General features: G+C 42.6%; 111 protein-coding genes and 1 pseudogene (2 of these 112 running past the window's edge). 34 read left to right on the forward strand and 78 right to left on the reverse strand.

Going from position 1 to position 115,343, the window contains the following annotated elements:
* Together ACSBQP_RS14730 and comJ are read left to right on the forward strand one after the other, a co-directional pair.
* Positions 1-457 carry the end of a methyl-accepting chemotaxis protein gene (locus tag ACSBQP_RS14730; RefSeq protein WP_217816190.1) on the forward strand. Its footprint begins 1,241 nt before the window's first position, so only the last 457 of its 1,698 coding nucleotides appear in the window; the start codon falls outside the window, past its left edge; the stop codon is at positions 455-457.
* A 145-nt stretch (positions 458-602) separates the two neighbouring features.
* Complete coding sequence (comJ, locus tag ACSBQP_RS14735; RefSeq protein ID WP_081114847.1) at positions 603-989, forward strand: competence protein ComJ; 387 nt, start codon at positions 603-605, stop codon at positions 987-989.
* Between the two features lies 1 nt (position 990).
* Here the strand turns inward: comJ and ACSBQP_RS14740 are convergent, their stop codons facing one another.
* Positions 991-1,797: an aminoglycoside N(3)-acetyltransferase gene (locus tag ACSBQP_RS14740; RefSeq protein WP_435028547.1), complete on the reverse strand. Its 807-nt coding sequence runs from the start codon at positions 1,795-1,797 to the stop codon at positions 991-993.
* Between the two features lie 24 nt (positions 1,798-1,821).
* Positions 1,822-2,241, reverse strand: coding sequence for an Lrp/AsnC family transcriptional regulator (locus ACSBQP_RS14745; RefSeq protein ID WP_435028548.1), 420 nt, complete (start codon positions 2,239-2,241; stop codon positions 1,822-1,824).
* 115 nt (positions 2,242-2,356) lie between these two features.
* On the opposite strand from ACSBQP_RS14745, the gene ACSBQP_RS14750 reads away from it, so the two are divergent.
* Entirely contained in the window at positions 2,357-3,121 is a 765-nt protein-coding gene (locus tag ACSBQP_RS14750) for an MBL fold metallo-hydrolase (protein WP_435028549.1), read from the forward strand.
* A gap of 46 nt (positions 3,122-3,167) precedes the next feature.
* Here the strand turns inward: ACSBQP_RS14750 and ACSBQP_RS14755 are convergent, their stop codons facing one another.
* The gene (locus ACSBQP_RS14755) at positions 3,168-3,497 is read right to left on the reverse strand and encodes a YckD family protein (RefSeq protein ID WP_048002417.1); all 330 of its coding nucleotides are present in this window, start codon (positions 3,495-3,497) and stop codon (positions 3,168-3,170) included.
* Between the two features lie 238 nt (positions 3,498-3,735).
* Between ACSBQP_RS14755 and ACSBQP_RS14760 the strand changes: the two genes are divergently transcribed.
* Positions 3,736-4,551 (forward strand): transporter substrate-binding domain-containing protein, encoded by an 816-nt coding sequence (locus ACSBQP_RS14760; RefSeq protein ID WP_370529221.1) that lies wholly within the window; start codon positions 3,736-3,738, stop codon positions 4,549-4,551.
* A 12-nt stretch (positions 4,552-4,563) separates the two neighbouring features.
* On the forward strand, positions 4,564-5,241 hold the full coding sequence (locus ACSBQP_RS14765) for an amino acid ABC transporter permease (protein WP_008347854.1): 678 nt from the start codon (positions 4,564-4,566) through the stop codon (positions 5,239-5,241).
* A 224-nt stretch (positions 5,242-5,465) separates the two neighbouring features.
* Here the strand turns inward: ACSBQP_RS14765 and ACSBQP_RS14770 are convergent, their stop codons facing one another.
* The 5 genes from ACSBQP_RS14770 to ACSBQP_RS14790 form a co-directional block, all read right to left on the reverse strand.
* Positions 5,466-6,764, reverse strand: a complete 1,299-nt coding sequence (locus ACSBQP_RS14770; RefSeq protein ID WP_008342056.1) for an arsenic transporter — start codon at positions 6,762-6,764, stop codon at positions 5,466-5,468.
* Positions 6,765-6,893: 129 nt separating this feature from the next.
* Positions 6,894-8,126 (reverse strand): PucR family transcriptional regulator, encoded by a 1,233-nt coding sequence (locus ACSBQP_RS14775; protein WP_017358555.1) that lies wholly within the window; start codon positions 8,124-8,126, stop codon positions 6,894-6,896.
* Between the two features lie 125 nt (positions 8,127-8,251).
* Entirely contained in the window at positions 8,252-9,799 is a 1,548-nt protein-coding gene (pruA, locus tag ACSBQP_RS14780) for an L-glutamate gamma-semialdehyde dehydrogenase (protein ID WP_007498254.1), read from the reverse strand.
* 23 nt (positions 9,800-9,822) lie between these two features.
* Positions 9,823-10,740 carry a proline dehydrogenase family protein gene (locus ACSBQP_RS14785; protein WP_007498256.1) on the reverse strand — a complete coding sequence of 306 codons (918 nt, stop codon included), beginning with the start codon at positions 10,738-10,740 and terminating at the stop codon, positions 9,823-9,825.
* A gap of 161 nt (positions 10,741-10,901) precedes the next feature.
* Positions 10,902-11,705 (reverse strand): nucleotidyltransferase domain-containing protein, encoded by an 804-nt coding sequence (locus tag ACSBQP_RS14790; RefSeq protein ID WP_435028550.1) that lies wholly within the window; start codon positions 11,703-11,705, stop codon positions 10,902-10,904.
* A 60-nt stretch (positions 11,706-11,765) separates the two neighbouring features.
* Here ACSBQP_RS14790 and ACSBQP_RS14795 point away from each other — a divergent pair, with 60 nt between their 5' ends.
* The gene (locus ACSBQP_RS14795) at positions 11,766-12,080 is read left to right on the forward strand and encodes a hypothetical protein (RefSeq protein ID WP_008342068.1); all 315 of its coding nucleotides are present in this window, start codon (positions 11,766-11,768) and stop codon (positions 12,078-12,080) included.
* Between the two features lie 70 nt (positions 12,081-12,150).
* Here the strand turns inward: ACSBQP_RS14795 and ACSBQP_RS14800 are convergent, their stop codons facing one another.
* Positions 12,151-13,113, reverse strand: coding sequence for an acetylxylan esterase (locus ACSBQP_RS14800; protein WP_098680996.1), 963 nt, complete (start codon positions 13,111-13,113; stop codon positions 12,151-12,153).
* A 210-nt stretch (positions 13,114-13,323) separates the two neighbouring features.
* Here ACSBQP_RS14800 and ACSBQP_RS14805 point away from each other — a divergent pair, with 210 nt between their 5' ends.
* Positions 13,324-14,109: a carbon-nitrogen family hydrolase gene (locus ACSBQP_RS14805; RefSeq protein ID WP_060832063.1), complete on the forward strand. Its 786-nt coding sequence runs from the start codon at positions 13,324-13,326 to the stop codon at positions 14,107-14,109.
* Between the two features lie 45 nt (positions 14,110-14,154).
* On the opposite strand, the gene ACSBQP_RS14810 is transcribed toward ACSBQP_RS14805, so the two are convergent.
* Positions 14,155-15,060 (reverse strand): LysR family transcriptional regulator, encoded by a 906-nt coding sequence (locus ACSBQP_RS14810; protein ID WP_060832062.1) that lies wholly within the window; start codon positions 15,058-15,060, stop codon positions 14,155-14,157.
* A gap of 118 nt (positions 15,061-15,178) precedes the next feature.
* On the opposite strand from ACSBQP_RS14810, the gene ACSBQP_RS14815 reads away from it, so the two are divergent.
* Entirely contained in the window at positions 15,179-15,952 is a 774-nt protein-coding gene (locus ACSBQP_RS14815; RefSeq protein ID WP_435028551.1) for a methyltransferase domain-containing protein, read from the forward strand.
* Positions 15,953-16,181: 229 nt separating this feature from the next.
* On the opposite strand, the gene ACSBQP_RS14820 is transcribed toward ACSBQP_RS14815, so the two are convergent.
* The 5 genes from ACSBQP_RS14820 to ACSBQP_RS14840 all read right to left on the reverse strand — a co-directional run bounded on the left by ACSBQP_RS14820 (position 16,182) and on the right by ACSBQP_RS14840 (position 21,539).
* Positions 16,182-17,558, reverse strand: coding sequence for an MFS transporter (locus tag ACSBQP_RS14820; RefSeq protein WP_060832061.1), 1,377 nt, complete (start codon positions 17,556-17,558; stop codon positions 16,182-16,184).
* A gap of 120 nt (positions 17,559-17,678) precedes the next feature.
* Positions 17,679-18,686: a LacI family DNA-binding transcriptional regulator gene (locus ACSBQP_RS14825; protein ID WP_098680995.1), complete on the reverse strand. Its 1,008-nt coding sequence runs from the start codon at positions 18,684-18,686 to the stop codon at positions 17,679-17,681.
* A 77-nt stretch (positions 18,687-18,763) separates the two neighbouring features.
* On the reverse strand, positions 18,764-19,711 hold the full coding sequence (locus tag ACSBQP_RS14830) for a dihydrodipicolinate synthase family protein (protein ID WP_039166333.1): 948 nt from the start codon (positions 19,709-19,711) through the stop codon (positions 18,764-18,766).
* Between the two features lie 411 nt (positions 19,712-20,122).
* The gene (locus ACSBQP_RS14835; protein WP_007498270.1) at positions 20,123-20,680 is read right to left on the reverse strand and encodes a shikimate kinase; all 558 of its coding nucleotides are present in this window, start codon (positions 20,678-20,680) and stop codon (positions 20,123-20,125) included.
* 85 nt (positions 20,681-20,765) lie between these two features.
* On the reverse strand, positions 20,766-21,539 hold the full coding sequence (locus tag ACSBQP_RS14840) for an IclR family transcriptional regulator (protein WP_079920407.1): 774 nt from the start codon (positions 21,537-21,539) through the stop codon (positions 20,766-20,768).
* Positions 21,540-21,682: 143 nt separating this feature from the next.
* On the opposite strand from ACSBQP_RS14840, the gene ACSBQP_RS14845 reads away from it, so the two are divergent.
* Positions 21,683-23,044 (forward strand): hypothetical protein, encoded by a 1,362-nt coding sequence (locus tag ACSBQP_RS14845; RefSeq protein WP_435028552.1) that lies wholly within the window; start codon positions 21,683-21,685, stop codon positions 23,042-23,044.
* 229 nt (positions 23,045-23,273) lie between these two features.
* Here the strand turns inward: ACSBQP_RS14845 and ACSBQP_RS14850 are convergent, their stop codons facing one another.
* The 9 genes from ACSBQP_RS14850 to ACSBQP_RS14890 form a co-directional block, all read right to left on the reverse strand.
* Positions 23,274-24,584, reverse strand: a complete 1,311-nt coding sequence (locus ACSBQP_RS14850; protein ID WP_025206713.1) for an MFS transporter — start codon at positions 24,582-24,584, stop codon at positions 23,274-23,276.
* 45 nt (positions 24,585-24,629) lie between these two features.
* Positions 24,630-25,832, reverse strand: a complete 1,203-nt coding sequence (locus ACSBQP_RS14855) for a CaiB/BaiF CoA transferase family protein (protein WP_052320678.1) — start codon at positions 25,830-25,832, stop codon at positions 24,630-24,632.
* Positions 25,833-25,919: 87 nt separating this feature from the next.
* Positions 25,920-26,300 (reverse strand): cupin domain-containing protein, encoded by a 381-nt coding sequence (locus tag ACSBQP_RS14860; RefSeq protein WP_008342095.1) that lies wholly within the window; start codon positions 26,298-26,300, stop codon positions 25,920-25,922.
* A 23-nt stretch (positions 26,301-26,323) separates the two neighbouring features.
* A complete protein-coding gene (locus ACSBQP_RS14865) occupies positions 26,324-28,084 on the reverse strand; it encodes a thiamine pyrophosphate-binding protein (protein ID WP_017366574.1) in 1,761 nt (586 codons plus the stop codon).
* Positions 28,085-28,122: 38 nt separating this feature from the next.
* Complete coding sequence (gene aroD / locus ACSBQP_RS14870; protein WP_079920446.1) at positions 28,123-28,896, reverse strand: type I 3-dehydroquinate dehydratase; 774 nt, start codon at positions 28,894-28,896, stop codon at positions 28,123-28,125.
* A gap of 9 nt (positions 28,897-28,905) precedes the next feature.
* Positions 28,906-30,339, reverse strand: coding sequence for an aldehyde dehydrogenase family protein (locus ACSBQP_RS14875; protein WP_079920449.1), 1,434 nt, complete (start codon positions 30,337-30,339; stop codon positions 28,906-28,908).
* The gene (locus ACSBQP_RS14880; protein WP_435028553.1) at positions 30,336-31,193 is read right to left on the reverse strand and encodes a citryl-CoA lyase; all 858 of its coding nucleotides are present in this window, start codon (positions 31,191-31,193) and stop codon (positions 30,336-30,338) included. Before ACSBQP_RS14880 ends, ACSBQP_RS14875 begins: the two co-directional genes overlap by 4 nt.
* 325 nt (positions 31,194-31,518) lie before the next feature.
* A complete protein-coding gene (gene nadE, locus ACSBQP_RS14885; protein ID WP_144626375.1) occupies positions 31,519-32,340 on the reverse strand; it encodes an ammonia-dependent NAD(+) synthetase in 822 nt (273 codons plus the stop codon).
* Between the two features lie 195 nt (positions 32,341-32,535).
* On the reverse strand, positions 32,536-33,132 hold the full coding sequence (locus tag ACSBQP_RS14890) for a DUF1989 domain-containing protein (RefSeq protein ID WP_024718981.1): 597 nt from the start codon (positions 33,130-33,132) through the stop codon (positions 32,536-32,538).
* 82 nt (positions 33,133-33,214) lie between these two features.
* Between ACSBQP_RS14890 and ACSBQP_RS14895 the strand changes: the two genes are divergently transcribed.
* Positions 33,215-34,564: an amino acid permease gene (locus tag ACSBQP_RS14895; protein ID WP_255836191.1), complete on the forward strand. Its 1,350-nt coding sequence runs from the start codon at positions 33,215-33,217 to the stop codon at positions 34,562-34,564.
* Here ACSBQP_RS14895 and ACSBQP_RS14900 read toward each other — a convergent pair.
* The 7 genes from ACSBQP_RS14900 to ACSBQP_RS14930 form a co-directional block, all read right to left on the reverse strand.
* Positions 34,559-35,317, reverse strand: a complete 759-nt coding sequence (locus ACSBQP_RS14900; RefSeq protein WP_035703119.1) for a YqcI/YcgG family protein — start codon at positions 35,315-35,317, stop codon at positions 34,559-34,561. The genes ACSBQP_RS14895 and ACSBQP_RS14900 overlap by 6 nt on opposite strands.
* 505 nt (positions 35,318-35,822) lie before the next feature.
* The gene (locus ACSBQP_RS14905; protein WP_435028554.1) at positions 35,823-36,206 is read right to left on the reverse strand and encodes a UPF0715 family protein; all 384 of its coding nucleotides are present in this window, start codon (positions 36,204-36,206) and stop codon (positions 35,823-35,825) included.
* A 121-nt stretch (positions 36,207-36,327) separates the two neighbouring features.
* Positions 36,328-36,957 (reverse strand): LysE family translocator, encoded by a 630-nt coding sequence (locus tag ACSBQP_RS14910; protein WP_035703113.1) that lies wholly within the window; start codon positions 36,955-36,957, stop codon positions 36,328-36,330.
* 125 nt (positions 36,958-37,082) lie between these two features.
* On the reverse strand, positions 37,083-38,270 hold the full coding sequence (locus ACSBQP_RS14915; RefSeq protein ID WP_081114637.1) for an MFS transporter: 1,188 nt from the start codon (positions 38,268-38,270) through the stop codon (positions 37,083-37,085).
* Positions 38,271-38,327: 57 nt separating this feature from the next.
* Positions 38,328-39,374 (reverse strand): Gfo/Idh/MocA family protein, encoded by a 1,047-nt coding sequence (locus ACSBQP_RS14920; RefSeq protein WP_007498302.1) that lies wholly within the window; start codon positions 39,372-39,374, stop codon positions 38,328-38,330.
* Positions 39,371-40,237: an HAD-IIB family hydrolase gene (locus ACSBQP_RS14925; RefSeq protein ID WP_024718989.1), complete on the reverse strand. Its 867-nt coding sequence runs from the start codon at positions 40,235-40,237 to the stop codon at positions 39,371-39,373. The genes ACSBQP_RS14920 and ACSBQP_RS14925 overlap by 4 nt, the downstream gene beginning before the upstream one ends.
* Positions 40,212-41,537: a DegT/DnrJ/EryC1/StrS family aminotransferase gene (locus ACSBQP_RS14930; RefSeq protein ID WP_435028555.1), complete on the reverse strand. Its 1,326-nt coding sequence runs from the start codon at positions 41,535-41,537 to the stop codon at positions 40,212-40,214. Before ACSBQP_RS14930 ends, ACSBQP_RS14925 begins: the two co-directional genes overlap by 26 nt.
* 109 nt (positions 41,538-41,646) lie before the next feature.
* On the opposite strand from ACSBQP_RS14930, the gene ACSBQP_RS14935 reads away from it, so the two are divergent.
* Positions 41,647-42,636, forward strand: a complete 990-nt coding sequence (locus ACSBQP_RS14935) for a LacI family DNA-binding transcriptional regulator (protein ID WP_046342561.1) — start codon at positions 41,647-41,649, stop codon at positions 42,634-42,636.
* Positions 42,637-42,885: 249 nt separating this feature from the next.
* Here the strand turns inward: ACSBQP_RS14935 and ACSBQP_RS14940 are convergent, their stop codons facing one another.
* From ACSBQP_RS14940 to ACSBQP_RS14950, 3 genes are all read right to left on the reverse strand, one after another.
* Positions 42,886-44,508 carry an L-lactate permease gene (locus ACSBQP_RS14940; protein WP_046342560.1) on the reverse strand — a complete coding sequence of 541 codons (1,623 nt, stop codon included), beginning with the start codon at positions 44,506-44,508 and terminating at the stop codon, positions 42,886-42,888.
* A 43-nt stretch (positions 44,509-44,551) separates the two neighbouring features.
* Positions 44,552-45,499 carry an L-lactate dehydrogenase gene (locus ACSBQP_RS14945; RefSeq protein WP_007498309.1) on the reverse strand — a complete coding sequence of 316 codons (948 nt, stop codon included), beginning with the start codon at positions 45,497-45,499 and terminating at the stop codon, positions 44,552-44,554.
* 217 nt (positions 45,500-45,716) lie between these two features.
* Positions 45,717-47,147: a YfcC family protein gene (locus ACSBQP_RS14950; RefSeq protein WP_007498311.1), complete on the reverse strand. Its 1,431-nt coding sequence runs from the start codon at positions 47,145-47,147 to the stop codon at positions 45,717-45,719.
* Between the two features lie 153 nt (positions 47,148-47,300).
* On the opposite strand from ACSBQP_RS14950, the gene ACSBQP_RS14955 reads away from it, so the two are divergent.
* The gene (locus ACSBQP_RS14955; protein ID WP_048003149.1) at positions 47,301-48,428 is read left to right on the forward strand and encodes a M20 peptidase aminoacylase family protein; all 1,128 of its coding nucleotides are present in this window, start codon (positions 47,301-47,303) and stop codon (positions 48,426-48,428) included.
* A gap of 47 nt (positions 48,429-48,475) precedes the next feature.
* On the opposite strand, the gene ACSBQP_RS14960 is transcribed toward ACSBQP_RS14955, so the two are convergent.
* The 15 genes from ACSBQP_RS14960 to ACSBQP_RS15030 form a co-directional block, all read right to left on the reverse strand.
* Positions 48,476-49,198: an SDR family NAD(P)-dependent oxidoreductase gene (locus ACSBQP_RS14960; RefSeq protein ID WP_039166374.1), complete on the reverse strand. Its 723-nt coding sequence runs from the start codon at positions 49,196-49,198 to the stop codon at positions 48,476-48,478.
* 85 nt (positions 49,199-49,283) lie between these two features.
* Positions 49,284-50,090: an alpha/beta fold hydrolase gene (locus ACSBQP_RS14965; RefSeq protein WP_435028596.1), complete on the reverse strand. Its 807-nt coding sequence runs from the start codon at positions 50,088-50,090 to the stop codon at positions 49,284-49,286.
* 108 nt (positions 50,091-50,198) lie between these two features.
* Complete coding sequence (locus tag ACSBQP_RS14970; protein WP_008342122.1) at positions 50,199-51,080, reverse strand: glycine betaine ABC transporter substrate-binding protein; 882 nt, start codon at positions 51,078-51,080, stop codon at positions 50,199-50,201.
* Complete coding sequence (gene opuAB, locus ACSBQP_RS14975) at positions 51,080-51,925, reverse strand: glycine/proline betaine ABC transporter permease subunit OpuAB (RefSeq protein ID WP_427215046.1); 846 nt, start codon at positions 51,923-51,925, stop codon at positions 51,080-51,082. Before opuAB ends, ACSBQP_RS14970 begins: the two co-directional genes overlap by 1 nt.
* A gap of 10 nt (positions 51,926-51,935) precedes the next feature.
* Positions 51,936-53,201, reverse strand: coding sequence for a glycine/proline betaine ABC transporter ATP-binding protein OpuAA (gene opuAA, locus ACSBQP_RS14980; RefSeq protein ID WP_017358586.1), 1,266 nt, complete (start codon positions 53,199-53,201; stop codon positions 51,936-51,938).
* Between the two features lie 401 nt (positions 53,202-53,602).
* Positions 53,603-54,697 (reverse strand): toxic anion resistance protein, encoded by a 1,095-nt coding sequence (locus tag ACSBQP_RS14985; protein WP_025206695.1) that lies wholly within the window; start codon positions 54,695-54,697, stop codon positions 53,603-53,605.
* Between the two features lie 14 nt (positions 54,698-54,711).
* Entirely contained in the window at positions 54,712-56,328 is a 1,617-nt protein-coding gene (locus tag ACSBQP_RS14990; protein ID WP_427215039.1) for a YceG family protein, read from the reverse strand.
* A 70-nt stretch (positions 56,329-56,398) separates the two neighbouring features.
* Positions 56,399-57,214, reverse strand: a complete 816-nt coding sequence (locus ACSBQP_RS14995; RefSeq protein ID WP_435028556.1) for an HAD family hydrolase — start codon at positions 57,212-57,214, stop codon at positions 56,399-56,401.
* Entirely contained in the window at positions 57,211-58,320 is a 1,110-nt protein-coding gene (locus ACSBQP_RS15000) for a cysteine protease StiP family protein (RefSeq protein ID WP_210552296.1), read from the reverse strand. Before ACSBQP_RS15000 ends, ACSBQP_RS14995 begins: the two co-directional genes overlap by 4 nt.
* Positions 58,313-59,644, reverse strand: a complete 1,332-nt coding sequence (locus tag ACSBQP_RS15005) for a phosphoribosyltransferase family protein (protein WP_098680981.1) — start codon at positions 59,642-59,644, stop codon at positions 58,313-58,315. The genes ACSBQP_RS15000 and ACSBQP_RS15005 overlap by 8 nt, the downstream gene beginning before the upstream one ends.
* A complete protein-coding gene (locus ACSBQP_RS15010) occupies positions 59,628-60,821 on the reverse strand; it encodes an HpcH/HpaI aldolase/citrate lyase family protein (protein ID WP_427215041.1) in 1,194 nt (397 codons plus the stop codon). Before ACSBQP_RS15010 ends, ACSBQP_RS15005 begins: the two co-directional genes overlap by 17 nt.
* Positions 60,822-60,903: 82 nt before the next feature.
* Positions 60,904-61,683, reverse strand: a complete 780-nt coding sequence (locus ACSBQP_RS15015; protein ID WP_008342130.1) for a TerC family protein — start codon at positions 61,681-61,683, stop codon at positions 60,904-60,906.
* A 140-nt stretch (positions 61,684-61,823) separates the two neighbouring features.
* Positions 61,824-62,402: a TerD family protein gene (locus ACSBQP_RS15020; RefSeq protein ID WP_007498343.1), complete on the reverse strand. Its 579-nt coding sequence runs from the start codon at positions 62,400-62,402 to the stop codon at positions 61,824-61,826.
* 41 nt (positions 62,403-62,443) lie between these two features.
* A complete protein-coding gene (locus ACSBQP_RS15025; protein WP_008342133.1) occupies positions 62,444-63,025 on the reverse strand; it encodes a TerD family protein in 582 nt (193 codons plus the stop codon).
* Positions 63,026-63,046: 21 nt separating this feature from the next.
* Positions 63,047-63,649 (reverse strand): TerD family protein, encoded by a 603-nt coding sequence (locus ACSBQP_RS15030; protein ID WP_017358594.1) that lies wholly within the window; start codon positions 63,647-63,649, stop codon positions 63,047-63,049.
* 417 nt (positions 63,650-64,066) lie between these two features.
* On the opposite strand from ACSBQP_RS15030, the gene ACSBQP_RS15035 reads away from it, so the two are divergent.
* Together ACSBQP_RS15035 and ACSBQP_RS15040 are read left to right on the forward strand one after the other, a co-directional pair.
* On the forward strand, positions 64,067-65,059 hold the full coding sequence (locus ACSBQP_RS15035; RefSeq protein WP_435028557.1) for an LLM class flavin-dependent oxidoreductase: 993 nt from the start codon (positions 64,067-64,069) through the stop codon (positions 65,057-65,059).
* A gap of 213 nt (positions 65,060-65,272) precedes the next feature.
* Positions 65,273-66,313: an acyltransferase family protein gene (locus ACSBQP_RS15040; RefSeq protein ID WP_035703090.1), complete on the forward strand. Its 1,041-nt coding sequence runs from the start codon at positions 65,273-65,275 to the stop codon at positions 66,311-66,313.
* Between the two features lie 19 nt (positions 66,314-66,332).
* Here ACSBQP_RS15040 and ACSBQP_RS15045 read toward each other — a convergent pair whose 3' ends face one another.
* Positions 66,333-67,115: a glucose 1-dehydrogenase gene (locus tag ACSBQP_RS15045; protein WP_017366553.1), complete on the reverse strand. Its 783-nt coding sequence runs from the start codon at positions 67,113-67,115 to the stop codon at positions 66,333-66,335.
* A 112-nt stretch (positions 67,116-67,227) separates the two neighbouring features.
* A complete protein-coding gene (locus ACSBQP_RS15050; protein WP_008342138.1) occupies positions 67,228-67,656 on the reverse strand; it encodes a cell wall hydrolase in 429 nt (142 codons plus the stop codon).
* A gap of 539 nt (positions 67,657-68,195) precedes the next feature.
* Between ACSBQP_RS15050 and ACSBQP_RS15055 the strand changes: the two genes are divergently transcribed.
* On the forward strand, positions 68,196-69,257 hold the full coding sequence (locus ACSBQP_RS15055) for a DUF4352 domain-containing protein (protein WP_007498351.1): 1,062 nt from the start codon (positions 68,196-68,198) through the stop codon (positions 69,255-69,257).
* A 29-nt stretch (positions 69,258-69,286) separates the two neighbouring features.
* On the opposite strand, the gene ACSBQP_RS15060 is transcribed toward ACSBQP_RS15055, so the two are convergent.
* The 4 genes from ACSBQP_RS15060 to ACSBQP_RS15075 all read right to left on the reverse strand — a co-directional run bounded on the left by ACSBQP_RS15060 (position 69,287) and on the right by ACSBQP_RS15075 (position 71,968).
* On the reverse strand, positions 69,287-69,511 hold the full coding sequence (locus ACSBQP_RS15060) for a hypothetical protein (RefSeq protein ID WP_435028558.1): 225 nt from the start codon (positions 69,509-69,511) through the stop codon (positions 69,287-69,289).
* Between the two features lie 51 nt (positions 69,512-69,562).
* On the reverse strand, positions 69,563-69,874 hold the full coding sequence (locus tag ACSBQP_RS15065; protein ID WP_017366552.1) for a hypothetical protein: 312 nt from the start codon (positions 69,872-69,874) through the stop codon (positions 69,563-69,565).
* Positions 69,875-70,046: 172 nt separating this feature from the next.
* On the reverse strand, positions 70,047-71,228 hold the full coding sequence (locus ACSBQP_RS15070) for an ABC transporter permease (protein ID WP_050826896.1): 1,182 nt from the start codon (positions 71,226-71,228) through the stop codon (positions 70,047-70,049).
* A complete protein-coding gene (locus ACSBQP_RS15075; protein ID WP_007498365.1) occupies positions 71,228-71,968 on the reverse strand; it encodes an ATP-binding cassette domain-containing protein in 741 nt (246 codons plus the stop codon). The genes ACSBQP_RS15070 and ACSBQP_RS15075 overlap by 1 nt, the downstream gene beginning before the upstream one ends.
* A gap of 160 nt (positions 71,969-72,128) precedes the next feature.
* On the opposite strand from ACSBQP_RS15075, the gene ACSBQP_RS15080 reads away from it, so the two are divergent.
* Positions 72,129-72,830, forward strand: a complete 702-nt coding sequence (locus ACSBQP_RS15080; protein WP_017366549.1) for a LytR/AlgR family response regulator transcription factor — start codon at positions 72,129-72,131, stop codon at positions 72,828-72,830.
* Positions 72,831-72,841: 11 nt separating this feature from the next.
* Positions 72,842-73,807 (forward strand): sensor histidine kinase, encoded by a 966-nt coding sequence (locus ACSBQP_RS15085; RefSeq protein WP_017366548.1) that lies wholly within the window; start codon positions 72,842-72,844, stop codon positions 73,805-73,807.
* A gap of 36 nt (positions 73,808-73,843) precedes the next feature.
* Here ACSBQP_RS15085 and ACSBQP_RS15090 read toward each other — a convergent pair whose 3' ends face one another.
* Complete coding sequence (locus tag ACSBQP_RS15090; protein ID WP_008342143.1) at positions 73,844-74,773, reverse strand: aldo/keto reductase; 930 nt, start codon at positions 74,771-74,773, stop codon at positions 73,844-73,846.
* A 466-nt stretch (positions 74,774-75,239) separates the two neighbouring features.
* Here ACSBQP_RS15090 and ACSBQP_RS15095 point away from each other — a divergent pair, with 466 nt between their 5' ends.
* Positions 75,240-76,280, forward strand: coding sequence for a DUF4352 domain-containing protein (locus ACSBQP_RS15095; protein ID WP_008342147.1), 1,041 nt, complete (start codon positions 75,240-75,242; stop codon positions 76,278-76,280).
* A 48-nt stretch (positions 76,281-76,328) separates the two neighbouring features.
* Here the strand turns inward: ACSBQP_RS15095 and ACSBQP_RS15100 are convergent, their stop codons facing one another.
* From ACSBQP_RS15100 to ACSBQP_RS15110, 3 genes are all read right to left on the reverse strand, one after another.
* Positions 76,329-77,420: an SEC-C metal-binding domain-containing protein gene (locus ACSBQP_RS15100; protein WP_024719014.1), complete on the reverse strand. Its 1,092-nt coding sequence runs from the start codon at positions 77,418-77,420 to the stop codon at positions 76,329-76,331.
* A 193-nt stretch (positions 77,421-77,613) separates the two neighbouring features.
* Positions 77,614-78,552: a response regulator gene (locus tag ACSBQP_RS15105; RefSeq protein WP_060832041.1), complete on the reverse strand. Its 939-nt coding sequence runs from the start codon at positions 78,550-78,552 to the stop codon at positions 77,614-77,616.
* 4 nt (positions 78,553-78,556) lie between these two features.
* The gene (locus ACSBQP_RS15110) at positions 78,557-79,843 is read right to left on the reverse strand and encodes an ATP-binding protein (RefSeq protein ID WP_435028561.1); all 1,287 of its coding nucleotides are present in this window, start codon (positions 79,841-79,843) and stop codon (positions 78,557-78,559) included.
* 518 nt (positions 79,844-80,361) lie between these two features.
* On the opposite strand from ACSBQP_RS15110, the gene ACSBQP_RS15115 reads away from it, so the two are divergent.
* Positions 80,362-81,342, forward strand: a complete 981-nt coding sequence (locus ACSBQP_RS15115) for a glutaminase (protein ID WP_008342152.1) — start codon at positions 80,362-80,364, stop codon at positions 81,340-81,342.
* A gap of 33 nt (positions 81,343-81,375) precedes the next feature.
* Entirely contained in the window at positions 81,376-82,803 is a 1,428-nt protein-coding gene (locus tag ACSBQP_RS15120) for an alanine/glycine:cation symporter family protein (RefSeq protein WP_017358609.1), read from the forward strand.
* Positions 82,804-82,842: 39 nt separating this feature from the next.
* On the opposite strand, the gene ACSBQP_RS15125 is transcribed toward ACSBQP_RS15120, so the two are convergent.
* From ACSBQP_RS15125 to ACSBQP_RS15145, 5 genes and pseudogenes are all read right to left on the reverse strand, one after another.
* Positions 82,843-83,703 (reverse strand): alpha/beta fold hydrolase, encoded by an 861-nt coding sequence (locus tag ACSBQP_RS15125; RefSeq protein ID WP_041508187.1) that lies wholly within the window; start codon positions 83,701-83,703, stop codon positions 82,843-82,845.
* A 113-nt stretch (positions 83,704-83,816) separates the two neighbouring features.
* Positions 83,817-84,182, reverse strand: a complete 366-nt coding sequence (locus ACSBQP_RS15130) for a VOC family protein (RefSeq protein WP_008342155.1) — start codon at positions 84,180-84,182, stop codon at positions 83,817-83,819.
* Between the two features lie 100 nt (positions 84,183-84,282).
* Positions 84,283-84,417, reverse strand: a complete 135-nt coding sequence (locus tag ACSBQP_RS15135; protein WP_435028597.1) for an amino acid permease C-terminal domain-containing protein — start codon at positions 84,415-84,417, stop codon at positions 84,283-84,285.
* A gap of 24 nt (positions 84,418-84,441) precedes the next feature.
* Positions 84,442-85,532, reverse strand: a pseudogene (locus tag ACSBQP_RS15140) (amino acid permease); the annotation flags it as partial.
* 199 nt (positions 85,533-85,731) lie between these two features.
* Positions 85,732-87,240 (reverse strand): class I adenylate-forming enzyme family protein, encoded by a 1,509-nt coding sequence (locus tag ACSBQP_RS15145; protein WP_046342537.1) that lies wholly within the window; start codon positions 87,238-87,240, stop codon positions 85,732-85,734.
* A 262-nt stretch (positions 87,241-87,502) separates the two neighbouring features.
* Between ACSBQP_RS15145 and ACSBQP_RS15150 the strand changes: the two genes are divergently transcribed.
* A complete protein-coding gene (locus ACSBQP_RS15150; protein ID WP_007498406.1) occupies positions 87,503-87,940 on the forward strand; it encodes a MarR family winged helix-turn-helix transcriptional regulator in 438 nt (145 codons plus the stop codon).
* Positions 87,941-87,961: 21 nt separating this feature from the next.
* On the opposite strand, the gene ACSBQP_RS15155 is transcribed toward ACSBQP_RS15150, so the two are convergent.
* From ACSBQP_RS15155 to ACSBQP_RS15170, 4 genes are all read right to left on the reverse strand, one after another.
* The gene (locus ACSBQP_RS15155) at positions 87,962-89,095 is read right to left on the reverse strand and encodes a zinc-dependent alcohol dehydrogenase (protein WP_035390568.1); all 1,134 of its coding nucleotides are present in this window, start codon (positions 89,093-89,095) and stop codon (positions 87,962-87,964) included.
* A 161-nt stretch (positions 89,096-89,256) separates the two neighbouring features.
* Entirely contained in the window at positions 89,257-90,279 is a 1,023-nt protein-coding gene (locus tag ACSBQP_RS15160) for a quercetin 2,3-dioxygenase (RefSeq protein ID WP_025206682.1), read from the reverse strand.
* Positions 90,280-90,359: 80 nt separating this feature from the next.
* Entirely contained in the window at positions 90,360-90,923 is a 564-nt protein-coding gene (locus tag ACSBQP_RS15165) for a TetR/AcrR family transcriptional regulator (RefSeq protein WP_008342160.1), read from the reverse strand.
* A 45-nt stretch (positions 90,924-90,968) separates the two neighbouring features.
* Positions 90,969-92,453: an amidase gene (locus ACSBQP_RS15170; protein WP_435028563.1), complete on the reverse strand. Its 1,485-nt coding sequence runs from the start codon at positions 92,451-92,453 to the stop codon at positions 90,969-90,971.
* A 188-nt stretch (positions 92,454-92,641) separates the two neighbouring features.
* On the opposite strand from ACSBQP_RS15170, the gene ACSBQP_RS15175 reads away from it, so the two are divergent.
* Positions 92,642-94,255, forward strand: a complete 1,614-nt coding sequence (locus tag ACSBQP_RS15175) for a S8 family peptidase (RefSeq protein ID WP_317328528.1) — start codon at positions 92,642-92,644, stop codon at positions 94,253-94,255.
* Between the two features lie 37 nt (positions 94,256-94,292).
* Here ACSBQP_RS15175 and ACSBQP_RS15180 read toward each other — a convergent pair whose 3' ends face one another.
* A complete protein-coding gene (locus ACSBQP_RS15180; protein ID WP_435028564.1) occupies positions 94,293-94,829 on the reverse strand; it encodes a DUF402 domain-containing protein in 537 nt (178 codons plus the stop codon).
* A gap of 114 nt (positions 94,830-94,943) precedes the next feature.
* On the opposite strand from ACSBQP_RS15180, the gene ACSBQP_RS15185 reads away from it, so the two are divergent.
* Positions 94,944-95,150: a hypothetical protein gene (locus tag ACSBQP_RS15185; protein ID WP_435028565.1), complete on the forward strand. Its 207-nt coding sequence runs from the start codon at positions 94,944-94,946 to the stop codon at positions 95,148-95,150.
* A 59-nt stretch (positions 95,151-95,209) separates the two neighbouring features.
* On the opposite strand, the gene ACSBQP_RS15190 is transcribed toward ACSBQP_RS15185, so the two are convergent.
* On the reverse strand, positions 95,210-95,746 hold the full coding sequence (locus ACSBQP_RS15190; RefSeq protein WP_008342165.1) for a GNAT family N-acetyltransferase: 537 nt from the start codon (positions 95,744-95,746) through the stop codon (positions 95,210-95,212).
* A gap of 211 nt (positions 95,747-95,957) precedes the next feature.
* On the opposite strand from ACSBQP_RS15190, the gene ACSBQP_RS15195 reads away from it, so the two are divergent.
* On the forward strand, positions 95,958-97,175 hold the full coding sequence (locus tag ACSBQP_RS15195) for a multidrug effflux MFS transporter (protein WP_024719029.1): 1,218 nt from the start codon (positions 95,958-95,960) through the stop codon (positions 97,173-97,175).
* Positions 97,176-97,188: 13 nt separating this feature from the next.
* Here the strand turns inward: ACSBQP_RS15195 and ACSBQP_RS15200 are convergent, their stop codons facing one another.
* From ACSBQP_RS15200 to ACSBQP_RS15215, 4 genes are all read right to left on the reverse strand, one after another.
* Positions 97,189-97,359: a hypothetical protein gene (locus ACSBQP_RS15200; RefSeq protein ID WP_017360401.1), complete on the reverse strand. Its 171-nt coding sequence runs from the start codon at positions 97,357-97,359 to the stop codon at positions 97,189-97,191.
* A complete protein-coding gene (locus tag ACSBQP_RS15205) occupies positions 97,356-97,943 on the reverse strand; it encodes a DUF1700 domain-containing protein (RefSeq protein WP_035390581.1) in 588 nt (195 codons plus the stop codon). Before ACSBQP_RS15205 ends, ACSBQP_RS15200 begins: the two co-directional genes overlap by 4 nt.
* Positions 97,936-98,253: a PadR family transcriptional regulator gene (locus tag ACSBQP_RS15210; protein ID WP_017366535.1), complete on the reverse strand. Its 318-nt coding sequence runs from the start codon at positions 98,251-98,253 to the stop codon at positions 97,936-97,938. Before ACSBQP_RS15210 ends, ACSBQP_RS15205 begins: the two co-directional genes overlap by 8 nt.
* A gap of 96 nt (positions 98,254-98,349) precedes the next feature.
* The gene (locus ACSBQP_RS15215) at positions 98,350-99,180 is read right to left on the reverse strand and encodes a YitT family protein (RefSeq protein WP_235675428.1); all 831 of its coding nucleotides are present in this window, start codon (positions 99,178-99,180) and stop codon (positions 98,350-98,352) included.
* A gap of 336 nt (positions 99,181-99,516) precedes the next feature.
* On the opposite strand from ACSBQP_RS15215, the gene mmuM reads away from it, so the two are divergent.
* From mmuM to ACSBQP_RS15230, 3 genes are all read left to right on the forward strand, one after another.
* Complete coding sequence (mmuM, locus tag ACSBQP_RS15220) at positions 99,517-100,455, forward strand: homocysteine S-methyltransferase (protein ID WP_435028566.1); 939 nt, start codon at positions 99,517-99,519, stop codon at positions 100,453-100,455.
* 46 nt (positions 100,456-100,501) lie between these two features.
* Positions 100,502-101,905: an S-methylmethionine permease gene (gene mmuP, locus ACSBQP_RS15225; RefSeq protein ID WP_435028567.1), complete on the forward strand. Its 1,404-nt coding sequence runs from the start codon at positions 100,502-100,504 to the stop codon at positions 101,903-101,905.
* Positions 101,906-102,018: 113 nt separating this feature from the next.
* Positions 102,019-102,639 (forward strand): hypothetical protein, encoded by a 621-nt coding sequence (locus tag ACSBQP_RS15230; RefSeq protein WP_108611531.1) that lies wholly within the window; start codon positions 102,019-102,021, stop codon positions 102,637-102,639.
* Between the two features lie 347 nt (positions 102,640-102,986).
* On the opposite strand, the gene ACSBQP_RS15235 is transcribed toward ACSBQP_RS15230, so the two are convergent.
* Positions 102,987-103,469, reverse strand: coding sequence for a hypothetical protein (locus ACSBQP_RS15235; RefSeq protein WP_007498435.1), 483 nt, complete (start codon positions 103,467-103,469; stop codon positions 102,987-102,989).
* A 109-nt stretch (positions 103,470-103,578) separates the two neighbouring features.
* Positions 103,579-106,245, reverse strand: a complete 2,667-nt coding sequence (locus tag ACSBQP_RS15240) for a S8 family serine peptidase (RefSeq protein WP_435028568.1) — start codon at positions 106,243-106,245, stop codon at positions 103,579-103,581.
* Between the two features lie 242 nt (positions 106,246-106,487).
* On the opposite strand from ACSBQP_RS15240, the gene ACSBQP_RS15245 reads away from it, so the two are divergent.
* The 6 genes from ACSBQP_RS15245 to ACSBQP_RS15270 are packed head-to-tail and all read left to right on the forward strand — an operon-like array spanning position 106,488 to position 113,977.
* On the forward strand, positions 106,488-106,946 hold the full coding sequence (locus ACSBQP_RS15245) for a PTS sugar transporter subunit IIA (RefSeq protein WP_008342176.1): 459 nt from the start codon (positions 106,488-106,490) through the stop codon (positions 106,944-106,946).
* Entirely contained in the window at positions 106,943-107,272 is a 330-nt protein-coding gene (locus ACSBQP_RS15250) for a PTS fructose transporter subunit IIB (RefSeq protein WP_007498438.1), read from the forward strand. Before ACSBQP_RS15245 ends, ACSBQP_RS15250 begins: the two co-directional genes overlap by 4 nt.
* A 36-nt stretch (positions 107,273-107,308) precedes the next feature.
* Entirely contained in the window at positions 107,309-108,427 is a 1,119-nt protein-coding gene (locus ACSBQP_RS15255) for a PTS fructose transporter subunit IIC (protein WP_017358746.1), read from the forward strand.
* 28 nt (positions 108,428-108,455) lie between these two features.
* Positions 108,456-111,119 (forward strand): mannosylglycerate hydrolase, encoded by a 2,664-nt coding sequence (mngB, locus tag ACSBQP_RS15260; protein ID WP_435028569.1) that lies wholly within the window; start codon positions 108,456-108,458, stop codon positions 111,117-111,119.
* A gap of 57 nt (positions 111,120-111,176) precedes the next feature.
* Complete coding sequence (locus tag ACSBQP_RS15265; protein WP_435028570.1) at positions 111,177-112,061, forward strand: ROK family protein; 885 nt, start codon at positions 111,177-111,179, stop codon at positions 112,059-112,061.
* Positions 112,058-113,977, forward strand: coding sequence for a BglG family transcription antiterminator (locus tag ACSBQP_RS15270; protein WP_268357633.1), 1,920 nt, complete (start codon positions 112,058-112,060; stop codon positions 113,975-113,977). The genes ACSBQP_RS15265 and ACSBQP_RS15270 overlap by 4 nt, the downstream gene beginning before the upstream one ends.
* 61 nt (positions 113,978-114,038) lie before the next feature.
* On the opposite strand, the gene arr is transcribed toward ACSBQP_RS15270, so the two are convergent.
* Entirely contained in the window at positions 114,039-114,455 is a 417-nt protein-coding gene (gene arr, locus ACSBQP_RS15275; RefSeq protein WP_435028571.1) for an NAD(+)--rifampin ADP-ribosyltransferase, read from the reverse strand.
* A 294-nt stretch (positions 114,456-114,749) separates the two neighbouring features.
* On the opposite strand from arr, the gene ACSBQP_RS15280 reads away from it, so the two are divergent.
* On the forward strand, positions 114,750-115,067 hold the full coding sequence (locus tag ACSBQP_RS15280; RefSeq protein ID WP_206115927.1) for a hypothetical protein: 318 nt from the start codon (positions 114,750-114,752) through the stop codon (positions 115,065-115,067).
* A gap of 21 nt (positions 115,068-115,088) precedes the next feature.
* Here the strand turns inward: ACSBQP_RS15280 and ACSBQP_RS15285 are convergent, their stop codons facing one another.
* Positions 115,089-115,343, reverse strand: the final stretch of a protein-coding gene (locus ACSBQP_RS15285) for a glycoside hydrolase family 1 protein (RefSeq protein ID WP_435028572.1). It continues 1,167 nt past the right edge of the window; only the last 255 of its 1,422 coding nucleotides appear in the window; its start codon lies beyond the right edge, outside the window; the stop codon is at positions 115,089-115,091.

Consider the following 115,343-nt stretch of genomic DNA (forward strand, 5'->3'; position numbering starts at 1 on the left):
AGGTTTTGCCGTTGTGGCAGACGAAGTGAGGAAGCTCGCAGAAGAATCGCAAACCTCATCCAACATGATTTCACATCTCATTTCCGAAATACAAAAAGAGATGAATCATTCGACGAGTGCCATTAAACGAGTACGAGAGGAAGCGGCTCAAGGGGCTGTTCTTATATCTCATACAGAGGAATCATTTATTGACATTCAGCAGTCAATGAAGGAAATGGCAGATGGCATTCAACATTTATCAGATGCATCCCAAAAAATCGCAGCTTATACAAATGATGCGAAGCAGACCTTTGCCTCTATCACAGAAGGCGTTAAACTGACGAGTGAACATTCACAACAAGTAGCAGGTTTAACAGAAGAACAATTTGCAGCAATGGAAGAAGTAACAGCTTCATCAGAGGCTCTTGCCCATTTAGCAGGAGACCTAAAAGAAATGGTTTCACAATTTCACATCTAGATCCCTCAAACAGTAGCGCAAGACGGCGACAATCGTCTTGCTGCCTAACATTCTCTTCAATTATCATACTTTCAAACTTTCAAACATTCACTTTTCAACATGATCGCCAGCTGGACAAATTTTATGAATAAAGGAGTTAATCTATATGAATGATTTAAATCAAATGTATCCCCTATCTATCTCCTATCACCAAATCACCGTATACACTGGAAGCGCGACGCCACCTGTGATTGATTGGACAGATGACGATATTCTTCAAGGATTCGCAACTGGGGATCGAGGTATTTCTTTTGAAGGCATCAATAACGGAAAGGCTTCTATTATCGTGACATTAAACAGCCATGAGCCTCCATCATCCGTTGATAGAGTCATCACAGTGCCATTTACTCATTCAAGTGATCATGTTTATCTAACAAGCGTCATGGCACAGATACTGTCTTTCTCCATTCCAAAAGGAGACTATCAGCTCACCTGCTATATATCTGAGCACCCTGATCAAGATCTCTATTATTTTGATTTTCAGACTGCTTAGATCACGCCTGGTCGTACTGTTCAAGCCATTTTTCTGCAAAATCGACTGATTCTCTCATCGGCATTAAATACGAATTGGCTAGCCCGATTCGACTGTGGTTATAACGACATCCTGATTGTAAAAAATCACGACCAATCTGTTCAAATAGTTCTTCTCTTGTGATGATATCTTGATACTCTTTCCACACCCTCCAACCATTCTCTAAAATGGGGGCCCCTCGTGTCATGAGGTCTTGCTGTGAGATTCGATATTCAGCTAAGTGAAAAGCTGTCACACTTTCGAATGACGTGCCAATTAGCAACACTTTTGCATCAAGATCGTACATACGTCCAAGAGGTGAATTTTCTCCTAAACCATAAGGAAGCGCATGGTGGTTCAACACTTCATGTTTCCTTTTCCCCCAGGCGGTGAATGAGAAATGAGGATGATTGCTTCTTTCTACGCCTGGGTATTTCCAAAAGGTCTCCGCTACCTTTCCCATTGCTGTTGGAGCTGTGTACGCCGGATCAAATGCAGGCATCGTGTCTTTGATCGGTTTCCACCAAGAATAAGGAACAGGCGGATTGATCCAATCAGCAGGATCAGACAGCTCTAATGTTTGTGCCGGCATAATCAGTGTTCCTTCATCTGTTAAAATATCCATCATAGCTTGGATAACGGCTATAGCTCCTCCATTCACCCAGCCAATAGATGACAAGGATGAGTGGACACATAAGATCATGCCCTTCCTTACACCAAGTTGAACCAAATCCGCTTTGATTCTTTCCTTTGTGATCGGTTCAGCCTGATGTTCAATTAATCTTTTCATCGGTTATTTCCTCCTGCGCCTCATCTATTCTTGATGAGTGAGACGTTTCACAGCGATAGACAATTTATAATTTGCATGCTTTGTTAGCTCCGTTAAAAATTGATCAAGCTCATCATGACTGGAGAAATGTCCTTCAGCCATATAACAGCCCTCTCCACTTATTTTAAACAGGTTTTTGATTTCTTCCTTTTGATGGAGAAACGATAAAAGCGGTTCATGATCATAACTTCGGGTAAAGAGCTGCAAAAATGTTTGGATGTTCTGCTGTGTCCGCCAGTTAATTGAAATGGTATAGGCTTCAATAATCCCCTTTTCTTCAAGCTTTAAAACTCTATTTTTAGCAGCTTGACCGGTTAAATGGACTTTTTCACCAAGTGCTTTCATCGTCAATCGGCTATTCTTTGAGAGTTCTTTTAATATATCCATATCTGTTTTGTCTAGCATTAGCTCACCTCTTTCAAAAATCAAGTCGTTCCGCTGAAAGACTTTAATGATCCTCTGTCACATGAGGCTCTTTTAATATACTGTAAACTTAATAAGAAAAAAAGGAGGCCTTCTAATGAAAATAACACTCATTCGTAATGCTACTTTATACCTTCAATATGGTCCGTCAACATTTTTAATCGATCCCTTTTTAGCAGCAAAAGGAACCTATCCACCGTTCCCGCATACTGCCAATCAACATGTAAACAATCCAATTGTTGAGCTGCCTGCAAACATTGATTTGGACAAGATATTACAGCCTGATGCTGTCCTGCTCACTCATTTACATGTAGATCACTTTGACGACGAGGCAAAAAAGAGGTTAGCGCAAACTTTGCCGATCTATACTCAATCAGAGAAAGATCGCACGGAAGTAAAAGAAGCTGGATTTCAGCATGTTACATGCTTTGAAGATGAAATGGAAATTTGCGGTGTTCATATCAAACGAACTGGCGGGCAGCACGGGACAGGAGAAACCGCTAAACGGATGGGACAAGTGAGCGGTTTTGTTTTCTCTCATCCTGATGAGCCTACTCTTTATATTGCAGGAGATACCATTTGGTGTGATGAGCCGAAAGAGGTTGTGAATACATGCCAGCCAGATATTATTGTGGTCAATAGTGGGGCTGCCCAATTTTTAGAGGGAGATCCAATTACGATGACAAAGGAAGAGATTGTAGACATTCACCATACTCAACCACAAGCTCAAATCATCGCCTGTCACCTTGAAGCCGTGAATCATTGTTTATTAACAAGAGCCGCATTAAAATCTTACATTCAAGAGAATCATGCAGATCAGGCCATTTTTGTCCCTCAAGATGGTGAGACGCTGACCTTTTAACACATAAACAATAAAAACCGGCACCTTGCTGCCGGTTTTCTTAAACTTATGGTCGATGGTGCTGTGGTTTTTTTAGTAATGGAACAAACCCGTTATTTTTTAAGTGATTGTAATGTTCATCCATTCGTTTTGTGATGTGCGTGCCTTGTTCCTTCGTTAACACACCATACTGAACGTATTTTTCGATCACTTCTTTTCGTTTAGACAAAATTTGCTGTTCAAGTACTTCAATTTGTTTTTGTTGCTCTGTCGTTAATTTTACTTGATGCGTGACGGGGCGCTTTTCCATTTGGGGTGTTTCTCCATGAGCCGTATTCATCTGAAAACCAAATAATAGCACCATCGTTAGTATGATCAAACCACTTGTTTTTTTCATCTCTGTCGTTCCCTCCTTTATTCGATTTTAATTTGCGCACTCTTTCCTTTTTTATACATTATTCACCCCATCAAATTGCACATAATATTCTTACTTTTTCGCTTTTCATCTGAAAACGTTGTCCTAACTGAAAAAGCGTGCTATGTTTTGTTTTGTATAAAAAATAGAGGAGGATTCTTAAATGAGTCGTTTTTATCATAGAAAACCTATATGGGTGCTGCTTGTTGTGTCTGCTCTCATGCTTGTTATGTCTGCTTGCAATCAATCAGGCTCATCTCAGTCTGGAGAATCAAAGTGGGATCAGATTCAAAAGAAAGGGAAAATCGTGGTCGCTACTTCAGGCACCTTGTATCCTACGTCTTACCATGATACATCGAACGGCAAGGATCAATTGACTGGATATGAAGTGGAAGTCGTCAAAGAAGCATTTAAGCGCCTTGACGTAAAAGTAGAATTTAAAGAAATGGGTTATGACGGTATGCTCAGTGCCATTAATTCAGGTCAGGTGGATGCCGCTGCAAACGATATCGACATCACAGATGACAGGAAAGATAAGTTCGCCTTTTCAACACCTTATAAATACTCATACGGAACCGCTATCGTCAGAAAAGATGATCTGTCAGGTATTAAAACGCTAAAGGATTTAAAAGGAAAGAAAGCAGCAGGTGCTGCAACGACCATTTATATGGATGTTGCCCGTAAGTATGGTGCAAAAGAAGTCATCTATGATAATGCCACAAACGAGCAATATTTAAAGGATGTCGCAAACGGCCGTACAGATGTCATTTTAAATGACTACTACTTGCAAACACTGGCGCTTGCTGCATTCCCTAAGCTAAATATTACGATCCATCCAGACTTAAAGTACATGCCGAATGAACAAGGGTTTGTGATGAAAAAAGACAATACAGAGCTTCAAAAAGAATTAAATCGTGTATTAAAAGAGATGAAAAAAGATGGAACCATGAAAAAGATTTCAGAGAAATTCTTTAATCATGCTGACGTCTCAAAGAAAATTGATGTTGATGTCGAAGATGTCGACATTTCTAAATAAGGAGCCGCAGCCGTGGGAGATATTCATTTAGAATATATCTTTAATCCTGCACTGGCAAAAGCGTCATTTCCGTTTGTGATGAAAGGCATCTGGCTGACGCTGCTCATTTCTTTTGTGAGCATGTTTTTTGGTACGATTCTTGGCTTTTTTATTGCCCTTGCTAGAATGGCAAATACGTGGTTCCTTCGGTTGCCTGCACGGCTGTATATTTCATTCATGCGTGGGGTTCCCATTCTGGTCATTTTGTTTATCCTTTATTTCGGATTCCCTTACATCGGCATTGAATTTACAGCTGTCACTGCTGCTATTATTGGATTCAGCTTCAATAGTGCTGCATACATTGCCGAAATTAACCGGGCGGCTCTCTCCTCTGTTCCAAGTGGTCAAGTGGAAGCCGCCAAATCACTTGGTCTCAGTTATTGGCAAACGATGCGCGGTGTCATTTTGCCTCAATCCGTGCGCATTGCACTGCCGCCCCTGACCAACGTCATGCTTGATTTAATCAAAGCTTCCTCACTAGCGGCAATGATTACTGTGCCCGAACTCTTCCAGCAAGCAAAAATTGTGGGTGGACGAGAATTCGATTATATGACCATGTATATATTGGTTGCCTTGATTTACTGGGGCATATGCAGTGTGGTCTCATTGCTCCAAGACTTTTTGGAAAAACGCTATGCAAAATATCTTTAACAACAAAAAGCAGATCCATGGGATCTGCTCAGATTGTTGACAAAGGGCTAAAATGAACTTGATTTTAGCCCTTTGTTTCCTTTTCAGCGTGATAGAAAACCTTTGCAGTCTAGGAAGGACGAGTACTGGCACAGAGCGAATTTGACATTCGTGAGCACCAGCGCGCAGGACTGACAAAGAATGCGAGGATTTGCCTACGCACTGAGATCCATGGGATCTGCTTTTTAATGTATCAACCATAACCACACATACAACCCCAATAACGTGATGATCAGCGTCGGTATGGTTAGAATGATTCCAGCTTTCATGTATGCCCCCCAAGAAATATGCACACCTTTTTTCTTCAAGACATGAAGCCACAGCAATGTCGCCAATGAACCGATTGGGGTCATTTTCGGACCAAGGTTTGAGCCGATGACGTTGGCATAAATCAGTGCATCTCTCATCACACCTGCTGTATCTGTGTGACCGATGGCAATCGCATCAATTAAAACGGTTGGGAGGTTGTTCATGACAGAAGATAGCACTGCTGCCAGAACCCCCATAAACATCGTTCCCGCAAGTAAACCGTGTGACGCCCCCTGTTCAATCCACGCCGCTAAAATTTCTGTCAGGCCGACATTTTTCAGCCCATACACCACGACATACATGCCGATAGAGAAAAAAACAATCGACCACGGTGCTTCTTTGACGACTCGTTTTGTCGCCACTTGTGGACTCCGTTTCGCCAGCCATAAGAAAGCAATGGCAATGCCTCCTACAATGATTGACACCGGAATGCCTGCCAATTCCCCAGCAAAATATCCAACAAGCAAGCACCCTAACACATACCAAGATAACCGGAACATGCGCAGATCACGAATGGCCGAAGCTGGTTCCTTCGCCTGCGAAACATCGTACGTTTTCGGGATGAGTTTCCGATAAAACACATACAGCACAAGCATACTAGCGCCAAGCGATACAAGGTTTGGGACGAACATGTTTGCTGTATATTCAAGAAAGCCAATATGAAAATAATCGGCTGATACGATATTGACCAAGTTACTAATGACAAATGGCAAAGACGTCGTATCTGCAATAAAGCCGCTTGCCATGACAAATGGCAGGATCATACGCTCATCCAGCTTCAGCGCTCTGACCACAGATAAAACGATTGGGGTTAAGATAAGTGCTGCTCCATCGTTGGCAAAAAAAGCTGCTACCACAGCGCCGAGCAATGTTAAATAAATAAACATGCGGACCCCGTTCCCTCTTGCGGCTTTTGCCATATGAAGTGCCGCCCATTCAAAAAAACCAATCTCATCTAAAATCAATGAAATGATGATAATTCCAATAAATGCAAAGGTGGCGTTCCAGACAATTTGGGTAACTTCCCATACATCGCCCAAATGAACGACCCCAAAAGCAAGAGCAAGAATCGCTCCCCCGCACGCTGACCATCCAATGGTTAAACGTCCTGGCTGCCAAATGACAAGGACGAGGGTCATGATGAAAATCAAAATGGCCAAGGTGACTGATCCCAAAGGTGGCCCTCCTTTCGCTTTCCTTATAAAATCTTTATCTATCATACAACGAAATAAGGCAATTGTATGCCATTTTATCATCTCGCATGAAAATCCGCAGGTCAGCCTTTGCACCTGCGGAGTCCACGCCTATTGATCTTTTTTCATCAGCATCAATTCAATAAATAACTCACATCGCTGGCTAAAATGACTTAAATCTATAGACGTCATTTCAAAAATTTGTTTCATTCGATAGTTTAGTGTATTTTGATGAATAAATAACTGCTCTGCAGCTGGTTTTAGCTTGCAATTATTCAATAAGTAGACCTCTAAGGTTTTTAAAAATGATGTTTGACTGTCACGGTCTTTTTCCTTTAGGCGCAACAAATCTGGATTGAAGTCGTTTTTCTTTTTTTGGTGACTGTAAATCGAGTCTAAGAACCGGAAGACCCCCAAATGCTCGTAATCGTATGGAATCAATTCCTGCCCCCCGACAATCTTCACTGCTTTCACGACTTCTATCGCTTCAAATCGACTTGTGCTCATTTTCATGACATCTCGATATTCTCTTCCCATCCCAATATATAAAGGAGATGGGTGTGTATGCGTTTTCGATTGAAGATGGGCGACGACATCCGCAGCGGTCGCTTTTGGTGAGTGTCGATCTGACAAACTGCCTAATATCACGACGATGTCTGCTTGCACAGAGTAGACATGATTGACCTTGTCTTCTAGCTGTAAATAGGTTCTAATCACATCCTTCACATCTTCTGCCGTCTCACTTTTGTTATCGGCGGCATGAACAACCATCACAGTAAAGACAGCTGGCAGTGGAATGCTTAAATTCTCAGCTTCCCATTTTAGCTCTTCTTCTGTATAAAAATGATCATCCATGACCTTTTTGAAGAACTCTTCAATCTTGCCTTCCTTTTTCTCCAACTGTTTCTTATTTTTATAAATGACTTTTCCAACTTGAAACGATGCCTCGTGTAAAAATTGCAGCTCCTCTTGAGAGAGAGAATCTTCAATGTCCTGCACCCAAATAAAGCCGACAACCTCTTGTTTGTGCTTGGCGCTTACAGCTACTCGTCGATTAAACCCGAGCTCCTCATGACCATTCACATAAAAAGGATTTGAATCTGTATATAGCTGCTCAATGACCCCTGTTTTTTTTAACCAATCCACCACAGCTCCCGGACATTCCTTTGAGAAAATGGTTTGCTGATTGACTGGGTCGAACTGCTGGATGCTGTAAGAATTATAAGCAAGCAGCTGACATTCAGTACTTTCTAAAATGACTGGTTTCTTTAAATAACCACTAATAAATGCAATTAATTTATCGACATCAAAAAATGTATGAAGCTTTTCTAATATCTCTTCCATCCCGATTGCTCCCTGAATAAGTGATACATTTATCATACTTCTTTCCAGTCATATTTGTATAGAAACAAGTCGTAGACAGGTAAAAAAAGCATGAACTCGCCTGCACGAGTTCATGCTTTTCCATATTAAAACATTTCGCTGATCGTTTTGGCCTGCATGTGCAGAGCAAGGTAATCTGGACCGCCTGCTTTTGAATCAGTTCCTGACATTTTAAAGCCGCCAAATGGGTGGTAACCCACAATCGCTCCCGTACAGTTACGGTTAAAGTAAAGGTTCCCGACATGGAACTCCTGCTTCGCACGGTTGATGTGATCACGATTATTTGTAATGACCGCACCGGTTAACCCGTATTCTGTGTTGTTGGCTACTTCAAGCGCCTCATCAAAGCTTGAGACTTTTGAGAAAGCTAGGACAGGTCCAAAGATTTCTTCTTGCATTAGACGAGATGTTGGCTCTAGATCTGCAAACACGGTTGGATGAATGAAGTACCCTTCTGAATCATCACTTGTTCCGCCAGTGACTAGACGGCCTTCTTGCTTGCCAATTTCGATATATTCCGTGATCTTGTCAAAGGAAGCTTGATCAATGACAGGTCCCATGTACACATCAGCTGATAACGGATTCGCTGTTGTTTTCGTTTCTGTGATTTCTTTCACTCGCTCAACGACTTGGTCATACAGTTTCTCGTGGACGACTGCCCGAGATCCAGCCGAACATTTTTGACCTGAGAATCCGAAGGCTGATGTGAAAATGGCGTTAGCGGCTAATTCGACATCTGCATCTTCATCTACAACGACTGTATCTTTACCGCCCATTTCAGCAATGACACGCTTTAAATGCTGTTGTCCTGGCTGTACTTTTGCCGCACGTTCAAAAATACGTGTGCCCACTTCTCTTGATCCAGTGAATGTAATAAGGCTTGTTTTCGGATGATCTACTAAGTAATCTCCTACTTCTGCTCCGCTACCTGGCACGAAGTTGACAACACCTTTCGGAAGACCTGCTTGCTCCAGTTCTTCTACAAAGCGGGCAGCAATGACAGGCGTCGCACTTGCTGGCTTTAATACGACTGTATTCCCTGTGACGATTGGTGCAACGGTTGTTCCTGCCATGATCGCAAACAAGAAGTTCCATGGTGGAATGACAAGCGTCACGCCAGTTGGTGTGTACACATATTGATTGCGTTCCCCTTCGCGGCTGTTCACCGGTTTGCCTTTCGCAAGCTCTAGCATTTGACGGGCATAATACTCTAGGAAGTCAATGGCTTCTGCTGTATCTGCATCCGCTTCATTCCAAGGCTTCCCTGCTTCTTTAACGAGAAGAGCTGAATACTCATGCTTTTTACGGCGAATGCTTGCCGCAGCGCGGAATAAGACGCCTGCTCTTTCTTCTGGAGACGTGTAGCGCCATGTTTCAAACGCTTTTGCTGCAGCTTGAATCGCTTGCTCTGCCTCTTCTTTCCCAGCTTTTGATACGGTACCCACGACTTCTTCCTTCTTCGCCGGATTGATCGAGACAATCTTGTCTGTTGTTTCGATTCTTTCTCCATTAATCACAAGCGGATAAGTTTGCCCAAGTGATTCTGTTACTTTGGCTAATGCTTGTTCAAACGCTTGGCGATTTTCTTCCTGGCTAAAATCCGTGAATGGTTCATGCTTGTAAGGTGTTGTCATCTTTGTCACGCTCCCGTTTCAAATTATTTTCTCGTCATCCCTTTTAAAGCAAATGCAATATTTGCCGGTCGTTCTGCAAGACGTCTCATGTAGTAGCCATACCACTCTCGTCCATACGGGGTGTAGACCCTCATTTGATAGCCTTCCTTCACGAGTGCTTGCTGCGTTTCTGATCTCATGCCATACAGCATTTGAAATTCGAACTGATCTGTCTGTATATTGTGTTTTTTCACAATATGTTTCGTAAATTCGATCATTTGATCGTCATGTGTCGCAATGGCTGTATAATTCCCTGAGAGTAACTGCTTTTCGATCAGCTTCTTGTAATTCTGATCGACGTCTTTTTTGTTTGGATACGCCACTTCGGCGGATTCCTTATAGGCACCCTTTACAAGTCTTAAAAATGGCTGCAACTCATTTAGGTCATCAAGATCTTGTTCTGTTCTGTACAAATACGCCTGCAAAACCGTACTGACATACTCATATTGAGATTTCATTTCTTTAAAAATGTCCAGCGTTTTTTGACAGCGCTGTTCATCCTCCATATCAATTGTCACCATAATACGGTGTTTCTCTGCCGTATCTAAAATGCTTTTCATATTGCGATACACGAGATCATCGTCAATATCTAAGCCAAGCGATGTCATTTTAAGTGATACGTGGGAATTGAGTCCCGCCTCTGCAATTCGCTGAATGGTTTGAATACACTCATTCGTCCGCTCATTTGCAATCTCTGCCTTTGTGACAAACTCACCGAGGTGATCGACCGTTACGGCCATACCTTGATCATTTAATCGTTTGATGACAGGGATAGCGCTCTCAAAATCCTTCCCACCGATGATTTTCTTTGATGCAACAGCACTTCCCCAATTACGAGCAATATGGTTCAAGAGACTGCTCTTTGACAAAAACAAGAAGAAATTTCTTGTGACCGACTCCATAAAGGGCACCTCCCACTCTTTGTAAGCTATGTCTTTATTGTAAGGCTCATGAGCTGTCCGCTACAATATTTGAAGATGACAAAAATTCTGACTTTTTTTGTGGTTTTATCACAATAAGAGATAAAAAAAGAGTCTGCCTCTATCCGGCTGACTCTCCCCTCCTACGCCCACACCTCATAAAGGGTAGACTGCAAAAGCTCATTTAATTCTTGCATCAGATTGTCTTTCGGCTGATTGTAGCTTTTCACCAATTCATCAAAACGCACCAGCTCTTGATCAATAAATGGATGGACATGAGCGAGACGGTTCTCTACATCCATTTCTTCTCCGTCCATTTTACGTTTGAGCAGTTCGTGAATTTCTGCTAACAGCGGGAATTCCTCCACTAGCTCCTTGAGTAATTCATGAAAGTCCATGGGTGGAACCGTCCGGTAACGTTCAATCCACTGACAGGCAAGCAGCGGACGAAGCACATAGAAATACTTCTTGATTCGCACCTGCTCTCCTCGTAAATGCCGGCTCTCATTCCGTTTCGCCATATTGAGGTAATGATACATCAATGCTGCAGGGTAAAACGCTCGATCCTTTAATTCTCTCAGCCGCTTGGCTAGAGAGAAGGATTCAGCATAAATGATGTCAGAAGACAGCCATTCCATAATGGATGGATTCGATTTATTGAATAAACGCAACGCCTTTCGCAGCTCCCAGCCGCTGATATCAAGCATGTCATCAATTGGCCGTTCAATGACATCACGATGCTCTTCCATCGCCCAGTACCATTCTTTCCGGGGAACGTATAAAAAGCGAACATCATAATCACTGTCAGTTGAAGGAAATCCCCATGCCCTGCTGCCCGATTCAACGGCGAGACAAATCTTGATGTCATACGTTTTTTCAATGATTTTCAGCTCTTCCTTAATTCTCTCTCTCAAGTGTCCATCAACTCTTTCTATAGAATTCTGCATGACTTCTTCACCTTTTGGGAAAATACGAATAAGACATATATGAAAAAGGAGTTGGATCTGATGTCTATATCTCGCATTATGAAATGGATCACTGGGATTTTTGAAGCTTGCCTTGCTATCCCTGTGATCGGAGGTCTATTCGTTATCAGCAATGGCTATTCACCGCTCATGGTCATGCTTATTCTGCATATTATCACACTCGTCTTATCGAAGCGAGACCAGGGACCAATGATTGGAAGTATCATTGGGATTGTTACATCCTGCCTTGCATGGATTCCGATTCTCGGATTCATCCTTCACATCATCACAGCCCTTGCCCTGATCGTTACAGCATTAGTGCCTGATGAAAAAACAAGACAGAACACTAGTTATTAAGCTGATCGCTCCAATAGCTGAAAAAGACAAAGAGCTAAAATGAATGTCATTTTAGCTCTTTGTCATGCTCTTATGTTGATAGAAGCAAATGCTTTTGTAAAAAGGACAGCTTCTCTGTTTGAAAAGCAGGAATAAACTCGTGCCCAAAATATCGGTACACTTTCAGCTCTTTATCTGTTTCTAAATGATTGTATGCCGCAAACACGGTGGATGGCGGTGTCACTTGATCAATCAGACCGATCGCCATCAATGTTGGCTGTTTCACCCAGCCGGCTAAATTGATTAAATCAAAGTAACTTAATGTCTCAAATACCTTTTCTTCCGCTTCTGGATCACTGTTTCTGCGAAAGTATGAATTGATTTCTAAATAAGGCTGCTCCAAGGCAACATCAACTGCACGCTCAAAATTTGATAAGTAAGGATAGTCTGCCACAACGACTTTTGGAATGTCTGAAAGGGCTGCGGCCGCAATCGCTAACGCCCCCCCCTGACTTCCACCGATCACGCCGATACGATGTTCATCTACTTCGGGGAAAGACTGAATGACTTCAAGTGCACGAACAGCATCTAGATAAACGCCTCGATAATAGTACGTATCCTTCGATAAAATGCCTTTTGTCATCCATCCTAATGCATGCCCGCCTGGCGTCACTGATGTGTCTTCACTGCCACCTTGACCACGGACGAGCATACCAAATGTTGCATAGCCGTGCAGCGCCCAGTTGACGATGTCATGAATGCCGTCGTCATAGCTGGCATTATAGCCATGAAAACGAACGAGCGCTGGATGCGGACCAGTTTGATCAGGCACAGCATAAAAGCCTTCAATTTTAGAATGTCCAAAGCTTTGATACGTCAGGCGGTACACCTTGACGCCTTTCACTGGATAGTCATAAGATTCAAGTGTTGGCTCTGCCTCCACTTGGCGCAGTTCTTCGAGCGATTTCTTCCAAAAGTCTGAGAAATCAGGACGTGCTGTTTTCTTTGGTTTATATTTTTTTAGCTCTTCTAGTGATAAATCGAACAATTGCATATCATACTATTCCCCTTTGTTTTATTAGTTATGAGTATCATACCACTCATTTCTTGATTGAGAAAGTCATTTAACAAAACCTTCTGACATTTCTATTGGCAAAGATGGCGGAAAGCTTTATGATAAAGAAACTGGCTTGAAGACTAGATGCTTCAGGCAATATCACCCGAACCATTCATTGCATGAAACGAATAAAGGAGGCAGACCGACATGAACATCGCCCTGATTCAAATGGACGTACAAATAGGAGAACCTGATGTAAACTTTCAGAAAGCAGAAGAATGTTTAGAAGAAGCCATCCGCCAACAGCCTGATTTGATTATTCTACCTGAAATGTGGAATACCGGCTATGCGCTGGAACAAGCGGATGAGCTTGCCGATGCAGATGGCGAGCGAACAAAACAACTCTTCTCTTCCTTTGCCCGCAAGCACCAAGTGTATCTCATCGCAGGCAGTGTTTTAAATAAGAGGACAGAAGATGAAAACATCACCAATACAATGTATGTCTTTAACCGTCAAGGTGAGCTTTTGTTAGATTATGATAAAATTCATTTATTCCGCTTAATGGATGAACACAACTATTTAACCGCCGGTCATCAGCTTGGTTTATTTAACTATGATGAAGATGTCAAGATTGGCACCATGATCTGCTATGACCTCCGCTTCCCTCAGCTTTCTAGGACGCTCGTGAACAAAGGGGCGAAGGTGCTTGTTAATACCGCTCAATGGCCGTCAGCAAGAGTGGACCATTGGCGCAGTCTGCTCATCGCAAGAGCCATTGAGAATCAGTCATTTGTGATTGCGGTGAACCGGACGGGCACAAGCAGAGACACTGAATTCCCTGGTCACTCCATGGTGATTGACCCGCTCGGACGCATTCTACTTGAGACAAATGATGAAGAAGACATTTATTATGCAAACATTGATCTTCAGCTCGTAGATGAAGTGAGACAACAAATCCCCGTCATGACAGATCAGCGGCTGGATTTATATTAGAAAGCAGGGGACTCCCCTGCTTTTTACGTTTAATTAAACGTTTGTTTAAGCTTTTCCTTGATTCTGTTGAAGGTCCATGAAGGCTTGAGCGGCTTTCGTTAAATATCTTTCTTCCACATATGCAAACACAAGTGTGCGGGTTGGGCATGAATCAATGTGTAAATAAGTGACTTCTTTCCTTTCCTCTTGTGCCACCATTTTCGGCACCACCGTCACACCTAGCTCATTTTCAACCAATGCCTGAGCTGTTTGAATATGACTTGTTTCAAATGCAATCCTCGGCCGAAAGCCATGATGACGGCACAGTTCCATGACCACTTGCCGAAAGCCATATCCCTCTTTCAGCATAATAAATGGGGCGTTTTCCAGAAGGTGAAACGGGACAGACCCTTCTTGATCCGCTTGATTGATGATTTCATTGAGTTCATCCGTCAACCACGGTTGAGCCGTTTGCGGAATGGCGAGGAGAAGCGGCTCTGTCAGCATTTGTTTTGTTTTCAATGATTCATGCTCGACAGGCAGAGAAAGAATCGCCAGATCCAGTTTCCCAGCGAGTAAACGTCTTTCTAGCTCACGAGGCGATTCTTCTATCAAATGAACGTGAACGTGCGGATACGTTTGACAATAGGTTTTTAATAAACTTGGCAGGACATATCCCCCTGTGACAGCTGGCGCACCGATCTTCAGTTCTTTCCCTACCTCATAAGCAGCTTCCCCCATCTCACGTAACAAATCATCTCGTTCCTTCAAAATGGTCTCTGCTCTTTTGATCAATCGGTTTCCTTGAGGTGTAGGAGTGACTTGTCCATACTTCCGAATAAACAGAGGAGTATCTAATTCCTCCTCAAGTTTTTTAATTTGCTGACTTAACGAGGGCTGTGCAATGTGAAGTTTTTCCGCTGCTTTTGTAAAGCTTTGCTGCCGGTACACTTCCATGACATATTCCATCATTCGTATATCCACTTCTCTCACCTCATAGGTTTTAACTATTCATATCATATCTTTTATGTCTTAGACAAATCACGGGAAGAACCCTACGATAAAGAAACAACAAAAAGGGGGTAAAGGAATGAATCCATATTCAAAAGCCGAGAAACAATTCTCACAAAATGCAGAGAACTACCGAGATTCACCCATCTTTTCAGCTGGAAAAGAACTTGAATGGATGAAAACGGCGGCGAAGGCAAAGGGCGATGAGCATCTACTTGATATCGGCTGCGCGGCAGGTCATACCGTTTTTTCCTTTTCAGACGTCATCTCTAAAGGAATCGGGATTGATGTCACACACAAAATGATCGAGGTTGCTACAGCACTTGCGGATGAGCGCCAGCTGAACCACATTACGTTTGAGCAGGCATCCGCAGACGCATTGCCCTTTTCTGATGCATCATTTGATCTCGTCACATGCCGATTTGCTGCTCATCACTTCCCACATCTCCCGGCAGCCATGTCTGAAATCAGCCGAGTCTTAAAGAAAGGCGGCAAATTTCTACTTGTCGATCATTATGCACCTGAAAACCAAGCACAGGATGACTTTATTAATCATTTAAATAGACTGAGAGATCCATCCCATGTGCGAGAAAGCTCGTTATCAGAATGGAAAGAGCTTTTCGCTGACAACCATCTGACGAAAGAAGATATCCGTTACTGGGATCTGCATATTTATTATCAGGACTGGATTATACGAGGACGTACACCAGAAAATGTTCAAAAGGAAATCGTTGCCCACCTTCATGCTGCAGACGATGAAACGAAACAGCTGTTTCAACTGCAATTCGACGAACATCGTCAGCCAATATCCTTTTGCCTAAAAGCCGCACTACTTCAAGGGATCAAACATTAAACTGATCGAAAAAGTCTACCCTAGCCGGTAGACTTTTATATTATGAATATACATTTACACTATCTGATAGATATTACTTTTCATGTTTATGACAAGGAGTACTGATAATGTTTCTATTATAAGATAATTGAACTGAGGTAGGTTAGGCTTTTTCAAAAGTGTACGTAAATCCTCTGAATAAAAAAAGAACCTACCCTCTTTAGAATAAGTTCTTCACTGCATGCATCACTTACGGTGCAATATCTTCTAATACTTTCTCTCGCGTTTCGATCATTTTAAAAGCAAGAATTGCTCCCACTACAGTCACACTTGCAAAAAGAATAAAAATAGTTGAAACACCTCTCACCTCTAAAATAAAACCTATCATAATAGGAGCGATCGCTGAGGCCAGCCTAAGCCACGCTGTAGCAAATGCCGTACCAATTACCCTCATACGGGTTGGATAGATTTCAGGTGTATATAAATAGAGAAGAACTGTAATGGTCCCCATCATTCCGTAGGCAGCGGACCCTAAATAAATAACGCTTTCTGGAGAATTTGCTCCGCTGATCCATAAAGCCGTTAATAAAGCACCTGTTACGATAAATGCAATGGTTGCCCAGCGCTTCCGTCCTACTTTATCGATCAAAAATGCACAAGCGAATACCCCTATGGTCTGTAAAATATTTGTGAGAGAGGCTGCCCTTAATGAATCTCCAACTGGCAAATTGTAAACCGTATTATAAAGACTCGGTAACCAGTTATTTAATCCATTCGATACAAAGTAGGCAGAAAACCATAGTCCCCATACGATCAATGTTCTTTTACGATAAAAAGTAGAAAAGAGCTCTTTCCAGTCGCCTTTTTCAGTGCTGCTGGACACTTGCTTTGCAACAGGCATTCGTTTGTCCGTACTAGCTTCAATCTCTTCAATGATTCTTTCGGCTTCATCTAACCTGCCTTTTGAAATAAGCCATCTTGGAGATTCACGCAACATGAAAAAGAAGACAAAGACGATTAAACCGCCAATTCCACCAATCAAGAACATCCATTTCCACCCAAAACTAGGTACAACAAATGCACCAATTTGAGCTGAGATCATTAATCCTAATGGAAAAATCATCTCATAGAGCATAAAAAATCTCCCTCTGCCTTGGGCCCGGGACAACTCATTGATATATGAGGCCGCTACTGGCACTTCTCCTCCTACTCCAATCCCCTGTATAAAACGAAAAATAAAAAGGGCCATAAAGTTACCTGAAAATACACATGCGATACTCATAATAGACATGAGAAATACAGTCCACTTTGCACTAAATACACGGCCACGTCTTTCTGCTAACCATCCAAAGAAAATAGCACCAATCGCTTGTCCGATATAACCAGACCCAATAAGAAGACCAATTTGAGCAGGTGATAAATTCCACATGCCGATGAGAACTGGGAGAACAAACGCTAAAGATAGCGCATCAAAAGCATCAAAAAAGGTAGCAGATCCCATAATGATACGAGGTTTTAAATGCCATCTCGAAAAAGGTACACTTTCCATCCTAGTCAATAGTTGTGAAGCTCTATCAACAACTTGCTCATCATGAGAATTTGAATTTCCGCTGAGTTCTAACGTCATGATATCTCCTCCTTAATAGAGGAAATGATGCAAAAGTACATGCTGATGAGCACAAAAGAAATCGCTTACATTTTAAATGAAGAGACATTCTAAAGCGATCATATGAGTTTTCAGCATCTATCATTTCTTTTTTGGCGTTCCCGTGGTGCCACGATCTACATAGTACATCGGGAAGATATGTTCCATCTTCTCTAACTGTTCTCCTTCTAATAACTGCGTTAGTAAAGAAACCGCTTTTCTTCCCATTCCAACTAAATCAACATGAACAGAAGATAAAGAAGGGGTTAGAAAACTTGCAATGGGCACATCATCAGCACCAACGACAGACAAATCATGAGGTATTGACACATTTGCGATATCTGCCGCTTTCATGACCCCTATCGCCAAAAAATCTGAAGAGCAAACAACTCCAGTCATGTGCTGGTTTCCTTGGAGAAATTGAGAAACCACTTCTACTACTTTTCCCCCATCAAATTCATCTAACTCAAACACAAGCTCTTTGTTCATTGTTAATCCTAAACTTTTCAGTGTACGCTCATACCCCTTGTAATACCTCACACTATGCATCGAACTCATTGGACCATTGACCAGTCCAATGGTTCGATGACCTTTATCAAATAAGGACGTGACAGATTGGCACACACCTTCTTCATCATCAGGCCTGACACATGGAAATGGAGAATCCTCTAAGTAACTTCCGACAACGATAATGGGAATAGCTAAACTTTTTAACCAATCCATGCTCAATTCTTCATTTCTTGGAGAAAATAAAATGGCACCATCTACAGCCTGCGTTTCAAGTAATCGCTGCTGCTGTACAGATGTAAATGACATCAACATATTGAATTCAGTCTCATCTAATTCCTTCGCTATCCCATCTAAAATCGTCGAAAAAAATGGATTATTCAAAATATATGAACCACGCGGAACCACGACAGCAATATTGCCAGTCTTTCTTTTAACGAGCCCTCTAGCTCCTAAATTAGGACGATAGCCTAATTCATCAATCACTTGTTTAATTCTTTCAGCCGTTTGAGCACCTACTCCTGGTTTGCCACTTAATACTCGGGAAACAGAGGCGATAGATACTCCAGCTTTCAATGCGACATCTTTAATACTTACTGACACATTTCATACCTCCGGGAGTCTGTTGTTTTATACTCTATTATAACCTGACTCACCTTCATCATGAAATCAATGGTCTGTTATTTACTAACGTTTTCCTTAAGTAAACCAACACTTTGAAGGCCCTGACGAATCTCTTCTTTTTCCTTTTGAGTTAAAGGTAATACTGGCTTCCTCGCAAGCGAACTGCTGATCAAACCTCGCTGGAACATCGCTTCCTTCATTCGCAGATGAGAGGTAGAGGAAGGTTCATCCATTTTATACACAGCATGCTTTAATTCAAAGATTCTATCGTACACTTTATTAGCCGCTACAAGGTCTTGTTCTTCCACACATTTCACAAGCTCAGCAATCAAATCTGGTACAAAACAGCCGAAACCTACAAGCGCCCCATCAATTCCTTGAACTAATGTTGGCAATAAATATTCATCGTGACATGTGAGCAACGATACATCTGGTGCATGCTTTTTCAGTGCGCGCACATCGACTTCATATTGCGCCATGTCTCTTTGACCGATTTTAAATGAGACAACGTTTGGAATCTCCGACATTTCTAATAATTGACTGGTTGTATAAGAGGTTTTTGTCCATGTTGGATACTGATGGACGATGATTGAAATGTCAATTGCTTCTGCAACATCTTTAAAGAATTGGACAGGTGACTCAGGCTGCATACCGAATCTCAGCCATGAATGTGGCGGCATAAGAAGAATACCTTCTCCACCAGCTTCCTCCACTGCTTTTGCATGCTGGATCGCTTCAATTGTCCCTTCAGCAGAAACCCCAGAAATGACAGGAATTTCTCCCTTTAATTCGTCGGCTGCAATACGCACAGCTTCAGCTCGTTCATGTGGCAGCAAAGTCATAATCTCGCCAGTATGTCCATTGACAACGATCCCATTAATCCCTTCGTGCTCCGCCACCCAGCGAACAAGCTTACGAAAAGCAGGTTCATCAATTGAATAGTCATCTTTAAAAGGAATTAAGACTGCCGGGAATACACCGCTCCATTTTTCTTTATTTTTCATCAACAAATTCCTCCCCATCCGTTATAGTAAACGTTTACGGTAAGCGTTTACGTTAATAATCATAGAATGATCTAACCGAAGGTGTCAACCAGATTTTTAAAAATTATAATAATTCAAAAAACGATTATTAGAATTTAGATACTATTTTATTTTTTCAAAAAAAGAAAATGAGAGATATATTTCGTTTCCCATATCAATCAAAAAACCTCATCATCTTGACCTAGTTGTAGTCTGATCACCACTTTTTTCAAACGGCTAGACACACCACACAAAGGATGCATACATTTTGATATAGTGACGAAGGAAAAAACATCTTTTCTTCTTTTTTTCATCCATCATCCAACTTAGACTGTCATTTCTTTGACTACTCCTGATCTAATAGAAAAAGTCTACCCCTTAGGATAGACTTTTTTATTTCGAATATAGATCCCAGCCAAGCTTGAGTGTGTCGACAATATAATTGGCGACTTCTTCAGCTTCTAGATGATCTGTTTCCACTCTTGAGTTATGAAGGGAATAAATTTCCCGGCGCTCTTCAAACAGCTCTTTCATCTCGTCAAGCGTGCGGTTATGAAGAACAGGACGGTTTTCAATTAAAATATCCAGCCGCTGTTTCCAATTCTCCCAAGATAGGTCAAGGAAAAGAACCGTACAATGCTTTAAGCAAGATCGTTTGATTTCTTCCTGTTTAAACGCACCGCCTCCAAGAGACACGATCTTTAGCTGAGTATGTTCACATAAATCGACGATATAGTCCTTTTCAGCCTGTCTGAAGAACGCTTCTCCTTTTTGCTGAAACATTTCTGGAATCGTCATGTTGTACTTTTTCTCAATCTCCTGATCAACATCAATAAAATCTCTATATAACTTTTTGGCAACGAGCTGCCCAATGGTTGTTTTCCCAACGCCCATAAAGCCAATGAGGACAATATTTCGCTGTCTCACAGGAATCTCTCTATTGTTTTTCATGTTCGTGACACGTCCTCCTTACGACAAGGAATGCTACATAATGTTTCTATTATATGATAAATGGACTGAGAAAAGATAGGCATTCTTAAAAATTGTGTTTGACGACGTAACCGAGCTGTTCGGAGAGCTTCTCGGCATGCTCTTTCACTTTTTGCTGCAATTGAGGGATGACATCTTCAGTAAATCGTTGGGTCGGTCCAGATATGGATAAACATGCCTGCACCTCCCCATGAATGTTAAAGATCGGTGCCGCCACTGCCGCCGATCCGACTTCCCGTTCATCAATACTGCAAGCGGTATGCGTTTCAAGAATATGACGACATTCTTTTTGCCATTGCTCCATCGTCATGTGATCAGCCTCAGATGCAAAAACTTGCTGTTGAAACTCTTCGCTTTGGAAAGCAAGCAGCACCTTTCCACCAGCACCAGCGTATAACGGCAGCTTCTCACCTATTTTCACAAGATGCCGAATCGATTGCAGCCCTTCGGCTTGTTCAATACATACCCTGCTTTTGTGATCGAGCACATACAGGTTGACGGTTTCCTTCGTTTCATCACGAAGTGTGTACATGAGCGGTTTTGCCAGTTCCCTCAATTTGATGGACTTCCCAGCAATATAACCGAGAAGATAAAGTCTTTGACCGAGCCGGTACTTCATTGTCTCTTGGTTCTTTTCTACAAAATGATTCATTTCAAGTGCCTTAAGCAGTCTCGTTGTGGTAGACATTGCTAAGTTCATCTCTTTTGATATGTCCGTTAGCGTCAGCTCTTGACGTTCTTCGCTAAAGCAAGAAAGAATATCCAAAGCGCGCTGAACGGTACGCAATCCTGATTCTTCTTTTGACTTTTTATCAGCCATGTTCACTTTCTCCTTTTCCCCTTTGATTTCTTATCGACATGATTGACCAATTTTGCTATAATCCATTTTAAATGTTCCATTAAAAGAAAACAAATTCCACTGTACGGAATAAAACCGATAGATGTTTTGATGGAGGAGATATCATGATCTACCTGCTACTTTTCACACTTCTTATTAGCTTATACATCGTTCATCAACTATTCCCTGCTCCCATTCTCTCCTATTTGGTTGGTCTGCTGGCGACTGCTTCGCTCACCATTTCCTTTAAGAAGGCAAGTGGGCTTTATTTGAAAACGGGTGCTATGTTTCTCTTGATTGGATTGGTGTTATTTTTCTGGTCAGAACAGCCTTTGCATACGCTTTTTCTTCATTTTCATTCCATGCTAGGCTTGCTTTCTTTATTTTTCATGTTGCCATTTATTCATTCTCTCATACATGTTGGACATTTCGATACTCAATTAAATAAACTGCTTACTTTACATACAACGAGTACAAATCAGCTTTATCGCAAGAGTTCATTTGTCACTCATGTTCTTGGCATGTTTTTAAATATCGCAACGATTCCCTTATTATATACATCCTTGAAACCATCGCTGAACGCCCTTCAGGAACAAGTCAAACAGCACCTTTATACGCGCAATCTTTTAAGGTCATATGCGCTATGTCTTAGCTGGAGTCCTGTCGAAGTACTGGTGAGTGTCACCATTGATGCAACCAAATTGAAATATTATCAGATTGCACCCGTTACGTTTTGTTTAATGGTGCTTGTGCTGTTGACGGATTGGTTGCTGTTTTCTCGTCAAAGCAAACGATTGCCGCATATCATCCAGCCGGCAGAAGCTCACTCCAACCCTCATCGCATCAAGAGAAAAACCATTCAGCTTGCTTTCATGCTGCTCAGTTTTATGACAGTCGTTTCGCTTGTTGACGCTTGGATTGGGAAAGGTTATCTGTTCGCTGTTGTGCTGACGATTATTCCTTTCGCTCTATTATTCTCGTCTATCATCAAAAAACGAAAACAATATGTAGCCGTCTCTATTCCCCATTGGAAAGAACGGACCCGCCAGCTCTCCAATTATATGTGTCTATTTTTAAGCGCGGGCTTCTTTGTCGATATGCTGCTTGTCACAAACAGCTTGCAGCCGATTCAAGCATTTATCGTCAGTATATCAGATCATGCCATTTGGGTTTATGGGGTCATCGGGCTGTATTTTCTCATCACCGCTCTTTGCGGTTTTCACCCGCTCGTTTCGCTTGCTCTATTAGTGAGCTTGATGGCACCTGTCATTCATGAATTGCCTGCCCTTCCCATCGCCATCATGCTCATTATCGCCGGAACCTCAACGGTCATGTTTAGCCCATATAATGTATCTGTCTCCCTATTAGCCGATTTGATGAAGGTCAACCCTTACCGAATCACTCGATGGAATATCTGGTTTGCTGGTTTTTATGTCAGCATGGGTATCGCATGTGCAACGATCATCACCGTCATCTTTTATTCATAGAAAAAGAGAACCCAATGAGTTCTCTTTTAAGATTGTTGACAAAGGGCTAAAATGAACTTGATTTTAGCCCTTTGTCTTTTTTTCAGTGTGATAGAAAACCTTTACAGTCTAGGAAGGACGAGTACCGGCGCGGAGCGAATTTGACATTCGTGAGCACCAGCGCGCAGGACTGACACCGAATGCGAGGGTTTGTCTACACGCTGAAAGAGAACCCAATGAGTTCTCTCTATTATTTTAATTGAATCCGTTCAATCTTACCTACAATAAAGATATACGACAACGCTCCGCCTAATGCCACTAGGCTGACGAATAAAATACCGCCGTTGTAAGAGCCTGTCGCCGATACAATGAATCCGATAATCAGCGGGGTGATGATGCCGGATAAGTTAGCAAAAAAGTTGAATACGCCGCCAGCCAGACCGACCATTTCTCGTGGTGCCACCTCAGACAGCATGGTCCAGGAGATATTAGACAGTCCTTGCGCAAAGGAAGCGATGGATAAAATGGTCAGCACAAGCGGAATATTCGTTGTAAAATTCGCTAAAACAATGGTACTTGTCAGAAGCAAGCCGACCACAACCGGCAGCTTTCTCGCTACATTGACCGATACACCCTTTTTAAGCAACCAGTCAGACACATAGCCTCCAAATAGCACCCCAAAGAATGCAGCGATGTATGGCAGGGATGCCGCAAAACCCACTTTGAGAAAGGCCATATTTTTCGCCTCTGCTAAATAGGTCGGAAACCATGTTAAAAAGAAAAAGAGGGTAGACGCAACAGAAAATTGACCAATATAGAGTCCAATCAATTTACGATATTTTAAAAGTGCGGCAAAGTCTGCCCATTTCAGTTTCTCCTGTGATGCCACTGTCAGCCCTTCGCCTTGACGGATCAATTCTAACTCATCTTCATTGATCTTTGGATGCTCTTTCGGTTCGTGATAATACTTGTACCAAAAGAAAGCAAATATAATACCGAGCGCACCAGCAGTGATAAAGACGGTTCTCCAATCGAAAGTTGTCATGATCCAAAAAAGAAGAGGTGTCGCAAATGCAAGCCCCACATACTCTCCAGCGGTATAAACCCCTGTTGCAAATGCGCGTTCCCGCCTTGGAAACCATGTGGTCACAATGCGGTTATTCGCAGGAAATGCGGGAGATTCTGTAATTCCGATAAACAAGCGGCAGCCAAATAAGAAGGCAAAGCTGTTCGCAAACGCCTGTAAACCGGTGAAAATAGACCAAGTCACAAGTGATATTCCATACGTTACCTTTGATCCAAACTTATCAAGAATAAAGCCGCCAGGGATCTGCATGGCTGTATACGTCCAGCTAAATGCTGAAAAGATGAGGCCTAATAAGGCAGGGTTTAATTGCAATGAAGACTGAATCGCAGGTGCAACAATGGATACACTGGCTCGATCAATATAGTTAATAGCGGTAATAAAAAACAACAGAATCAAGATGCCGAAACGAGCTTTTGTTGGTTTCGCATAAGCAGGCCGCAAGTCGTTCCCCTTCAGTTCTGAATGCACTTTCATAACCATCCTCCTTTGTTTCCGCAGCGTGCGGATCGGTTGAGTGTCTTAAATGACCCCTTTTTCTTCTAACTGTTTACACTCTTCTTCTGTGAAGCCAAGCATTTTCGTTAAAATGTCATAATTATGTTCACCTAAATCAGGCGCAATATGGCGGATACTACCGGGGGTTTTTTCAAACTTCGGAATGATTCCAGGCACCTTCACTTTTCCAAGTCGCGGGTGATGCACCTCGACAATATTTTCTCGTGCTTTAAATTGCGGATGCTCAAAGATATCCCGAATGCTTAGAATCGGACTCACAGGCACACCATGTGTATCTAGAATGTCTAGGACGTCATCTCTTGTTTTGGACGCAATCCACTGCGAGACGATCGCATCCATTTCATCGTTATGCTTCAGCCTGGCTGCATTCACAGAGAATTTCTCGTTCTCTAGTAAATCTAAGCGATTCATCGCCTCTGCCAATCGATTAAAGGTCGAATCTGTACTTGTCACAAGAACCAAATAATGCCCATCCTTTGTCTCATAGGTGCCGGCAGGGCTTGAATGACCGCTTAACCCTGGTGAACGCTCACGCACCTTCCCTAGCTTGTCATATTCAGCAACCAAAAACTCTAACATGCGGAACACAGATTCATAGAGAGCCAAATCCACCATTTGCCCAGTTCCTTCTGAATGAGTGTCACGGTAATACATCGCTGTCACAGTGGCAAACGCCACATAGATTCCTGCGATATAATCCGTAAGGGAAAAGGAAGGGCTGACTGGATGCCGATCTGGAAACCCTTGAATATATGTAAAGCCGCTAAACGCCGTCGCAGGTGTACCAAATCCCGCCTTGTCCTTAAATGGACCGGTTTGCCCATAACCCGAAACACGAATCATAATTAAACGAGGGTTGATTTCTTTTAATACATCGTACCCAACGTCCCATTTTTCAAGTGTTCCCGGACGAAAATTTTCAATGATCACATCAACCTGCGCTGCCAGCTTTTTAAAAATGTCTTTTGCTTCTTCTTTGTGCAAATCGAGTGTAAGAGATTTCTTATTCCTTGAAAGTCCTGACCATCTCAAAGGTTCACCATCTGCAAAAGGACCAACATGCCGCAGTGTATCCCCTTTTCCAGGAATCTCGACTTTAATGACCTCTGCACCAAAATCCCCTAGAAGCACCGCGCCGTATGGTGCAGCAATCATCGTAGAAACATCTAATATTTTGATTCCTTCAAGCGGTGTATTCTTATTCATTGCTTGACTCCCTTTCATTCAATTGATAAAGGGCTAAAATGCTTTCTATTTTAGCCCCTTTTCTTCTTTCTCTCGTGCAAGGTTTTTTTAGTCCTTCGGAAGCTGCCCTTGCGGTGTATAGAGCCAAATCAGCCATAAAGGTTCGTCACCTGTGTTCACATGCTGATGTGAGACACCATCTGGAATAAACATAAAGTCATTTTGTTTAAATGATTGTCTTTCTCCATCGCAAATGACTTCGCCAGACCCTTTAATCACATAATCAAATTCCTCTGAACCCGGGTGATTGTGTACTGAGCTTGCTTCGCCCGGCTCAAAAATAGTGAGACCTGCCATCATATGCTCTGACCCTACGGTATCTGGTGTGATCGTTTGAAACACCTTCCGAATCATTTTCTCTTCTGGATGATCTAAACCTAACCATAATGGATGACCGTCTTGAAATGGATTTAATACTTTAATTTTCATTGTTGATTCCTCCCTAGTCATGTTTAGTTCACACTGACATGTGAACGTTTTGTATTTGGTGAATAAATATCATTAATGTTCCAATGTCCATCAGTAGGCACTGGATCATTTTTCATCGCTACATCAATGACACATGGCTCCTGAGAAGCGATTGCTTCAGCCAAAGCTTCTTTGAATTCAGAAGCCGCCGTAATTTTGATCCCCTTCATCCCATAACCTCTTGCAATGGCTGCAAAATCAGGCGAATAGCTTTCTCCATCTTTTCTAAAAACAGTGCCGTAAGTCGTTTCATAGTGTGCCATTTGCAAGCCGGCGATCGTCCCAAACGCACTGTTGTTCATCACAATCCACACGACAGGAATGTTTTCTTCCATGGCTGTTGCGAGAACAGATGGATTTTGACCGAAACCGCCGTCCCCAACAAGTGATACAACGACACGGTCAGGTTGGGCAATCTTTGCTCCAAGTGCAGCAGGAGCGCCAAATCCCATCGTCGCAAAACCACCTGGGGTTAAAATAGTGCCTGGCGTGTATACAGGAAATTGCTGTCCGACCCCATTTTTATTCCAGCCAACATCGGTTGTAATGAAGGCATCAGGTGGCAATACTTCCCGCACTTCCTGCAAAATACGCTGTGGTTTCATTGGGAAAGACTCGTCTTGAATATTCGTCAAATTGCTCTTCTGAAATTCCTCACGATATGCCGCAATGTCCTTTTTCAATTGAGGGCGATCCAGACCTTCTGGCAGCCTTTCTTTCGCCACACGATTAAGTACAGTCAGCGCCTGCTTGAGATCTGCTACTGCTCCAATTTCCACAGGATAATTTCGGCCAATTTCATTCGGATCAATGTCAATATGGATGAGCTTGGTTGATTGGAAATTGAACGTATACTCCGATTCCCACGAACTCGCATCTGCTTCAGCAAAACGGGTGCCTAATGCCAATATATAATCCGCTGCTTTACACTGATCATTGATAAATTTCGTCCCCCAAAACCCTGTCATGCCAAGGGTCATTGGATGATCATCTGGCATCGCCCCTTTCCCCATCAAAGAATGGGCAACAGGGATACTCAAATGATCAGAAAATGCCTTTAACTCTTCTGCTGCATCGGCTAGTAAAATGCCTCCCCCTACATATAAAAGCGGTTTGTCTGCCTGCAGCAATCGATCTATTATCCGATTCGCTGTTTGATCATCAATAGATGGTTTTTCAACGGTGTGTGTATGATGAGCGATTTGTTCAAATAACGACACATCTAAGTCTTTTGAGAACACATCCATCGGAACTGAAATCAGGACTGGCCCAGGGCGGCCGCTTTCAGCTAACTGAAACGCTTTTGATAAAATTTCAGGAAATAATTCTGGAATGTCGACTCGCCATGCTCTTTTCACAAACGGGCGATAAATTTCGTATTGAGAAGCATCGGAATGAAGATTGATTTCTTGGTGTGGGTGCTTTCCGTAGTAATGACTTGGAACATCTCCTGCAATGACAACCATTGGAATGGAATCGAGTGCGGCATTCGCTACACCTGTTGCCGCATTGGTGAGTCCAGGACCTAAGTGACTGAGCACAACAGCCGTCTGTTTTTTCGCTCGTGCATAACCGTCTGCTGCATGCGCCGCTATCTGTTCATGTCTGACATTCACAAATTGAATACGGCTTTTTTCTAACGCTGATAAAAAAGCAATATTCGTATGACCGCACAGACCGAAGATATGCTCAACTCCTCGATTTTCTAAATACTGAATGACCTGTGTAGATATATTCTTCTTCATGTTTCTCTCCTCTCACGGTGCAGCTATGAATCTGCTACTCACTGATTCTTTGAAAACACAATCGATAGAACGGTATTCAAATCCTGTATCGCAACTTGTCCAGGTGCCGAGCTTTCTTTCCCTACAGCAAAGGTCATGACAGACCCAAAGAGTCCACCTACCATTCTTGTGAAGGCGCCATATTCCCCCATCGCCATCGAAATAACGGGGATGGACAGATGCTTTTTCGCCTTGCCTGTCGCAGAGAGCAGTGTCAGTGCATCCTCATAGGAATGCGGCATGACGGCGATCTTTGCAATGTCGGCACCGACCGATTCTGCATTGGTGAATAGTTCCACGAGCCGATCCGCCTCCGGGGTACGCTGGAAATCGTGGTACGACACAATCAAGATGACCCCGTTTCTCTTAGCCGCCTGACTGACTTGCTGGATATGCGAGACATCATGCATTAATTCAAAATCAACGGCAGCCACAAGCTGAGTGGCACAAAGCTCGACAAGCAGGGAAACCTTTTCATCCTCTGAGAGTGAGATGCGTTCGCCGCCCTCTTTTTCAGAACGAATGGTGAATAGAAATGGGATGCTATCTGCCTTTTCGATCATCCCTTTCAGGGTGGTGATGACTTGTTCCTTGTCATTGAGGTGATTGAAAAAATCCGCTCGCCACTCTATCACATCAGGCTTCTTCTCAGCTAACACCTCAACTTCAAGAAACAATTCTTCCTTTGTTTGTCCAATGAGCGGCGTACAAATCATCGGCTGACCGCCTGTCTGCGCACTTTTCACCTTTTGCTGAAAGACATTCACATCCATCTGCCCCCTTTATAGCCCATTTGGCAGCACAACCATTTTGGTTTCGGTCATCTCTTCGATGGCGAAACGCGGGCCTTCCCTTCCAATACCGCTTCGTTTAATCCCGCCATATGGCCAGTGATCTAGTCTGAAATTCGATGTCCCATTGATGACTACGCCACCAGTTTCAAGCTCTTTTGCTGCGTGTAACGCAACATCCAGCTGATTCGTAAAGACACCTGCCTGCAAACCATATCGACTATCGTTTGCTTCTTTGATTGCCTCATCCAGTTCCTCGTATGGAAGGACACTGACAACTGGACCGAACACTTCTTCACAGACAACCTTGGCTTGTTTTGGAGGGTTTAGCAAAATAGCCGGTGTGATGCTTGCGCCATTTCGTTGTCCTCCAGATAGAAGCTCGGCACCCATTTTCTCTGCCTCTTGTATCCATGCCTCCACACGTTTTGCTGCTTGTACATCAACCATACAGCCGATATCACTTTCACTAGACAGCGGATCTCCAACGACGAGCTGTTCTACTTTTTGTTTAAGTGTCTCAGTAAATGTCGACAAAATTTGCTTGTGGACATAAATTCTTTGAACAGAAATACAGCTTTGACCAGAGTTGCTAAAGCCCGTTTTGGCACAAAGAGATGCGGCTTGCTCGATATCTGCATCATGATGAACAATCGTCGCTCCATTTCCTCCGAGTTCCAGCAGTACCTTTTTTAATCCAGCAGAGTTTGAAATATGTTCTCCGCCCACCGCACCGCCAGTAAAAGAAACAAGATTGGTTCTTTCATCAGTGACTAACTGTCTGCCGGCGTCTACTCCTCCAATCACAAGCTGCAGGCTCTTTTCTGGAAACCCTGCTTCAAGCAGGAGCTTAACAAACGCTGTGGCAACAGCTGATGTTTGCGGTGCTGGTTTTAAAATAATGGCATTCCCTGCCGCAAAAGCTGGACCGATTTTGTGACAAATTAAGTTGAGAGGCGCATTAAAAGGCGTAATTGCCAGCACAACCCCAACCGGCACTTTAAATGTCATCGCCATTGCTCTCTGTCCACGGGAAGATACATTGCCAGGAATGGTCTCACCGATTAGTCGATTGGCTTCTTCGGCTGACTGCGCCAGCGTTTCAATTGATCGTGAGACTTCATCTCTTGTATTTTTAAGCGGTTTGCCTAATTCTAAAGAAATGAGTTTTGCAAAATGCTCTTTTTGTTCTTCCAATAAGGCGGCTGCCTTTGTTAGAAGCGTTGAGCGTTCTAATGCTGATATTGCCGCTATTTGTTTTTTAGCTTGCTGCGCAATAGAAAGCGCTTGTTCAATATCTTCTGAGGATGCAAGATAGGATGTACCGATGCTTTCCCCAGAGTATGGATTGATGATATCTTCTTTGCCATGGTTTGCATCCAGCCATTCGCCATTTATATATGACAACGCTTTCAATTCACTCAAATTTTCTCACCCTCCTTCAAGTGACGCGTCCCGACCCCCGCATAACGAACAAGTCTTTCTTCATTCGGACAAGGACCTTTCACTAGGGCACCTTTTGTCAGCTCTTCATATGCATGCGCCACGATGCCCATTCCTCTGGATAAGGAAAAGATGCCTTTTGCCGCTTCAGCTGGAATGTTTAATTCACATTGGATCGCAGCAGATACACCATCTATGTTCATCGTGATTTTTTTCCCTTTTAATTGTTCTAGTTCATGTCTAATCGCCTCAGCTAACCGTAAGTACGTTCCGCTGATATCACCTTGCTGCACATATGTTTGACTCAGCTCATACAGCCGTCTCACTCTAGGATCATCATCATGCAGCTGATGACCGATTCCCGGAATTTTTTCCTTGCGAGCTAACCATGTCTGACATACTTGCTTTGCAGCAGACTTGATATCCTTGTGTTCATCGTAGGCTGCTTTGGCTTCGTATAACATACGCATCGCCTTTTCTCCGGCTCCGCCATGAATATCACCTAATAGATTCACCCCTGTTGCAACAGAAGAATTAAACGAAATGCCGCACGTAACCGCCATTCTTGCCGCTGCAATAGACGGTGCTCTTGGCCCATGATCCGCACCTGCGACAAGAACACTTTCAAAAAGAGCTGCCTTCGAATCATCTAGTAATTCACCAACAAGCAGTAGATAAAGCATTTGTGGATACGATAATTGACCAATAAGCTCTTCAATTGGATAGCCCCGAAGTTCAATTGAATTTTTTCGAATATGACTAATCTCAGTCTCCCACCAAGCGCCTCCTTCTTTGTATATTTCCAGTGCACTTCGATTTTTCATTGTGTGAATCATTCCTTTAGCCACTTATTTGGAGATGAACGACTCCTTTTATTCCGTCTAGTGGAATTCAATTTCACTTTTTGGAATGTGTTTTCATTGTAAGCGCATTCGTTTTTATCGTCAATCATTTTTTCTGAAAATACTGTCTTTTGATGAGAAATTAAGTGAATCGAACTAATTATTTCACCACTTATTCTTCAATTCATCCTTTATTTAGTCAAACAGACTTATGTATATCGTTCTACTAATTAATGAACCATTTTCGATTCATTCTGTCAAATTCAGCTGAAAATTTGACATAAAAAGACCCCTCCATCTTCTGGAGAGGTCACTTATTTTATTTCCACCAGTCATCAAACATAGAAGCGGGTACTTGACGTTTATGTTCTGATTGAACATAGCGTTTTTCAATCGCTTCTGCTGCTTGATCTGAAACTTGTTTTCCTTCTAAGTAATCATCAATTTCATTGTACGTAATACCAAGTTCTGTTTCATCCGTTTGCTGAGGCTTATCATCCAGCAGATCGGCTGTCGGTTTCTTTAAGTATAATCGCTCCGGCGCCTGAAGGGTCTCAAGCAACAACCGTCCTTGGCGTTTCGTTAAACCTGTGAGCGGAAGGACATCTGCACCGCCATCCCCATACTTCGTGAAAAAGCCCGTCACAGCTTCAGCTGCATGATCCGTTCCAATGACAAGTAAGCCTTCCTGTCCACCGACGGCATACTGTGCGATCATTCTCATGCGTGCTTTGACGTTCCCTTTATTAAAATCAGACAGCGCACCGCCTGTTTCCTTTTGGTATTGTTCACTGAATGCCGTCACGGCAGGCGCGATATCATATTTCCAAGACTTGTCCGGCTGAATAAATGATAGAGCCAGCTGCGCATCGTCTTCATCTTGCTGCGTGCCATGCGGAAGACGGACTGCAATAAAGACAGCATCCTCTTTTCCTTCTTGACGAAGCTCACTTACAGCGAGCTGAGCGAGACGGCCGGCAAGCGTTGAATCCTGTCCGCCGCTAATACCGAGAACGAATCCTTTTGCACCGGTCTTTTTCAAGTAAGCCTTTAGAAATCCAACCCGTTTTTCGATCTCCTGCTTTGGGTCAATTGAGGGCTGCACATGCAACTCTTGGCTGATTTTTTTCTGCAAACTCATACACTTTTCCTCCTAAGCATCCTCTACATGAAGAGAACAGGTTTTACTTCCATTTCAATTGATTTACCTACGATTTTAGCCACTTTATTATATCATGTTTTGAAAAAAGATATTTTTTAGACGTTCCCCTTTTTCATAAATGATCAAACATTCACAAACGAAATAGACCAAGTCTCTTTGACTGGTCTTTCCTTTTCAATCAATCTCCACCCGAATGGATGTACAGCTTGAGCCATTGCATTTTCCAATGTCGGCAGGACATGCAGACACCGCGACGATGAGATCCATTTCTGCACGCAGACGAATGTAATCACCAGGGAGCGATTTTGGTAGCTCGACAGACAGTTTTCCTTTCTCATCAATGACTGTATTCATAAACGCATTAAAAGGATAATACATATCCTCCTTTGGAATCCCGAATGGCTCAAAAGCCGTTCTGAGATTATCGTAGCATGTATGCATGACCTCTAGGTGCGTCCTGCCGTATAAGAGCTGATACATTTCTTGCCGGCACGCAGGCATATATAAATCATGACATTCGACTGTATCTTCGATGACCGTAAACATTGGTTTATATAAATTAGAATAAAGCTGATCTCCCTTTTTCACCTTGGAAGAGAACAGGCTATCCATTGTAGCGCCTTGATCAAATTTTTCATAAAAATCCTTTTCATGATAGGCCATCACGTCTGCTACTTGCTGCCCTTCGACATCAACCACTCGCATACATTGTCCTTTTCCTAACCGAAAGCCAAATCCATCCTTTGGTAAAATCACGTATTCTCCGTTCATCACATGCACTCCTTTCCATGTTGACAGTATGCCCAAAACGTCCTCTTGATCATGTATAAAAAAAAGAGGCGGTCACAAGCTAATGCTATTGAATCGGAAAGGTGTTGCACACAAATTGAAAGAAGAACAATCTTTATCTTGGTGGCAGCTTTCTCTTATCGGAGTCGGCTGTACAATCGGCACTGGTTTCTTCCTTGGTTCCAGCATCGCCATTACAAAATCCGGTTATTCCGTCTGCATTTCATTTTTGCTTGCGGCAGTCGGCACATATCTCGTCTTTAAACACCTGGCTGCGATGACAGCCGAGAACCCAGATAAGGGATCATTTTGTTCCTATGCCCGAAAAGCCTATGGGCGCTGGGCGGGTTTTAGTAATGGCTGGGTGTATTGGTTTTCAGAAATGCTGATCACAGGGAGTCAGCTGACGGCGATTTCTCTTTTTACTCGTCACTGGTTTCCATCCATTCCACTATGGGTGTTTTCAGCGATTTATTCCGCTCTTGCCCTGCTTGTGATTATCATTGGGCTTTCTTCTTTTCAAAAGACGGAAAATGTTCTTGCCGTGCTGAAAACCGGGGCGATCCTATTGTTTGTCGTCCTTGCCGTTCTTGTTTTATGCGGCATTCTCACAGAGCATAGGCCCACCCTACACCTGCCAAATAAAGACCATGAATGGATGCCGCTCGGCCCACTCGGTCTATGGAATGGGCTGATTTATGCGTTTTATGCTTTCGGGGGAATTGAAGTCATGGGGCTGATGGCGGTTCATTTAAAAGACCCGAAAGATGCCGCAAAATCTGGACGTGTGATGCTGATCATTCTTGCTGTCATTTATATCGTCTCCATCGGACTTGCGCTTTTGCTTGTGCCAGTGACAGCCTTTAACGAGAATAGCAGTCCATTTATTACATCACTGGAACCATTTCATTTATCGATTTTTCTTCATATCTTTAATGGCATTTTCATTATTGCTGGGTTTTCCACATTGGTTGCCTCCCTCTATGCAGTCACGACGCTGCTTGGCACGATGTCGGAACATCAGGATGCACCTGCTTGTTTTAAACAAAAAGAACCATCTCATGTCAGATGGTCTTCGATCTTGTTAACTGCTGCTGGATTGATTGTCTCGATTTTGCTGGCACTCTTTTTGTCCAAACACATATATGAGCATCTCACAACAGCAGCCGGCTTAACTCTTTTATACACATGGGTGTTTATTCTGCTTTCGAGCAAAAAGCTGTCAAAACCATCTACTCGTCAAACGTGTGAAACGGTTCTTGCCCTGCTCTTGATTGGTGCGGCTGTTTCAGGCACTCTGACAGAGGCAAGCGGACGACCCGGCTTTTTTATAAGCATTGGGATCATCGCCGTGATTGGCATCATGGTACTCTTTATGAGAAAAAAGTGGAAACAGGATCAGGCCGCATCATAATTTCATCATGTTTTTTAAAGCAGTAAATGGGCATTTGGCGGAGGCTGGTTTCTCCGCCTCTTCATCTGGGAGAAAATATTGCTTCCATTCATGATTTGTTGGATCACCGTACCATTTTAACGATGGATGGACGTCAACTTGATCATATGCTTTGAGCCGCTTGCGAACGAGCTGGCTCATTTTTTGTCCAAACTTGGTCGATCCATTCAATTTTTCGAACACCCATCTGGGCTGAAATGCCATCATGACATATGGAAAGTGGCGGCTCTTTCTGAGCTTATGAGCTGGTGTTGAACACAGAATAAAATAAGCCTCGCCATGAAAGCAGTACTCCCATTCATGGTGATGAGGGTCCAGTGGAATCTCCGCTGGCCATGGCACTTCATCTTTTTGATGTAACCGTTGAAGCAATGACCAGAACTGCTGCTCAAATTCTTCAATTGGGCTTTCCTTTAAATCCTGCGGAGTTTCAAAAAAGCAGATAAATGAAGCGTATTGACCAGTTTGTTTAGCGCAGCCTTGATATTCTTTTAGCAGCTCTGCTAACTCATTCACTGCCCCGTCTCCCCGCAGATCACCGACAAATCCATAGCGTAAATGATCGAGAAAAAATCCTTGTCTGCCTGGTACACACGGAAATGTATCTGCCTCATCCCCTACCATCTCTCCAAACTGTGTGAAGGCATCTTGCTTCCATTCTTCGAGTGATCGTAGATTTTGATCAAGGCAACTTTTTGCATACAGCTGGGCCATTTTCTTCCACCTCGTTTTAGCGTCTTCTCCATAGCCTATGAGGAGGAAAAAGCTGTGGTGACTGTCCTTCAACGACTTTCACTGGACATTCACAAGGTAGTTGATTTGCCAGATGAGGCAGGAATTCACTTCCATTTATCTAATCATGTATGAGTATGCTTCTGCATATCATCATTTAGCCGCCTCTATCTAATAGAGTTGGTCATTATAAAAGAAATGGGTGAATGACATGCGTCTTCTTTTTCTCCATCCGATGTATCTGATCTTATTTACACTACCAGTGATGGCTTTCCTTTGGGGATTTGTTGGTTATCTGCTATTTAAACGGATATTTCCTGTCCTCATATTAACGTCCGTGATTTCGATGATTTTCATCTTCGCTTATACTGGATTTGACCTTAGCAATCTATATTGGGTCCTTCTGATGACGGCTTTTGCTTTTGTATCAAGCGGATTCTCGAAGGTCATACACGTTCATGTTCAAGAGAAAAAACGGGAAAAGCCTTTATGATTGTTTCTTCTTTAAAAAGGCGGAATCAAGCAGCCAATAAATGAAGGCCGCGCAAAAGCTAAATAGATAAACTTTGTAGCTAATAAAGACGACAACACCATAATCAATCCATAATGCGAGCGCCGTACAAACCACCCACGCCCCGATAAAATAAACCAATAAATCACGGCGTCGAAACTTATCAGGATGACGGTGTAAAATCATTTGGATAGGTGTAGCAAATAGGACATAAGCTATCAAAATGAAAAGACTGGTGACCTCCACATAACTGAATCTGGATTCAGGTGGGGCAAACAACATGGTATAAACAAATGTCGCTGTGATCACAGACAAAATCAGCATACACACATAGTTGAATGCTGGCAGGAACATACGCATGGCAAAAACTCCTTCAATTTTATGTATCTCTTCCATCATTATTGAAGAATGTCCTATTTCTGTCAAATATGAAAAAGGGCTAAAATGATTTAGATTTTAGCCCTTTTTCTTATCAACCATTCTATCCAATGAGCGCCATGATTCCTTGATATCCAAAATAGGCACCGAAGCCAAGTAAAGAGAGACCTGCCAGAACGGATAAGCCGTGCAACATTCGTTCATTTAAATACCGTCTAAACGTACTGGCAAGCAGCGCCATACAGAAATCCCATATGAGCATGCCGATAAAAATAGCCATGCTGTACATCAGCATTTGAGATGCTCCATACTTTTCAATCGTATTGGCCAAAATACTGCCATAGATCCCAAGCCAAAATAAAATACTAAGCGGATTGGAAAGAGAAATAAAAAATCCCGTCATGAACGAATGCCCGATCGACGTGTTTCCTCCATCCTTCTTTGGGCTTTCCTGCAAATTGATTTTACGAAGGCTTTCAATACCGGTATAGGTCAGAACGAAAAAGCCGAACAGCCACAAAAAAGTTTTCACAAGAGGTGCAGTCAAAAGCTGGGCGACACCAAAATAAATGAGGAGCATATAGACAATATCCGCAGCCATAGCCCCCACACCAAAAATCCAAGCGTGCCAAAATCCACTTTTAATCCCTCTGTCGATTTGGGCTGCATTGACTGGCCCAACAGGCGCTGAAAGTGACAACCCTAAAAAGATATAACCAAAAAACACCGCCACATAGACGTCCTCCTTTTGATGCTGACTTGTACATGTTATTCACGCTTTCGTTGTTTTAGTACAAGTCCTTCGTCACCTTTTCTGAAGATATGCTATACAAAAGGAGGAGCCACCAGATCAGCTGCTTATCGATCGGCTTTCATCGCCGGTGGCTGTGAGGGTACGGTCTCTTTTTTCCGAGATCGATTCATTTGAATGGCAGCCGCAAAAAGGAGAACAGCTAAAAAGGCGAAAACAAAGACGGCGCTTGCCGCACCTGCCCACTCAAGGCTAAACCCAATCAAAAAGGACAAACAAGCTCCACCTAAACTAGCGGCGGCAATAAAATAACTCGTGGCCTCGTCGATGGCATTTTCAATCATTAATGCAGAAGCCGTCAAGGCAATGGGGAACATGCCAGCTGCGCACAGACCGATGAAAAAGATAAGAATTAGCTGCGCGGCGATGTGGGTGGCTAGAGCAAATACGGCGAGCAGCACAATCATCAGCGCTGCGCTTAACTTTAAAAAACGCAGCGGATGCAGCTGATCGGCTTTTCTCGCAATGACAGTTCTGCCAATGACGATCGCTGTCCAAAAAGTAGAGACCGCAAAAAGACCCCAGTTGTCTCCCCCTTTTTCTAGCATGATCGACGGTAAAAAGTTCGCAAAGTTCGTTTCAATTCCTGCGTAGAAAAACGCAAAACAGATCATCAACACCACAATCATTCGATTCCCTCGATCAAACAGCAAGGACGGTTTCTTCATGTCTTGAATTGGAGCCGCCATCTGCCCACGAGGGAGTTTATTCATAAAGGTAAGCCAGAGCATGAGAAAAAAAGTCAGTGCACCGACTTGAAATAAAAACACATAATGCCACGTTTCCTCTGTCACAGTCAACAGAATCAATAGAGGAAATAATAATGCACCTAATCCAAAAAAGACCTCCATGATGCTGATTCGCTTTGCACTGTTTGCCATTGAAATGACATACGCCCCGGCCGTCGTCTCAAGACTGCCTGCACCGCTCCCAAGGAAAAAACCTGCCACCACAAGAATCGTCCAGCCCGGCACTAAAAGGCCAAGAAGAAGCGCTCCGATCATCAGCAGCAATCCCATCGTCAGAACAGTGCCGTAGCCTTTTTTCCTCACAAGAATGGGCGACAAAAGAACGCCTGTCAAAAAGCCAATAAACTGAAAGAAGATTAAAGAAGATAATTCCCCAGGACCCTTATCATAACTAGACAGCAAATAAGGCGTTAAACTGCCAAAAAACACATGAATGGTCCCAATAAAAAAATAAAAGATACAGCCAAAATAAAACACCTTTTTCATCTTTTCACTTCCTCTAAAAAGGAGCGGAGTTATGATATCCTCCGCTCCACCTCTTCATTAATATGCACGGGCAGAGACGACAGCCTCTTCCCTCTCGAAGCATGTATTCAGCGCAGCCTGCGCGCGATAACCATCTTCAAAATCAGCTACCTTCATATGAGATGGATATGAGTTTGTATTTACCCAATGCATCAGCTGATCACGGAATGTATCAGACCATCCATAAAATTCATTCGGCGGATCTGTCAGCAATGTTTGCGGCATTTGATGACGCTCTACACACAAACCATCACTGATCTCATATTCGTTTTTCATGTTTGTATGGTATTTAAAAACCTTGTCATGCCCCACCACTTCTACACTAAATCCACATTCCTCGGGCTGCGTACTTTTGGACGTCACCAAATGAAAGAACACTTGATTCTCCATTTGTCCAAAAATTTCGGTATGGTCATCAACCTGTACCTTTTTCTCTTCTTTTTCCTTTACATGTGTCAGCATCTTCGTATTAAGGGATTCTTTTTTCATTTCACTGCCAAATAAGTACCACAGCATATCAATCAAATGAATCCCTAAATCTCCTAATGCACCACTTGTACGCAGACTTTCGCCGCTGTCTCTCCACGAAAATGTCTTTCTTCTAAGGGCACTATTTTTCTTAAAATGTGTCCGTACTGTCAAAACGCGTCCTAATTCACCATTGGCAATCAAGTTCTTCAAAATATTCACAAAAGATAAATAGCGATAGTTAAAGCCCATACTGGCTTGAACCTGGAACTGTTTGGCTGTCTCCACCATTTCCTTCGCTTCTTTTAACGATACAGCCATCGGTTTTTCACATAAAATCGGCTGTCCTGCTCTAAGCGCCTGAAGGGCATGGTCCTTGTGACAGAAGTTAGGGGAGGCAATGATCAATCCATCTGATGCATCCGCTAGTGTTTCGATACTGGCATACACCCGTCCGCCGTACTGTTTAATAAATCCTTGTGCGACGGATTCGTGCAAGTCATAGACCCCAGATAATTCTGCACCTTTGATCGTTGATAAAGCTCTAGCATGTGCTTTTGCAATATTCCCTGCTCCAACAATTCCAATTTTCTTCATGAATGTGCCTCCTCATGTTTATACATCACTGTTTTCAATGTTTCATAGATTCCTTTTGCATACCCATGATGACAAATTTGATGATGGTGCCGTTTGGCTTCGGCTGTTGCATTTTGGACAAGAAAGCCGTGCGTGACGGATTGAAGCATCCGCAGGTCATTCCCACTATCACCAAAAGCAAAGCCCTTATCTTTTGACAGGTTATATTGATTCAGCATAAACCGAACGATTTCATCCTTTCCTGTTCCAACTGGTAAAAAATCAACGTCATAGCAATCCGCAGGGTCACCCGCAAGTGGGTTGCATTTATTGATGTTCACCGCCACACCCCGCTCCTTCGCAAGTGTTTGGATGAACGATAGATGATGGAGATCTGTTCGTTCATCCTGCTCCTGATAATAGAAATTCTTTTTATACCCAGAGCTGCCTAGCTGCGTTTGCGGCCTAAGGGTAATCCCCTTTTCACGTACGGCTTGCAGAATATCTTCAATTTTTTCGTCTGAAAAGCCCTGTGCATCAAGCCGTTTCATCCATTCTGCATCCGGCTGTCCAAATTTCCCATCTGATGTATACACGATTTCAGTTCCTAAATTCGACGCAATAAAATGCGGGAATTGATAGAAACCACCTTTCTCCATTTTGCTCGTAACAGAATCGAGGCTGCTTCCCGTCACCCAGCCCAGCATGAGCTGTCCGGCTTCGCTCTTTTCTGCCACAAAAGCTTCCAGCCGTTTTACATCCTCTCTCTGCTCCTCGGTCATTCCGTGAGAATAATAGGTCTCATCGAAATCACAGAAGACGATCCACTGCGGATGTTGCGGTTGATGCACAAGCTTTTTATTGAATGGAAGATTTGATAACATGATGGACCCCCTCGATGACTTTCTCCTGATCTTGCAGCGGCATTCCTGGGTAAAGCGGCAAGTGGAGTAATTGCTGTACGGCTTTTTCCGTATGTGGTAGTGCCGTTTGTCTATACTTTTGAGAAACAAGATTCGTTTGATGCTGATGCGATAAAATTGGGTAATAGACGTCTGTTTCTATGCCCATTTCCAGTAATTTCTCTGCCAGCTCATCTCGGCTTCCCTTCACCACTCTGATCGGGAATAGATGCCATACATGATCGTCTGTCAGCTTCGGAAGCTTTATATAGCCTTCATCTTCCAGCGTTTGCAGCTGATCTATGTATCTCTTTGCCAAGTAAAAACGTTTAAAGTTTTGTAAACCTAAATATTTCATTCGTTCTAGCCCGATTGCGGCCTGTAAGTTATCAATCTTAGAATTAAAGCCATAGTCACTGCGCTTCACGTTTTTCTTTCCTGGTTCAAAACCGTGATAGCTGATTTCCATGCATTTTTCTGCTAGGGCTTCATCATTTGTTGCGATGGCTCCTGCCTTCCCGCAAACTCCAAGGTTTTTGTAAGGATTAAAGCTGAGAACAAGTCCATCCCCAAATGCCCCAAGCCCGCTGCTGCCAATCGCCTGACAGCCATCCTCAATGATCGATAGACCATGCCGTTCCGCAATCGTCGAAATGGCCTTCATATCCGCTTGCTTTCCATACAAATGAACCGGGAGAATACATACTGTCTTATCTGTGATATGCTTTTCTATTTCATTCGCCGCTAGGCAGTAGGTGTCTGGATCAATATCGACATAGACTGGAACCGCCCCAATCGCAAGCACTGCATTTTCTGTTGCAGCAAAGCTGTTGGCAGGTAGGATGACCTCATCTCCAGGATGGACGCCTGCTGATATTAAACTGATCATCAAGGCATCTGTTCCACTTGATGTGGCAATGACATATTTTTTCCCTAAGTACGCTGCGAGCGTCTTTTCAAACTTTGGAATATAAGGGCCTGATGTAAAACGGCCTGAACTTAATACTTCTTTCAGCACCTGCATAATATCATCGATCTCATCCTCTGAAATCAGTTTATCGACCGGCAGGAACGGTATCTTTTTTTCCTTATTTTGTTTATAATGGAAGAGAATTTTTTCCAAACCCGTACGCGCAATATCTTGCTCAAGGAACGCAGCAAGCTTATCATTCGCTAGATTCTTTTCAACTGAATCAGCCTTTACTTGAACACCTTGATTGATCATATCCAGCAACGGTAGATAATCCTTGCTTTTACCTGATATCTTCGTCAATATTTGCATTCCATTCCCTCCAATTAATCAATTCCATTTGTTAATATTTAACTTGTTTCACATTGTAAATGATGTTATCGATTTCAGAACAATAACTTTGTGTAAAGGATTTGTTAATATGTGTACAATTTATGAAATTGCCAAACGCTGCGGGGTTTCAACGACCACTGTTTCTCGGGTGCTGAACAACCATCCATATGTATCAGAAGAAAAGCGCCAGCACATTTTACAGGTGATGAAGGAAATGGAGTATACACCAAGCTCAGCAGCCCGCACCCTTCGGTCACATCAGACAAAAACCATTGCTGTGTCTGTTCCAGCTGTGGACCATCCTTTTTTTGCACAATTGATTAAAGGCATTTCAAAGGAAGCACTGGATCAAGGGTATAAAGCCATCGTGCTCCAAACGTTTTATCAAGAATCAGTAGAACTTGAAGGGCTTCAATTATTAAAAAGAAAAGAAGTAGATGGTGTCATATTGGGGGCGTTAGAAAATAAGTGGGAAACAATCGAGCCATTTTTATCAAACGGCCCGATCGTCATGGCAAATGAGTATCATCAAACAGCAGACATTCCGATTATCGGATATGATGAGCGGGAAGCTGCTTATAAAGCGGTTGACTACTTGATTCAATCAGGGCGTACATCCATTGGATTTTGCTTTGATACAGAAAGCAGTGAAGCGCAAAAACAAAGAAAGCAAGGCTATCTTGATGCGCTTTCTGATCACGGTTTGCCGCTTAAAGAAGATTGGCTGTTCGGCGAGGCTTTTACCATTGAGGACGGCTTTCGTTTAATGGACTTAATCCACAGGATGCCGGATGCGCCGGATGCGATTTTCACCGGCAATGATCAAGTGGCAGCAGGCCTCATTAAACAAGCCATTTCATATGGATATGACATTCCTAAAGATTTAGCGGTGATCGGTTATGACAATCAAGACATTTGCGAGGTGACAGCTCCAACGATCACGACCATCGACATCCCTATCGTCGAGCTTGGCCAGCAGTCTGTCAAACAAATGATTCAGCTGTTGCAAGATCAAAAACCATTACAACGTGAACATATTCAGCTACCTACTCGGCTTGTCACACGAGAATCTACATAAAAAAAAGACTGAGAAATCTCTCAGTCTCAGCGTGTAGACAAACCCTCGCATTCTTTGTCAGTCCTGCGCTCTGGTGCTCACGAATGCCGAATTCGCTCCGCTCCAGTGCTCGTCCTTCCTAGATTGCAAAGGTTTTCTTTCACGCTGAAAAGAAGACAAAGGGCTAAAAAAAGTACATTTTAGCCCTTTGTTAACAATCTGAAGACTGAGAAATCTCTCAGTCTTTCATTTTTCAATCAATCGATCAACCTATATAAATTGAGCAAGAATGAATGTCCATATACATACGATGCCGAGCAAAATGAAGCTGTACTTCACTGTTTTTTGGAAGAGCTCAGATTCTTTACCTGTTTCTCCAACAGCTGCTGTTGCAATAGCGATAGATTGTGGAGAAATTAATTTCGCCATTACACCACCGGTCGTATTTGCCCCGATTAACAAACCTGCCTGAGAGCCGATTTGAGAAGCGGTGACTGCTTGAAGGTTACCAAATAAGGCATTGTTACTCACAACAGATCCCGTAATAAACACGCCGATCCAGCCAAGCACTGGGCTGACAAGCGGGAATAAATCGCCTGTTTTAGCAAGTGCTAGTCCGATAGCAGAACTTAGGCCTGCAAAGTTCGCCAAGTTGGCAAAGCCCATGACAAAACAAATCGTAAGAACAGGGACCCAAAGCTCTTTGACCGCTGCATTTAAGCAGGCAGCCCCTTCTTTTAATGTAATATGTCTGCTGAACAACCCTGTCAGCATCACCGCAATTAGAATGGCGGTACCTGTTGCACTAATAACATCAATTTTAAAGATCGCATCAATCGGTGTTTCTGTTTGGGCAATTGGTGGTAATTTCACAATTTGCTGATGCAGAAACGGCATTTTCACTAAAATGGTTGTCCAGTTAAGCGGTCCTCCTACAGCAAATAATGCTTTAAAAGCTGGTAGGCTCCATACAGTAATGACGGCAGTTAAAATATAAAACGGAGACCATGCTTTCAGCACCTCAACTCCGCTAAACGTTTGTTTTTGTTCAATGGCCGGTGCGCCTTCTTCACGGTAAATGTGTTTTGGCTGCCATTTTCGAAGAAATAGTGCCAGAATTCCCATACTCGCTAAAGCTGAAATAATATTGGCAAGCTCAGGACCCATCGTGACCATTGTAACAGCCTGCAGAATCGCATAGCTTCCACTCACAACAAGCAAGGCTGGTAGTGTTTCTTTGATTCCCTTAAAGCCGTCTACAATGAGAATCAGCAGAAATGGGATACAGAAAGAAATAAACGGAATGGTGTACACAAGGGTTTGAGACAGCTCAAGCGGCGTCATATTCCCCATTTGTGCTCCAGTAATAACTGGGATACCTACTGCACCAAAAGCGCCAGACGCAGCATTTGCAATCAAGCAGAGCATGGCGGCTTTTAGTGGTTTAAACCCAAGCTCTGTTAAAAGAGCGGCACTAATCGCAATCGGTACACCGAATCCAGCGGCTCCCTCTAAAAATGCGTTAAAACTAAAACCAATTAATAAGAGCTGTAACCGTTGATCTTGAGAAATTCCTGCAATACTAGAACGAATGACATCAAACTTTCCAGACTTCACAGCAATTTTATAGAGCCATACGGCCATGATGACGATATATCCAATCGGCCACAGCCCATTAGATACACCGAGCACCACAGCAGATAATGCTTTTTCAATTGGCATATGAAAGAAGAAAACAGCTGTTACAAAACTGACGATCAAGGTAAAACAAGCGGCTAATACCCCTTTTAACTTAAATACAGTTAATGCTAGTAGGAAAAACAAGATTGGAAGCATGGCCACCAATGCACTGACGAACTCATTACCAAACGGATCATATATTTGCTGCCACATAGTGATTCATCCTTTTCTGCTCAGATAGGTTGCCTTTGATTGATTAAAAATGAGGAGCTAAAATTTCTTTTAACACATTCACACTATGTGCGAATTTTTCTTTTTCTGTGTCGTTCAGTGCGAGCTCCATCACTTCTGTTGCACCATTTCGGTTCACGAGGGCAGGTACACCAATGTAGACATCTTCTGCTCCGTATTCCCCATCTAAATAAGTGCTGACAGTCAAAATGCTGTTTTCATTGTGTAAAATGGCTCTAGTAATACGGGCTAAACTCATCGCTACGCCGTAATAAGTCGCTCCTTTTTTCTCAATGATTTGGTAAGCAGCATGACGGACATTCTCCATGATGTCGTCTAAATCTTCTTGTTTGTATTGGTCATTTCTCTTCATTAATTCTGTGATCGGTACACTTCCGATATTCGCATGGCTCCAAACAGCAAGCTCTGTATCTCCATGCTCTCCAATGATGTACGCATGCACATTGTGCGCCGCTGCTTCAAAGTACTCACTAAGCATGTATCTGAATCTTGCCGTATCAAGCGTTGTTCCACTACCAATCACTCGTTCTTTTGGCAGTCCGCTGAATTTCCAAGTCGCATATGTCAAAATATCAACTGGGTTCGTAGCAACTAAGAAAATACCATCGAATCCGCTTTTCATCACATTGTCTACAATGCCTTTAAATATATTTAAATTTTTCTCAACAAGATCAAGTCTCGTTTCACCTGGCTTTTGGTTTGCGCCAGCGCAGATACATACAATGTCAGCATCCTGACAATCCTCATAATCTCCATACCAAGTATTCACAGGATGCGGGGCGAATGCTTTCCCGTGGTTTAAATCCATGACGTCACCCATTGCTTTATCTTGATTCAAATCGATGACTACCAATTCATCTGTGATTGCTTGATTTATTAATGTAAAGGCATAACTGCTGCCGACAAAACCTGCTCCAATAAGTGCTACTTTGTTTACTTTTTCGTTTGTCATTTATCTCATCCTCCTGAGTAAAACTAGGTTGTTTTTCTTATGTGAAGTATTTCACATTCTTATTGTGCAACACTTCACAAACTTTTGCAAGGGGATTGCTCAAAAAAATAATGTTGCCATTTTGTGAACACTCATATTGTGGTTTTAAACCGCTGTCCCCATACATGTTCTCATAAGAAAAAAGCCGCCAAACACTCTTTGGCAGCTTCTCTCTTATTTAATAAGGTCCCCAATTGATCATGACACCGATACAAATAAAGACAAGGCCGATGACGAACCAAATGAGCGCAAGCGGCACCATAAAACGCAGCCATTTCACGTATGGAATCCCACTTGCAGCCAAGACAGCCATCAACACACCTGAAGTCGGATTCACGCAGTTGACCACCCCTTCACCGAGCATCACTGCTTCTACCGCTACTTGTCTCGTGATACCCATTAAATCAGCAAGCGGCGCAAGAATCGGTATAAAGACAACCGCTTCTCCTGATCCTGATGAAATCAAAAAGTGAAGGAGCGCACTGGCGATATACATGCCGATCGCACCAGCGATTGGACTAAACCCTGTCAGCATACTCGCAAGTCCATTCACCACAGTATCAAGCAGCTTGCCGTTTTCCAAAATGACTGAAATGCAGCGTGCCATGCCAACAATGAGTGCGCCGTATACAAGGCTTTGACAGCCGACAATAAACGTTTTTGCAATATCATTGGCAGCTAATCCCCCAAGCAGTCCAGCAGCAATGGCCATGAAAATAAACACACCAGCCATTTCCTTATCGGTCCAGCCAAGCTGAAGCGCACCATACAAAAAACCCCCAAGCGACAAACCACACACCGCTAAAATCAGCTTATGTCTGCCGGTGAATTCAGGCTTGTCCACAGATTCCGCATCAGCTCCTCCTAGCCCTTTAGCTGGAAACCACTCGTCACCAAGCAGGCTTCCCTTTTCTTTATTTTTCAAGCGTTTTGTATATAAATAGATGTACACAATACTAGATAGGAGAAAACAAAGATAAATGATGACACGCAGCCCAATACCAGAAAAAATCGGCAATTCTGCAATCGTTTGTGATAAACCTAAAGGAGATGGAGACAAAATGGTTGCGTTAAAACCTGCATAACAGCCGATGTAAATAACCGCCGCTCCCGCCACTGCATCCCACTTTAAAGAACGTGCCACAATAATCCCAATAGGAATAAAGCCAATGACTGAGTTCACCACAATTCCGGTCGTCCCAAGTACAGAAAACAATCCGCCAACAATACAAATAAACAATAGCTGTTTCGTTTGGAACCGGCTGATGACATTGTGAATCATCCCATTAATGGCACCTGTCTTTTCCAAAATTGCAATGGTTCCGCCAGTAAAAAGAATCAGAAAAATAATAGAGGATGAACCAACCATCCCTTCTTGAATCGCTGTAAAAAAACCAACCGGACTAACTGGTGATTGATCAATACGGTGATAACTGCCAGGAACAGCTGTTGTGATCTCTCCTGACGTTTTCCGATCAAATTCACCGGCTGGTACAAAATACGTTGCGATCGTACAAATTAAAGCAATCATAAATAAGAGTACATATGCATCCGGCATCTGAAGTTTTCTTTTTTGTTTCTCAGGTGCTGATACTGTCGCTGTTTTCATCTGTCAAAACCCCTTTGTCCCGATCGGAATTTCACTTAATTTTCTGAATAATCAAATGATGTGTTATATTATAAACACTGATGATATTTAAGATCAATATTATTTCACTAAAAGAATGTTTTGGCAGATTATCTGTCAGCAAGGAGGCTTCTCATGACAACTTTGACAAACGAGATGAAACAAACCGTGACAGACATCTTTGAACATCTGCACGCCCATCCAGAAATCAGCTGGGAAGAGACAAATACGACGGCTTATATTGAAGATCTATTAAAGAAAGCAGGCTGTAAAACGAGAACATTTGAAGACTGTACAGGGGTAATCGGTGAAATTGGGGAAGGCGCACCAGTGGTTGCTGTGAGAGCCGATATTGACGCCCTCTGGCAGGAAGTAGATGGCGTTTTCCAAGCCAACCATTCATGCGGACACGATGCTCATATGACGATGGCACTTGGGACATTCATGGCATTGAAAGAAAAAGAACTTCCAAGTGGCACGATCCGATTCATTTTTCAGCCTGCCGAAGAAAGAGGAGGCGGCGCTTTAAAGATGATCGAAAAAGGTGTGTTAGCTGACGTCGATTATTTATACGGGGTGCATGTGCGCCCAATTCAAGAAACCTTAAACGGACGCTGCGCTCCTGCCATTTTGCACGGATCAAGTAATCATTACGTCGGGACCATTCTAGGGGAGGAAGCACACGGTGCACGCCCGCACCTTGGGGTCAACGTCATCGAAGTTGCATCTACGCTTGTGCAAAGACTGGCGCATATCCATGTCGATCCACGAGTCGCTCATTCTGTGAAAATGACCAATTTAAATGCAGGCGGCGGCAGCTCCAACATCATACCTGGCAAGGCCTCTTTTACACTCGACGTTCGGGCGCAGACAAACGAAGTGATGGATGAATTAGAAAAGGAAATTGAAAGAGCATGCCATTCTGTAGCGGATGCTTTTGGCGCCTCTATCACACTTTCAACGGATCATCGTCTTCCAGCTGCGACATTAAATGAAGAAGCTGTGGAGATCATGTCACATGCCATAGAGCAAGTGCTAGGCAAAGAACAGCTCGATCCACCGATCGTGACGACAGGCGGAGAGGACTTTCATTTTTATGCAGCAAAGGTTCCGCATATTAAATCGACGATGCTCGGTTTAGGCTGTGATTTAAAACCTGGGCTTCATCACCCTTATATGACATTCGATCGCTCTGCGATTTTTACCGGCATTGAGATTTTGACGGAAGCTGTATACAAAACACTTCAGCAGCATTCATCGTAAAATAAAAAAACCACCCGTCTTTCCTGAAGAGGGTGGTCTCCTTTATTTTACGCATTCACATCTGTCATCGCCGGGACATTGATTTCTTTCACACAGGACACTCTGGATAGATGAATGACACATCTCGCCAGCTCGACAATATCTTGTACAGGTATTCTCGTTTCATCATACAGAGCAATGGCTTTTTCAGCGCCATCTTCGTATGGAACTTCTGCCGCTAGCTCTCCTGGATTGATACAGGTAACGGATATTTTATCTTTCCTCACGTGCTCTCTTAGTGCGTTCACAATACCACGAAGCCCAAATTTAGAAGCAACAAAAGAAACCTGAGACAAATTCGTATGGTCAAGTCCCGCAGTAGAACCAATGACGATGATCTTTCCATTCTCAGATGTCCTTACGTGCGGAAGCAGAGCTTGGATGTAGGTAATCGTTGAGGTAACGTTCACATTGATTAAATGAGCGATATCCTCCGGTTGATCAAGATCGAAAGAATAATCATCTTCAAAGCCGCGTTTCTCCCATAAGCCTACGTTATAAATAAGTACATCAATTGTTTGATTCTTCAATGCTTCGAGCATAAAAGGGATATGGGTTTGGCTTGATAAATCGATCTTCAGCCAAATTCTACGCACCCCATCGTCTATGTTCAAACTGCTTGGTTCACTTCGTGACACAATCCATACTGTATCTCCACTTGAAGGAAGACCTTTTACAAAGGCATCCCCTAATCCTTGACTCGCACCGAATATGATATAGTTTTTACTCATGCTTCCTCCTTCATGGCTCACTTACGAGCTTCCATCCATACACCCATTCATCTGTAAGCGTTTTATACCTATATCATACAGTGTCTTATACATGCCTGCCCCTTTTATGCTCATCTTCACTTTCTAAATGGCCTAGCTTCCTTATTTCCTTTAATTCCGCTGGTAACGCACGCTCTTCTATAAAGCTTTTGATCATGTCGACAAAAAGTTCTTTCTTTTCAAAAGTAAACGTATGTTCAATGTCAGGAACGATGAACCCGGCTGCATTCGGGTGTGCATTCGTGATCTTTTCTGCTGACCTAGTCATAATGCCCTTTTCCTTTTCTCCCACTGTCACAAGAATCCGTGCCTTTGCTTGTTGAAACGTGTCAGGGAGCTTGTAATGAAGATTTTCTTGAAACATCGTAAGCAGCGTCTTCTTCTGCAATTGTTTGGAATCCGCTGCATAATGATCCAGTACATCGTTTGGAAGTCCCATCTTTTCTGCTTGCAGCTGGATGAACCAATCTTTCTTTAATAACGGATATGTAAGAGGTAAAATGGGCCTTACCATCAAATAGAGCCATGGTAATGGCAACACAAGGGCGCTATTGATGATGGCGATGTCTGCGATGTCTGGCTCTCTCGATAACACATCAACGGCTACCTGTGCACCTAGAGAGAAGCCAATTAGAATGACTGTACGGCCATGTGCATGCTCCTTTATCCATGAAATGATTTCATAAGCACTTTCTCGCATGGAAAACGACGTTTCATTTGCTCTTGTCCCGTGACCGATAAAATCAGGGGTATAGCATTCATACGTTTCCTTGAATATTTCCATATGCTCCTGCCACATCCAGCTGCTTACGCCTCCACCGTGCAGGAAAATCATCATTGGTTTTTCCACCATCGACAACTCATCCACCATCCTTATATATAAGAAAAAGCAGTCGCTTTTTGAGCAGACTGCTTTTTCCATATGCTCCCTTCTATTATAAGGGAACTGTTATACAATTGGCTATTTTTTCAAATCTTCGATCGAGTTGACGTTTTTCATATAAGTCGGAACAACGAGACCCATGCGAAGACCCTTCATACTTGTACCGAGATCATCATATTTTCCTTTAAACTTCGCTGCATACGTTTTATGCGTATTTGGAAGCCATGCAGATAATGATGCATCAGCACTTCCGGTTGCAATTGCTGTCCACATTGGGCCCGCTTCAACCTGAGTCAAGGTCACTTTAAAGCCAAGTTCACGCAATACCTCTGCGGCCACATTGGTACTTGCAATCTCACTATCCCACGCAACGTAGGCAAGATTGATTTTGTCACCGTTTGACTTTTTCACGCCTTTTGTCCATTTCGCTACTTGATCTTTATGCTTTTTCACATATTTAACAGCAGCATCCTTTGGTTTGACGCCATCCTGAATATCAAGCATCACTTCACCCATGTCATCTTGAGACCATTTAAACTGACTGAGCATTTTGGCTGCTTCCGGCTGATCCTTCGCAAATCCTTTACGAGAAATGGTGTGAATTTCTTCTTCGTCACCATATGATTTTTTCGGATCATCTAAATATTTCAAATCGTAGCGGGAAAACATCCAGTGAGGATTCCAGCCAGTGATGATAATCGGTTTTTTACGGTCATACGATTTCTTCAATGTCGCTGTCATCGCTGCACTTGAGGCAGATACAACCGTCCAATCCTCTAAACCGTAATCCTTTTTCGCTTGATCGGTTAAGGCCATAATACCTGAACCCGGATCAATCCCGATAATCGTTTTATTGACCTGCTGCGCTGCACTTGCATTTGAATCTGATTGTGCACCACAAGCCGCTAGTAAAAAGACGAGCAGGGCGGTCATCCCAATGTAGAGAGACTTTTTCCACATTAAGCATTCCCCCTGGTTTTTTTCGTTTTAATGTTTTGTGTAATACGATCCAGTGTAATCGCTACGATAACAATGGCAATACCAGCTTCAAAACCAATCCCTGTTTTCAGCTGCGTTACTGCACTATATACTTCCGAACCAAGTCCTGGTGCACCAACCATTGCCGCAATGACGACCATGGATAGAGCAAGCATGATACTTTGGTTAATCCCAGCTAAGATGGTTTTTGTAGCAAGTGGAAGCTGAACTTTGAACAAACGCTGGAATGTCGTTGAACCAAAAGCTTCTGTTGCTTCAATTAAATCAGATGGTACTTGTTTAATCCCGAGAATGGTCATACGAATCGTTGGCGGCATAGAGAAAATAACCGATGCCACAACGCCAGGTACTACTCCGATGTTAAAGAAGAAGATCGCTGGTAAAAGGTATACGAATGCAGGCATTGTCTGCATTAAGTCTAAAATAGGTGTGACAATTTTACGCACTGTTTCCTTCTGTGATGCCCAAATACCGATCGGAACCCCGATCACGATAGAAATGACCACAGCTGTCAGAACGAGCGCAAGTGTTTGCAGCATTGGCTGCCAGTAGCCTAAATAGTCGATCAGTAAGAATCCAAAAAGTGTGAAAAGAGCAACTCCTCTTGTACTGATCCACCAAGCAATTCCGGCAAAGATAAGCGTTAAAATAATGGATGGAATGACGCCAAGTGCAGCTACAATACCATTTACTGTTCCAGCTAATCCATTTGTGATGCCATCAAAGAAACCACCAAAGGTTAATGTTAACCAGTCAACAAATTGATCGATATAATCCGCGAACGGAATTCTAGGTAAATCACTCATACTAAACATCTTATTCTACCTCCTGTGCAGAAGGCTCTTGTGCTTTAATTTCCTCTAGCTTGTTAGAAGACATGTTGATATATTCATCATTACCTGATAATGCACCAATCAATGCACCTCTGACCACAATACCCTTCATTCTGTTTTTCTCATCTACAACGGCAATTGGAATGTTCGCATCAGACACCGCGTCAAAGATCTCTGTTAAATACGTTGATTCCAATACTGTCGTAAATTCTTTATCAAGAACAGTTTCTAGCGACGCACCCGTTTCTGCCGCTTTTTTCGCTGCTTGTGCAGAAATAACACCTAATAAATGCTTTTTCTTATCTACTGCATAGATAGACGAAATACCAAGGTTCTTCATGAGCGTGAGCGCAACACGTGCCCCTTTATCAATCTGAACTGTTTCTGCACGTTTCATAATATGACCAGCGGTTAATACTTTAGAAAGGTCTACATCTTCAACGAAACGTTCAACATACTCGTTCGATGGGTTCATCAGAATTTCTTCTGGTGTTCCGATTTGAACGATATTCCCGTCTTTCATGAGGACAATGCGGTCGCCAATACGAAGCGCTTCATCTAAATCATGCGTGATGAAAATAATTGTTTTTCCTACAGACGTATGAAGCTCAAGCAATTCATCCTGCATGTCTTTACGAATTAATGGATCTAGTGCGCTGAATGCTTCATCCATTAACAAAATATCAGGGTCATTAGCTAGTGCACGTGCCAATCCAACACGCTGCTGCATACCGCCACTTAATTGATTTGGGTACTGCTCTTCAAAACCTTCAAGTCCAACAAGCTTTAAAGATTCAAGCGCTTTAGAGCGGCGCTGTTCTTTTTCTACACCTTGCAATTCAAGCCCGTATTCTGTATTCTCCAGAATGGTACGATGCGGGAACAATGCGAAGTTTTGGAAGACCATGCTGATCTTTTTCCGTCTAACTTCACGCAATTGATCCTTTGACATATTTGTTATCATATCCCCATCAATATAAATTTCGCCGGAGGTTGGTTCGATTAACCTATTTAGCAGCCGCACAAGTGTGGACTTTCCGCTCCCTGATAGCCCCATGATGACAAATATCTCGCCGTCATACACATCAAAATTTGCTCGATTGACACCAACTGTTGCGCCGGTCTCTTTTAGGATTTCTCTTTTTGTCTTCCCTTTTTCAAGCATTTGAGATGCTTTTTTAGCATTTTTACCGAAAATTTTAGATACATTATTTATCTTGATTTTGATCTTTCTCTCTTCAGAATTCATTTTTTCCCTCCAAATTAGCATCTTTATAACCGTAACATAAGCGTTATGATGCGAACAATCTTTAGAATTCGCTTATTTCTCGTACAATATGTATGAATTCCATATAGAGGTCTGGTGATTACAGTTTATACGCCGTATTACTCGTAAATCCTATAGAATGCTTCATAAACTACATATTTTACGGGGTATTTTCTCTCACCAGACAATATTTTACTGGAAATTCCTTATTGTGCTAAAAAATAAGTCGAATCCTTGTGATAGCGGGCTTTTTCTTTCATGGGTGAACCATGCCCCTGAACAGGATTTACCCGAAAAAGGTCACATAAAAACCTTTTTTCTCAAATTTTAATCAAATTCATGAAAAAACTGCCTGCAACTTTCGTTACAGACAGCCTGTTTTTTTAGGACTCTAGGGCAGCTTTCTTAATATTATCTTGAAGCTCAAGCATACGTTTTGTTCCGTCCTCACGTAATCGTTTGTTTTCTTCTTCAATCTGCTTCGTCTCTTTCATCCCTTGTACAATCGTATTAAAGGATGATTCGATCGTTTCAATGTCGATGCTTGGACGACCTGATAATTTAGCAATCTCAACACTTTGACTTGAGATATTTTCAGCATTTCGTTTCAGCATTTCATTCGTTCTTCTGTCCAGCTCACTCATGGAATCAGCCACAAGCTTTTGTCTCTTCACTGTTACAGCTTGAATGATTCCATTTTTGAAAATTGGAATCGTAATGATGAAGGCAGAGTTAATTTTCCCGATTAATTTCGTATTACCACGCTGCAGCAAACGGATTTGCGGTGCCGTTTGAAGTGCCACCATCCGTGCCATATCAAGATCATATACACGCTCTTCAAGCGCTTGAATCCCATTACGAAGCGTATCTAGCTCCATTTGTGCCAGCTGGTTTCCCCCCGCCGCTTTTTCTTCATAAGAAGGAACCAATTGTTTTAATTCTTCGATCTTCATTTGCCCTGCGACGACATACTTTTCAAGCTCCATATAGTATTGAATGTTATGCTCATACATTTCTTCAAGCGTAACCGTCGATTTGGTCATTTCATCTTTGTATTTACTAATTTCCACATTGATTTTTTCAATTTCTGCACCGAGCGTTTGATATTTGCTGAAAATCTTCTCGATCATGCTGCCACCGCGTTTAAAGATTTTTGATAACAAACCGCCCTTTGGCTCGTCAAAATCATTTTTATCAAAACGATCCATAATTTTTCCAAGCTGTGTAAGCATCGTTCCTGAGTCTGTGACACTTGTTGAACGCATCATAGAGAGGATACGGTCAGAAAACTTAGAGATTTCGACAGCCGGCTGTTTCCCGTATTCAAGCAGTTCAAGCTGATTTTTGGCATCAATCTGTCTCGCAATGTTTTGGACTTCTGGTTCATTGCGCAGCTGAACGCGAATATCGTCTGCCTTTTCAATCGTGATTTCCTCTTTATCAATTGAAATGATGTCATTTCCGTTTGTATTTGTCATAAGCTTTGATCTCCTTATCGGTTTTTAATGGATTGAAATAACTTTCTCACAATGGACGGCTCTTTAAACTCTTGGTTCATGACCATTTCATCAAGCCAATGTGTATCAAATAATTGATCGTCTATATACCGCTCTATACACTGATAGCCGGCGGGATGATAGACGAAGATATCCACACCCATTTCATTTAGGAAAATCAGGGCAGCCGCATCAGAACGAGTCAGCTCACCATTATATTCCGTATGGTATAAAATCACTTTCGGTACAGTCTGGGCATAATCAAAGGTTTGAATGAGTTCAATTACATCTTGGTTCATATGCAAAAGCTGCTTGAATAAATAAATACGCACATCTAATTCAGTCTCATGGCCTTCTTTTAACAGCTTCGGATGCTGACATATGCGAGAAATGGCCTCTGCGATCGCACGCTGCGTGCCCTCATACAAATGCGAGAACTGCCACACATTGCTTTTCATTAACAAATCAGGGTCAACCTCTCCTGCTTTAGAGAGTGCATGCTGATAATGAAATTGATAATTCGAAGACACTTCTTGTGTGAAAGGGAAATGACGGATCGTTTTCGTTTCTTTCCCCTCCATTAGCGTATGGATACGGTCCCAATATTCTCGCTTGTCTCTCGTCACCCCCATCATCTTCGCAAAAAGATTCGGAATCTGTATGGTGTCACGGTCTGCTTTGAAATTCGGGCGGATAAACGACCGTTCCTTCGCAATTAAAAACAGCTCATCATACGTTGTCTTTAGCGTAATAGAATGAGGGGTATGATCTCTGAATTGCCATGGCTTATACAGCATGGAATCTTCTGTGTGAAGTACCTCTTCAAGCTCTCTTGTCGAACGGTACGCCACCGTTGATTTCCTCTCAGGCTTTTCAGTAGGGAACGGTTCAAGCTTTGACGTCCCTGGATACTGATCAATAAAAGTCAGCTTTTCTTCTGGATCTAATTCACGAAATTGATCCTTGCCTTCTGGATGAAACAGCACCACATCACAGCCAATCAGCATGACATAGTAAAGAAAATAAAGCTGACTTTTATTCGCCTCTCCATACCAAATGACAGCTGGCATTTTTTCTTCCATATTGCCTTCCTTCAGCCATGGTCCTAGATGATTATTTGAAAACTTCACCACATCTAGTAACACACGGCGGAAATCAGGATGCTGGAATCCCCCTTCATGCAACTGCTTGAAATGTTCAAACACCTGGATTAACGAAAGGCGAATATGCCGGTTCATCACTGGGTTTGGATGACGGACAATGAGCTGTTCACCGTCTAAGAAAGCCACAAATCGATTCACGGACAATCCCTTTTCTTCCTGATTGATCATATGAATCCGCTGGAGCGCTTGAAAGTGCTCCGGCTCAATATGCCGGTTGAGGGTTTCACTTAAAATATGCATGCCGTCAGTTTCGTATAATTCATGTAAATAAATAAAATAATCGGTTGCATCATGCGGAGTTCCAAGGACACGGGCGGCGAGACGCGGCAAGGATAAGGTGTGCTCGTCCTTGACGTAGCCGTCTCGTTCAGGGAGCGGCTTTTTCAGCAGGTTTTTCCAGGCTTCCTGTTTCGCCCGTGTCTGGGTTACGTTGATTTCTTTATAACTCACGCCGCTCCTTCCTTTCTCCTATATTTTCTCGAAAGCTACTACTATCATATCATTCAGCCTTCTACTTCTGCTATCGAATCGAAGGCTTTTTTGCTGTGTTCATCTTCTTTGCGACAGAAGCGGCGATTTCGTCTGCCGCCGCCATGCCAGAGGCTGTCGTCGGTTCAAACGATAGCTCAACATCTAAGACTTCCCCATGACTCGGAGCGAAGCCTTTATCCGCTTGACGTATGAGATCAGCATCTAACAAGGAGTCGCCCGCACCATATACATATTCAAGGTGTAGCCTTTCTTTTAGAAAAGCAACAGCAGCCCACTTATTGAGCGGCTTTGGAATAAAATATAGCTTCCGGCCCTGAAGGGAAACCTGCCAGCCTCTCTCCTCACCCCACAGCCTTAATTCAGCAAGCGGAATATGAGAAAGAAACTCGTCTTTCATAATTAAATAAAGAAATTTTCCCTCAGCTGTTCGAGTACGTTTCACCCAAGCGGCAACCGGAAGTTCAGAGATCTCCCGCAGCATATCTCTCACCGGCATACACTCTTGCAGTCTCTCATCTACAATCGCCTGCCACTCCTCAAGCGGCTTGCCGTGATGAAGGATACAGCCGCCGTTTGTCGTGACGGCATACTCTGGTTTGATCTCTTGCTGAAAGAGAGTGATTCGTTCAAATTGTGCTGTCGTTCTTGTCGTCACTGGGATAAACCAACCTGCTTGATGAATTGCCTGTAAGGATGCTTTCGTTTCAATCGACACATAGGAAAGCGGCCGGTCGTCCAGCACCTCAATTAATTCGTATGCTCCCTTGTATGCATACTGCTCCAGCATTCGATGTGAGTATATCAGTGTCCGGTCTAAGTCACTGGCAAATGCCATGTTCTTCATGACGATTGCTCCAACGGGCGGATGAGTCCGCAGCATGTGTAGGACATGTTGGCATATTCAATCACAGGCACGCCTCTGTCCTCTGCGAGTAGTAAAATGTGCTTGAGCTTTTCCCGAGATCCTGGCTGAATGAGTATTTTCCAAGGGACTCTTCTGAGCAGCACACGGGTCGTCTCACCGACGCCCGGCTTAATCAAATGCGTATTGTCAATTTGGAACTCCTGACCAATTGCTTCAATGGAGGTCATCCCCCGCCAGTCAGGAGGCGTTCCTTGTGCGAGCAGGGTCTCTGCTTTCTCTTGTACATTTGCATTAAGTTCAGAAAATGCTTCTTCAATTGTATTCACGTACAGATTAGAGACATCCTCATCAATGAGCTCTTCATAATACTTGGCCCCATGGAAATCATTGGCATGGATCCAGCGGTTGTTTAGCACCGTTCGACTAACTAGGCCAGATACCGTTGAATTCAAGCAGGCACTTGGAATGAGGAAATCCTCTCTCGTTCCGTAAACACTCGTACAATAACCAGGATCAGCAAGCACAGCCAGCTCACTCGAAAGACGAATTCCATATTTCTGTTCAAAATCGAGCACCGCTTTTTGAAGCTCTTTGGAAATAGCACCCTTTCCAGTCCAACCGTCAATAAAGGCAATCTCAAAACCTGGATGTTCTTTGAGTATATAATGCAGCGCATTCTCATCTATTCCGCGGTCACGAATAATAGAGATGCTATAATGCGGCAAATCGAGACCATACGTCTTTCTGATATACCGTTTAATGAGCACCCCGATTGGTGTCCCAGCCCGTGCCAAGCTGCAAAGAACGGTTTGAAAGCCTCGCTTTTTCACAATTTGTTCTGCGACAACCGCTACGGCTTCCGCTACCTTTTGCTTACTTTCTTCAAGAGATTGATAGAATAAGTCCATATAAGATGCCGTCGGCTTGTATTCAATTGGTAGCATTTCTGAGTAATGGGCACCGCTTTGAATAGAGCGCTCCCGCTCTTCTGTACTTTTCTCCATCTCAATCGATGATAAATCCTTGAGTAAGAAGGTTACGTCCTGCTCTGGATAGCTTCCCATCTTTGTATACACGTTAGCCATTCACCTTCACCTCATCTGATAAAGTCACAATATGCACATGCTTCACATGCCGCTCAGCAAATAAGTGGATCAGCGGCATCAAAGCTTCTTGAGACACCTTTTTCTCAAAAAACAAAAAGACATCATCGTACTGATCTTTAGGGATATTGTACACGTAGTGCTGAATGCGGGCATCCTCTGGACTCAAAAATGCGAATCCGTTTTGAACAGCGTACCCTTCCTTTTCAACCGGATGAATCGGACTTCTTGTCGTCGAATGAAAAAGGACACCTTCGCCCATATGAGCTGCAAGCCTCATCGGCACATACATCAATTCTCCTGTCCCTAAGCAGAGTGTCTGTTTTCCTTTTCGTTCTCGCTGAAGCTTCAGCCCAGCCTCAGCAGCTGCTTGATCAATAGCATCCGTGTCCGCTGCGCTTAAACCGAAACGACCTGTTTCATGGATATACGGCGAATGCCCCGCCGGATTGACTGCATGGGAAAGTGAATATGGCACTTGCTTAAAGAAGGATTGAAGAGAATGAAAAGAGAGTTCAGGTCTTTTCTCTTGCGCAGCAATTTCATACGAATAAGCAGGCTCATCCAGTGTTGTCCCCCGAAACATCATCTGCCCTTTTAATAAAGATAATGATGTGATATTTACCCCTAGCTCCTCTTGAAGCTGAAGCATCGCTTCCTCGTGCTCCTCTGTTCTCCAATCCAAAATGGATAGAATCGTATAAGAGGATCTAGGGTGCTTTGCGTGCAGATCCCGAATAATATTCATATTTGTCCGGCCTGTCGTGACCTCATCATCTACTAGCACAATCGGGCGATCCGTACGAAGTAAGGCGTCGTCTGCGTAGCAAAGCTGATCTGTCGCATGAGAATGTTCCTCTTCAAATACGAGTGAAGGATCAAGATCCAACAGCTGTTCACGTGTCGTATGAATGTAAGATGCTCCTTCTATGACGTCATACACACCATGACCAAGCGCAGTTGCCGTTTCAGCAAAGCCGATCACAATCGGCTCGTTTACCGCCGAAAGCTTCTCTTTTTTGAGCGCAGCATAGGCTTCAGTTAACTTAACATGATCATTCGTTTTTAGTGCTTCTACTACATCGTCTTGATGCGGGGGCGTCTTGCCTGTTTGTTCTTTTGCATAAGCCATTGCTAAAAGACCTGAGACGAGGAGTGGTTTCAACGGGTGAACAGGCATATGTTTCCCGAGCACCTTGCTAACAAATAAAAAGGCTCTCTTTTTGTTCACCCGTGCCGCCATGTCAAAAAGATGTTCTTTTTCAAGCTGAAGCGTACCCTCTTTGAGGTTAAGCTCCACCTCCATATGTTCCAAGATGTTCAGCGTATGCGGCTTCTGATTCTGTGAGTATGTCGATATAGCTTCTATTTTCATGAAACACCCCGTAAATGTCTGACTTCATTAAAATGTTTTCCGCCCAGCGATAGTGCGGCTTCGTTTCGTTCATTTTATTAGAGAAGTTACTCTTCAACACGCCGACTGTACCATCTGCATGCTCTAAAATACTTAATGCATCCATGTACTCTTCCTTTGTGACAACGTACATGCTTTGAACTGGCTTGAGATGCGTTGGATGGATGACTGTCTTGCCATGAATACCGTTTACCACATCCATCTTTGTCTCTTTGAGCAGACCTTGCATATGATCGAGTTCAGATGAGGAAGATTCACCGCTCTTAGAAATTGCACGGATGAATGGATTTTGTTCTTTTCGTGCCGGTCCAAAATGCTCCCATACAGCTCCTGATATCACAAATGAACGACCAAAATAATTGATGATATCTGTGATCAACTCAGCAATGACTCTGATCTCATAAATGGTGGTCTCGCGATCACGGCGAATGCCGTACAATCCACACAGATCCGTTGCCCCAATGCGAATATTCAAAATATATTCCTCATCATTCAGCATGATCTGCTTTAACTCAGACAACACCTGATATCTCGTTTCTTTTTCTAATAAATCTGGTGTTTCTAAAATGGGCATTCCGTATAGTGTTTTCTGAGTTTGTGCTGAAGCTCGTTTCAAACTGTCTACATATTCCTTTGCATTGTGAACGGAGCACTTTGGAAACACAAAACCAGTCAGTAAATGAAGAGAGGAACCGAGCAAATCTGCCATTTTGAGCAGCTGTTTGGGCGAACGAACCCGAATAAATAAAAGCGGCAAATGCTCAGCCATTTCTGGAGATTGATGAATTGTCTCAGAAAGGCAGGTCAATTGTGCCACTATATTCTGTTCAGCCATGTCCACTTCCTGATCACCAATGGCGTCCTCCAAGCAAAACACAACAGAGCAAAGCGCTTCATATTTCTGCGAAAGCAGCATGTCTGCTACATCCTGTCTTGTCGCAGGCATATACAAAGTAGCACCTAATGCATGCGCAAGTACATGCCTTGGCGTCAATGAATGAACTGCCGCCGGCCGCTTAAAAAAAATATCGTGCTGCCTCGTCTCTGATAAAAAACGAAAATATCGCATGCAGTGCCACCTCCTGTTGTAATGACTTGATGATTCAAAAAAGGATGGAGCCGCTAGTCAACTCCATTCCTTTTTGATCGTCCTATTCTTCTTTTGAAGCCGCAGCTTCGTTTGTTACACCTTGATGCTTCTTCTTATTGATTTTATGAACAATAAACGTTCCGATAAACGCTAGGATAATAATCGCAAAGAATGCGAGATGCGGGATTTCAATATGAGCAGCACTTAAGCCCATTTTGATGGCAATAATTCCAATGAGAATAAATGCCGTATTCTCAAGCTCTGGTATACGGTCGATGAGCACAAGGAATAATTGTGCCACTGTACGCATCATGAGAATTCCAAGCATTCCACCTAAAAGAAGAATCCATACTTCCTCAGATACAGCGAATGCAGCAAGAATACTATCTACCGAGAAGGCAAGGTCCATAATTTCTACAGAAATAACAGTTGCCCAGAAGACGCCAAATACACGAATCATCCAGCCTTCTTTTTTCAATTCCTTCGCTTCGTCATCTCCGTCACCTAACCAGAAGTGCTTAATGACCAGCCAAGCTAAGTATGCAGCGCCTAGAACCTTAATCCACCAAAACTTAATAAGCAGCATCCCTACGCCAATGAATAGAAAACGGAAGAAATAAGCGCCAATTAATCCGTAGGTTAATGCCTTTTTACGCTGCTTTTCAGGTAAATGTTTCACCATAACAGCTAATACAAGTGCGTTATCCGCTGACAACAAACCTTCAAGCACGACAAGGGTCCCAATAAGCCCCCAAGAGACAGGGTCTGTTAATACCTCTGCCCACATATGCCAATCAAAAAACGAGGCATACGTGTCCAACATATGTTTCAAAATGTCCAACTGGTTTTCCTCCTATAAGTGTAGAAGCATCAGCAGGCTTTCGCCTGCTGTTATTCTTGATCGCTGTTTCTTTCTCACTTTGGAAAATACCCTCATATGAGTCATTGGCAGCGCCTCTTGAATGAAGTTGTTTCTTCTCTTTACACTTCTAACCCATAATTTTGACAAAGAGCAGCAAGTCCGCCAGAGAATCCGCTTCCGATTGCGTTAAACTTCCAATCGCTGCCGTGTCTGTATAGTTCGCATACGACGACAGCTGTTTCAATTGAGAAGTCCTCCCCTAAATCAAAACGAATCAATTCTTCCCCGCCCTCTTCATTTACAACACGAACAAATGCATTAGAGACTTGTCCAAAATTCTGGCTACGTGCCTCTGCATCATGAATCGTCACTGTAATTCCGATACGATCAATGTTAGCAGGAATTTTCGAGAAATCAACGAGAATTTGCTCGTCATCTCCATCTCCTTCACCCGTACGGTTATCACCGGTATGAGTAACACTACCGCTTGGATGCTGCAGATTATTATAGAACACGAAGTCTGTGTCTTGTTGACAACGATTGTTTGCATCTACTAAGAAAGCCGAAGCGTCCAAATCAAATTCGGCTCCGCCTGAATATTTATTCGTATCCCAGCCAAGTCCGATCATCACTTTTGTCAGCCCTGGATTGGTTTTCGTTAAATCGACACGTTGTCCTTTTGAAAGCTGAATCGCCATATTCGTATCTCTCCTATCTCCTGAAAATATGAAAACGGGCGTTACCCGATATCTAAGCCGAAGTCTGTTGCAATGCGGGCAAGTCCGCCTTGATAGCCTGATCCAACAGCTGAGAATTTCCACTCTCCGCCATGACGGTATAATTCACCTACAATAATCGCTGTTTCAATTGAAAAGTCTTCTGCCAAATCATAGCGAATGAGCTCTTCATTTGATGCCGCATTTAAAATACGGACGTAAGCGTTAGACACCTGTCCAAAGTTTTGGCTGCGTGCTTCTGCATCATGGATTGTAATGACGAAGGAGATTTTCTCAATACTTGCTGGTACAGTTGAAAGATCAACATTGACCTGCTCGTCATCTCCGTCTCCTTCACCTGTACGGTTATCGCCTGTATGTACGATACTTCCGCCACCGCCAGTTGTTTGATTGTAGAAGACAAAGTCAGATGGAGAGTTTGCTTTCCCTGCTGCATCTAACAGGAATACGCTTGCGTCTAGATCAAAGTCATGTCCGCCATCATACTTGTTTACATCCCAGCCAAGACCTACGACTACTTTTGTTAAACCTGGATTCGTTTTTGTTAAATCAATTTTTTGACCTTTCGCTAAAGAAATTCCCACTAGGAACCTCTCCCTTCTAAATTAAATGTAGTTTCTCGTAATATCGGCAAGCTTCGCATCGTTTGTACCATTTCCTACAGCTGCAAACTTCCACTCATTCTCGTGGCGATAAAGCTCTCCAACGATTAATGATGTTTTACCTGCATATTCATCTTTCAAATTATATTTCACTAATTCTTGATTGTTTGAACGGTCAACAATTCGGATGTAAGCATTTTGAATCATACCAAAGTGTTGGTTTCTTCTAAGTGCATCATAAATGTTCACAACGAACACCAATTTATTCACATTGCCTGGCACCTTGCTTAAGTTGACGAGGACTTGTTCATCATCTCCGTCTCCTTCACCTGTCAGGTTGTCACCTGTATGCTCAACACTGCCGCATTTGCTTTTCAAGTTGCCAAAGTAAATCAAATCTTTATTTTCAACAAACTTATCATTTTTCAGCATCAGCACTGAAGCGTCACAATCAATATCAGCGCCGCCTCCGCCGCCAAACAGCTTTCCAAGAAAACCGCCGCCTTGTGACACAGGGTCCCAGCCAAGTCCAACTAGAATATTGGTTAGTCCTGCTTTTCCTTTTGTTAAATCAATACGTTGACCTTTTTCTAATGTAATCGCCAAATCAATCACTCCTCCAGCATAATAAAAATCTATTTATTAAGCGATGGACCCTATTAAAATCATCATACATGAAAATTCGACAAAATTCATGAAATGACATTGGAGCCTCTTACTCTTTTTTCTATTTACTAGTATATACGATCTATGTATAAAAGAGGTTTCAATATGATGATATTTTTTTAAAGAAAGATCCATGACAAAAATGATTCATGTCGTAAAAGAAGTGTTTCATGTGAAACATTGTCGAATGTTCCCGTTATACAGCCTCTCGCTTAAAAACAGAGCTCGCCTCCACTTCATATGTTGATATAGAAAATTCACATACATAGCTGTGATAAACCCTTTCATTTCCTTCCGTTCATGTCTTTCTTTATACTTATGAATAGAATTCAACGTATTGATGAAAGGGTGTTGATGATGCCATCACTTCATATATTAGATCAAGTCGCCATCCCTAAAGGTCAGACCGCACAAGAAACATTGGTTCATACGACAGAGCTGGCCAAGCTTGCGGAAACACTGGGGTATGAGCGGTATTGGTTTGCTGAACACCACAGCACGAGAGGACTCGCGAGTACAGCGCCTGAAATATTAATGGCACATATTGCTTCACACACATCGACATTGCGCACAGGCTCTGGGGGGATTTTACTCCCGCAGTACAGCCCTTTTAAAGTAGCAGAAGTCATCCGCCAGCTTGAAGCCCTTTACCCTGGGCGGATTGAGATCGGGGTTGGTAAATCCCCAGGCGGAATTGAACGGACGAGACTCGCTTTGACAGACGGCGTGAAGAAAGAACTGTCTCAATTTGACCGCCAGTTGGAGGACCTTCTTTTTTACTTATCTGACAGCCTGCCTTCTGGTCATCGGCATGCGGGAGTGAAAGCGGCTCCGCTCGTTGATTCTTATCCGCCAGTCTGGCTGCTTGGACTCGGGGAAAACAGTGCCATCCAGGCGGCATCACTTGGAATCAACTATATTTTCGGACATTTTATTCATCCTGCACGAGGCCGGCAAGCTTTTGAAGCGTATCGGTCACACTTTTCTCCATCCGTTTTCTCACGTCAGCCTCAGTCTATGTTTGCTGTCTTTGTGATCTGTGCAGACACAGACGAGGAAGCAAGCCGCATTGCCACCAGTACAGACTTATGGCTACTTCGGGTTGAAAAAGGGCTGGACAGTCGCGTTCCTTCTATAGAAGAAGCAGAGAACTATCATTACACTGAGCAAGAAAAGAAAAAAGTGTTACAAAACCGCCAGCGAATGATTGTTGGCTCAAAGCAAACAGTGAAAGAACAGCTGCAAATCTTAATGGACCGCTATCAAACGGACGAGATGATGATATTAAACAATTCATTTGATCCAATGGAAAAACAGCGTTCCTTTGAACGAATCGCAGAACTATTTTGAAGCCAATCTTTCATTGGCTTCTTTTTTTACATTGTTATAAAAAATGGGAAATGTAACATCGAGATGTCAAAAAGCTTCCTTCTGTCATCTGATCGCAAATGTGTCTTCTAATCGTTAGCGAACTGTAAACGCATTGTAGGTGTACCTTTTATATAGTAGAGGTACATATGAAGTAACGGTTTACAATGCTGAGAAGGAAGGAGATGACTGGCCATGAATAAACGACTCGACTGGGTGGATGCGGCTAAAGGAATCGGCATTCTGCTCGTCGTTATGGCACATGTACCCATTCCTGATTCATTCAAGCAATTTATATACTCATTTCATATGCCACTCTTCTTTTTACTATCAGGTATGATGTTTCGATCATCCTCACAACCTGCTATATCATTTATACAGAAAAAAGCGAAAAGCTTGCTCTTACCTTATCTCTATTTCTCCATTATTACGTACGTTTTCTGGTTCACGGTGACCCGATTTTTCGCCTTTAAGGGGCAAACAGATATTGATCCCTTCGTTCCATTTACGGGAATTTTCATTTCAAATGCCGATGAAGCAAGACTGACGCATAACCCAGCCATCTGGTTTTTAACGACGCTCTTTTTAGTGGAAATGTTGTTTTTCTTAATGCATCGTCTGACAAAAGGAAAACCAGCTGTATTGATGTTACTGACCGTCCTTTGCGGTGGAGCCGGATATGCTTCCACGCTATTGTTAAACCAGAGTCTCCCTTGGAATGCCAATGTTGCGTTAACGGCTGTTGTGTTTTATTCAATCGGATTTTTAGCAAAACAATGGTTTGTGGAATTAAAAACAGATCCTACCCTTCTGTTATGTACAGGTCTGCTTGTACTGACTGCATATATGCAAAGCTTTAATTCACGAATTGATATGCGGGTCAATGACTATGGGGATCTATTCATTTTTTATGCTTGTGCACTGCTCGGTTCAGCTGCTGTTATTTATTTAAGCTTCAAATTGAAAACGTCCACGATATTGACGTATCTCGGACGTCATTCCATTGTGATTCTCGTCCTGCAATTTGCCGGTATCGATATCATGAAGGCATTTGTTTATTACGGACTAGGCATCAATATCTCTGATACAGCGCAGCTTTCTTGGACGCTCTTTTATACGATCGGTACATTGCTGCTCATGGTGCCATGTATCTCTTTCTTGAGCAAGTATCCTATGCTGCTCGGCAAACCAGCAAAGTCAGCACACCGCTACAAAGAAAAAACATCCGCCGGCTAATGGGGCGGATGTTTTTCTATTATTCATCATTTAATTGAGAAGGATAAAGCGTCATTCCTCCATCAACAAATAATGTAGTACCTGTAATATAGGCCGCTTCTTTCGATACGAGAAATGCAGCGGCGGACCCAATCTCTTTCGGATCGCCAAACGTTCTCATTGGAATTTTCTCAAGTTGCTTTTGTTTTTTCTGTTCATCTTGAAGGTCGTCATTTGATTCCGTTGCCATTGTACCTGGTGCAATCGCATTGACCCGAATACCCGCTTCGGCATAATCAAGAGCCAGCGTCTTCGTCATCATATTCATTCCTCCTTTAGAAGTAGAGTAATGAACATTGAACGGACGCGGGATCTCTTGATGGACACTGGATATATTCAAGATTGACCCTTTCACATCATGCTCCATCATATAGGCAATCGCTGCCTTTGCTCCTAAAAATGAGCCTGTGATATTCACATCAATGACCTTTTGCCATTGTTCCAACGTCATTTCATGCGGCATTGCTTCTTCACCGTTAAAGCCTGAATTATTGACGAACACGTCTAGTGCGTTAAAATTCTCCAGCGCGGCATCCATTAACGCCTGAATTCCTTCCTCTTTGGAGACATCTGCGTGTACTTTCACCGCCCTACCTCCATGCTGTTGAATGGCTTGTACTGTTTCTTCAGCCCCCTCTTCATCGCCTTTATAATTCACAACCACGTTCATTTGTTCTTGTCCAAATCTCAAGGCAATGGCTTGTCCTATGCCTTTAGAAGAACCTGTCACAATGGCTGTTTTCCCTTTTAAATCTTGATACATCTTCATTTCCTCCAATCACGTGCTTCATCTTGTTGATACACAATGGTTACCCATTTTGAAAAAAAGAAAAACACAATCCTCTTGAATACAAAGGATTGTGCTGTTCATCAAGCTAAAAGGTGTTATAAACATTCTCACATGTTTCAGCTGTGGGCTGGTAAAAGCAATGTGACTTATACCTTGCCACAAACGGCTGATTGTACCAAGTGGATGGACAATTTCCAGGCGGTTTGAAATACCAAAGGCTGAATTTCGCAGGCCAAAATCGTTCACCATTAATGTTCCTCCGTGCAAGTGTCTTTTCACTTTCTCGTGCTCGCTGATAAAAATAGCCATGCGTGACTGCCTCAAACGCATGCTCCTGATAAATCATTTGTGGAATCGTACGCAGCCCTTTAAAGTCAGAACAGTTGGCACGCAAACGATTGATGCCTACATTTCCTACAAGCAGCATCCCTTGTTTCCCTTCACCTTCCGCTTCGGCTCTCAGCAGTCTGGCCATTAAATCAATATCAGAGCTTGTCGCTCTTACCACTGCCATACATCCACCTCCCATTCATTTCTCTTTTATTTTATGTAGGGTTTCTGTGTAGATGACTGCCATTTTGAAGGGAAAAGACACATTCCGTGTCGAGAGCCTGTCTAAATACCTCAACATTTCGCTGGACAAGTGTCTCTATGTCAACAACACACAAACCTAGTGATCATACACATCACAGGAAAAAATATTCATTACTAACGACTCATTTACAAGTCATAAAAATCCTTCTATTTGCTACATCTTCTTCAAAAACAGTCATTTGAACCTATTCAATAATCCGACTCAAAACCTTAAAATATAAAATGTTGAGTTTTTACAGGAGATTTCAAACAATAAAATACACATTTCTCCTCTCAACATAGTGTCATTTTTACTACTTGAAGTGGATGAACCTTTCGAACGCACTGAGGTATTGACAGTACTTTCGCTTCATTCTACAGTAAAAAACATACAGTATTTTTCTTTTTGTGCAAAAAGAACGATATGAACTAAAGCTTTCCAATGAAATTCACCATAAAACCCGAGGAGGAAAACATCTCATGTTTAAAAAGAAATTATCCCTGTTTCTTCTGATTTTGTGTGTAACTGTTGTCGCTGCTGCTTGTAGTGGTGGAAAAGACAAAACTGCTGCGAAAGAAAGCGATACAAAAAAATCTCTTGATGCAGCTGAAGTAAAAGTAGAAAGTGCTGAGTACACTTTACCACCTCAATACGATACATCTGTTCAGGATGATCAGTATGTCCTAAAAGTGAATGTATCTGTAAAAAACATCAGCAAAGAACCATTGAATGTGGATAAAAGCAACTTTACGCTTTACCAAGATGACGCTCAGGTGTCTACCATCTCTCCTGATGACTACAACGAAGTATTATCTTCAAGTTCTCTAAATGCAGGTAAAGTATCAAAAGGTGGTCTTTTCTTTGTGGTTGATAAAGAAAAAGACTATCAATTGGTTTACACAGAGCCTGGTTCTGGATCGAAAAAAGATGACAAAACACTAGAATTCGATATTAAAGGAAAAGACTTGATGAAAAAGGCAGATACACTTCAAGCGTCTGCAAAAGCCCTTTCTTCTTATATTGATGTCATGATTTTTGGTAAGAAAAATGACGATTTCGAAAAACTAACAGGTGATAACAAATCAACTGTCGTAAACGAATTTGATAAATCATTCAAACAAGGCTATATTTCTTCTTCTGGTATTTCATCTAGCTCAGCAAAAGACGAAAACCTTGATAAGCTTCTAAAAGCTGTGAAAGAAACATTAGCTGAAAAATCAAAAGTATCAACGAAAACAAAATCAATCAGCGGTGATAAAGCTGTCGTGACTGTGACACTTACACCAATTGATGCAAGCCCGCTTGTCGATCGTTTAAAAGAAAAAGCAACTGAATTCTACAGCAAAAACCGTACAGCATCTTATGATGATGCTCAGAAATATCTACTTTCTATCTATCCAGATGAATTTAAAAAATTAGGACCATCATCTTCTGAAGAAACAGTAGAAGTGAACATGAAGAAAAACGATATCGACCAATGGAAACTTGATTTGAACGACTACAAAACAAGCTCATTGGTTGAAAAGTTCATCAAGAACTAAAGAAAACCCCCGGTTCCCGGGGGTTTTCTTTAGTCTTTTTTCGATTGATGTCTATATTTGATTCCGACATACAAGCAAGTAAGGAAGAAAATGGTGACCCACACCCAAAAGACATTCACCATCAATAATGTGGTGGCTACTACGATCAAAATTGTGAGATCTAGTTTTTTTTCTAGTTTTTTATGGGTGAGAACGAAAATGATTAGTAGAAAAGCGATGAAACAGGTGATTCCATAACTGAAAGCTGCGGGCAATTTTCGCACCTCCTTATTACAAGGCCTATACTGACAAAAGGATACAACATACTATGAAGATGAATTCCCCTTTTCAGCATCATATCCTTTTATGATGTCAATCGGATCAACTGCATCATCTTCTTGTATGTATTCCTCTACATAAGGAGTGATTAATTTCTCGAAACTTTGCTCATCGCCTTCATAGTCAGATGGGAATAAATGTGCAACAGAACTACCTGTTTCTAAAGCTCTATCAATTGCATTTCTCAATTCTATCAGTCCTTTTTTATTCCCTAAAATGAAAGCTTCAAAATGATGTGTTTGCTGAGCATATATATTACATAACCCCAAAACATCATCATCTTCTAATTGATCACTCATATACAAAACCCCTTTTAAGTGAAATGAAGTCAATTTTACACGACTGAGCATTTTTATTCTATCACCTCATTCACATTGTGATCCCTTTTTTATCACTCACTTAAACATACAAAACAAAAAACTTGTAGAAAAAATCTACAAGTTCTTCATTTCTATCAATGAAATGTTCTTTCTATTTCGCAAGCATCCATTTCTCTTTCATAAACAAACTTCTCACGATGACAAACAAGATCATCACTGTCAGCGCCGAGGAGCCGAGCGTCAGGCCAATCGACATTGGGTCAACGATGCCAAACATCAATTGCTTGCATAGTGCGTGAATATTAAGGAATGGGATCGCAAAGTAATACGTATCTAGCTGCATAGCGCCTGCTCTCATGGTGAAAAACATCGGAATCACACCTAGTGTAATGATCATGGACATGTACGATTGTGCTTCTTTCACTGAGCTTGAAACGACACTGAGCAGCAGTTCAATCATGGATACCATGAATGAGAAAATAATTAATGCCGCAAACATAACACCGATGATGCTCCACACTTGATCTCCGAAGTTCAGCGCTTGTTTCAGCTTTTCTGTAAAGAGCAATGTAGAGAGCAGCAGCATACCAATCGCCACAATGCCACTTAATATACCAAACATAGAAACAGCTAGCCATTTTCCAATCAAAAGCTGAAGTCTGCTGGCCGGTGTCAGGAATAAAGCTTCAATTGACTTTCTATCCTTTTCACCTGCTACGATATCAAGAGCAGCTGGCAAAGCACCTGAGATCACGGACGTCACTAAAATCATTGGAAGGAGAATCGACAGCAGCATGGTGGTCACACCGTTTTCTCCGTCCCCGTCCTCTCCTTCTTGCACATCAACCGATTGCACCTCAAATGGATGAATCACTGACGATTTGATCTGATCCTGTGCCAAACGCTTTTCTACGACTTGGTTTTGATACTGTTCAAGCAATGATTGCAGCATTTGAACCGCAATCACGGAATCATCATCTGTTGGATACCCATGGACTTTAATGGCAAACGATGTTTGATGCTGAAGCATATCGCCTGCATCTTTTGGCATTTCTAGATAAGCATTTGCCTCACCGTCTTTAACGGCTTGCTGCGGGTCATCAAAAGTTTCAAGTTTCAGGTTTTTCACTTCTTTGATCATGTCATTCATATCGGACGGAAGCTTTTCATTGATTGCGACTGTATACGTTTTATCGCCTGGATCAGCGATCATGCTTTCGTAGAAAAACACGAGTCCGAGCATCGTCAAAAGAGGGATCAACACTGTTAAGAGCAACGTTTTCCTGTCTCTGAGCGAATCTGTCATTTCTTTTAAAAAGACGGTTTTCCACATTATGCATTCCCCCTTGCGAGCTTCGACATAAAGATGTAATTCAAGTCTTCACTTTGTTCCTGTGCATATAATTCTGGAAGCGTTCCTTTGTACACGAGCTCCCCTTGATGAATCATCATGACACTGTCACAAAGCAGGCTGACTTCTTCCATGATGTGGCTTGAAAATAGAATCGTTTTATTTTGCTGTTTCAACTGATGAATAAACTCTCTGAAAATATTACTCGATGTGATATCTAAACCTGTTGTCGGTTCGTCAAACAAAATAATGTCAGGGTCATGAATCAATGTTCTGGCAATCGCCACCTTTTGCTTCATCCCTCTTGAAAATCCTTTTACCTTGCGATCCATGTACTGCCTCATCCCGAATCGCTTTGCCAAATCCTCAATTCTTGCTTTGATTTCATGCTGATCTAAGCCATATAATTTCCCAAAGTATTCAAGGTTTTCACGAGCCGTCAAACGGTCATAAAGTCCCGTCTCGCCGCCAAATAAGACCCCAATTCGCTTCTTCACTTCAGTTGCTTCTTTGACTGTATCAAAGCCTGCAACATTGACTGTTCCATGAGTAGGCTCCAATAATGTCGCAACGGCGCGTAATAATGTGGTTTTCCCCGCACCATTTTCTCCTAAGATGCCGACAACTTCTCCTTCCTTCACGGAGAACGTCATATGTTTCATCGCCTTTACGACTTTTTTCTTATCTGTAAACCAGCAACTACAATCGCTGAGAGTAATCATTTGGTTCGCCCCTTTCGACTATCTACGTCTATGATAGAAAAAATACCGCCTGTCTGACATAAAAATGTCGCGAAACGTCCTTTTTCTGTCTTGAAATGATCCATTTTAAAAAACAAATGGTAAAATAGACAAATAATAAGAAGAGTCATAGGTGATTTTTATGATAAAAGTAGGTCTTGTCGATGATTACCGAGTGGATTTAGAAAAGCTGCATGCCATTGTCGGCAGAATGGATACCGTTGACATCGTTTTTGTGACACAGTCAGCGGAGGATGCATATGAGAAGGTCAAACAGGGCGACATTGATCTATTGTTTGCAGACATTGAGATGCCTGGCATGTCAGGCTATGAATTAGCAGACCTTATTCACTCTCATGCACTGAATGTAGATGTTGTATTTGTGACGGGAAACAGTGGGTATGCTGTTCATGCCTTTGATTTGAATGTCCATGATTATATTATGAAGCCCTATCAAGCTGATCGAATTGCCAAATCTTTAGAGCGCTACATGTCCACCAAGCAGGAGAAAAGCATTCACGGACGGCTTCTCATCAAGCAGCAATCAGATATCCATGTACTGCAAAAAAAGGATGTCATCTTTGTTGAACGTACTGGCAGGTCGACGACCATTGTCACAACAACAGGAGATATTCAAACATACCAAACTCTCAACGAGTTAAAAGGTGATTTAGCTGAGAAAGACTTTATCCGCTCCCACCGGTCGTTTATCATCAATATTCATTACATTAAGAACTTTTCGGCGTATGCCAAAAATTCATTTATCGTGTCTTTTGAAGGGACTGATAAAAAAGCCATGATGACGAAGCAGCAATTAGAATACTTTAAGAAATACTACTTTTAAGGAGAACGAACGTGAACGCTTTTTATCTTGGATTTCGCATATATACGCTCATCTGGCTGGGTCTTGCAGTTCATGCTGCTGCTAAAGCTGTTCTGCCTTTGTCATCAAGCATGGTGTGGCTTCTGACCTTTTGCATCATGTGCCTTTACACCTTTTTCATTTACAAAAGGTTTTGGCTAGGTATGAGTGGTTACGTGATATTAGGCGCTTTTGTGCTCATCACCTGTTCAGGAATTTCACTTTTTCTCAATCACGGAAATGGGCTCAGCCATCTTTTAACTGTCATCATCATTTTGACAGCCGATCTCCTTTCCTTCAAGATAATGCAAACGGAGCAACGATTAAATGGACGGCTTCAAGAGCTGATTCATGCTGAGTCGAGAACCAATGACTTGCTGCTTGAGCTGCGAAGTAAACACCATGAAACAGCTAGACATTTAAATGCCTTTTCCGCATCGAATGACGAGCATGAGATCAAAGATTTGATTCAGCAATATGTGAAACATTTCCCTTGGATCAAAGGGGAAAATGCTTATTTGGCCTCAACCCTTCATTCCTTTTTCCAGCGGGCTGAAAAAGAGGACATCGCCCTTTCACTAGATCTTCAAGCACCCTTTTCTTCTCTGCCTTTTTCTAAGGCGGATCAGGTGAGTTTTACTGGCAACCTGCTTGATAACGCATTAGACGCCGCCATTGAAGCGAAGCAAGCTGGGAACGAGGGAAGCATCTCGATCACGACTTCCATACGGAGCGGGCTCTTTTTGATTCATTGTGAAAACAGTACGAAGGGAATGGAAAAACACGTATTAGATCATCTGTTTAAGACGTTTGGCCGCTCGACAAAAGGCGGTGATCATCAAGGTATGGGTACTTATATCATTCATCAGCTTGTTGAAAAGGCAGACGGCACGCTTGATTTTACGTATCGTTCTCCAAACCTGAGGCTCGTGATCAAGATTCCTCTCACAATGGCATAAAAAAATAAGGTGCTGCTTGGCACCTTATTTTTTATATTATGAAAAGATCTGATCGATTTCGTTGATTTCTTCTTTTGTTAACTGAACATCGTTTGTTTTCAAGTTTTGTAAGACTTGCTCGGCTCGTTTTGCACCCGGAATTATGGCATCAATGCCATCCTGCGCCAATAGCCACGCCAGCGCTACATGAGCTGTTTCGGCATGTTTTGATTGCGCAATGGCCTTCAGCTTGTCTACTTTTTCGAGGTTTTGAAGGAAAGCATCACCTTGGAAAAGCGGGTCCTTTGCTCGAATATCATCAAATGTCGCATCCTTTGTAAACTTCCCGGTCAACAGGCCTGACGCCAATGGAAAATAAGGGATAAAGGAAATCCCATGCTCCACGCAGTATGGGAGAAGGTCTTGCTCGGCCTGACGTTTCAGCAGAGAATACTCTGATTGAAGCACGTCTAGGTATCCATCTCGATTAAAGGTTTGAAGCTGTTCAAAATCAAGGTTTGATGCCCCAATTGCCCGGATTTTCCCCTCATCCTTCAATTCCTTTAAAGTACCGGCTACTTCATCCAGCGGCGTGCGACCGTCTGGGAAATGCATATAGTACAAATCAATATAATCGGTTTGCAGCCTCTTCAGGCTGTCTTCGACCTGCTGTCTTAAGAAATCTCGGCTATTATCCAGTTCAATTTGTCCGTTTACTTCTTTATGAGCCCCTTTTGTCGCAAGAACCAGTTCTTTTCTGCCGCCTCTTTTGGCAATGATCTCGCCAATCAATTCTTCTGAACGGCCCAGCCCATAAATAAAAGCAGAATCTAAGAAATTGACACCATGATCAAGAGCTGTTTCTACTAGCTCCCGCCCTGCATCTTCACTCAGATTCGGGAATAAATTATGCCCGCCTACTGCATTTGTTCCAAGCCCTATCGGATTCACCTGTAAATCAGTTCGTCCAAGCGTTACTTTTTTCAAAAGCTCATCTCCCTTATCTGCTTAATCATCCTTATTTTCCCATGAATCATTTTCAACATTCAAGTATTCTGCTCTCTGAAAATCAATCTGGAGGTGGACGCTTTGAAAGAAAAAAGTTTTGCGATGTGAATTCTAACACATCTTTTGAAATGAAAACTACCTCCACTTCAAGAATTTTATACAAAAAACATTTAAAACCCATGATAAATAGATAAATTAATTCTTATTAACTAGTATATTCTACTTATTAAATTCCGTTTTTTATAGGTATTTGTGTAAAAATCTATCAAAGATAGGGACTAAAACCTATTCCTCATCACGAATGAAATTCGATAGAATGAATAGTGCAAATCGTCATTAGGATATTTTCCCCTTTAACACCCGAATATACCATTCTATCTGTTTCTTTTTTCTCAGTCAGATAACGGGAAGAAAATGACGAAAGAAAAGCAAAGGAGCATCAACTGTGAATCTTAAAAAAATAAGTGCACTCCTCATGATTTCATTCGTGATGATCATCTCTGCAGCCTGCCAGAGCTCAGCAAAATCAACAAAGGCTGACCAAAAATCAACAAAAACAGCAGAGGTAAAAGTGAATAGCTACGAATATACGTTACCAGAAGACTCAACAACTACCTTGCGAGACAATGAATTGGTGTTAAAAGTCAACCTGACGATCACCAACAAAGGTGATAAAGCCCTTTCACTATATAACTCTGATTTCACCCTTTATCAGGACGATGCCAAAGTCTCTGATTTAAAATTCTACGGCAGTAAAGACCGCCTTGATCTTGGGTCATTGAACAAAGGGAAATCACTATCAGGAGCGCTTTATTTCCTAGTAGATAAAGGTAAAAAATATCAGTTCGTGTACCAAGATAGCATCAAGAAAAACAGCGATTCGATCGAAATTGAACTAGACGGCGAAAAGATACTAGATACAGCGAAAAAGCTAGATAACCCAGCAAAAGCGCTATCTGCTTATACAGATCTCATTGTTTTTGACAAAAAGAATGATCAATTCTCAGAATTAACAGGTGACAATCAATCAGATGTCGTTAATAAATATCACGAAATGTTCGTGAAAGACTTTAAGAGAAGTGCGGGCATATATGGAAACGAAGTCAGTGACCGCGATATTTTATCCATGTACAAACGCATGCAAAATACAATGAAGGATAAAGCGAAAGTGGAAACAAGTGTGAAAACCATCTCAGATGACGAAGCGAAGGTTGTCGCTCAAGTAACCGGTATTGATGCTTCTAACTTAAAAGACAAACTAGACAAACAAAGAGATGAGTTTTACAACGGCAAAATCCGTTCGAAAGAAGAATTGTATAAGAAAAGCTTGAATATGTACGCATCTGAGTTTGAAAAGCTTCCTCCAGTCTCAAGCCCTGCTGAGTATGAAGTGAAAATGAAACGTAACGGAGATGGTCAGTGGAAAATTGACCTCAATGATTATAATACAGAGCAATACATGAGTGGTTTTATTAAAACAAGATGATGAAAAAAAGACGCTGACTCCTTGAAAGGTGCCGCGTCTTTTTTCATGCTATGATACAGTCGTCTCTTGCTCTTCTTTGACCGCTTTTTCAATGTCTTTAAATCGGCTCGATACAGTGGACGCACTAATGCCATACTTTTTAGCAACTTGTGCTTGAGAAAGCGGGGCATCACTTGCAAGTGAATGAATATAATATTCGATTCCCGCAGCAAATGACGCCGCTTTACGGATCACAGGTGCTTTCTGATCACAGTAAGCTTTCCAAACCGTTAAAGCGCCATCTGTCAGGCTTTGGTCACCGTGCTCTTTCATCCCGTCTTCAATCAGCTTGGCTGTTTCCAGCTGAACATCACTAGCCCAGTCCATCCGATCTGCTGATAGCCCTACTGTACTTCCTTCTGTTTGAGCAGGCGCTTCTGTTTCTTCAACTTCTTGCTTCGCAAACATACACTTCAGCACTTCAGGGAAGGCTTCTCTCATAAATGTGCTGCGTGCTCCTCCGTTTGCCTCATGTGCTTCAACGAGCTGGCGAACCTGAAGAAGAAGCGTATCAGTAAACTCTTTCGCAAACATCGTATATTGAATGAAAAACTCTGCCTTTTCTTCAAACTGAACAGGGAAACCTAGAACAAGACTACCTTTCTCTGGCAGCACAGTTTGATCCGGCTTCACATCAACTTCAACCTTCTCAGCTGTCACCATATTCTCAAAGTAAAGAGACTCGTCCGTTTTTTCATTTAATAAAAGCAAAGATGGCTCCATGTCTGTCCAAGATTCAACCACTTGTCGTGTTTTAGGACGGGTAATATCTTCTGCTTTTTTTGTCAGGAATTCTTGGAAGATGGTCTCTTTCTTATCTGTTAATGGGCGGAAGAAAATGCCCCATACACTCAAATGAAAGACTGAGATTTGTTGCGTTTCTTTATCCATATCTGCTAGGAAAGAAAACTCATTAATGAATTGATTGATCGCTCTCTGATGCTTAGAGAACGCATAATTCATTAAATCCTTTTGAACTTGTACAGCTTCCTTAAACACAAGCTCAGACGTTTGTTCTCCGCCTGACTTTTGACCACAGCAATGTTTATATTTTTTTCCGCTTCCGCATGGGCAGAGCGCATTTCGTTTAATTTTTCCCAAAATAAAACCTCCGACATTCTAGTCTAACCTCACTATTTTAACAAACGATTGCACAGGAGAGTTTTATTTTCAAGAAAAAAGAAAAATCAGAATGATCAGATAAATAACAAAGACGTCTAAAAGAGCAAGGCGGCTCATAGTCAAAAGCACTCTGTCTCTGTTTATTTTCTCCAATCATTCCAATAGATTTCCCTCAGCTCATCCCTTCGAATAGCTGCTTTGCTTCAAAATAAAAGATTTGCACGAACTTTTTCGTATTGACTCTGCCTGTTGACCCTGCAGATGAAGAAGTCTTCTGCATTTCTTTCATTCTTTGGCTGACATCAGTGAAATCAAAAAACTTCGACGCATAGTGCTCAAATTTAGGATTTGAAAAATCTGTGAGCCCAAGTGATGCGAAATGATTTAAGGAATGATGGATGGCTCGTCTAATTCGCTGCTCTGCTGCTTTCACTTCCCGCATTACTTCCACATCCGACGCACCACGACCAAGCTTTCGTTCCGCCGTTTTGATAAATAGCTGCTTTAATGGCGGAAAATTCACCTCATGAGAATTGGCTGTCTGCGTTTCATGTAAGTAGATCAAGATCTCTAGTAAATCCTTAGAGCCACTCTCTCCGACAATTCCTAATTCAGATAGGAGGAATTCCCCTGCCTCTTTCATCGTTCTTCGCTTTGATCCAGTACCTGTCTCATGAGAAAGCACTGGCTCTAATGGCAGCACATGCCGAAGAGAAGCTTGAATATCGTAAATTGATTTTTCGAGCTTGATCCGCTCCATGACCTTTCGAATGACACTGACAATCTCAATTCGATTGACGGGTTTATGAATATAATATTCAATTCCAAGTTCATAGGCTTCTGCCATCATCTCTTTTGCTTCTACTTGAGATATCATGATGACCTTTCCTTTGAATTCAGGGTGAATATGACGTATGGTTTGAATGCCGTCTCTAGCTGGCATTAAAAGATCAATCAGAAGGATGTCTACTTTTTTCAGGTTCAATGAATGCGCTTCTAATCCAATGCCGTCATCAGCTTCATCCACGACCTCTCCTAGATCCTCATCCTCAATGATCTGACCTAAAATCGAGCGTATTGCACGATCATCATCTGCAATGAAAAATCGCATACACTCACCCTCTCTGTATTAAATTTTTTATCGGAAGGACAAGCTGAAAAGCTGTTCCCTTCGTTTCTTTCTGCTCAATCTGGATTTGACCGTCCAGCTCTTGAACCAGCTCTCTCACATAGGATAAGCCAATCCCAGTTGACGGTGTTCCATATGCATCAAATTTTGAGGTATATCCAGGATCAAATACAATCTCTCTCAATTTCTCAGGAATACCCGGTCCATCATCCTCAACCCGAATCTCTATTTTATCATGACTCCCTTTTAATACGAGTGAGATGGCTCCATCATCCTTGATTGCTTCAACTGCATTTGCCATTAAATTATTAATCAGCGATAAGAAAATGAACACATGATACTCATGCAAGTGAATGCCTTTTATATCAGATGTAAAGGAAATGTTCTTCCCGAGAGATAGCGCATATTTCTCTTGAATGCGAATCACGATTTGAACAAGATCCTCTGCCCTCATATAATCTTGCATATTCTCCTTGGAAATTAGCTTTGAAAGCCCAGCGTAAATACGCTGATTGTCCTTTTTGACTTCATGTATTTCCCCTGCAAGCTTGAGCAGCTCTTGACTCACTTTCTTTCCTGCCTCATGTTCATTCAGCAGACGATAGAGCCGATAGGATTCTTGCGTTATGTGCTCTGTATGATTTAACGTTTTCTTTAAATGAACTGTTTCCTCATATAGATTTGAAATGACCATCATCATATGCTCATTTTGCTTCATGATTTGTTTCTCTCTTGATTGTGCCTCATACAGCCTCATCATATTAAAAAAGCTGATGACCACGAAGCTGTGAGCAAATGCAATGAGCATCATATCACTCAGCTTTGAGAAAGTCATGGTTGTATCAAACACTAAAAATTGTACAAACAGCTCAACAAAATCAGCAAGCAGTTCAATCATCAGTCCGATCAGCCCAATAAAAATGGAACGTTGCTTGAAACGTCCTGTACGGACAACAAAGAAAAGAAAAGCATAAGTAAAGTAAAAAAAGAAGCTCGGAAACTGCTGATAAAATGACAGAGCCAAATCAGCTTTTTGCTGAATAAGATCTAAACCTACTCGAAATAGGACAATGGCTGCACCTGTTAAAAACCCTGGCAGCAATGGTCTTGATTTTCTTAAAAGTAATAAGCAAAAGAAAAACGCAGGTGCCCCAAAACTAATACGAAATGTTTCATTCACAGGATAAAACTTCAGCTCTCCCGCAAGCGGCACAATGACGATCATAAAAATCAAAATAAATGCGTCTTTTTTGACAAGCTGGTTTAAACTCAAATGACTGACATCCCTTCCCCTGTTTACATAGCCACAGTATACAAGGAGACTCTTTGCTTCACAATGAGCAAAAAAATTATTTTCACGGCTACTTCTCTCTTCAAAATCATTTTTTATGACTATTCTCCGAGGAGGCATGGTGACCTTTCAGCTATTCTACGATTTGGAGATTGTCTACAATAATGGGAATTGTTTAGACAATTGCATGCAGACTGATTTTTTATTTGTAAGTTTTTCTGTAGATTTTCGTCAGATTGTGTAGTTTCCAAGATAAATTGAATAAATAATTTTAGTGAAACTATATGTAAGCGTTTTCTTACTTTTCACTAAAAACCCTTTTTGTTGTTTCGCCGCCAAAGCCTTCATTTGAACATATATTTAGGTGTAAAGGAGTGGTACAAGCAGCGCATGACAAGTTCTTTGAAGATGTGTAACATGTTTTCGTGCCTATTTGATCGCATTTTTTGTCATCCGCCAATTCAATAGGGTACTTTTTGATTTTTGATTGGAGGAATCGTATGAAAACAGCAATTTCTAATAATACACAACACGCATGCCAGTCTTCTGTTGATCAATGGGCAGAAGAAATACGTCCGTATTACAAAAACGGGCAGAACGCTGGCTACATTCCAGCACTCGGAAAAGTAAATTCCTCTCAACTTGGTATCAGCGTGATAGGCCCAGATGGATCATCTGTACGTTATGGTGATTGGGACGTTCCCTTTACCCTGCAAAGTATCTCAAAAGTCATCAGCTTTATAGCTGCCTGTTTAGGAAGAGGCGTTCCGTACGTCTTGGATCGGGTAGATGTAGAGCCAACTGGTGATGCATTTAATTCCATCTACCGCCTTGAGATGCATAAACCAGGGAAGCCCTTTAATCCAATGATTAATGCTGGAGCTATTACCGTATCCTCCATCCTTCCTGGAAAGACTTCTACAGAAAAGCTAGCATATATTTTCGATTTAATCGAAAACTTAATAGGTAAGCGTCCTTCTGTTAATGAAGAGGTTTATCAATCAGAATGGGCAACTGCACACCGCAACCGGGCACTTGCTTATTATTTAAAAGAAACCAATTACTTAGAATCAGATGTCGAGGACACGTTAGAAGTGTATTTAAAGCAATGTTCCATTGAGGTTACAACAGAGGACATCGCCTTGATTGGACTGATTATTTCAAGTGATGGCTACCATCCCTTTAAACAAGTCCAAGTCATCCCAAAAGATATCGCAAGACTAACAAAGGCATTGATGCTGACATGCGGCATGTACAATGCGTCTGGTAATTTTGCTGCTTTCGTAGGCGTTCCAGCCAAAAGTGGTGTGTCTGGAGGAATCATGGCTTGCGTTCCGCCAAGCGCAAGAAGAGAATTCCCATTTCAGACAGGCTGCGGTATCGGCATTTATGGTCCTGCCATTGACGATTGTGGAAATAGTATTACCGGTGTCATGATGCTGAAGAAACTCGCCAAAGAGTGGGATCTCAGTATTTTTTAAAGAGAACAGTGATGAAATCGAAGAGGTGATGTTATGAACGAAAAAGCTTTGCTATCTTATTTAACAACTACAAATGATTTTATTTGGACTTATCTAATCATTGCTCTGTTACTTGGAGTAGGGGTCTACTTCACATATAGATCACGCTTCCTGCAAGTCAGAATGCTGAAAGAAATGCTGCGTGTTCTAAAAGAAGGAAGAAAAGAAAAAGAGGGAATCTCACCGTTCCAAGCATTTGCCATCAGTATGGCAGCACGTGTCGGAACAGGGAATATCACAGGGATTGCCATCGCTATTGCGATCGGTGGACCTGGCGCAATCTTCTGGATGTGGATCGTAGCGATTATCGGTTCTGCTTCAAGCTTTGTTGAAAGTACACTAGCTCAGGTGTATAAAGTAAAAGATAAAACAGGATTCCGCGGTGGACCTGCTTATTACATGGAAAAAGGATTAAATAAGCGCTGGATGGGGATTTTATTTGCCATCCTGATCACGATCTCTTTTGGGATTGTCTTTAACGCCGTGCAATCAAATACAATCACCGTCGCTTTTAAAAACTCTTTTGGCCTAGATCGTTTAACTGTCGGAATCGTTATGGCTGTTATTTTTGCGTTCATTATTTTCAAAGGGATCAAAGCGATTGCAAAAGCATCTGAATATATTGTCGTTTTTCTTGCCGTTGCTTACATCGGGATTGCTTTCTTTGTCATTATCACAAATATCACTGAACTACCAGGTGTCATCAGTACGATTGTGAAGCACGCTTTCGGATTTGAACAGTTTGCCGGCGGCACATTAGGTGGAGCATTGTTACAAGGGATTAAACGCGGTCTCTTCTCAAACGAAGCCGGTATGGGTAGTGCCCCTAACGCAGCAGCAACTGCTGTCACGAGCCACCCCGTCAAACAAGGATTAATCCAAGCATTTGGTGTGTTAACAGATACGTTAATTATTTGTACAAGCACAGCCTTTCTTGTTCTGTTCTCTGATGCGTATAAAACAACCAATCTGGAAGGAATTGAGCTAACTCAGGCTTCATTAAGCCAGCACATTGGCCCTTGGGCTTCTGGATTCCTGGCGATCATGATTTTCTTATTCGCTTTTAGTACGTTAATTGGTAACTATTACTATGGTGAAACGAACATTGAGTTCTTGGGAGCGAATAAAATTTGGCTCAACATCTATCGTGTTGCTGTCATTGGCATGGTTCTTTTCGGAGCTGTTGCGACTGTTCCTCTCGTTTGGGGTCTAGCCGACTTATTCATGGGTCTCATGGTCATCGTCAACCTCATTGCCATTACCATGTTGTCCAAAGTCGCCTTTGCAGCACTGAAGGATTACATGAGACAGAAAAAAGAAGGCAAAGATCCTGTTTTCTATAAAAACGCTGTTCCAAACAATGAAGAGATTGAATGCTGGGACGACGAACCTGTTTCCTTGAAAAAGAATCAAATCGGATAAAACAAATAAGCTCTGGTCATATGATCAGAGCTTATTTCTTTATGTTAAAAATTCGAGTATGAGCTTATTCACGACATCTGGCTTTTCATGATTGATCCAATGGGTGGCATCATCGACAAAAATCAGCTGTCCATTTGGGCAAATTTTGATCGTTTCTTTTGCGAGCTTTCTGCTTAGAAACTTGTCCTCCATTCCCCAAATCATTCGGACAGGCACGAGAATTCGTTTGGAAATCGGTTTTTCAAAGCCGCCTTTTTTAATCGCTCGATACCAATTCAACATGGACGTAATGGCTCCCGGCTGCGTCCATGCCAGCTTATAGCTTGAGACATCTTCCTTCGTGAACAGATGAGGTCTAGCAGACAATCCAATGGCTTCATCCAGTCTTTGAAAGTGATTTTCTTGAAGGGCTGCCTCTGGTACATTTGGAAGCTGAAAGAACGCGATATAAGAGCTCTTCTTCCACTGCGGCGGATAAAACGGAAGGACCTTCATCATCACACGAGGATGCGGCATGTTGACGATGATTAATTTTTCTACATATTGAGAACGGGTTGAAGCAAGATGCCAAGCAACAGCTCCACCCCAATCATGTCCGCCGACAATGGCCTTTTGATTTGGGCTCAGCGCCTTAATTAATCCCACGATATCATCTCTTAATTTGTCTAAGACGTATGATTCGACTCCTTCTGGTTTGTCACTCAGATGGTATCCCCTTTGATCAGGAACAACGACACGATACCCCGCCTCAGCTAGGGGGAGGATTTGATTTTTCCAACCATACCAAAACTCAGGAAATCCATGCAGCAGGACCAGCAGTGGGCCATCTTCAGGACCAGCCATTGCTGTATGGAGCTTTATGCCGTTTGTTTGAATATATTGAAACTCAACTTGATCCATTCCTTTTCCACCCTTTCCCCATGTCTTATCATTCTTCCAACATAGCATATTTTCCATTTTTCAGAAAATAAAAACACTCACAAAAAAACCTTCACAAGGGTGAAGGTCTTTATTTATTTCATATAATTCAGCACCCATATCAGACCATTCTTCCGATCTTGTACTTGTCCATGAAGTGCGCCAAAAAACGTATCCTGTAATTCTACAAGGACATCTCCGTCAGCTTCAAGCGCCTCGTATACAGCCTTTAACTCTTCCTCATTGTCAAACTGCATGATCAATCGAAGATTCTCCGGTTTTGGTGTGCGACCAAATGTATCTGAAAAGTGGAGCAGTGATTCTCCAAGGTGTAGCTCAGCATGCAATACACGGTCTTGATGTTCATTTAAGATACGAATATCTCCGCCAAAAATTCCTTGATAATATTGAAGAGATTCTTTGACGTCTTCTACGACAATATAAGGACTAACGCTGATCATTTCCCTCATCCTCCTCTTGTTCCGTTCATTATCTCTTATATAGCTTATCCCAAATCGTATGAAAAAAGGCACAAATCGTCAACGGATTTGCACCTTTTTCTCAAGCAGATTTCGCTAATTCACTATGTTTGTTAGAATATGCTGCGTACATGACGACACCGATCATCAGCCAAACCCCGAAGTACAGCCATGTCCGGCCTGGTAAATTGAGCATCAGGAACACACAACAGCCCATCGAGATAATTGGCAAAACCGGTACAAACGGAACCCGGAATCCCCTTTCCAGCTGTTTATGTGTCTTTCTCAAAATGAGTACGGATAAGCTCACCATCGCAAACGTTAATAATGCACCGATATTGGCTAGGTTGGACAGATCCTTCAAATCAATAAACCCTGAAATAACAGCTGTCATCCCGCCAATCACCCATATACTGGCAACAGGTGTATCACTTTTGTTTGTTTTTGAAAACACTTTAGGCAAGAGCCCGTCCCGCCCATCGCAAAAGCAATTCGAGTTGCCGCATAATTATTGGCGAAAATCACAGCCATCAATCCAATCACAGCACCGACAGAAATAATACCAGCCACGCTATGTTGATGGACACTTTGCAATACATAAGACATTGCCTCTGTCACATTCAACTTCGTATAGTGCACCATGCCTGTCATGACCAAACAAACGACAATATAAATGATCGTACAAATGAGCAATGAACCAATAATACCAATTGGCAGGTTCCGCTGTGGATTTTTCACCTCTTCTGCAGAAGCTGAAATGGCATCGAATCCTAAAAAGGCAAAAAACACAGCAGCGGCACCAGCAATAATCCCTTCCGTACCAAACGGCATGAACGGCTGCCAATTGGCTGGCTCTACATAAAAACCACCTACTACAATGAAAAGAACAATAATGCCAAGTTTCACAAACACCATGATATTATTGAATTTTTTACTTTCTTTCGTTCCTCTAGATAGGATCCACGCAATGAGTAAAGCAATGATAATTGCTGGCAAATTCATATATCCGCCTTGTTCTGGACCAGCTAAAAATTGATGTGGAATTGAGATTCCAAACCCCTCCAGCAAGCTGTTAAAATAACTCGACCAGCCACTCGCTACAGCTGAAGCAGTCAGCATATAAACAGATAATAACGTCCATCCCATGAGATGACCTACGAGCTCACCCATTGTGGTATATGAATAAATGTACGCACTGCCGAACACAGGCAGCGCAGAAGCCATTTCTGCATAACAAAGTGCTGCTAAACTGCACACAATCGCTGCGATCGCAAAGGAGAAAATAACAGCCGGTCCTGCATCCTTAGCTGCTGTAATTCCGGTTAACACCATGACCCCCGTCCCAATCACAGCCCCTATGCCAAGGAGCGTGAGATCGAGCCCGCCCAGTGTTTTCTTTACCTTTTGCTGTCTGCTCTGTTCTAACAAATCGTGAATGTGTTTCTTACGAAGTATATGTCGCAAACCCTTTCCCTCCAAAACGTTAGAAAAACAAAAAAATCATTCAAATTTCATTATAGCAGAATAGGTCCTACGCATTCACAACCAATTCACGTAAATCTTTCTTCATGATTTTACCAAGTTTATTTTTTGGCAGATCCTGCGTGAAATGAATGGATGGCACTTTGTAATCTGCTAAACGTTCCTTGCAGTAATTCAACACATCTTCTTCGCAGAAATCGACAGATTCGTCTTTTACGATATACGCACTTGGTACTTCGCCATATAAGTCATCTGGTACCCCAATGACAGCAGATTCAATTACACCTGGAATTTGATCAATGACCTCTTCCACTTGGTCAGGATAAATATTATCCCCACCGTATAGAATCACATCTTTGTATCTCCCTGTGATGTAAAGAAAACCGTCTTCATCCAGATAGCCTGCATCCCCCATATGGAACCAGTCATCTTTGAGCACTTTCTCTGTCGCTTCAGGTTGATGATAGTAGCCTAAGAAATAAAATGGGCTTCTCATGACGACCTCACCAATTTCTCCAGCTGGGAGCGCCTCCTCTGTCTCAGGATGCACGATTTTGACTTCTACATCCGGATCCACTTTACCAGCAGAGCCCATCTTATCCTCACCCATCGCTGGATGCCACGCACTCACAACCCACGCTTCTGTACTTCCGTAGCCATGCATCATCTGAATGCCTACTTCTTTGTAATCTTTAATTAAGCGTACCGGTACCTTCGTACCACCAGAAATCGCAATTTCAAAAGATGAGAGATCGTACGAACCGCGCTTCATTTCTTCTAGCATGTACGTATAAGCTGATGGGAAAGCCATCATAAACGTAATTCTTTCTTTCTCAATCGTTTCTAAAATGCGTTTCGGTGTTGCATCATGTAAGAAGACTAACGTATACCCTTCAATTGCAGCTGCAATCAAGTGATTAATAGAACTCATATGATACAGCGGATGACTTGCCAAGTACCGTTTTCCTTTCAGATCAAATCCTCGATTCCCACGTCTTGTTAAAAATTGATAGATTCGTCCATGTCCGACCATACAGCCTTTTGGATTACCTGTTGTACCTGAAGTGAATAAAATCATGGCCAAATCTTCTTCTGATACCTGTTCAGCAAGATCACTTCCATCATTAGACGCCAATATGTCTTCAAACAGCTGTGTTGTTTTCGCATTGACACCAGATTCCACCATGAGACAATCTTCTAAAGACACATTCACTGCCGCAATAATGTCACGGAATTCACGGTCAAAAAATAAAGCCTTTGGCTCTGCTTTTTTCAAGATACCTTCTAGCTCAAAAGAGGTAAGCTGCCAGCTAAGCGGTACGGCGACTGCACCTGCTTTAATGGCTGCCAGCATAATCGTAGAAAAGTGATGATGGTTTTGACAAATAAAGCACACCCGGTCACCTTTTCGAATTCCTTTACGATGTAAGTAATGCGCTAGCTGATCAATGCGTTTTGCATATTCTTCAAATGTATAAGACACACCTCCGCCAGTTACCGCTTCAATTTGTGAAGAGCGTTCCATTCTGTCGTTTAGTAATGCCTGTAAAGTATTCAATATCTTCATCTCCAAACGTTTGATGTCCAATAGCCAATTTCCAGTGAATTGGATTGGCAGATTTTATCTCATTCACATTCTAAAATAAAAAAAGGTGAAAGTAAAATCATTTCATTTTGGAATTGTTCCTTTTATTAATTGATAATATAGGTAATTTTATAGCCGTCTTCCATTTTGGTTTAAATGATGATGCTTATTATGATAAGATAGACCTAGTAATTGATCGGAAAATGCGAATGCAATAGGAAAAGAGGTATGGAGAATGCAACATTTCGAGCTAGAGGCAAGTTTGTTAGACCATGCACTGACAAAGTATTTAAAGGCGACGAAACGAATAGATGAAGAGAATATCCCGAAAAACGTCACGAATGTAAAAGGGTTTATTTTACGCATCATCTACCGCCATCAATCATGTACTGTAAAAAATATTCTGCAGGAAGTTTCATTATCTCCCTCCGCAACAACAACCGCTCTCAATCACTTAGAAGATGAAGGGCTGATTATCCGCTCTAGAAATAACAATGACCGCCGTACGGTATGGATTACACTCTCTGAATCAGGTGAACAAATCGCCAGACAAATGATCGACAATCGTCAGCTGCTTGTCAATCAACTGTTCAATCACCTATCAGAAGAAGATAAAAAAACATTTTTTGAATTAATCGAAAAAATGATGGACGAGCGCACATTAAAGGCTTAGGAAATATCCTAAGCCTTCTTTTTATGGCTTTAAGATGACTTTTATACAATCATCTTGTTTTTCATTGAATATGTGATACGCATGAGCTGCATCATCTAGCGGTAATTGATGTGTGATGATCGCTCTAGGATCAATTTCCCCGGTTGTCACTTTTTGATAAAGCTTTGACATGTACCCTCTCGCCGGTGCCTGTCCCATTTTCAGCGTGACGTTTCTTGCGAAAAAAGCACCTAATGGGAACATATTGTAAAGACCTCCATACACACCCGTCAGCTGAACAGTCCCGCATTTCCTCACAGCTTTTGTGGCAATTTGAATGGGCCCTATCGTTCCGCCTTGCAGCTTGAGCTTCTGTTCAATCTTTTCAAGCGGTGACTTTTTTCCATCCATCCCCACACAATCAATGACAACATCCGCCCCGCCTTTAGTGAGCTCTTTTAGGGTTTCTCCCATGTCAGGGTCTTCTGTAAAATCAAATACTTCTACGCCGCTCATTCGTTTTGCATGATGTAGACGGTAGTCAATGTAATCAACAGCAATGACCCGCTCTGCGCCCTTTTGCCAAGCAAATTGCTGTGCCATTAACCCAACAGGTCCACACCCCAGCACAATGACTGTATCCCCCTTTTTTACACCTGCGTGTTCTACACTCCAATAAGCAGTTGGCAGAACATCTGATAAAAACAGCAATTGTTCATCCTCTAGCTCACAATCATCCGGCACCTTAAATGGTGTATAGTTTCCAAAGGGCACACGTAAATATTCAGCCTGTCCTCCGGGGTAATTCCCATATTTCTCACTGTATCCAAAAAGTCCGCCTGAATCATAATGAGGATTTGAGTGATCGCATTGACTTTCTAAATGGTGATGGCAATACTGGCATTGACCACACGCCACGGTAAATGGAATAACGACACGATCTCCCTTTTTCACCGCAGTGACATCCGGCCCGACTTCCTCTACCACCCCCATCGGTTCATGCCCAATCACATAGCCGATAGGAAGCGGGAAATTCCCTTGATATAAATGTAAATCTGACCCACAAATAGCTGTAGATGTTATCCGAACGATGACATCTTCACGATCTTGTATGGATGGTGCAGCTACTTCCTTTACCGCAATGCGGCTTTTCCCTTGATAGGTGACAGCTCTCATTTGCATTTCCTCCTTTAGTTCAAGTCATCATTTCTATAGCTTCACCTTGAATGGATGGTTCATACATATGAATAGGGATGCTGTTCCACAAGGGAAAACAAAATAACCCGCCGATTGATTCGACAGGCTGTTTATTCAAATCTGTGTAACGCGTTACACAGCTATTTTTCTTCGACAAACACCAAATCATACTGAGCAGAGGTCTCCCCATCCTCCATCATGTCCCCTTCCTGTATAAAATAAGGGCACATACCTGGACTTTGTGCTTCTTCAAATTGTTCAAACACTTGCTCAATATAGCCAGGCAGCAGCAAAACCAACATTTTATTTGAATGAGACACGAATTCATACGAGTGAACGGTATTCGGAGGAATATAGGCAAAATCCCCTGGCATCAAGCAAATATTTTCTCCGTTTAACTGAAGATTGATTCTGCCTTCAACACAATAAAGTGCTTCTGTATGCATTTCATGATAATGCGAACGTAACCCTTTTCCCTTTGTCCCTTCAATCACAAAATAACTAAATCCGTCTCCTGTTGTTTCCGTTGTCGCAATCAGCTCATGAAGCTGACCTTCGACCATGTATTGCTTTCCTTCACCAGCCTCCAGCACATATGGCTGCACTGCGCGCGGGAGCTGACTATGAAACAAAACAGCTGGCTTGGTTGTATTGGATAGCTCCCTAATGCCATGCATCAACATGATATCGCTTTCTTTTTCAGCCTGATGAAAGCTGTCTGCATCAAATGGGTGATCAGTCATCGGCCATTCATTCTGCAACAGCCTCTTTCCGATTTGCTGATAGACATCTGTCATTTGCCCGCCCAGTGTATAAGAAATAAACCTTGTTTTGTGACTATGCATTCTATAGCCATGAATTGTTTTGGGCGGAATATGAATATAATCGCAGGCCGTCACCATATACTTTTTACCGTCCAGTATCACTTCCAGCTTCCCTTCCAGCACAAAGATGGTTTCAAATAGCGTCTCATGACAATGCAGCGGAAAGTAAGCACCTTTCCCACCTGTGATTAAGACAAGCTCAAACAGTTGATTTGTTTGATTTGCTTCTGCCAGCACATGTACAAGCTGATTTTCCAAACCATACAGCTCCCCCGAACCGGACACGGTATAAAAAGAGGTATCTTCGGATTGCTTGATCGATTGTGGTTGCTCCGACATCCCATCACTCCTCATGACTAATTGACTATCTTTATTATATAGACCAATTGATATAATAGATAGGCAATATGCGAGAGATTTTACTCTTCTCGCATAAATAAGTGTCTAAGGTAACATTTTACGTGCTCTAAAGGTGTCGTTTGCTTTAATGCAGTAGTCATTGATAATCCGCCGATGACCATTGAATGAAGGAGAGATGCCCGCTCATCCGCTTTTATTTCATCATATCCGCTATTCATCAGCTTTTCTTTGACAAGCTCTTGCCAGCGGATCATTTCTTGTTTGCATGCAGCATGAAGTTTTGTATGTTCAGGTTTTGACTCTGCCGCCAGTAAGACAATCGGTATCCCTCTTTCACTTTCTTGCTCCATAAAACCTCGAATTATATTTGTCATAAAATGATCGACGGCGACATATGGGTCATCAGAATAGGCAAAGCTTGCTTCAATTTGATCGATGACCCTTTGACTCATATATTCAACGGCTGCTATGGCCAGCTCTTCTTTTCCATTTGGAAAGTAATAATATAGAGATCCTTTCGGCGTGCCGCTCTCTCTAATGATTTGATTCAACCCTGTCGCATGATACCCCTGTTTACGTAAAAGAAGTGCGGCCGTTTGAATGATTTTGTCCTTCGTACTCACGTGTGACACTCCTTTCCTCCATAGACCAACGTCGATGCCATTGTATTATTGATTCAGTAATGGATGCGTTCCTTTCCATAATGAGGATGATTCTATTTCTGACGCCAGTCTGAGCAGCCAGTCCTCTTTTCCTTTCGGTGCTGTCACCTGTACGCCTAAAGGCATGCCTGCTTCTGTGAGATGAACTGGCACACTCATAGATGGCTGGCCGGTTAGGTTAGCCAGCTGTGTAAATGGTGTGTAGGTCAAACTCTTGAGGAACATTTCATAAATCAGATCTTGCTGTGCTTGCATTGAAAGGGATGACACACGTAACAATGCAGAGATTTCTTGATCGTTATGCATCAGCTCGCCAACCTTTGGAGCCGAATAGGCAGTAGCTGGGGTCACATATAGATCGTAGGTTTGATGAAATGCGGCCATTTTTGCAGCGGCCATATCCCATGCATCAAGACTTTCTGTATAAGCAGCAGCTGTCACATTTTTTCCTGCTTCCGCCAGTACCCATGCCACAATATCTGTCTCCTCAGGCTTCACCGGACGCCCGAATGAACGAGCCAGAGAGGTAAATAAGGCAGACATTTCACCGCTGTTCATGACATAATATTGCTTCATCAGATGGACACCATCAATGTTCGGCTTCGCTTCCTCTATTTGATGCCCTTGTTCACTCAGCCATTTCACTGTGTTCAAGACTGCCTGCCTTGCTTCCTCACTGACCTTCGTGCCTACTGGAGAGTCTACACTGTAAGCAATTCGCATAGAAGAGGTTCGTTTCACCAAATCCTCCTGATAGCTGCCGTCATATAATGGCGTTTGGAACGCAGCCTCTGGCTGAATGACTTGAAGCAAATCAAGCAGGGCTGCACTGTCTCGAACTGTTTTTGTGAGCGTAAAGTCAATGGAAGCCCCTTGCCACTGCCTTCCTGCACCCGGGCCGACCGGTGTTCTCCCCCTTGTTGGCTTGAGTCCAAATAAACCAGTAAAGGATGCCGGAATCCGAATAGACCCTCCGCCATCACTCGCTCCACCCGCCGGTACGATGCCGCTTGCCAAAGCTGCTGCCGTCCCGCCGCTTGAACCGCCCGGAGAATAGTCAGCATTCCAAGGGTTTCTCGTCGGACCATATAAAGAGGGTTCTGTCACATTTCGCAATCCGAATTCAGGTGTGTTCGTATGACCGATCATGAGGAGCCCAGCCTGCTTCAATCGACGGACAAAGTGGGAATCTGTTTGCGCCTTTACATCCTTTAACAGCAAAGCACCCGCCGTCAAAGGTTCATGCTCCAGCCCCTGCGATATATTTTTCAACACAAACGGAACACCAGCAAACGGCTGATCCGCATCTAGTGACTTCATGTCTTTGAACACTTGATCTCGCCTTGTCTGAATCACCGCATTTAGTAGTGGATTCACTTCTTCCAATCTAGCAAATGCAGCTTGTACAAGCTCTTCGGGCGTGACCTGCTTTTTCTGCACAAGTGACGCCAGTCCCGTCGCATCATACGTCATATACTCTTTTACATTCATCGGCATGTCCTTCTTTCTCATATTATGATCTCTCTATTGTCTACTAGAATTCTATGAAATTCAATTTCGGGATACATGTGAAAAAAACTTTCTTTCTAGACTATGATTCTTCTAACCATCCATCTTATTTCTCCGATATAATAAAGAAAAAAAGACGGAGGTCACCTCATATGCAAGGAGCCATTGCCTTGAAAAAGAAAATCGTCGTGGTCATCGCGTTTCTTCTTGCTTTGACAACTGCTTTGCCCTTCCATTCGCAGGCAGTTGCACCACCAAAAGAAACAGATGTCATCATCGTCTATAAAAATCAAAAAGGAAAACAGACGGCTATTCAAGAAAGTGAAAAAGTGAACGCTCAATACATACATCTTCCAGCTGTAGCAGTGACAGCAGATGAGCAAGCTGTCACCTCACTTAAAAAAGACCCAAACATCGCTTATGTTTCAAAAAACGTTAGGGTCAAACTCGCTTCTTCTACCGTGAAAAAAACGGCTGCTGCTACTGGTCAGGATGCTTTGGTACAAAAATCTTATAACTTGCAGAAGCTCAATGTAAAGCAAGCAATCAAAGAAGGTGTGACAGGGAAAAATGTGAAAGTAGCCGTTCTCGATACTGGTATTTTCCCACATGAAGATTTAAAGGTAGCCGGCGGTAAATCATTCGTCAATTACACGTCTTCTTATAAAGATGATGAAGGACATGGAACACATGTCGCCGGTACAATTGGGGCGCTCAACAATGATTACGGTACGGTCGGCGTCGCTTCTGGTGTGAAGCTGTATGCTGTAAAAGTATTAGATAAAAAAGGAGAGGGCGACTTATACAGTCTGCTCCGAGGCATTGATTGGGCGATTAGCAATAAGATGGACATCATCAACCTAAGTCTAGCTTTTGAAGATAACATTCCGATTTTACGTTCAGCAGTTGATGAAGCATATAAAAAAGGACTGCTGGTCGTTGCTGCAAGTGGAAATGATGGAAAGAAGAATGGGATTAGTTATCCTGCCGCATACAATAGCGTCATTGCTGTTTCCGCAACGACTGACAAAGACAAACTCGCCTCCATCTCTAATACGGGGAAAGGAATTGAATTTTCCGCTCCCGGCGAGAACGTCATCAGTACCTATTTGAAAAATGAATATTGGTATGCCACGGGTACATCACAAGCGGCACCGCATGTCACAGGGATGCTGGCGCTGTTAAAACAGCTACATCCTAAGAAAACAAATGTTCAGCTCCGCACTTTATTGCGCAGCTATACAGTGGATCTTGGCGCAAAAGGAAAAGATCCACAATTCGGCTATGGCCGCGTGCAATATGTGCCGCAGTCAACCTTTTTAAAGGCTGCGACAAGCGCAGTCAAGACAGCCGAAACATCTAAAAAACAAACAGATGTTGATCAAGCCAAAACGAAAATTGGCAGACTCACTGCCAGCAAGCAAAAAACCGCACTCACTGACCGAGTCAAAAAAGTCCAAACAGCCATTGATATTCGTGACGCACGAGCGAAGGTCAAATCAGCTGAAAAAAATAAAACCCAAGGCTCGATTAAAAGTGCCCAAACGGCTATTAAAAAGCTATCCAAAGGCAAAGAAAAAACAAGCCTGCAAAACCGGCTCGACAAAGTCAAAAAACAAGTCGCCTATCAAAAGAAAGTGACAGATGCCAAACAAAAAGTTAAAAAAGCCGAAGCCAAACGAACAAAGAAAACAAAAGCAACCGCTCAAAGTGCGGTCAAACAACTAAAAGCATCTAAAACAAAAACTGATTTACAAAAACGAATCAACCGGATCAAGGTTTGATAAAAAAACGATTCCTTTCAGCAAGGAATCGTTTTTTCTATTTCAACATCTTCTGAAACAGGGTGTGATGATATTTCCCTTTCGCATCCAGCCTCACTTGATCGAGGATGTGCGCTAACGAATGGATGACATCACGGAGTGCCCGATGAACCGAGCCCTGCTCAAAGGAAGCTAAACTCTCCGGCAGTTCATCTTCATCCAAAACAAAGAAATCACCATTCGGAAGAACGAGTAGATCAATCAATAAATCTTCAAAAACAACTGTCCGTTCTTCAAACCATGTATGTCTGACGATATTCAAATAAGAGCCAAGTTCATTGCCTTGATCATCCCGCCAAAAATAGACATTATAAGGCCGGTCCCTCCAATAATAGGCGGTCGTATAACTCCCTTTTGGAATCGTGACAGTACCATCACCAGCAACCATTGTAAATGGTTCTTGAATTTTATGAAACAACACGACTTGCTGCTCCTGTGCGTCTAACAGCTGACACGTATGTTCCACAACCTGATCATCGTATTTGATTTTTCTCTCGATTACGTCATCCCAAGAATTTGCATATAGCGGAAACAATCGGTCACAACCCCTTCTGCATCTACTTCTTATTCTAGTATACACTGCTTTCTTTTGAAGAAATAAAGGTTCACTGCTGCTGCCTATGGAAGACATATGGTGAGGTGAAAACAAATGAACGGAATCACAATCATCGAAACCGTAGCAAAACTCGGACAAATCATCTTGGTTTTTTGTGGCTATGCCCTTTACTGGCGGCTTGTGAAAACGAAAAGAGATCGAAAGCTAACCCCTTATGAACATGTGTTGAAATTCTTTGTCATGTTCGGGTTAATCTCTTGGTGCTTTTCATATATGGCACTGAACGTATGGGTGTCATGAGAAAAAGGAAGAGTCCCGTCCATGCAGGACATACTCTTCCTCTTCTTATTCGGTGTATATTATGAGCCAGCCGGCTGTTCTTTTTTAATCACATACTGATAGCTCTTCACATGCGTCCCATTTTGATTCACAAATTCTTTATCAAGTGCCCGTTCAAAGCCCATTCTTTCATATAAACGAATGGCGGCCTGCATTTTATCCGACGTATGAAGGTACAGGACGTTCTCGCCCCACGATTGCGTCAGTTCTATACTTTTACGCAACAATGACTCTGCAATGCCTTTTCCTCTCACATCAGGATCTACCCCTAAAAACCGGACAATCGCTGAAGTAATGCCCATCTCCGGCTTGTCATATGCCTGTTCTGATGATCGAAACATTTGAAGGGTTCCCACGACCTTGCCCTCAAGCTCGGCCACAAGCATCAACTCCATGTTTGGGTTATCTACAGCCGCTCGCAGGGCTGCAGAATAATTTTGCCAGCCTTCCTCTGTAAATTGAGGCTCATACTGTGCGTATGATTTGATCAACACATGTGTGATCGCCTCATGATCTTCGCTCACCGCTTGACGAATGATCAACTCTTGCTGCTCCATGCCAGCACCTCCTGTTTGTCTATGAATGGATATACGTATCATGCAATCACTGCATGCCGATGATCTGATTCTTTTCTCTACTCATTCAATGTAAAGAGTCTCCTTCGAAAGATCAATGATTTTGCACGAAAACTCCTTTGAAAATTTTGATTGAAATGGAAAGCTTGATTCATTATGCTGATTTGAGGACGTATACGAGGAGTGGCATCATATGAATTCTTTATCTTATCCCCAAGAATCGAAAAAAAATCGATTCCTCCTTGCCGCGCTTCTTGGCTCTTTAACAGCCCTGGCACCGCTGGCAATGGATATGTATTTACCTGCTTTACCTAATATCGCCCGTGACTTTGAAGCAAGCACGGCGCTGTCTCAGTTAAGTCTCATGGCTTGTTTGATTGGACTTGCGCTTGGACAGCTGATTGCAGGTCCAATCAGTGATACAGTCGGCAGAAGAAAGCCGCTGATGGTTGGATTGATCATTTTTATTGCGGCCTCTCTTTTATGTACAGTGGTCACATCAATTTGGACATTCATTCTTTTAAGGCTGATTCAAGGACTTGCTGGTTCAGCAGGCATTGTCATTGCACGAGCCATCGTACGAGATCATTATGAAGGCTCAGAAATGACGAAATTCTTTGCTTTGCTCATGTTAGTCAACGGAGTGGCTCCAGCAGCGGCACCGATCGTGGGCGGACAAATGTTACGGTTCACGACGTGGCAGGGTGTGTTTGTTCTGCTAGGAATCCTCGGGGCACTCATGCTCCTAAGATCGATGTTTTCATTGAAAGAAAGCTTACCTGTGGAACGTAGACAGACTGGGGGCTTCAAACAGATCCTAGGTGCGATGAAAATTCTAGCGAGCGATCGACTCTTTGTCGGATATGCTCTCTCACAAGGACTTGTCTTCGCCGCCATGTTTGCGTATATCTCTGGATCACCGTTTGTATTGCAGGAGATTTTCAACCTTTCTCCGCAGGGCTTCAGCGCTGCCTTTGCGGTGAATAGTCTTGGCATCATCACAGCCGGACAAGTATTTGCCCGCGTTGCTGCGAAAATTGGTGAGGAGAAAGTCCTTCGCATCGGGCTGCTGACAGCTGCTTTAGGGGGCGTCACCTTGTGTGTGATGATCTCTATTGATGCAGGATTGTATGGCATTCTCATTCCGCTCTTTTTTGTGGTCTCAAGCGTTGGGATTGTCGGCACCTCTGCACCATCTCTTGCGATGCAGCATCACGGCGCACATGCTGGAAGTGCCGCTGCCCTCATCGGTGTGGCGCAAATGCTGCTAGGCGCTTGCATGACACCACTTGTCGGCTTAGCTGGTAGCCAGACTGCCTTTCCAATGGGGCTGATTATTATGCTCTGTGACCTTGGCGCACTTTGCTGTTATTTTTTCTTTGTTGCCAGAGCGAAAAAAAGACCCGCATAAGCGGGCCTTTCATTTATGGCTTGCTCCAATTGATCGTGCGGAACACATTGTACTGGTCATTATTTTGATATGCATCTAGGTCAAAGCCTGAAAGTCCAAAACCAATTGCCATGACAATTCCTCCGGCAACGGTGAAGATGATCCCCCATTTGATGCATTGCTTTTTTAAATCATTCACGTTCATACTCTCACGACCTTCTTTTTAAACATTCCCATGAATGCCTTAGTGGATTGAACAGTCCCTTGCACAAATAGCTTTGTCAAATACGCCGTGGCTATGCCGCTTAATAATCCGACACCTAATAGAAGAATACCAACTCCGATCTGCGTCACCACCACATGCAAACCGTCTTGAAAGATAAACGGAGAACCAATGATGCTCCAAAAACCGCCGAGCAGACCAACTAGCGTCATTGTACCTGTCACGAGTGGAATGCACCAAATCACCATATACACAGAAAGAATCAGCAGGAAGACTGTTGCTAGAATACTGCCCCATAACGGAAAGCCCAAAATGAGGATGGAGAGTCTTGTGGCTTTTTCTCCAAACGTCGGCACCTGAACGGTTTTGATTCCTTGTTCCTTCATAATCCCTTCAGCGATGATGGCAGGCTGACCGACTTGATGAACTGCCTCCTGTTCACTGTAGCCATCTTCCTGATAATCCTCGATCATTTCATCGTAATACTCGATGAACCGATCACTTTCTTTTTCGCCTAGACGATGCAGATGCTTCTCCAAGCTGGCTAAAAATTCTTTTTTATTCATTGCTCTGTCCTCCAGAAATAAAGTCGTAAATCGCCATCACTTGATCCCATTCCGCTAAAAACTGTGCCATATGCTCACGGCCACTTGTTGTCATCCGGTAGTATTTTCTTAATCGACTGTTATGTTCCTGTGAATAGGTCTCCACATAATTGTTTTGCTCTAACCGCTTTAATATCGGATATAATGTCGATTCTGAAATCTCAATACAATGGGACATATCTTTAATCATTTGATAACCATAGGAATCGCCTTTCTTTAATACCGCCAGTACACAGAATTCCAGTAATCCTTTTTTTAGTTGTGCATTCATGTTTACAACTCCTAACTATTTATACTATACAATACATAGTATGATGTGACAAGAGGTATAAAATATAAAAAAAGACCCTTTTGGGTCTTTTCGTTTTTATATATTCACAAATCCTTCTCCAAACACATCACGCACGTCATGGACAACAACGAATGCGTCTCGATCAATTTTCTTAATGATTTTCTTTAAACGCATCAGCTCCTGTTTTTGAATGACCGCATAGAGAATTTCCTTCGATTCCTTCGAATAATGACCGCGACCGTTTAAAATGGTCACGCCTCGATCCAAGGTGTGATTGATTTCTTCTGCAATATCATCTTTGCATGAAGAAATAATCGTGACCGCTTTTTTCGTGTTAAGCCCTTCTATGACGAAATCCATCACCTTAGTCGCCACATACAGCATCACAATCGTAAACATTAATTTTTCCGCACCAATAATAAAGTAAGAAGCAAAAACAACGATCAGATCAAAGAACAAGATGGCGTAGCTCACGTTCCAGTCTAGATACTTATTCGCAATTCGCCCAAGAATGGCAGATCCCGCTGTTGTACCACCCGCTCTTAAAACAAGACCAATGCCAATCCCAATGATAATCCCTGCGAAAATAGAACCAATGATCAATTCATGGACATTCACCACCCATGTAGTGGTCAAATGTAAAAATAGAGAGTTACTTGCGACAGCTATCACTGTGTAGATCGTGGTCTTCTTGTCCAAGTATTTATACCCCACAAGTAATAAAATCGCATTCAACACAAGGTTTGTCAGCCACGGCGCAATCTCAAACATATAGTAGAAAATGATGGACAGCCCCGTTACGCCGCCTTCACCAAACTCAAGTGGAATGACAAACATGTTCACAGCTGCAGCAAATAAAAAAGAACCGACTAGAATCATTGCAATATCTTTTACACATTTTTTCAATTTCTTCTTTCCTCCTTTTTTAAGCATATAAAAAACCCTCTTTCTGCACGAAAGAAGACAGTCGTTGGACAAAATAAAAATCAAAAGACGGCGCCTTTTGATGAAGCTTTCTGAAATGAACCTTTCCATAATATATATCTCTTTTTAGAGGCTGTCAATGACTTGGTTTTCTATTATTTCAACTGTATGTTTATGCACTCAAACCCGCATGTTTTCAGGGTTTTTCCGTCATACGATGCTTATTCCTCTCCTTGACAAAAACACTTTAGTCATTTAAACTACTGCCTCATATCATATCCATTATTTCCGATCGACAAAGGAGGCTGTTTGATTTATATGAATCCTATTCAAAGCCGTTTACAGGCTCACGCACCTTTGATTTTAGATGGTGCACTTGCAACGGAGCTTGAACGAAAGGGCTGTGATTTAAACGACAGTTTATGGTCAGCCAAAATCCTTATTGAACAGCCAGAATTGATTCAGCAAGTACACTTGGACTACTTCCAAGCAGGTGCTGACTGTGCAACAACAGCCAGCTACCAAACGACGATTGATGGCTTTGCTGAAAAAGGCTATACAAAAGAAGAAGCCATCGAATTAATGAAACGATCTGTCACGTTAGCAAAAGAAGCGTGCGAGCAGTTTTGGCAGGATGAGACACAACGTAAAGAGCGGGCAAAACCATTTGTCGCTGGATCTGTGGGGCCCTTCGGCGCTTATTTGTCTGATGGTTCAGAATATAAGGGAAATTACGGACTCACAGAACAGGCGCTCATTGATTTTCACAGACCAAGAATTCAAGCATTGGTAGAGGCTGGTGCAGATATTCTCGCTTGTGAAACCATCCCTTGTCTCATTGAAGCAATCGCCATCGCTAAACTGCTGGAGGATGAGTTCAGCGGTGTATATGCGTGGATTACATTTAGTGCAAAGGATGGTCGGCACATTAGTGAAGGAGATTTACTTAGAGACTGTGTACAAGCACTCGAGCCATATGAGCAGATCGCTGCTGTTGGCGTAAACTGTACACCACCGCAATATATGTCTTCTCTCATTCAGGAGATGAAAAAAGGGACGAGCAAACCGATTGTCGTGTATCCGAACTCAGGGGAATTATATGATCCTGAAGAAAAGGTTTGGAGCGGAGATACGTCTCACCATACATTTGGTGAATGTGCGCAGCAATGGTATAAAGACGGCGCACAAATCATCGGCGGCTGCTGCCGGACGACACCAGAGGATATTACCGATATCTTAAAACAGGCAACATCGTAGCATCATGACTCAACACACATACTTTTAAGCAAAAGGGCGGGAAGACATGGAACAAGCAAAAGATCAGTCACAACAATATCAACGAAAAATGACAAGCCGTCACCTGTTCATGCTTTCTTTAGGTGGCGTGATTGGCACAGGACTCTTTTTAAGTTCAGGATATACGATCAATCAGGCCGGACCTGCGGGAACGATTTTGGCTTATCTGGTTGGGGCATTAATTGTGTATCTCGTGATGCTCTGTTTAGGTGAACTGTCTGTCGCAATGCCGGTTACAGGCGCTTTTCACACATATGCAACAAAATACATTGGGCCCGGCACTGGCTATACAGTGGCTTGGCTTTATTGGCTGACATGGACCGTGGCACTTGGTTCAGAATTTACAGCGGCAGGTCTTTTAATGCAGCGCTGGTTCCCGGACACATCAGTTTGGATGTGGAGCGGTGTTTTTGCCATTCTCATCTTTTTACTCAATGCTTTTACAGTTAAGTTTTTTGCAGAATCGGAATTTTGGTTTTCTAGCATTAAAGTCATGGCTATTATTCTCTTTATTATCCTTGGCGGAGCCGCAATGTTTGGATTGATTCCACTAAAAGACGGTGAGGCCGCTCCGTTCTTCTCTAACTTCACTGGAGATGGGGGTCTCTTCCCAAACGGCTTTTTACCGATTTTAATGACCATGCTGGCTGTTAATTTTGCTTTTTCGGGTACTGAGCTGATTGGGATTGCTGCGGGTGAAAGCGTCAATCCAGATGAGACCATTCCCCGGGCGATTCGCACGACTGTGCTGCGCCTTGTCCTGTTTTTCGTCGGAACGATCGTGGTCTTAGCCGGCTTAATTCCAGTAGAAGAAGCCGGAGTGATCAAAAGTCCTTTCGTTGTGGTATTTGACCGCATCGGGATTCCTTATGCGGCAGATTTCATGAATTTTGTCATTCTGACAGCGATTTTATCTGCTGCAAACTCAGGGCTATACGCCTCATCTCGCATGCTATGGTCCCTTTCTGAAGAACGAACATTACCTAAAAAGCTGGCAAAATTGACGTCAAAGGGAATTCCTTTGAATGCACTCATTTTAAGTATGATTGGGGGCATTCTCTCTTTGCTATCGAGTGTCATCGCACCTGAAACGGTGTATCTGGTTCTTGTTTCAATCTCTGGACTCGCCGTTGTTGTTGTATGGATGGGAATTGCAGCTTCACAGTTCATGTTTCGCAAAAAATTCTTACAGGATGGCGGACAGCTTCATGATTTATCTTTCCGAACCCCGCTCTATCCGGTGGTTCCGATTGCTGCCTTCCTCCTATGCCTTGCATCTGTGATCGGCATTGCTTTTGATCCAAATCAGCGCATCGCTCTCATCTGCGGTATCCCTTTTATCGCACTCTGCTATGCTGCCTATTACGTGACAACATGGATTCAGAAAAAACGAGAAAACCCTGGTGTATAGCACCAGGGTTTTTTGTTTGCCCCAAAAAAGGATATCACTAGCAAAACAAAGACATTTTGGTATATGATAGGAATCTATGATTTTCAGGACGAATCAAGGGAGCTGTTTTTAATATGGAAATGACCATTACAAGAGCATTAAGTGAACTGAAAATGTTAGATAAAAGAATCAGCCGAACGATTGATGAAGCCGTACTCGGTGGTTTGATCATCGGGAAACACATACAGAACGGATTTCAAAATCAAGAAGAAGTAGAAAAAAAGGCAAAAGCAGATCACCAATCGATTCAAGCATTAATCAAACGCCGAAATGCCATTAAATCAGCCATCGTTGTGTCGAATGCTACGACAACGATTGAGGTGGCGGGTGTTAGCATGACCGTAGCAGAAGCCATTGAACGCAAGACATCCATAGATTACGATATTCGTTATTTACGAAAATTAAAAAAGGTCTACACAGAGCTGGTTGACCGGTCAGAACAAATCAATGAAGATGTGAAAAAGAGACTGGATCAGCATTTAGAAACACTATTTGGGAAAGATGGGAAAACACAAGCCGCTGCCAACCAAGAGATCGTCAAGTCATTCCTAGCTGAAAATGAGGCGGCGATCATTGACCCTCTTCGTCTTCGAGTGAAGATTGAACAACTTTCGAAAGAGATTGAAGATTTCCAAATGGAAGTGGATTTCTCCTTATCAGAAAGCAATACCTTGACCAAAATACAGATCGACTAGTCGCTTTTGTTAGTGAGCCGAAAATCGATAGGACTAAACACCTCCGAGGGAAAGGTCATTCCCTCCTCATCTGATGATCATCTTAGGATGATCCATGCTAAAAGCTCAAAGCTGAACGTTCAAAGCTGAAAGCTCAAGTATTCAAAGTTCTTATCCATCAAAGCTCAAGATGTAAAGCTCAATGCTCGATCGAATCTGGGGAGAAACGGCTCATGAGTGTTTGTTTATCGACTCTTTCGGTTGCCGCCCAGCAGGTTTGCTAACAAAAAGAAAAGGATGTCACTAGCTGACATCCTTTTTTTCTATGAAAACGACAGGGCTTGCGCCAAGTCACTTCTTCTAGCAGATTAGTAACGTGATGTATATGCCAAATGGTACACACTTGTCACATTTGAAGATAGCGTGATGTCGTTTGAAGTGAAAGTCACTGGAACAATATCGTAGTAATGTGTAGACCAGCCTGCATTATTGTATGTACGGTAGCCTGCACCTGCAGGAACTTGAATCGTTAGTGAAAATTGTCCATTCTCGTCTGTTGTACCTGTTGCTGTTTGAGCATACGATTTGATTGCTGCTTCAAAATAAAGCTGAATTGGCTGATTCGCCATGAGTTGACCACTTGTGTCCTTTAATGTTCCTTTAAAAGTAGCTGGATAATATGAACCTACACGATATTTACTGCCAGAACCGTAATTGACCATACCACCGTCTGCTGCTGTGACGCCTGTTACTTGTACGGATGCTGGTACTGCTCCTGTTTCCTCTGCATGTGCAAAGCTTGGGAAAACGAGAAGCAATGATAGAAAGAAAGCAAACATGATTTTTTTCATCGATAAATCCTCCTTTTTTTTCCTACTATATTACTATCGACAGTTATTGTCATTTTTCCAGTAAAAACAAAAAACTTCCCTTTTTATTCAAAAAAGGGAAGCTGCAAAACTATTTTTTCACAACAACTTTCACTGCTTTACTTTCTCTTTTTCTCACATCTGAAGCCGTCACATACAAGACGGTTTTGGCTTTTTGCGGCTTGATTTTAGCCGTAAATGCGCCTTTGCTATTGGTTTTGACCGTTTGAATGACTTTCTTTGACTTGTTCTTTACCTTGATTGTCAAGCCTGCACCCGCAGTTCCTTTGACCGTTTTACTTTTCACTGTTACTCGATTCACCTTTGGCTTAGCTGGTGCTTTGCCCTTTTTCACGACCGTTTTGAGCGAAGTCGCAGCCTTTCCTTTTGATATCTTGATGTGAAGCACTTTATTTTTGTTTTGATGCTTGATCTTCACACTAAAGGTTCCCTTTTTGCTTGCCGTGCCTTTTCCAAGCAGGGTTTTGCCTCTATACACAGAAATGGCAGCGCCGGCTTTCGCCTTTCCTGTCACCTTTTGATGCTGATCTTCTACTTTGTTAACTGATGCGTTTAATTCAACAGCACTTAACGCGGCAAAAGCATTGAGTCTGCCATGTCCAGTCATCCAATCGATACCCGGAATTTTCGGATCAACAACAGGCTCGTCATTTTCATCATAGAAAACGTCATCTGTTCCATCAACAGCTTTAAATGAAATATCATCCGCTGTATTTTGTAAAATATTTCTCACTTGATTTGGTTTCAGGGTTGGATTTTTAGAAAGCAGTAATCCTGCTGCTGCTGCAACATACGGTGTAGCCATTGATGTCCCGCTCAGGTATGAAACATTCCCATCAGGCATTAAGCTTGGAATATCAGACCCTGGTGCAGACATGCTTAATCCTTTCCCATAGCTTGAGAATTCAGCGGCAATATCCATGCGATTGCTTGCACCAACTGCCATGGCGTACTTGGAAGTCGCAGGATAACCCATTTCTGGAATGCCATCGTTTCCGCTCGCCACTACCACTAATACATTTTTTTGTGCAGCATAGTTCATCGCATATTCAATGACCTTGCTGTAGTAGCCGCCAAGGCTCATGTTGATGACCTTTGCACCTTTGTCCACTGCATGTTTAATGCCAAGAGCAATATGCTCTGTATCTCCATTTCCATACGCATCCAGTACTTTGACTGGGATGATACCTGTATGTTGGTTCAGCCCTGCCATGGAGTAATGATTGTCGGCTTTTGCTGCAATGATACCTGCCACATGGGTACCGTGGCCATTGTCATCAATTGCATCTTTATTACGGCCAATCAGATTAGCACCTAAGTCTGTGCGAACCGTTCCGCTTAAATCGGACAAACGGCTGTCGACACCTGTATCCACAACAGCAATTAACGTTTGCTTCATTTTGCTTGTGCCAATCAATGTATTCATTTGTTCAAACTTCACATCAGCGCCTTTTTTCCCACTGTTCTGCGCACTGTTTTTCAGCGGCCACTGGTAACCATACTGCGCGTCATTACTGAGCGCACGATACGTTTGTACAGGCTCTGCAAATTCAACATTCGGCATACTAGAAAGCTTTCTCGCCGTGCTTTTGATCACAGCTTTGCCTGCTTTAAGCGTTTTGCCAGCCGATTCTTGCCCTGCCGGTACATCGTAAACATACATTCCTTTAAATAAAGGATTTACTGACTGAGATGTCACACGGTTTTCTTGAATTCCGTAGCCTTTCATCTTCTTTTTTGCGGATTGAAGCGTTTGTCCATCCTTTAATTTAAAGATGATTTTGTTTGTGTTGACCTTTTCTTCTGGAACAAGCTTTTGTTTCTCTAATACATAACCGATCGATTTTCCTTCAAGCTGATCGATTCCTACTTTTTGTCCCACTGTTTCTAATTCCTTTTTTAGATAGGCTGGACTTGCCTCTTTGAGCATATCAAAAAGGGAACGGATCGCCTGTTGCTCTTTCTCTGTGACGATATGACCGCTGAATGCACCATTTTTCTCTACGTCATTCAGCAATGATTTTAATGTAAGCAAATGATTGTACACCGTTTGCTGCTTTTTTTGATTGTTGATGAGTTTAGATTTAAGAAACGGCTTTGTTTTTTGTAGCAGACGTGTAAGCTTCTGACCATCGGCTGTTTCATTGAATCGTTTGTCTTCGATCGTACGAATGGATTGAAGAATTTGACGTCCATGCTTTTTCTCAATAATGATGATCCCTAGCTCTTCTTCTTCAGGGAAAATCGGTTCAGATGGCGGAAGATTCGCGCCTTTATACCCGATTGTATATGCTGCATCCTCTTCCTCATCACGGCTGTCTTCCTCTGAACCTAAATACAGCACTTTGACATAGTAAGGACCTGACCATGCATGCGGGAAGTTGATTTCTGTCTCTCCACTTGCTGTGTCCACACGATATCTCGAATAAGTGTCATCCTTTATCGCTCTATCCTTACTTGGGTAGACCGATACAGATAACACTTGTTTGCTTTTGACAGCAATTTGCATATGTGTATGTTTTGCCACATCTTGTGCAGATGGCGTGATTTGGTACCATGACTCTTCTTTTTCATTCTGTAATGTACCTGAGATGACTTCACCATTTTTTAACCCAATGGCTTCATTGACACTTGTGCCCTTACTAACTGCTGATGCCTCGTACCCAGGTAATGCAGCCATACATAGAATGATAGCCATGAGTACAACCACACAGGATTTGACCTGCTTTTTAAACATGAAAAGACCCCCTTATCTTTTACAATACCTTGGAAGAATATCACAGAATCCCTTTTAGTAGAATCTGTTTTTGACATAATTAAACTCGTTTTAAGCTAGGATTTGAGATATTCAGATGGCTAGTCTGATCGCTTCATAAACTTTTTGCCATTTCAAACGGAAAATGATGCTATTTAACCATGTCGAAAAGTACATTACAATCGAATTGTAAGCGCTTAACAAACAAGAGAGAAGGGATCAGCTTGTTCCAAAAAGATCATGTTTTTACACAAGTAAACGGTCGATCAAAGAATGAGATTTTACAATACATTTCCGAGAAAGCTGAAGACCTTCACATTACAGATGATCAGTCAGGGTTATTAACAGATTTGTTGAAACGCGAAGACGAAGTCTCAACAGGACTTCAGCAAGGTTTTGCGATTCCTCATACAAAAAGCTCTGCTGTTCAAACGGCTTCACTTCTCTTTTTAGAACTTGAACAACCCATTGATTGGGGAAGCTTCGACGATTTGCCAACAAGCTATTTATTTACACTGCTCGTTCCACTAGAAGAGGCCAATGTCACACACCTCAAATTACTGTCTGGCATTGCCACAAGTTTAATGGAGCCTGCTTTCATCGAAAAGATTCAACCCGGTCAAACAGCAGACTATTATTACGAAGTCATTGAACAACAATTGAAAGAGGGGATTACACAATGAAAATTGTCGGTGTCACTTCATGCCCAGCAGGGTTAGCTCATACTCCAATGGCAGCAAAAGCATTAGAGAATGCGGGTAAACAGCTTGGACACGAGATTAAAATCGAGCAACAAGGAATTATGGGACAGGTGAATGGCATTACAGCAGAGGAAGCTAAGCAGGCAGACCTTTGCATTATTGCCTCCAATCAGCACATTAACGACGCTGAACGCTTCTCAGGTATTCCTACTGTTCGTGTCGAAATCGGACGCGCCCTAAAAAATGCCGAGCAAATCATCACAAAAGCCGTTGCGCTGGTTGAAAAGAAAAAATCTGAATCCCAATAAACAAGAGCAATGCCATATAGAAAGGAGCAAAGCAGAATGAAAGCAAAATTAAAAGTCATTGAAGGCCACCTCATGACCGGTATTTCTTATATTCTTCCGGTGATCATCGGAGCTTCACTTATCGTTGGTTTAGCCAAACTAGTCGGATTAGGTTTTGGTGTATCAGATTTAAACGCCTATAAAGATGCAGGCGGCATTTTACATGGTGCCTATTTGATGGAACAGGTTGGCTGGACAGGCATTGGCTTAATGAACGTACTGCTCGCTGGCTTTATTGCCTATTCGATTGCGGATAAATCTGGTCTTGCGGCCGGCTTTATCGGCGGAGCTCTTGCCAGCTCAACAAATGCTGGTTTTATCGGCGCCGTCATTGCAGGTTTCTTTGCCGGATATGTCGCTCTCTTTGTGAAAAGAAAAATTCAAATTCAAGGCTCCGCAGCTGGACTCGTCCCTCTGCTCATCTTACCGCTCATTACTGTTGGCTTAACCGGACTTCTCATGTCCGTTCTGCTAGGCGGTCCATTAGGGGCTTTGAACACCGCATTAATTGAATGGATCAAAGGCATGGTCGCAGATGGAACAAGTACACTCGCACTTGCTCTCATTCTAGGTGCCATGATTGGCTTTGATCTTGGCGGCCCAGTGAATAAATCAGCTTGGATGGCTGGTAACGCGCTCTTCCTATCAGGTGTCTATCTTCCTGCCATTCTCGTCAATATCGCGATTGTCATTCCGCCGCTTGGATACGGGCTTGCGACATTGATTCGAAAACGCAACTTCTCTCCTACGTTTAGAGAAGCCGGACGAGGCGGTCTTGTGATGGGGATTATCGGGATTACAGAAGGAGCCATTCCCTTTACACTCGTCAATCCTTTGAAATTGATTCCGCTGAATGTCGTCGCTTGTGCTGCTGGAAGCGGGGTCGCTGCCTTATTAGGTGTCCATGACATCATGCCGCCAATTGGCGGACTATACGGATTCTTCTCAGTAGGAAACTGGTGGGCGTATTTAATCGGCGCACTAACTGGCGCACTTGTTATTGGAATTGGCGCCAACCTACTTGTGAACTTCTCTGAGAAAAAAGAACCCCAAAAGCCAGAACATGATCAGAAGCAGAAAGAAGAAGATGATTTTGACCTTGTGCTAGAAGGATAATTTGAACAAAGAAAGGTGTCGTTACACAATGACTGTCAATGTACATGTGATTCCACATACTCACTGGGACCGGGAATGGTATTTTACCACCTCCCGTTCCCGTATCTACTTAATGAAAAGCGTAATGGACATATTGGACACCCTCGAAACAGATGAACGATTCCATTACTTCATGCTCGATGCACAAGCATCCTTGCTAGATGATTACTTGAAATGGCGCCCAAAGGATGAGGATCGAATTAAACATCTCGTCACAGCAAAACGCCTCATCATCGGTCCGTGGTATACACAAACGGATCAGCTCGTGATTTCTGGGGAATCGATTGTACGGAATCTGCAATATGGGATTGAGCGCTGTCAGCAGTTTGGACATGTCATGAAGGTCGGTTATGTCCCTGATTCCTTCGGTCAATCTGCACAAATGCCTCAAATTTATCAAGGCTTTGGAATTGTCGACACAGCCTTTTGGCGCGGCGTTTCTGATCATATGACGAATCACACAGAATTTAATTGGCGCGGGGCGGATGGCAGTGAAGTGTTTGCAGTGAATCTGCCATTTGGCTACTACTACGGAGGAAATATTCCTGAAAAGGATGAAGACCTGCAAGCCTTTCTTTCTGAAAAAATCGGGGCGCTGCAAGCAAAAGCCACGACAAAGAATGTCTATTTCCCAAATGGCTTTGACCAGGCGCCTATTCGTAAAAACCTGCCTGACTTATTAGAAAAAGCCAATGAAATAGACGAGCATCACTATCAAATCAGCAGTTTAGAAGACTACATTGCAGCAGTGAAAAAAGAGCGGACTTCTTTTGAGACATTAGAAGGAGAACTCATTCATGCCAAGCATATGCGAATTCATAAGTCCATTTTTTCAACAAGAGCAGATTTGAAAATCTTAAACAACCAAATTGAAAACTATCTTGTCAATGTGATGGAGCCGATCCTTACAATCAGTTATTCACTCGGACATGACTATCCGCATGACACGGTGCGTGATATTTGGTACCTCATGTTTGAAAATGCAGCGCATGACAGCATTGGCGGCTGTAACAGTGATACGACGAATCAAGACGTTTTCTTCCGCTACAAGCAGGCAAAAGAAATCGCCGAGAATCTGGTGGACTTACACATGCGTCTCATCGCCATCCGGCTGCAAACTGAGCAAGAAATCACGTTCACTTTATTTAACACACTGCCTTCAAAGCGCTCTGAAGTCATTGAAGTCGAAACCTTTATCACAGAACGTCCATTTACGCTAAAAGACGCTGATGGACGAACTCTTCACTACACAGTCAAAAGCAAAACCGATGTGACAGATTATGTCTTAGCACAGCAGATTTCACTTAACCCAAGCAAAGAGGTGTACATGCCAAAGCAAGTCTGGAAAGCTGTTTTACTCATTGAAGCAGTCGACTTGCCATCCGTTGGTTATACACAAGTCAGCATGGTTTTCGATGAATTTAGTGAATCCATTTTGGAAAAAACAGAAGGTCGTGTCATTGAAAATACGTTTTACCGCATTGCAGCAAATGACAATGGGTCATTAGAAATTACGGATAAACAGACCGGACGAACTTTCTCTGAGCAAATGATCTTTGAAGACAACGGAGATGATGGGGATTCTTATAACTATTCACCACCGCGTGAGGATCATTATGTATCGTCTAAAGATATCTCATCAGCTGACATCACCGTATCTAAAAGCAGTTTACAGGAAGAGCTCACCATCAAGCTTCAATTGACTGTCCCATATGATTTAGAGGAACGTTCGGAGCAAAAGGTGACGACTTCCCTTCCGATCACAGCGAAGGTGGCTTTAAATAAAGATGAAGCGGTCATCCGTTTTCATGTAAATGTTGACAACCATGCGCTAGACCACCGTCTACGGGTACTCTTTGATACAGGTATTGCATCAAACGTATCACTCAGCGATCAACAGTTTGGCACCATCGAACGTCCAACGGAGCTGACGCAAGAGCTAGAATGGTGGAACAATGAACATTGGGAAGAAAAACCGATTACCATTGAACCCATGCAATCATTTGTTGCACTTCGCGATGAAGCATATGGTGTCTCTCTTTTGACGGACTGCGTCAGAGAATACCAAATCACAGGCGCGGGCTACACAACCATTGCTTACACACTCTTCCGCTGTTTCGGAAAAATGGGGAAAGAAAACCTTCTTTATCGTCCTGGCCGGGCTTCTGGAGAAAAAATCGTAGAAACACCTGACGCCCAGCTTCAAGGATCGCTATCATTCTCCTTTGGCATGCACTATAGCCAAGAAGCGGTGAATGAAGGACACTTGGCTCAGCTTGCTAAACGTTACACCACCCCGGTTCAGTGCTACGAGCGGGCAGACTTTTTAAACGGTCGTTTAATTTTCTCTTTCCGAGATGAAAAAGAAGACTTACAATCTACTTATAGCCTGCTTGACATTGAAACAGACGGGGCCGTTCTAAGCGCTTTGAAAAAAGAAGAGCATGGAACAGGCATTGTCATTCGTCTCTTCAATCCATATTTAACACGTCAAACAGCCGCTTCAATCAATAGTTCATCTCTACAACATGGAGAAACAGCGAATTTAGGCGAAACACCTGAAGGACATATACTGAAAGCACAACATGGATCATTACACATTGAACCGCTCACACCTTGTCAGGTACAAACCTACATTGTAAAGAAAAAATGAACATGTAGGGGCGGGATCCATTTGGATTCCGCCTCTCTTTAATGGAGGGCACTGATCATGCGAATTGGAGGCATCGAAGCAGGCGGTACAAAATTTGTCTGCGGCTACGGAACAACAGACGGAACGATTGAACATATGACTTCCTTTGCAACAGGGAATCCAGAAGAAACATGCCGGCAAGTGATCGAATACTTTACAGAGCATCCAGTCGATGCGATTGGCATAGGCGCATTCGGGCCTGTCGATGTAAAAGAGCACAGCCCCAGCTATGGAACGATTCTCGAAACACCCAAAACAGCTTGGCGCCAATTTCCATTACTCTCAACCTTAAAACAAGCACTCGGTCTCCCTATGAAGCTTGATACGGATGTGAACTGTGCGGCGCTCGGTGAAGCTCGTTTTTCAACTGACACAGACAGACCAAATTCCTTGGTCTACATCACGGTTGGGACGGGAATCGGCGGCGGTGCCTATATTGAAAACCGCCTCATTCACGGACTGCTTCATCCAGAAATGGGACATATCACCGTTCAGCGCCACCCTCATGACACCTATGGGGGCTGCTGCCCTATCCACCATGATTGTTTAGAGGGACTAGCATCTGGACCTGCCATAGAAGGCCGATATCATACATTGGCAAAAATGCTGCCAGAGGAGCATCCAGCCTGGTCACTTCAAGCTTATTATCTCGGGCAAATGACCGCAAATTTATTACTCACCCTTTCACCAGAACGCATTATTTTGGGTGGAGGTGTCATGAAACAACCGGCTTTGCTGCCGCTCATCCTTGAAGAAACAGACAAGCGGCTTCATGATTATTTACAATTACCAAAGCCATTAAATGAAATCGTCACAAAGCCTTCCTTTGACGGATTATCTGGTTTAATGGGAGCCATCGCCCTTGGAGCTGATGCCTTAAAGGAACAAGGAGCGGCGCAATGATGATGACGGCAGATACTCGAACCTACCAGCTCATTCAGCGGCTATTTGAAACGAAAGGGTTCGTGAAGCTGGAGGAGCTCACTGCCTCTTTTCGCTTATCTGACCGCTCCATCCGCAATTTAATCAAAGAAGCAAACGAGCTGTTAACACAAGCTGGAGCCATGATCAAAACCATCCGCGGGAAAGGATATACGCTCTTAACAAGTGACCAAGACGCTTTCCTGCTTTGGCTTCATCAGCAAAAGCTTCCTGCCCGCTCTCTCGTACCCGTCATGCCAGAAGAGCGCATACGATTTATGATGAGAAAACTATTGCTTCAATCAGACTACTTAAAAATTGATCAATTAGCAGAAGAATTGTTCATCAGCCGTATGACGGTCAGCAGTGATTTAAAAAAAGGACGGGAGCTGTTAGCCCGTTACGGTATGACCCTTGTCTCAAAGCCTGGATTTGGCTTAAAAGTAGACGGAGACGAATTGCAAAAAAGGACGTGCTACGCAGACTTACTGCTTGAAGAAGAACCCGCCCTATCTCATATAACTGAGCGGGAACAGCTTCATTTCCCTGACATTTCACTTGAAACCATTCGATCCATTGTGCTGACAAATCTATATCAAGAATCACTGCTCATTAAAGATATTGCCCTAAAGAATTTAGTGATTCACTTAGCGATTGCCATTCAGCAAACGCAAAAAAAACAGCGGATACCCGCCAGTACCACTCACACACAAAGACCGCCAGTGTTAACAAGAATCGCTCAAAAGATCACTCATCAAATAAGTGACACGTTTCACGTCACCTTATCAGAGGATGAAACAGATTACTTGGTGATGCATCTCTTAGCGAATCAAACGTGGAAAGAAATCGATGAGCACCAAACGACAGAAGAAGTGCGTCAGGCGGTGACACGATTTCTCCAGCACATTGAAAAAACAAGCGGTCATCGTTTTGTAGATGACGATATCCTGCGTCAAGATTTGATGCTGCATATGAAGCCATTATTAAATCGAATTCAATACGGCGTGTCTTTACAAAATCCGCTTTTGCATGAGATCAAAACATCTTACCCTTATCCGTTTGATTTGGCTGTCAGCGGACTCAATGCCTTACAGCTGGTGCGGACGCCAAATGAAGATGAGGCGGCATATGTTGCCTTACATATTGCTGCTTCATTTGAAAGAAGTCATCTTGACACCTCGCAAAAAAAGAGGGCCATTATTGTATGCGGGTCTGGACTAGGAACGGCACGGCTGCTTGAAATTAAATTGAAGGCAGCCTTTCAGCATGAGCTTGAGATTGTTGAGCTTTATTCTTATCAGGATTACGCTTTTAGCACGACTTTGCCATGTGATGTGATTATTACAACCGTACCTCTCGCACCAAAGGGGAAACCAATCATTCAAGTGAATGCTTTTTTTGAACACCATGATGTCCAGCGTGTGAGTGAGGTCATTCACCTGTTAAACGGACACGGTTTCCCTTCGCAGGAGCTGATGGCTTTTTTCCAAGAACGATTGACCTTGTTGGATGTGAACCTTTCAAGCAAAGAAGAGGTATTAGATACGCTTTGCAGCCGGCTGGAGGCGCATCAGCTTGTTTCATCTTCTTTTCGTTCCTCCGTGCTGGAGCGGGAGCAAATGTCATCGACCTATCTTGGCAAGGGAATTGCAATGCCTCACCCGCTCATCACAAATGAAGGCACCTCCTGCGTGGCAATTGCACGATTGAAACAGCCAATTGATTGGCAGGGAGATCAAGTATCTCTGATTTTCTTGTTAGCCATTCAGAAAGATGACGCTGCCTGCATGAATCAATTTTTTGAACAAGCTGTCGATTTATTAGACAGTCCTGACCGCCTTCACTCCTTGACACATGCAAGGACATTTGATGAGCTGATGCATGTCCTGTTTCAATAGCACATAAGGCCGCCCAAGTGAAATCGGGCGGCCTTTTATTCATCTATTCCTCACATACGAATCAATCGTATATGACATTTTTTCCTTCTTCCCTTAACTTTTTTAACGACGTCAGCATATGATTGATTTCTTCATCGGAGTGTCTTTCCCAAGCGCCTAATTCTGCGACAATTTTCAAAGGGGATGTCGATCGATAAGAACGGGTCGGATTCCCTGGAAACTTTTGATCCGTCAAATTCGGATCATCTTCGAACTCGCCTGTTGGTTCTACAACATAAATTCTCTCTTTGGAATCAGACCGGGCTAATTCAGCTCCCCATTTGGCTGCATTTAATGTTCCGGTGAAATAGATGTGGTTCGATAGTTTATCCTGATAAGTAGATAAATGCAACGGTTCAAGAAGGTCCCCAATCTTCAATTCCGCTTTCGTCCCATGAAAAAACGGCCCAGGATCTAAAACATCTTTCTTGTCATTCATACAGCCACATCCCTTATCGTTTTTGACTTGCGTATAACAGTATACGGGCTGATGCGGGCGGAAAACAGTCTATAAATGAGATTAAATTCGGGGTATAATGATAGTAGAGAGTAAGATGTGATCGGTAAACTCCAGCAAGTTGAAAAAACAGCAAGCATACATACAAAGCAGTCTTCTTGAAAGAGATAAAAAGCTGTTAGACGCCATAAAAGCCAAAGAGACGTTTGACGTTTTATGTGGTTGGCGTGTTGGCACATAATCAATTAAATTCTTCAGGAAGGGTGTAATGAGATAATGAAAGATAGAGATAAGATTTGCCATATATATGCACAAAAAAGTTGGCATATGGATTCTTATATTATTGGTAATCGTGAGGGTTTAATTGAATTAAAGAGTGCTATTGACCAAGCATTGAAAAGTAATGTTGGTCAAGCTGAATTGTTTCCATCAGATTTAGAGGATTATACAACTTACGTTGCTTTAGTTGATGATAAGGAAGAATTGGATTCACTTATTATGCCTTACACTGATGAGGATAATGATGATGAAAACTTGATACATCCAGTTGATATAGTTACAAGTCATGAAGAGAAAAAAACCCCTAAAGATTAGGGGTTTTTTAGTGTGATATTGTTACTTCCCGATGTTCTCTCCATTTTGCTCGATCAATGTTTCATACCAATAAGAGCTCTTTTTCCGAATTCTCTTCAGGTCTTTCAGATCAAATTCATCACGATTGACGTAGATAAAACCGTAGCGTTTTGAGCAGCCTTGGTGTGTACTGATTAAGTCGATGGCTGACCACGGGCAGTACCCGAATACCTCAACACCGTCAGTGATCGCCCATTTGATTTGTTCAATATGTTTTTCTAAATAATCAATTCGATA

The organism is Bacillus sp. G402, from assembly GCF_051172515.1.
GTDB classification, from domain to species: Bacteria; Bacillota; Bacilli; order Bacillales; family Bacillaceae; genus Bacillus; species Bacillus altitudinis.

Bases quoted from the DNA above. Each gene is read 5' to 3' on its own strand.
- ACSBQP_RS15150 (WP_007498406.1), top strand. From the start codon at position 87,503: ATGCAACATTTCGAGCTAGAGGCAAGTTTGTTAGACCATGCACTGACA.
- ACSBQP_RS15115 (WP_008342152.1), top strand. From the start codon at position 80,362: ATGAAAACAGCAATTTCTAATAATACACAACACGCATGCCAGTCTTCT.
- ACSBQP_RS15235 (WP_007498435.1), bottom strand. From the start codon at position 103,469: ATGAAAAAAATCATGTTTGCTTTCTTTCTATCATTGCTTCTCGTTTTC.
- ACSBQP_RS14820 (WP_060832061.1), bottom strand. From the start codon at position 17,558: ATGACGTTAGAACTCAGCGGAAATTCAAATTCTCATGATGAGCAAGTT.
- ACSBQP_RS14925 (WP_024718989.1), bottom strand. From the start codon at position 40,237: ATGTTATCAAATCTTCCATTCAATAAAAAGCTTGTGCATCAACCGCAA.
- ACSBQP_RS14835 (WP_007498270.1), bottom strand. From the start codon at position 20,680: ATGAAAAACAATAGAGAGATTCCTGTGAGACAGCGAAATATTGTCCTC.
- ACSBQP_RS15020 (WP_007498343.1), bottom strand. From the start codon at position 62,402: ATGGCGATTCAGCTTTCAAAAGGACAACGTGTCGATTTAACGAAAACC.
- ACSBQP_RS14755 (WP_048002417.1), bottom strand. From the start codon at position 3,497: ATGAAAAAAACAAGTGGTTTGATCATACTAACGATGGTGCTATTATTT.
- ACSBQP_RS14920 (WP_007498302.1), bottom strand. From the start codon at position 39,374: ATGAAGAAAATTGGAATTGTTGGAGCAGGGAATATTGCAAAAGCACAT.
- arr (WP_435028571.1), bottom strand. From the start codon at position 114,455: ATGAATGACAAGAAAGATGTTTTAGATCCTGGGCCGTTTTTTCATGGG.
- ACSBQP_RS14810 (WP_060832062.1), bottom strand. From the start codon at position 15,060: ATGATGGAATATGTCATGGAAGTGTACCGGCAGCAAAGCTTTACAAAA.
- ACSBQP_RS14950 (WP_007498311.1), bottom strand. From the start codon at position 47,147: ATGAAAACAGCGACAGTATCAGCACCTGAGAAACAAAAAAGAAAACTT.
- ACSBQP_RS14840 (WP_079920407.1), bottom strand. From the start codon at position 21,539: ATGGCTGATAAAAAGTCAAAAGAAGAATCAGGATTGCGTACCGTTCAG.
- ACSBQP_RS15170 (WP_435028563.1), bottom strand. From the start codon at position 92,453: ATGAATGTAAAAGAGTATATGACGTATGATGCGACGGGACTGGCGTCA.
- ACSBQP_RS14860 (WP_008342095.1), bottom strand. From the start codon at position 26,300: ATGAAAATTAAAGTATTAAATCCATTTCAAGACGGTCATCCATTATGG.
- ACSBQP_RS15105 (WP_060832041.1), bottom strand. From the start codon at position 78,552: ATGCGATTTTTCATTGCAGATGATGATCGTGCAATACGCTCGATTTTA.
- ACSBQP_RS15005 (WP_098680981.1), bottom strand. From the start codon at position 59,644: ATGGAGGTGGAGCTTAACCTCAAAGAGGGTACGCTTCAGCTTGAAAAA.
- ACSBQP_RS14945 (WP_007498309.1), bottom strand. From the start codon at position 45,499: ATGACAAACGAAAAAGTAAACAAAGTAGCACTTATTGGAGCAGGTTTT.
- ACSBQP_RS14995 (WP_435028556.1), bottom strand. From the start codon at position 57,214: ATGAAGAACATGGCATTTGCCAGTGACTTAGACCGGACACTGATATAC.
- ACSBQP_RS14890 (WP_024718981.1), bottom strand. From the start codon at position 33,132: ATGAACGGAGAATACGTGATTTTACCAAAGGATGGATTTGGCTTTCGG.
- ACSBQP_RS14800 (WP_098680996.1), bottom strand. From the start codon at position 13,113: ATGCAATTGTTCGATTTATCACTAGAAGAGCTAAAAAAATATAAACCA.
- ACSBQP_RS14970 (WP_008342122.1), bottom strand. From the start codon at position 51,080: ATGTGGAAAAAGTCTCTCTACATTGGGATGACCGCCCTGCTCGTCTTT.
- ACSBQP_RS15010 (WP_427215041.1), bottom strand. From the start codon at position 60,821: ATGCGATATTTTCGTTTTTTATCAGAGACGAGGCAGCACGATATTTTT.
- ACSBQP_RS14790 (WP_435028550.1), bottom strand. From the start codon at position 11,705: ATGCAGAATTCTATAGAAAGAGTTGATGGACACTTGAGAGAGAGAATT.
- ACSBQP_RS14760 (WP_370529221.1), top strand. From the start codon at position 3,736: ATGCTTGTTATGTCTGCTTGCAATCAATCAGGCTCATCTCAGTCTGGA.
- nadE (WP_144626375.1), bottom strand. From the start codon at position 32,340: ATGAGTTTGCAGAAAAAAATCAGCCAAGAGTTGCATGTGCAGCCCTCA.
- ACSBQP_RS15130 (WP_008342155.1), bottom strand. From the start codon at position 84,182: ATGATCAGCGTTAGTCCTTATATTGTCGTAGAAGACGTCAAAGAATCT.
- ACSBQP_RS15230 (WP_108611531.1), top strand. From the start codon at position 102,019: ATGGAAATGACCATTACAAGAGCATTAAGTGAACTGAAAATGTTAGAT.
- ACSBQP_RS15190 (WP_008342165.1), bottom strand. From the start codon at position 95,746: ATGGAGCAGCAAGAGTTGATCATTCGTCAAGCGGTGAGCGAAGATCAT.
- ACSBQP_RS15270 (WP_268357633.1), top strand. From the start codon at position 112,058: ATGATGATGACGGCAGATACTCGAACCTACCAGCTCATTCAGCGGCTA.
- ACSBQP_RS15120 (WP_017358609.1), top strand. From the start codon at position 81,376: ATGAACGAAAAAGCTTTGCTATCTTATTTAACAACTACAAATGATTTT.
- ACSBQP_RS14750 (WP_435028549.1), top strand. From the start codon at position 2,357: ATGAAAATAACACTCATTCGTAATGCTACTTTATACCTTCAATATGGT.
- ACSBQP_RS14795 (WP_008342068.1), top strand. From the start codon at position 11,766: ATGTCTATATCTCGCATTATGAAATGGATCACTGGGATTTTTGAAGCT.
- ACSBQP_RS15255 (WP_017358746.1), top strand. From the start codon at position 107,309: ATGAAAGCAAAATTAAAAGTCATTGAAGGCCACCTCATGACCGGTATT.
- ACSBQP_RS14855 (WP_052320678.1), bottom strand. From the start codon at position 25,832: ATGAATAAGAATACACCGCTTGAAGGAATCAAAATATTAGATGTTTCT.
- ACSBQP_RS14740 (WP_435028547.1), bottom strand. From the start codon at position 1,797: ATGAAAAGATTAATTGAACATCAGGCTGAACCGATCACAAAGGAAAGA.
- ACSBQP_RS15000 (WP_210552296.1), bottom strand. From the start codon at position 58,320: ATGGCTAACGTGTATACAAAGATGGGAAGCTATCCAGAGCAGGACGTA.
- mmuP (WP_435028567.1), top strand. From the start codon at position 100,502: ATGGAACAAGCAAAAGATCAGTCACAACAATATCAACGAAAAATGACA.
- ACSBQP_RS14985 (WP_025206695.1), bottom strand. From the start codon at position 54,697: ATGACAAATACAAACGGAAATGACATCATTTCAATTGATAAAGAGGAA.
- ACSBQP_RS14900 (WP_035703119.1), bottom strand. From the start codon at position 35,317: ATGGCCCAGCTGTATGCAAAAAGTTGCCTTGATCAAAATCTACGATCA.
- opuAA (WP_017358586.1), bottom strand. From the start codon at position 53,201: ATGAATTCTGAAGAGAGAAAGATCAAAATCAAGATAAATAATGTATCT.
- mmuM (WP_435028566.1), top strand. From the start codon at position 99,517: ATGAATCCTATTCAAAGCCGTTTACAGGCTCACGCACCTTTGATTTTA.
- ACSBQP_RS14845 (WP_435028552.1), top strand. From the start codon at position 21,683: ATGATCTACCTGCTACTTTTCACACTTCTTATTAGCTTATACATCGTT.
- ACSBQP_RS15125 (WP_041508187.1), bottom strand. From the start codon at position 83,703: ATGGATCAAGTTGAGTTTCAATATATTCAAACAAACGGCATAAAGCTC.
- ACSBQP_RS14940 (WP_046342560.1), bottom strand. From the start codon at position 44,508: ATGTGGCAGCAAATATATGATCCGTTTGGTAATGAGTTCGTCAGTGCA.
- ACSBQP_RS15250 (WP_007498438.1), top strand. From the start codon at position 106,943: ATGAAAATTGTCGGTGTCACTTCATGCCCAGCAGGGTTAGCTCATACT.
- ACSBQP_RS15200 (WP_017360401.1), bottom strand. From the start codon at position 97,359: ATGAACGTGAATGATTTAAAAAAGCAATGCATCAAATGGGGGATCATC.
- ACSBQP_RS15035 (WP_435028557.1), top strand. From the start codon at position 64,067: ATGCCATCACTTCATATATTAGATCAAGTCGCCATCCCTAAAGGTCAG.
- ACSBQP_RS15055 (WP_007498351.1), top strand. From the start codon at position 68,196: ATGTTTAAAAAGAAATTATCCCTGTTTCTTCTGATTTTGTGTGTAACT.
- ACSBQP_RS15155 (WP_035390568.1), bottom strand. From the start codon at position 89,095: ATGAGAGCTGTCACCTATCAAGGGAAAAGCCGCATTGCGGTAAAGGAA.
- comJ (WP_081114847.1), top strand. From the start codon at position 603: ATGAATGATTTAAATCAAATGTATCCCCTATCTATCTCCTATCACCAA.
- ACSBQP_RS14805 (WP_060832063.1), top strand. From the start codon at position 13,324: ATGAACATCGCCCTGATTCAAATGGACGTACAAATAGGAGAACCTGAT.
- ACSBQP_RS14865 (WP_017366574.1), bottom strand. From the start codon at position 28,084: ATGAAGAAGAATATATCTACACAGGTCATTCAGTATTTAGAAAATCGA.
- ACSBQP_RS14880 (WP_435028553.1), bottom strand. From the start codon at position 31,193: ATGATTCACACAATGAAAAATCGAAGTGCACTGGAAATATACAAAGAA.
- ACSBQP_RS14775 (WP_017358555.1), bottom strand. From the start codon at position 8,126: ATGGAAGAGATATTAGAAAAGCTTCATACATTTTTTGATGTCGATAAA.
- pruA (WP_007498254.1), bottom strand. From the start codon at position 9,799: ATGACAACACCTTACAAGCATGAACCATTCACGGATTTTAGCCAGGAA.
- ACSBQP_RS15185 (WP_435028565.1), top strand. From the start codon at position 94,944: ATGAACGGAATCACAATCATCGAAACCGTAGCAAAACTCGGACAAATC.
- ACSBQP_RS14960 (WP_039166374.1), bottom strand. From the start codon at position 49,198: ATGAGTAAAAACTATATCATATTCGGTGCGAGTCAAGGATTAGGGGAT.
- ACSBQP_RS15065 (WP_017366552.1), bottom strand. From the start codon at position 69,874: ATGAGTGATCAATTAGAAGATGATGATGTTTTGGGGTTATGTAATATA.
- ACSBQP_RS14850 (WP_025206713.1), bottom strand. From the start codon at position 24,584: ATGAAAGTGCATTCAGAACTGAAGGGGAACGACTTGCGGCCTGCTTAT.
- opuAB (WP_427215046.1), bottom strand. From the start codon at position 51,925: ATGAGTGATTTACCTAGAATTCCGTTCGCGGATTATATCGATCAATTT.
- ACSBQP_RS15135 (WP_435028597.1), bottom strand. From the start codon at position 84,417: ATGGGCTGTTGTGTGTTCCTGATGCTCAATTTACCAGGCCGGACATGG.
- ACSBQP_RS15050 (WP_008342138.1), bottom strand. From the start codon at position 67,656: ATGGCAGTGGTAAGAGCGACAAGCTCTGATATTGATTTAATGGCCAGA.
- ACSBQP_RS14930 (WP_435028555.1), bottom strand. From the start codon at position 41,537: ATGCAAATATTGACGAAGATATCAGGTAAAAGCAAGGATTATCTACCG.
- ACSBQP_RS14935 (WP_046342561.1), top strand. From the start codon at position 41,647: ATGTGTACAATTTATGAAATTGCCAAACGCTGCGGGGTTTCAACGACC.
- ACSBQP_RS14745 (WP_435028548.1), bottom strand. From the start codon at position 2,241: ATGCTAGACAAAACAGATATGGATATATTAAAAGAACTCTCAAAGAAT.
- ACSBQP_RS14965 (WP_435028596.1), bottom strand. From the start codon at position 50,090: ATGGTGGAAAAACCAATGATGATTTTCCTGCACGGTGGAGGCGTAAGC.
- ACSBQP_RS15210 (WP_017366535.1), bottom strand. From the start codon at position 98,253: ATGAATGCACAACTAAAAAAAGGATTACTGGAATTCTGTGTACTGGCG.
- aroD (WP_079920446.1), bottom strand. From the start codon at position 28,896: ATGGATGTGAATGTCTTTCAGCAAAAGGTGAAAAGTGCGCAGACAGGC.
- ACSBQP_RS15075 (WP_007498365.1), bottom strand. From the start codon at position 71,968: ATGATTACTCTCAGCGATTGTAGTTGCTGGTTTACAGATAAGAAAAAA.
- ACSBQP_RS15195 (WP_024719029.1), top strand. From the start codon at position 95,958: ATGAATTCTTTATCTTATCCCCAAGAATCGAAAAAAAATCGATTCCTC.
- ACSBQP_RS14830 (WP_039166333.1), bottom strand. From the start codon at position 19,711: ATGAAAAATAAAGAAAAATGGAGCGGTGTATTCCCGGCAGTCTTAATT.
- ACSBQP_RS14915 (WP_081114637.1), bottom strand. From the start codon at position 38,270: ATGAAAAAGGTGTTTTATTTTGGCTGTATCTTTTATTTTTTTATTGGG.
- ACSBQP_RS15265 (WP_435028570.1), top strand. From the start codon at position 111,177: ATGCGAATTGGAGGCATCGAAGCAGGCGGTACAAAATTTGTCTGCGGC.
- ACSBQP_RS15080 (WP_017366549.1), top strand. From the start codon at position 72,129: ATGATAAAAGTAGGTCTTGTCGATGATTACCGAGTGGATTTAGAAAAG.
- ACSBQP_RS14955 (WP_048003149.1), top strand. From the start codon at position 47,301: ATGACAACTTTGACAAACGAGATGAAACAAACCGTGACAGACATCTTT.
- ACSBQP_RS15040 (WP_035703090.1), top strand. From the start codon at position 65,273: ATGAATAAACGACTCGACTGGGTGGATGCGGCTAAAGGAATCGGCATT.
- ACSBQP_RS15240 (WP_435028568.1), bottom strand. From the start codon at position 106,245: ATGTTTAAAAAGCAGGTCAAATCCTGTGTGGTTGTACTCATGGCTATC.
- ACSBQP_RS15160 (WP_025206682.1), bottom strand. From the start codon at position 90,279: ATGTCGGAGCAACCACAATCGATCAAGCAATCCGAAGATACCTCTTTT.
- mngB (WP_435028569.1), top strand. From the start codon at position 108,456: ATGACTGTCAATGTACATGTGATTCCACATACTCACTGGGACCGGGAA.
- ACSBQP_RS14785 (WP_007498256.1), bottom strand. From the start codon at position 10,740: ATGGAGTCGGTCACAAGAAATTTCTTCTTGTTTTTGTCAAAGAGCAGT.
- ACSBQP_RS14905 (WP_435028554.1), bottom strand. From the start codon at position 36,206: ATGCGTATGTTCCTGCCAGCATTCAACTATGTGTGTATGCTGATTTTG.
- ACSBQP_RS15205 (WP_035390581.1), bottom strand. From the start codon at position 97,943: ATGAATAAAAAAGAATTTTTAGCCAGCTTGGAGAAGCATCTGCATCGT.
- ACSBQP_RS14895 (WP_255836191.1), top strand. From the start codon at position 33,215: ATGCTATTGAATCGGAAAGGTGTTGCACACAAATTGAAAGAAGAACAA.
- ACSBQP_RS15280 (WP_206115927.1), top strand. From the start codon at position 114,750: ATGAAAGATAGAGATAAGATTTGCCATATATATGCACAAAAAAGTTGG.
- ACSBQP_RS15045 (WP_017366553.1), bottom strand. From the start codon at position 67,115: ATGTATCAAGATTTAAAAGGGAAAACAGCCATTGTGACAGGTTCTTCT.
- ACSBQP_RS15070 (WP_050826896.1), bottom strand. From the start codon at position 71,228: ATGTGGAAAACCGTCTTTTTAAAAGAAATGACAGATTCGCTCAGAGAC.
- ACSBQP_RS14815 (WP_435028551.1), top strand. From the start codon at position 15,179: ATGAATCCATATTCAAAAGCCGAGAAACAATTCTCACAAAATGCAGAG.